Below are 98,228 nucleotides of genomic sequence, written 5' to 3' on the forward strand. Positions count from 1 at the left end.
TGCTGAAACGTACTCTCAGGATCCCGGATCGAGCAGTGAGGGGGGCGACCTCGGTACGTTTGGAAGAGGAACGATGACCCCGCCCTTTGAAGCAGCTGCTTTCACCCTTGAAGATGAAGAATACAGTGAACCGGTTCAAAGCCAGTTTGGCTATCACATTATTGAAGTAACGGACCGTGTCCCTTTTGAAGAACCGTTTGACGATGTCCGGGAGCAGCTGCAGCAGAGCCTCAGCGACCGTTATCAGTATCAGGTAAACCGGATTCAGGAAACAATCATGGATGAGGCTGACGTCACGATTCTGGATGAGGACTTCCAGTCCATTTTAAATGAACAACCATAAAATGGGTTTGTCTGAATGTAAACAGGGTACAGAAACTATACCAATACTTTTTATATGGAGGTTTTCGAATGACCCCTGTCAGACTGCACGAACTCAACTATGGCGAAATTCATCAGATACTTGTGGAAACCGTGCTGGAACAAATGGAAGAGAGCGTTGAGCAAAGCCCTCTCGTCTATTTCCCGGTTGTTCATGAGCGGGTCGAATCGTTTCTGCTGGTCAACTGGAAGGACGTCTTTGAAGACTGCCGCACGCTCACTGTTGAAGAGTGGAAGCAATCGGAATGCTTCCGGCTGTTTGAACGGGAAGTTATGCAGGAGTGTCTGTCCAATCGTTTTGAACAGGAAATGACTGATCGCATCTTCTCAGAAGATAAAGAAGCAAACGCTTAACAATTCTTATACTTAACGATTTAGTCTATGATAAAAGGCTGTACGAAAAGCATTCTGCTTTCTCGTACAGCCTTTAATTTTAGGATTTAACTCACTAATAGATACGCAAGCTTCCGTTAAAGCGGCGCTTTTAAAAAAACCACCTCTGTTCAGTCATGCTGCTCATGTAACAAATCTGCTTTTAATAAACATCAGGCAGCTTCATCTATGAGATGAAGTTCAGTCAGTATTGATTCATCAAGGACAAGTCCATTAACACGCATGAACGGGAGCAGTATGAATGTTAAATGATGCTACAAATTAGGGTTGTAAAAGGTCCGCTGCTCCATCGCAAAGATCCGCTCCGAAAATTCGCCCGGTGCCGTGCGTTCGAGCGCACGGTCCATCATCGCCATCCGTGCATCAATATTATCAATCATATGGAGCATTTCTGCCTCTCTCGTCATTGGAGGCTTTGGACTCCCCCACTCCCCTTTACCGTGATGAGACAGGATCATATGTTTAAGCAGAAGAATTTCTTCTCCTTCAATCTGCAGCTCGGCGGCTGCTGTTTCGATCTCCACGTGCATCATGGAAATATGTCCAAGCAGTTTTCCTTCCAGCGTATACTGCGTGCCCAGCGGTCCAGTCAGCTCGTTCACTTTCGCAAGATCATGAAGGATAATGCCCCCATAAAGTAAATCCTTATTCAGCGACGGGTAAAGTTCAGCGAAGGAACGTCCCAGTTCAAGCATAGAGACGACGTGATAGATTAACCCCGATGAATATTCATGATGATTTTTTACAGCTGCCGGTGAGGTGAGAAAGGCCTCCTGATGCTTTTTCAGCAGATGTCTGGTCAGCCGCTGAATTTTAGGATTGTCCATTGCAAATAAATACTCATTCACTTTCTCCAGCATCGCGTCTACGCTCATCGGAGCACTCTGCATATAATCCTCAGCCCGTTTATCGTGCGCCGGCCGGACAGACTTTAAGCGCAGCTGGCGCATTCCCCGGTAATCCTGAACATCTCCCTGTACATAAATCACGGTTCCGGTCCGGTAAACGGACTCATCCTCCGGCTTCACACCCCACATTTTTGCTTCAATATCACCCGTCTTATCGGTCATCATTAAAGACAAAAATGGCTTCCCATTGCTGGCTATTCCTTTTTTCGCCTGCTTGATCAGCAGCGCCAGTTCAACCGTTTCTCCTATTTGATAGTAGCCAATGCCTTTTTTCAATGTCGAAACGCCCCTTTATCATTCCATTTCTTCCAGTATAGCACACACGTTCGTCACAACGCACGAAGGGAAAATCCACTAAAACCGGAACAGGAACTGTCAAAAGACAGCTCCTGTTCCAAATAGTGTATGAACCTTATCCATTTGATGCTTCGATTCCTTCTCTCAAAACCGGCTGGTCAGGGAAGCGAACGGTAAATGTGACGCCATCACCTTCATTTGTCACTTCTGCCTGACCGCCATGCAGTTCTGCGATGCTTTTTACGATAGCCAGTCCCAGTCCGAACTGTCCCTTATTCCCTTTTCGGAATGGAGTGAACAGATGCTTCAGCTCATCGTCCGGTATCGACTCTCCGTTGTTGTGTACGTGAATCCGTTTTTCATCACCGGATGCTTCTGCCTTCAGCTCAATCGAATCCACCGCGTAGCGCAGGGCATTTTCGACGAGGTTTTCTAAAAGCACACCCAGCTGATCTTTATCAGCTTCAAACATAATATGGTCTCCTGCTACAGATATCGATACATCCTCGCGCGTCATCCGGAATCGCTGCTCTACCTTATAAGCAATCGATCCGAATGGAAATTCTGTTTTTTCCATCGGCGCTTCTTTCAAAGAATCGAGCTTTGTGTAATAAAGCATATCCTTCACGCGCTTTTCCATACGGTTCGACTCTTCAATGATAACATCCATCGTCTGATCAACATCTTCTTTGGGCGTTACACCATCTTTTACCGACTGAGCATAGCTTTTGACGATCATAATTGGTGTTTTCAGTTCGTGAGAGGCATGCTGCATAAAGGTTTTTTGAGCCGAATCATACCTGATCAGGTTCTGCCTCATCTTTTCAAACTGATTGGAGAGCTTTTCAAAATCTTCGTCGCCATCCCAGTAAAACGGTTCTTTCCAGTTCCGTTCGGCAATTTGCTCAAAATGATTTCCAAGGCTCGTAAGCGGCTGCCTTAAGTAATGTTTCAGCCAGAAGGCGGGCACGAGACTCATCAAGCCTGCAAACAGCATGATATAGCTCAGCTGACCCCAGAGCCGGTCTACCATCTGGTCGCGGTACGTATCCCACATATAGGATATGTGATACGCTTCCCCATTCGTTGTATACACCTTGTAGACAACATAAAAAAGCGTGGCACCATTGTAGGTGAGCTCATATCTGCCGCGCCTCGTCATTTGCTCCTGGGCTCTCGCTCCCATTTCCTGAAGGGCCTCATCCGGCACCGGCTCCCCTTCTCCCTCCAGTGTTGCGAGCTGGTTCATTAGGAAAAAATGAAACACAGAGCGGGCTGCTTCACGCTGTTCGATAAAGTCCATTTCTGTCTGCGGAGGCACAACGTGCTCTCCGCCCGGATTTGCGTACCGCATTTGTTCCTGTTCAATAATGCGGTACGTTTCTTCAGTCAGAGCACTTTTTAATGAAATTGGATAAATAACACCGATCATCAAAGCGACCAGCAGCAAAATGGAAATAAACGAAAACCAGATCCGCTGGGTCAGGTTCAAACGAATCATGATGAGAGAACCCGGTACCCGTATCCGTAAAGTGTTTCAAGATGTATGCGTGGAAGCTTTTTGCGGACACGTCTTACTACGTCATCCACTGCCCGTTCCGACCCAAAATAGTCGGTTCCCCATACGTATTCAATAATCGTTTCCCTCGACAGAGCGTCTCCAATGTGAGAAGTCAGCAAAATAACGAGGTCCATTTCTTTTGTAGTAAGCTCAATATGAGCGTCGCCATCATGCACAGTGCGTGACGTTGGATCAATCGTATAGCCGTTCAGCTCAATTTTATCTTTATCCGCTTCATTTGGAGGGTATACACGGGAGAGCATTTTTTTCGCCCGGATTACCAGCTCTTCTGGAAGAAACGGCTTCGCCAGATAATCATCACTGCCGAGCTCCAGGCCGAGTACGCGATCGAGATCTTTATCACGTGCAGAAATGAAAATCACAGGCGTATCCGCCTCTGCCTTAATCGATTTTAACAACTGATAGCCATCCATGCCGGGAAGCATAATATCAAGAATCCACAGATGCGGAGGGGTTGAGATATGTTCGGACGCGTCTTTTCCGTCCGTAAAGTGCTGAACCTCCCATCCTTCCTTTTCCATGTATGCTTTGATTACTTTCCCAAGATTTTCTTCGTCTTCTACTAAATTAACGGTAAACTGGCTCATACAATTTCCTCCTTCATCAACGGCTCGCTTTTCATATATTTGTTCAGCCGCGGGTGATCATAATGACAGTAGTTTCATCTATTTTAATATACTACGCGTCATTTTGAAAATCCGATGGGTATTTTACACGAAATTCAGTAAATCAGCGCTCCAGGACATGCACTCGTCCGCCTGCAGTCTGCAGCCACTCCTGCTCAATATGTCTGTGGCAGGTAAAGAAAATCAGCTGAGAAGGGTGTGCAGCTGCCTCCTTGAAAAAAGCAGACCTGCGCTCTTTATCCATATTCACAACCGGTTCATCCATGATAAGAGGAAACGTCTCCCGTTCTGCCGTCAGTGACAACCGCAGCGCCGTATACAAAAGCTCCCTCGTACCGCGGCTGAGCTGATCGGGCGAAAAGATGGCCCCCGAATATGTTTCTGCCGAGAACGTTCCGTTATCCGGCATAGAAACCGCTACATAGCGTCCGTTCGTCATTCTCCTGAACAGATCCGAGGTACGCTTCATGACAGCCGGCAGCTTTTCCTCTTCGTACTTTTTTACCAGCTTCTCAACCGCAGCACCTGAAGCTTCGAGCACCGCCCACTTTTTTGCAGCAGCTATTAAGGCTTCCTGACCTTCATGATACTGCTGGGTTAATGCTTCATATGAGCCTTGTTCTTCAAGCTGTTTAATCAGCAGCGTCGTCTCAGCAGACTTTCGTTCGTTCTGAACAGCTTCTGTTTCCAGCTCGTTTAATGAGCGCATAAGACTCTCGTACTCTTCTTCGTCATGCGTTTTCTGGAGTAGCTTCAGAAGCTCCTCTTCTTCCGGTATAAGATCGAGCATGCGCCTGTAGCAGCGGTCTGCCTCTTCTGCCGCGGTCTGCCCTGCTTCAACTCGCATCAACAGCTCTTCAAATACTGAATCGTCAACTTCACCGGACTGTTCTCTTAAACCAGCCATATCTGCTTCCAGTGCAGCCATCCGGGATTCAACCGCCTCCAGCTTCGCCTGTTGATGTTGAAAGCGACGCTCTTCTTCTTCACTCGAAAGGCTGCTGCGTTCAAGACGTTCCAGCTTCAGCTGCAGCATTCCTTCCATTTCTGCCGGTGATGCTGCGTCTTCCGCAAAGGAAACGGCACTCTCCATGAGTGCATCAAGTTTACTTGCGGCAATCCGGTACTCTTTTTCAACAGAGACGATTGCATCTGCTGCTTTATCATAACGCTGTTTTAACGAGAGCAGCTTTTCTTTTTCAGATGCTGAAAGGTGCGAATACGCTGAGTCTGCAATCTCAATGTTCTTGTTTTTCACGATCAGCGTCCCTGCTGCGGAGACGACTGCTGCGATCAACGCCATGAATGCCGTTACGAGTTCAGCTGCGGCAAATCCTGTCGCAGCAATGATAAGAAGCGCTGCTGTCGTCACCCACCAGACGATCTGCGACGGTCCTTTTACTGGTGAAGCTGTTCGTTCAGCAAGCACGTCTGCGGCTGGCAGCTGCTGAAGATGGGCATCAGCTGGATTTTCCCGCTCCAGCGCCAGCTGTTCCTGCTGCAGCTGTTCGAGCGAAGCCCCTGCTTCTTCCAGCTGATTTTCCCAGACTGCCCGTTCAGGAAAGGTCCTCATTAGCGTCCGCAGCCGGGCAAGCTCTGCTTCCTTTTCAAATGGAACAGGCTGTCTCCTGTCACGTTGCAAAGTCCGTTTCTCTTCTTGAAGTTCAGCGTGCAGCTGTTTCATTTCCCGGTAATGGTGTACCGTTTCTGACGGCAGCAGCGGAGATTCTTTCGCTTTCGCCTTCCAATGGAGCCAGCTATCTTTAATCGGCTGCAGTTTTTCCAGCGCCTCATAATCCCGCCGGGTCGATTCAAGTGAGCGGCGTCTCAAAGCGATGCTCGTTCGTTCCTGTTCAAGCAGCGCGCTTTCTTCTTTCAGTCGTTCATAGGTGTCCAGCTCCTGTTCAGCCTTTCTGATCTGCTGTTGGAGCTGATCAAGCTTTGCTGCAGCTTCATTCAGTTCCGTTTTTCTGCCGCGCGGTTTAAAAAGCTTTAACCGTTCTTTGCTGCGCTTTTTATCTTCCTCCATTAATCGCTTTAAACCACTGAAGGACGTATCATAAAGCAAGCTTCCGACCTCTTGTGAATCTTTTTTCTGCATAGCCTGCAGCTGCTCCAGATCCAGTCTGTATAAGGATCGGAACATGTGAAAGCTTAAATCAGGCAGCAGCTCTTCGTTGTAAAGCACTCCGTTCCGATAAACAGTGCATTCACCGCGAATCGTTCGCTTTTGATCCCGCTCAATCATCCAGCTATTCTCATTTCCTTCGAAAAGCAGCGAACCGCAGGCTCCGGTCATCTCCTGATCGTTAAACCCGAACAGAACCCCCTCGATAAAGGAGAGGATTGTTGATTTACCAGCCTCATTTTTACCGCTGAACATTGTTCGTTTATCGAGCTCCCACAGCTGATCTTTCCATTTGTAATAAGATCGGATATAAATACGCGTCAAGTTCAATCGGATCCCCCTCCCCCGACTGTCAGTTCACGCCATACGTCTTGCCAGAAAGTGTCGTCTTCCTGCAGGGTGTCCGGCAGGTGACGTGAGATCACAGGGTGTTTCGTCAGCTGTTGCAGAGGGCCTTCCGCTTTCGTCTCTTCAATCGCTTCGTTCAATTCATTCTGCAATTTAGCAGACAGCGTTTGTGATTCTGCTTCTGTACGGTCATTAACGATGTCCAGAAAAATGCCTGCAGCTTCCGCTTCCTCTGCCAGCATCCTATGAAGATCACCAGCCGAATATCCATGAATCGAAAATATTCCAGTCAGCGTGATAATGTAAAGCGTATTCGGCTCTAGTCCGGAAAAACAGGCCGAAACAAATTTGTCCATCGTTTCAATTCCGGTACAGTCAATGACTACATGTTCGCGCCTGAACGGGGCCGTCTCAATAAACTGCACAGATGGCACTCGTCCTTTTTCCAGCTCCACCATTAAAACACCTTTTGCTCCAGTCTCTTTACGGCTTGCACCAATCATGCTTCCCGGATAATGTATCGGCGGATCTTCCGAGAGGTTGCTGCGCTGATGGATATGACCAAGTGCCCAATAGTCAAAACCGGCTTCTTTCAGATCACGCAGCTGAAACGGAGCATAGTCGTGCGCCCCTCCGGCTGCCTCCTGACCGTGCAGCAGTGCAATGTGGAATCCCCCCTTATTCTCTTTTACGAGTTTTGTCATAGGTGTCGCAGCATGAGCAGAGCCCGAATAGCTGAAGCCATAGAGGTGCACTGTTTCATCACCAGACGGCAGCATCCGCCTTTCTCCTTCTTCAGAAAAAACATGTACATTATCCGGCATCGGCAGGGCAGCACTCCCGCTGATAACCGGATCGTGATTTCCGTGAATCACATACACTGGAATACGACGTCGTGCGAGTTTTTCCAGTTCATTACGCAGATAGCGCTGCGCAGAGAGTGACCGCGTTTCATAATGATATAAGTCACCGCTGATCAGCATAAAATCAACGTGCTCGGATGCGGCTGTTTCGCAGGCGTTTTTAAAAGAAGTCCTGGCTGCCTTCTGGAGCATCGCTTTTTGGTCAGCCGAGGCGGCTGCCGGTATGCTTACCGGCCGATCCAGATGCAGGTCAGCGCAGTGTATAAAACGAATCATAGGTAAGCCTCCTGGAAATCAGTAATGAATACTCATTCATTTTGTGGTAAACTATTAAAAAAGGCTTTCACTCAGATGGCCGACAGGAGGATGATGCATGAAGACGTATTATTTAACCGCCTACAGCACAAAAGGAGACCATCTTCTGAATGAAACACTTGAAGCCGACAACGATGAAGAAGCCGGCAAAGCTGCTCTGGCAAGGCTGAAAGAAGAAGATCTCGAGCACGTGCCGAGCAGACTTGTCCGTTCTTCAGCCGGACTCGTTCATTTTCATCCGTAAAACAGATCTATTCTTTAATGGTATAGAACGTTCCTGATGTTCGGCTCAGAATTTCGCCTTGATCGTCTTCGATCGTGCATTCAGCAAACTGTACCCCGCTGCCTTTCTTAAGAAAGGCAGCTTTTGCGTGCAGAGAACCGCTTCTCGACGTTCGCAGAAACTGGGTTTTCAGTTCGAGTGACACCGAAGGCCTCTCATTAAACGCTGCACATAGATGGCCGAGAGCCGTATCTGCAATGTAAGTGATAATGCCCCCGTGAATAAAACCTACTGGGTTGAACATCAGCTCTGTAACCGGAGCGTCAAGATGCACCTCTTCTTTTTCCTCTATGTAATCAAATGAGAAATCGAATAACGAATATAGAAAGACATCAGGCGATCCGTCTTCGTGTGCTTTCATCGCTTTTCGTACTTTTTCAATCAGTTCTTCTTCGTTCATTCGCTTTTCCTCCCGTTTGCCGCTTTTAACAGCGGTTTCTGCTTCCAGTGTACCACGAACGTGTATTCTGCTGAAACAGAACCTCGTGAATCCAAGCAAACATCGGAAATAACGATGTAAGGACTCGCGTACAATGAATTCCCTGTAAGCCACAATCCATTGCCGGGAATGATTTTTTTGACCTCTGCACATCAGAGAAAGTGCCGGGCTGGTGCTTTTTCTGCATACAAAAACACCGGCTCCCAAAGGGAAACCGGTGCTCCGTTCATTATCCGTTTTGCTCTTCTGTACCGTACAGAACTTCCAGCGGGCTTGTGATGATCTTGTTGATCTCACCAACGAGCTGGCTCATGCGCTGCTCTTCTTCCATGAGCTTCATAATCTGCTCGTGCTGCTGTACAAGCTCAAACTGCTTTTGAGCCTGCTGTACTTCTTCCTCAGAGATTTGCTCTCCCTGCATTTGCTTCTGCTGAAGTTCCATTTGAACGCTGCGGAAATTGTCCAGCATTTTCTTTGCTACTTCATCGCTTTCGATATCTTCATGAAGCTGCTTCAGTGTTGTAAATTCTTCACTTGCCTGCAGCGCTTCTGCAAGCTCGTTGGCCTTTTCAAAGTGGTCTGCCATTCGAAAAATCCTCCTTGGTTTTTCAGCGCCTTTGCGCTGTGCTTTTCAAGCTCCGTTAGACTGTAACATAAATGAACGTGGAATGCATCCTATCAGAAAATAAACAGAATAAAGATGCCCTGAATCAGCCCTACCAAGGCTCCAATTAAACCCCCGAGCACGGCGATCATTTTCAGCTCCCGCTTTGCGATGATTAAAAGCATCTCCTCCAGGCGGGAAAGCGGGAACGTATTCACTTCCTTTGTAACCAGCTCCCTGATTCCGATCTGCTTCATAATAGATTTGATATAGCGCGACAGGATCGTTGAAGCAGATGCCAGTACAGACGGAATCACTGTTTTATTAAGCAGTTCCTCATAGCGCATACTCCATCCTGAAATAGGCCCGCCCCATTCACCGATTACCGGGGCCCGTCCTACAGCTGACTCCGTCAGTTTCGTAAGCCAGCCTTCCATTTTATCATTGCTGATATAATCATCTGCTGACGTTTGCAACATAGTGTTCCATTCACGGTGCATGAGATCGACGAGCAGTTTTTTCGTCTGCTTATCCTGTAAAAAGCGGACGAGCTCCCGGGAGATAATCTCTCCCATCGAGAAACGCTGGGCCAGCCTGCTGAACATCGTTGACACACTTCCTCTGGAACGCAGATACGTTTTCAGCATGCTGTCAAGTTGCTGAATGCCTTCAGGTGAAGCAACATATTCGGTTCCTTTATCAATAATTTGATCTGCCAGAAGCGGAAAATATGATTCACAGCGCTTTTTCCATGTTTCAGGAACCCATTCCTGAAACGGTTCGCGGCTGTATTCCTGAATGATGACGTACAGCCTGTCTGCCAGACCACGCTCTACGGATTTGCGCAGTGAAAACAGCTGATCTTTCACACCGAGATGTTCTTCCATCCATTCATCAAGCGTCCGTTCTTCCTGTAACAGATCTTTAACGCCTTCCTGAAGACGGCTTTGCACCTCTTCAAACAGAACTCCGTCCCGAAGTTTTTCCTGCATCCCTTCCGGTGTGACAAGGTGATCTTCTACGAGCTTTCCTAAATTATCGGCAATCTCCCCACGCCGCTTTGGAATAAGCCCGGGTGTAAACGGAATTTGAAATGATCCGATAAACCATGGACGATAGGGCCTGAACAGCATACGGATCGCTATGATATTTGTACCTCCTCCCACAATTGACCCGATCATGATCAATAGGAGCAGAATAGTCCAGTCACTCATACAATCATCCCCCTGCACGGCTGCTTCTGATAGTATAACGTACGCAACAGGCGAAAACCAACGAATCCTGTTAACGAAGGTGCCTGTTCATGGTACGATAAAACCAGGTTTTATAAGGAGGGACTCGCGATGATTCAGCATTTTCAATGGAAAGAACAGCCTTTTGGCTGGAACTTTCACTTCTATTATAAGCAGGTCAGGTACCGAGGTACTTATCAGAAAGATGGAAAAATTATATGGAAACAACCCGATACGATTGCCGATCAGAGCTTTCTGGAAACCTCTGTTCATGACCTGATGCTTTACCACGTTTATGAGGATCATCAGCAATGAATCGATTCACAGTAACCCGGGGGGCGGAAACGCACCATATCGAAGCTGATCAGCTCACAGCCGAAGAGATGAAGCTGCTAGAGTCGATTCTCGACCGGCAGGATCCATCCCAGGAATTTCCGCTCCCCGACGACCCGCTGGCGCTCTCGCTGCATAAACTGCTCGTGCTTGAAGAAGATGTTCCCGAATCTGCCTGGAGCAGGAAACTATCTTTTCCGCTGCGTGTGATTCATTTTCGATTTCCAAAACAAATCGAAGAACAAGAAGCATTTTCCCAGGCTGCGTCCTCTCTTTTTCCGGGGAGCAGATTCATGCTTTGGAAATCTCATAGGGACAGCATGATTCTTCAGGAAACGGATGATGCTTTTGAAGATGAGCTGAACCTTTCTTCCGTTGTCGATACGCTGGCTGCTGACTTTTTTGTGCGGCCCTCCGTCTGCGTCGGTTCGATGATATTATCTCCACAGATGTTAAAAGAGCATATTGACTGGGAGCATCAGCTGTTTCATGATACAGCTTCCGCCTTCCCTAAAAAGCATACGTTTCTTGAACAGGAACTGCTGCTTTATTTTATGCTGAGCCGATTTACACCGCAGACGATCACCCAGATTCGCCGGCAGCTGAAACCGGTGGAGAACGAAGGTGAGCTGCTTGAATCAGTACGCTGTTTTCTAGAGTGCAATCTGAATATCAGTCTTGCCGCCAAGAAAATGTTTATGCACCGGAATTCCATGCAGTACCGCGTTGATAAATTTATCGAAAAAACAACCCTCGATATCCGTCAGTTCCAAAATGCAGCTGCTGTATACATGATGCTGCTGACGATGCCTTCATCGGGCAGCCGTTCCTGAACGGTACCCGATGAAGACCTTATCAAATTGACCGACATCAATGGTTATTAATAAGATTTTTTTATAAAAGCATCATTCACATGAAAGCGCATGCATCCTGCACAGCCGGATGCATGATTTTTTGTGCACGGTTACCATAGATATGAAAACCCTTACAGGATACACTGGTTACAGATTAGAAAATGAGTTTGTGGGAGGAATTAGAATGGCTGATATTACATTTAAGAATTTGTACAAAATTTACGACGGGGATGTTCAGGCGGTTACCGACTTCAATCTCGATATCGCTGACAAGGAATTTATCGTTTTCGTCGGACCTTCAGGCTGTGGAAAATCGACGACGCTTCGTATGGTAGCCGGTCTTGAAGATATTTCAAAAGGTGACCTTTACATTGGAGACGACCGCGTCAACGATGTGGCACCTAAAGACCGTGACATTGCAATGGTATTCCAGAACTATGCCCTATACCCTCATATGAATGTATATGAGAACATGGCGTTCGGTCTGAAGCTGAGAAAATTCCCGAAGCAGGAGATCGATGAGCGTGTCCGCAATGCTGCAAAAATCCTCGGGCTGACTGAAATGCTTGACCGTAAACCGAAAGCAATGTCCGGTGGTCAGCGTCAGCGTGTTGCTCTTGGACGTGCTATTGTACGAAATCCGAAAGTGTTCCTGATGGATGAGCCGCTTTCCAACCTGGATGCAAAGCTTCGTGTTCAGATGCGCGCAGAAATCATCAAGCTTCACCACCGTCTGCAGACAACGACTATTTACGTAACACACGACCAGACGGAAGCGATGACGATGGCTTCCAGAATCGTTGTTATGAAGGATGGTCTTGTGCAGCAGGTCGGTGCTCCTAAAGACATTTATGACTACCCGGAAAACATTTTCGTTGGCGGATTCATCGGCTCTCCTGCTATGAACTTCCTTCATGGAAAGCTGACCGGAAATACATTCAGTATTGGTGAGCATACCGTTACGATTCCAGCCGGAAAAATGAAGATGCTGGAAAGCTACGACGGAAGAGATCTTGTGCTGGGTATTCGTCCGGAAGATTTCCATGATGAGCCAGTCTTCCTTGATGCTGCTGAAAACAGCCGCTTCACTGCTACAATTGATGTAGCAGAGCTTATGGGTGCTGAGTCTTACCTCTACTCCAAAGTCAGCGATCAGGATTTCATCGCACGAGTCGATTCCCGCACGGATGTAACCGGCGGTACTAAAATTGATCTGGCATTTGATATGAACAAAGCTCATTTCTTCGATCCGGAGACTGAGCAGCGAATCCGCTGATTCCCTGTAACAGGGTTTCAATATTCCCCCTTTTTGAAGCTGTCCCGGCCTTATGGCTGCGGGCAGCTTCTTTTATGCTTTTCGAAGACTGAAGATCGTGCTACACTGAAACAAACATATGTTTGCAGGAGGTCATTTATGAATTTTACTGCGATTGACTTTGAAACAGCTTCCACCGAACAGGGGAGCGCCTGTGCTATCGGACTTGTAAAGGTAGAGAACAGCGAGATCACAGAAGAAGTGTATTCCTTAATCCGTCCTTATACGCCGTATTTTGATCCAAAATGTGTCCGCGTTCACGGCATTACCTGGGAGGATGTGAAAAGGGAACCTACGTTTCACGAGCTTTGGCCTGAAATAGAGCCGCTCATTCAACATCAGCTGCTGATTGCACACAACGCGAGCTTTGACATGAAGGTTTTGCGATCCGCGCTTCAAGTATGGGGTCTTTCCGGTCCATCTGCGTCATACAACTGTTCGGTACAAGTATCCCGCAAAACGTGGCCTGAATTTTACAACCATAAACTGTCCACAGTAGCTCATGAGCTGTCGATTGACCTGAATCATCACCACGCACTGGATGATGCTCGAGCAGCAGCAGCCATTATCATAAAAGCGCAGGAAATCCACAGCGCATTTTCTGAGGAGGCTTTTTTGCAGCAGCTGAACCTCAGTAATGGAACGCTCGCTCCCGGTGTTCACTACACCCCCGCTGCCAATCGGAAGCGAAAGAGGTTAGCCCTTTCGCCAAGCGGCTTTCTAAACCCGTCCGGTAGCTGATGCAGAATGAAAATAAGGCTTCCGCCGGACAGTCCGGCAGAAGCCTTATTCATTCGCATTGGAAGGGCGATCGGCCCCGGTCCGGTTCAGTGACTTCGAGTCAGGCGGTCAAGCGACAATGGAGCACCAGTTGCTTCCTGAATCTCTTCAGGTGTTGAACCGTCGAGTATTTCGTCAAGCACCAGGCCGGTTTCTGTCACATCAATAACCGCTCGTTCCGTAATAATTCGATTGACGACGCCGAGACCGGTCAGCGGAAGAGAGCATTCTTTTACGATCTTCGGCGTTCCGTTCCGGCTTACGTGGTCCATAATGATAATCACGCGTTTGGCACCGTGAACGAGATCCATAGCTCCTCCCATTCCTTTAATCATTTTGCCCGGTATCATCCAGTTCGCCAGATCTCCGGATTCGGAAACCTCCATCGCACCAAGAATAGCAACGTCAATATGACCTCCGCGGATCATTGCAAAGGATTCAGCACTGCTGAAATATGCGGCTCCCTTTGCTTCAGTAACCGTTTCTTTTCCGGCATTGATTAAATCTGCATCGACTTCGCCTGCATCCGGATAGGGGCCGATTCCAAGCAGCCCATTTTCCGACTGCAGCATCACTTTTTTATCAGCTTCCAAATAATTAGCTACCATTGTCGGCATTCCGATACCAAGATTCACGTAATCTCCGTCTTTAATTTCTTTTTCTGCCCTGCGCGCAATTCGTTCGCGCTTCTCCTGTTTATCCATCAGCTCGTCCTCCTCATCAGGCTTCTTTCACCGTCCGCCGTTCAATTCTGTTTTCCTGGACAGCTTCGATCATTCGGTCTACGTAAATACCCGGTGTATGAATCGACTGCGGGTCAAGCGTTCCTGCTTCCTGCAGATGCTCTACTTCTGCAATCGTAACTGCGCCTGCAGCTGCTATCATCGGGTTAAAGTTCTGAGCCGTTTTTCGATAGATCAAATTCCCGTACGTATCACCAGTATGGGCACGCACGATGCTCACATCACCAGTGATTGCATGTTCAAGCACATACTCTTTCCCATTGAACGTCCTGACTTCTTTACCTTCTGCGATCGGTGTTCCAACCCCCGCAGGAGTATAGAAAGCCGGGATTCCTGCTCCTCCGGCGCGCAGTCTTTCTGCGAGAGTCCCCTGCGGAACCAGCTCGACTTCCAGTTCCCCATTGATCACCTGGCGTTCAAATTCCTTGTTCTCACCGACGTAGGACGCATAAATCTTGTTGATCTGCTTTTTTTCAAGAAGCAGGCCAAGTCCCCAGTCATCGACGCCGCAGTTGTTGGATACGATCGTTAAATCTTTAACACCGCTGTCGACGAGTGCTTTTATCACATTTTCAGGTATACCGCAAAGTCCAAAGCCGCCAACGAGAATCGTCGAACCGTCCTTTATATCAGCAGTTATATCTGCCGTATCCGTATATATCTGTTTCACAACGATCATCCTCTCCTGATTAATACACGCTATACCGGGTACACCGGACGCTTTCGTTCTGAGAATACCACGTCTTTAGCAGCATACAGCTCAAACCTGGACGCCAGATTATCGCGAAGCGCATCGGCCTGGATCACATCGTCAACAATCATTTCTGAAGCAAGTCGGTATATGTCAATGTTTTCCTGATATTCTTTGCGCTTTTCCGCAATGAAGGCTGGTCTCTCTGATTCTTCGAGCGCAGCTATTTTATTCGCATAGACAGCGTTCACGGCTGCTTCGGGACCCATAACCGCAATCTGGGCAGACGGAAGCGCAATACACGCATCAGGTTCAAAGGCTGGCCCTGCCATGGCATATAAGCCCGCACCGTAGGCTTTACGGACGACGACAGAAATTTTTGGAACGGAAGCTGAAGACATGGCAGCTACCATTTTTGCTCCATGCCGGATAATGCCGGCTTTCTCTACCCTCGTGCCGATCATAAAGCCTGGCACATCAACGAGGAACAGAAGCGGAATTCCAAACGCATCGCACATCGTGATAAAGCGGGCAGCTTTGTCTGCAGAGTCATGAAACAAAACGCCGCCCTTCTGCTTCGGCTGGTTTGCAATAATACCGATCGTTCGTCCTTCTATCCTCGCAAGCCCGGTGATCAGCTCTTTGGCAAACAGCGCCTTCACCTCGAAGAAACTATCTTTATCGATCAGCCCTTCGATGAACTGGTGCATATCGAATGGTACGTTCTGATTCGCCGGAATAAGTTTTTCCAAGTCTTTCTCGACAGCCGGCACTGCTTCCTGCAGAGCCGATGCTGTTTGATAATTTGCCGGCATATAGGTGAAATAGCTGCGTGCTGCTTCGATCGCTTCAGGTTCATCCGCTGCAAGTACATCTCCGCACCCGGAAACAGAGCAGTGCATTTTAGCGCCACCCATCTCTTCCAGACTCACTTTTTCTCCAATGACCATTTCAGCCATTCGCGGAGAGCCAAGGTACATACTCGCATTGCCATCGACCATAATCACGATATCGCAGAACGAGGGAATATAAGCACCGCCGGCTGCGGACGGACCGAATAACACACAGATCTGCGGCACCATTCCCGAAAGTTTTACCTGGTTATGAAAAATCCGGCCTGCTCCGCGCCGGTTTGGAAACATATCGATCTGATCTGTGATTCTCGCTCCGGCACTGTCCACAAAGTAAAACATTGGTACCTTCAGCTTCAATGCTGTTTCCTGAATACGAATGATTTTTTCAACCGTTTTTGCCCCCCAGGAGCCTGCTTTTACGGTTGAATCGTTCGCCATCACGCAAACCGTGCGGCCGTCCACTTTTCCAATTGCAGTGATGACGCCATCTGCAGGCAGCCCTTCTGTTTCTGCATTGGCAAATTTCCCGTCTTCTTTCCACGAGCTGTCATCAAAAAGACGTGCAAGCCTGTCCCTCACAAACAGCTTGCCCTTTGAAGCATTGGCTTCATGATATTTCTCGCTGCCGCCTTTTTCAATCTGCTCTACCCGCTCCTGCCAGGTTCTATCCAGTTTAAGCGCCATTTCTATCTCTCCTTATCAGCGTCCGGTAAATTCAGGAGGCCGTTTTTCCTTAAAAGCACGCAGGCCTTCAAGTCGGTCTTCTGTTCCGATTGTGTGTTCATATTGCTCCCGTTCCAGCTCAAGTCCAGTTTTCAAATCCGTCTGCATGCCCTGGTTCACTGCTGCTTTGGCTGAACGGATGGCAAGCGGAGCCCGGCTGTTGATAAGCCCGGCCATTGTCGACGCTTCCTCGTACAAGTGCTTAACAGGTACATACTTGAGAATAAGACCGCTCTCCTCCGCTTCATCTGCAGCCAGTTTACGGCCTGTCAGGATCATTTCTTTTGCTTTCTGCTCGCCGATTAATCTTGGCAGCCGCTGTGTCCCTCCTGCTCCGGGGATGATGCCCAGACCCGTCTCAGCCAGCGAGAAAAACGCCTGGTCTGTGCTGATACGGAGGTCACAGGCGAGAGCGAGCTCGAGCCCGCCGCCTATCGCATGGCCGTTTAACGCAGCGATGACCGGCTGCGGCATCTCGTAAACGCTTTCAATAAACCGCCTGATGGACGCCACAGCCTCCCAAACCTCCGATTCCTTCATTTTAGCCCGCTCCTTCAGATCAGCTCCTGCACAGAATACTTTTTTGCCTGCTCCGGTGATAATGATGGAACGAACAGCAGTATCATGACGCCACTCCTGCAGCACATCCGAGGCCTGTACAATCAGATCGCTGTTCAGCGCGTTCGCAGCGTCTTCACGATCCAGCGTAAGCCAGCCGGTCCGGTCTTTTACTTCAGCCTGTATCATCATGCGCCATCCTCCTCTTCCTGCTGCAGCTGCAGCTGATAGCTTGGCAGCTTTGTACCGACATGCGGTTCAATGTATTCGGCGGCTTTCACCAGCCCTTTCAACGAAACGCCCGTATCGACTCCTATTGATTCCATCATATACTGTACGTCCTCTGTTGCGACATTTCCTGTGGCACCTTTTGCGTACGGGCAGCCTCCTAGGCCTCCGTTAGCCCCGTCGAACACTTGAATATTCTGTTCGAGCCCCGCCATAATGTTTGCACAAGCGAGTCCTCGCGTATTGTGAAAATGCAGGGCGAGTCTGCCGGTTGGGATTGTCGTTTTCAGCTGCCTGATGACCTGCTTAACCTGAAGCGGGTTAGCTACGCCAATTGTGTCTCCGAGTGACAGCTCGTCAATTCCCATATCCAGCAATGCATGTGCAGTCTTTTCCACCTGTCCGATCGAGACACGTCCTTCATAAGGACACCCAAACACAGTTGAGACATAGCCTCTCACCGTTTTTCCGGCCGATTTCGCTTCTCTAGCCACATCATTGAGGACCGTCAGCGTTTCTTCAGTCGATTTATTCACGTTTCGTCTGTTATGCGTATCGCTTGCTGATACAAATACACCAATTTCATCTACGTCCGCACGAAGTGCCCGTTCGAGCCCTTTTGCGTTGGGGACTAAAGCGGCATAGGTAACGCCGTCTTTTCGCTTTAAGTAGCGGAAGACGTCGTCAGCGTCCGCAAGTGCCGGGATCCATTTAGGTGATACGAATGACGAAACCTCAATATAGTTAAGGCCTGCATCCGTCAGCTTTTCAATCCAGGCAACCTTCTTCTCCGTCGATACTAGAGCTTGTTCATTTTGCAGACCATCTCTTGGACCGACCTCTTTCAGAATGGCTTTCGCTGGAATTGTCATAGACCTGTCCCTCCTCAGCCGAGCTTAACAACCACGTCTTCTTCGTTTACAAAGCTGCCTTCTTCCACGAGGATCTCAGATACAGTGCCGCTCTCTTCAGCAGCTATTGGAATCTCCATTTTCATAGATTCTAGAATAACAACCTCGTCGCCCTCCTGTACCTCATCACCTACTTTTACATTAATTTTCCAAACGTTTCCTGCCATCGTTGTTTGAATGTCTGCCATCTTCTGCTCCTCCTTAATATTAATTCGTCTGCATTAAAAAATGTGTATTTATTTCTGCACGTTGAAAACGCGGATCCCTCAGCACATCAATCAGCATTGGAATGTTGGTTTTGATTCCAGCTGTTTCCGCTTGTTCCAGTGCAGCAATCAGCAGTTCAACTGCCTTTTGTCTAGATTCGCCGCGGGCAATCACTTTTCCTACCATCGGATCATAAAAAGGACTGACGGTATCTCCTTCTACAAATCCCATATCGTAGCGGATGCCTTCTATGTCAGGGAATTTCCATGCTGTAATCGTACCCGGAGATGGAAAAAATGTTTTTGGATCCTCTGCATAAATTCGTGCTTCGACGGATGCTTCTGCTGCGTTAAATCGAATCGGAAGATCATCAAGTGAAGTTCCGGACGCGAGCAGCAGCTGCCATTCAACGAGATCCGTTCCAGTCGTCTCTTCTGTGACAGGATGCTCTACCTGAAGGCGTGTGTTCATTTCTAAAAAGAAGACTTCTTCTTCTGCGCTGACAATGAATTCAACGGTTCCTGCGTTCCGGTACTGAATGGAAGCCGCTGCACGGCGCGCAGATTCTTCAAGTGCTTTAATCGTTTCCTCAGCGAGCGCAGGTGCAGGTGCTTCCTCGATCACTTTCTGATGCCGGCGCTGGACGGAGCAGTCCCGGGTGCCGAGCACTCGTACGTTACCGTTTCCGTCTCCAAATACCTGCGCTTCGACATGTCGGGGGTCGATAATATATTTTTCCAGGAATAAATCGCCTGAACCGAAAAATGTTTCTGCTTTCTTACGAACTGAAGCCGCCGCTTTCACGAGCTGCGTTTCATCATCTACTCGCTGCATGCCGATACCGCCGCCGCCGGCTGCTGCTTTCAGCATAACCGGAAAACCAATACTGCGGGCCGCAAGAACGAGCTCCTTCTCCGACTCTCCGTCAAGAACTTTTCCGGGTACTACCGGCACTGAAGCAGCTTCCATCAGCTTTCTTGCCTGAATCTTATCCCCCATTTTTGCAATCGACTCTGGTTCAGGTCCAATAAAGAGCATTCCTTCAGCTGCAACCCGCTCAGCGAACTCCGCATTCTCCGACAGCAGGCCATAACCAGGATGAACTGCGTCTGCACCGAAGTCCTTCGCGGCCTGTAAAACGGCATCCATATTTAAATAGCTTTCTTTAACGCGGGCGCCTCCGATTTCGACCGACTCATCCGCCATCAGCACATGCTGGGCACGGCTGTCAGCCTCTGAATAAACAGCAATGCTCGTTATGTCCATACTGCGGCATGTACGAATGATTCTGCAGGCGATTTCGCCCCGGTTTGCAATTAACAGTTTTTTAATCATGCTATTCCCTCCTCTGTCAGGACTGTGGACATCCTATTTCACGTGCAATGACGAGACGCTGTATTTCTGACGTGCCCTCGCCGATCTCCATCAGCTTTGCATCCCGTAAATAACGCTCAATCTTATACTCGCGCATATAGCCGTAACCGCCATGAATCTGAAGTGCTTCATTACATGCTCTGGTTGCGGCTTCAGAAGCGTACAGTTTTGCCATCGCAGCTTCCTTCTTGAAAGGCTGCTTGTGATCCTTCAGCCAGGCCGCTTTTAATATCATATTTTTTGCAAGCTCCAGCTCCATTGCCATGTTGGATAGCTTAAATTGAATCGCCTGGAAGCTGCCGATATGCCGTCCGAATTGCTTACGTTCGTTGCTGTAGGCGAGCGCTGCTTCATAAGCAGCCCTTCCAATGCCTAGTGCCAGTGCGGCAATGGAAATGCGTCCGCCATCAAGCGTGTACAAAAACTGGTTAAAGCCTTTTTCTGCATCCCCGAGAATATTTTCTTCCGGCACTTCCACGTCTTTAAGGATCAGCTCTGTCGTGTCCGAACCTCTGACTCCCATTTTTTCGTATTCCGCTCTGATTGTAAGTCCTTTTGCATCAGCCGGCACGATAAAAGCAGAAATCTGCTTCCTTCCATTTGCGCGTTCACCGGTTACGGCTGTAACAATGATGGTTCTCGCATAGCTTGCGTTCGTAATCCAGCATTTTTCACCGTTGATTACATACCGGTCGCCTTTTTTCACGGCTTTCGTACGTGTACCGCCAGCGTCTGATCCTGCGTTCGGTTCCGTCAGCCCGAATGATCCAAGCGATTTACCTGATGCAAGCGGCGTCAGATGCTCTTTTTTCTGTTCTTCTGTTCCAAAATGATAAAGCGGTGAAGCTCCGAGCGAAACAGCTGCTGCATAGCTCAAGCCGGTGCTGCCGCATACTTTCCCGATTTCTTCAACTGCAAGAATGTAAGAAATCGTGTCTCCGCCCGATCCTCCGTATTCTTCCGGAAACGGGATACCTAAGAGTCCAAGCTCCCCCATCTGCTTAAATATTTCTTCAGGAAACCGCTCCTCTTTGTCAATACTGTCTGCAATCGGGGCGATTTCTTTTTCTGCAAAATCTTTCACCATATTCTGAATCATGCGCTGTTCTTTCGTCAGTTGAAAGTCCATTCTTTTCTCTCCTCTCGATTATGTAAGGGCTTACATTTTACCGCAAATAAGTAGCGGCACTGACTGAGCAATCGTTCAGATTGTGCCGCTGTAAATAAAAGTATAATTGAGCCTGCTTAAAATGTAAAGCTGCTCTTATGAATAGATGCCTGTTCTTGAACAGGAGGCCGCGTTTACAGCGGCCAGAACGTAATGATGTCCAGAATTCCAACGAGAATAATCATGATTCCGGCAGAGGTCTGCACCCATTTGCCTGCCCGCTTTCCTGCCTTCACAGCTTTTCCGCCAAGATCCAGGTACCATATTACAAACACTAGCAATAAAAACGGGAGCGTTGTCCCTGCTGCAAATAATGCCGGCATAACGGCTCCTGCAGGTGATGCGACTGCTGCCGGCATCATCAGGACAAAGAATAAAATAAACATTGTCGGGCAAAACGCAAGTGAGAAAGTGAATCCGAGCAGAAAAGCTCCTCCTCCTTTCTTTCGTTTTTTTTCAAACCGGTAGGGTACACGAAATGTCACAGGTAATAATCCGGATAAAAATAAACCGATAACAATCAGCAATGGTCCTATCATCCACCGGAATGGTTCAAAGAAAAGCGGCAGCTGTCGTTGGAACTCCTGTCCAAGAAAAAATACGATCAGGCCAAGCAGAGAAAAGGCAGCAGCCTTTCCGGCAAGAAACTGAATCGTATCCATCCAGGAAATACCTTTGCGGACAGAATTCGATCCGTAGAGTGTCATGGCAGTAATATTTCCTGAAAGCTGGCACGGTGCAAGCGCGCCGACAATTCCCAATACAAAAGCATATAATAGTGGAAATGCCTGTACGCTTTCGGCAGCATTCATAAACGGATCGCGAATAATCTGTACGATCCCGTCAACCGTTTCAAACATAGTTCTGTTCCTTTCCAGTCATCTCTGACTTCTGTAAAATACGCTTATGTAAAGTATATCAGAGTAATAGACAGGTAGATATGACATCTATCAGGAGGAATGACGATGCACATTACTATTTTAGGCGCAACCGGAAGAACCGGAAGCGAGTTTACTTCAAGAGCGATCGACGCAGGGTGGACGATGAATCTGCTCGTCCGGACACCTGAAAAGGTTCCTGATTACTGGAAAAATAACTCCAGCGTTACGATCATTGAGGGAAATGCTGTTTCAAAAGCAGATGTAGCCAGAGCGATAGATGATAAAACTGAAGCCGTATTCTCTGCTCTTTCAACTGACAAAGCTGACGTTTTAAGCCAGTCCACTCCTATTATTACAGACAGAATGCAGAAACTTGGCATTAACCGCTTTGTTTCGATCGGCACAGCCGGTATTTTAAATGCACTTCATTCACCAGATAAATTCCGCTACGAAACAGATGAGTCAAAAAAACCGATGACGCGCAGTTCACTGGAGCACGCATCTGTCTATCATCATCTGAAGAATACAAATTTGACCTGGACTATTTTTTGTCCTACTTACCTGCCGGACGGAACGGAAGAAAGTCCTGTTGCCTGGAAAATAGACTTTATGCCGGATGCAGGTAAACGCATCACGCCTGCTTCTGCAGCGGCCTTTGTATTCAAGCATTTTACTGATCCTCAATTTTATCAGTGCCGCGTTGGAATGGCAGAAGACACTCCGTAAAGAACAGGCATGAAAGCTGCCGTGTCTCTTCTCCTGCATGTTACAATGCCATTTTCTGGAGAGAGCGCTCTAGCAGCTTTTACGGGACTGTTCTGCCGGGCCCTTTAAATAAACCCTTTCTCCCGACCAAATGCCATCCATTCCCGGCTGCTTGTAATCTGCAGTTTTTTTGCTGCGCTGCGCCGGTGATTCTCTACGGTTTTTTCTGAAATACCGAGTACTGCCGCTGTTTCACGCACCGTATAACCGTGAACTCTCATCCGGACCGCTTCTTCCTCCCTCAGTGTCAGCTCTTCTGTCGTGCTGCTTTGTAACGACACTGGTCCGGGCTTCATCTCTCCTTTTATAATGCGGCTCAGCCTTCTCATCCATTCATCTAACGGAAGGGTGTCGCTTAGAGGAACGCTCCCGCTCTCGTCACCCTTCGAACCGATAAGGTGGACACCTGCACCAGCTGCATGAGTAAACGAAGCTGGTGACAGTGCACCAGGAAGGGCAGTGTGAACAAAAATGTGTGTAAATGTATACATTCTCATGCTTTTGTAGAGCTCTTCACGCGTCGAAGTCGTCACCATATAATCGATTTCTCCCAAATCATAAAGCAGCTGAACAAGTCCGTGCCGCATCAATTCATGATCCATCCCGATCAATACTCGCAATTGAAAACCTCCATTCACAAAACCGTCGTAAGCTGTTCAATAATTGCTCACAAATTCACATAACTTAGGGGTTATCCCCTATAAATGCCCGTGATATTATCTATTATTATATACTTACGAGCGACTGAGCTCTACTATTTGAGTTTAATGACTGAGGGGGAGAATATATGTTTTTTGAGAACGATCCGGTCCTCTTGAGCAGAATACTAACCTATTTAACACTCGGGTTTCACGCTATATTTGCTACGATCGGTGTCGGGATTCCGATCATGATCGCCATTGCAGAATGGATGGGCATTAAAAGAAATGACCCGCACTATACGCTGTTAGCGAGACGATGGGCAAGAGGGTTCGTGATCACGGTCGCTATCGGTGTTGTTACCGGTACAGCAATGGGGCTGCAGCTGAGTCTGCTTTGGCCGAACTTTATGCAGGCTGCCGGACATACAATCGGTCTGCCGATGTTTATGGAAGTGTTCGCATTTTTCTTTGAAGCGATATTCCTCGGTATTTATTTGTATACGTGGGACAGATTTAAATCGAAAATGCGCCATTTTCTGCTCGTTATTCCAATTGTTATCGGGGCGACAGCAAGTGCCTTCTTTATTACAACTGTCAACGCCTTTATGAATGCGCCGCAAGGCTTTGAAATAGTCAATGGCGTTGTCACCAACGTTAATCCAATCGAAGCGATGTTTAATCCGGCTACGCCGACGAAAATTTCGCACGTTATTATCACGTGTTACCTGACTGCCGCGTTTGTGTTGGGAGCCATTGCAGCCGTTAAGATACTGCGGGGCAATAAATCTGTTTACCATCGTAAAGCTCTCCATATGACGATGGTGGCTGGTGCCGTTTTCGCTGTTGGTACGGCAGTGATCGGAGACCTTTCCGGAAAGTACCTGCACGAATACCAGCCGGAAAAACTGGCTGCGGCTGAATGGCACTTTGAAACGGAAACGGAAGCACCGCTCATATTAGGCGGTATTATTAACGAAGATAACGAAATAAGCTACGCGCTGGAGATACCTTACGCACTCAGTATTCTCGCCGGCGGGACACCGGATACCGAAGTAATCGGCTTAAATGAATTTCCGGAAGAAGACCTGCCGCCGCTTTTCGTTCATTATTTCTTTGATTTAATGGTATTTATCGGCATGTATCTAGCTGCTGTCAGTACCCTCTTTGTTGTGATGAACTGGAAGAAAACGTGGAACGCCTTCAACAAACCGCTGCTGATCATGGTCGCCGCAGGAGGACCGCTTGCTATCGTGGCCATGGAATCCGGCTGGATCTTTGCAGAAGTTGGACGTCAGCCGTGGATTTTAAACGGCATCATGCGAACCTCGGAAGGTGCTACAACATCCGGACAGGTTGGTCTCATGCTGATTCTGTTTGCGCTTCTCTATACCGTGCTCGCAGTAACATGCATCGGGGTACTCCGTAAAATGTTTAAGCGGAATCCGGTTGAGCGGGAAATGTACAAGCGTGAGATTCAAAACTATGAAGTAAAATAATGACAAGGAAAGGAGTGGTCCGGTGTCATACGAAGTAATTGGAATAACCGTACTCTGGCTGTTTTTATACGGCTATCTCATCGTAGCATCCGTTGATTTCGGCGCCGGCTTTTTCAGCTACTATTCCAAGCGGACGAAAAAAGATCATATGATTCATCCGATTATACAACGCTATCTTTCTCCGGTTTGGGAAGTGACGAACGTATTTCTCGTCTTCTTTTTTATCGGAATCGTCGGATTCTTTCCGGAGACTGCCTACTATTACGGGACGGCGCTGCTCGTCCCCGGAAGCATCGCCATCATATTGCTGGCAATCCGCGGCTCATATTACGCGTTTGCCACATACGGCGCAAAAGAAAGCAACTTTTATAATTTCTTGTACGGAGCAACAGGACTGCTTATCCCCGCCTCGCTTACGACGGTATTAACGATCTCCGAAGGAGGCTACATCACCGTGGAGAACGGTAATGTTGAACTGTTGTACGGCGAACTGTTCGGCAGCCTGTACTCCTGGGGGGTTGTTGCTCTAGCCATTGTAAGTGTCCTGTTTATTTCCGCGTCGTTCCTGAGCTATTACGCAGCTCGTGCGAAGGATGAAACCGCATTGAAGCTGCTGAGAACTTATGCTCTCACATGGGCGTTTCCTTCTATCGGGATGGGAATCATCGTATTCTTCCTCTTAGGCGGCCGGAATCCGGAGCACTTCGCAGGCATGCTCGATCTTTGGTGGATGTTTGCTATTTCAACTGCTGCCTTTGCGACTGCGTTTACGCTTATTTTGAAAAAGCGAAACTACGGCATTGCCTTCATTATGGTCATGATCCAGTATTTCGCTGCGTTCTTTGCATACGGTGCATCTCACTTGCCGTATCTGCTTTACCCGTATTTAACCATTTACGACGGATTCACCAATGAAGCGATGGCAACTGCACTAATCATCGCCTTCATCGCAGGACTGCTTCTGCTCGTCCCGTCACTGTATCTGCTTATGAGATTGTTTCTGTTTGACGCTGATTACGTTGAGGGAAGAAAATAACGAGAGGAGAATGACCAATGACTGACTTTCTGATTTTCTGGGCCCCCCAGCTCGTTTTAGTGGCATGTGTTGTACTCGTATTTTTATGGGCTGCTAAAGGCAAAGAACCTGCTTTTGTTCAGAATGCAGAAGCCGTGACCTACAGCTCTGAAGAGGAAGCAGAAGCTTCTGCTCCTGAGCTGCATGATAAAAAAGCTTCTGGCTCCTAAGCACCCGTCTTCTGCTGACGGCCTGCCCCACATTTGGGCAGGCCGTTTTTTATGTTCCTCCTCCATCCTTCACGCGAGCAGTGCTGCATTTAATCAAAAAAGTATGTTATAACTGTATTAATACATGTCATACACTTTCGGGAGGTTTAAGATGTTTTACCGCATTGATACAAAAAGCCCGACTCCCCTCTATGAGCAGCTGATCTTTCAAATCAAAGAACTCTATATCCAGGGTATTCTGGAACCTGGCGAGAAACTACCGTCTATAAGAGAGCTCTCGTCTGTTATTCTCGTGAACCCGAATACGGTGAGCAAAGCGTACCAGGAGCTCGAACGTCAGGGAATCATTTATACAGAGCGCGGCAGAGGTACGTTTTTGACCGACAATACGGCTTTGCTGGAAAAGGCTCCAGAACGAATGGAAATTAAAAATCAGCTTAGAGAACTGGTTCTTCGAAGCCGCCGCTGCGGCATTGCAAAATCAGAACTGCTCCATTGGGTAGAGACTGCAAGCGAGGAGGTTCAGTCATGAACGTACAGCATGTATCCAAACTCATTCATCACCGCCTGATTTTAAAAGATATTGACTTTACAATCGAAAGCGGGTCCATCATCGGGATTGTCGGTCGAAACGGGGCTGGAAAAACGACTCTGCTGCGGACGATGGCAGGCATCCTCAATCCGACTTCAGGAGATGTACTAGTAAAAAACAAAAGTATTTTTCAACACCCCCAGTTAAAGGAACAGATTATATTCGTGCCGGATTCAACTGAAGCGATGAAAAATTACTCGACAAAAGAAATGATATTTCTTTATAAAACGATCTATCCAGGGTTTGATGAAGCTTACATGCGAGAATTGATGGAGCGCTTTCAGCTCGAACAGATCAATAAAATCGGCAACTATTCGAAAGGCATGAAAGCATTGTTTCAGCTGATTGCCGCATTCGCTACCGGTGCTTCCTATATTTTGCTGGACGAACCTACCGACGGCCTTGACGTCATTGTGAAACGTCAGGTACTTCAGCTTCTTGTGGAAGAAGTCGCTGAGAAAGACCTGTCCGTGCTTATTTCATCTCACCGGCTGGATGAGCTGGAGTTTATGGCTGATGAGATCATCATGATTCGCGACGGTGAAGTAGACAGTCATTACAAGCTGGGCGATCTCAGCAGTCGGTATCGGAAAGCACAGCTCGTGCCATCGTCGCCGCTGCCCGATCATATATTGAGCAGCCTTTACGTTCTCGATAAAACAGGCCGGGTGATGACCATTTTATTTGAAGCGGACAGCAGCATTGAAAAAGAGTTGGAGCAGAGCAATCCAGTTTTATTTGAGACGCTTCCGCTGTCACTTGAAGACTATTTTGTAGCTAAGCTCGGAGGTGACCGCCTTGCTGAATAAAGCGCTGTGGTTTCAAAATTACAAACAGTCCAGGCTGCTTATCTGGGCCCTGCTTGTGTTGTTTATTTTGCAGATGCCAATTCAGGCAATTCTCTCGATTGAAACGTGGAATGAACGGGCTGAACAGGCCGGTGAAGCGGAGGAATATGTGTACGAAGTGCAGTCGTGGGATGTTCAGCAGATTTTTTCTCAAGGGAATTTCACTATATTTATTGCACTTGCAATTATCTTTTTTGCTGTTCTGCTCGTAGGCCTTGAGCGGAACACGCGGCGCAATGATTTTACGTTTTCTTTGCCCTTCAGCCGAAAACAGCTCTATTTAGCAAAATGGCTGCTTGGAATTAGCGTGATAACACTCTTTTTTATCATGAACTTTGTTCCTGCCTACTTCATTATTTCTGCATCGGAGTTTGATTACGGCCTCCATCTCGTATCGAGCATCGAGATATTCTGGGCCCCGCTGCTTGGCTATATCTTCTTTTTTACGTTTGCATTGTTTATCGGAACAGTAACAGGGGAAATGATTTCGCAGACAGTTCTTACACTAATTACCGGATTTCTGCCCATGATCCTGTTAACTCTGACGCAGGAGTTTATGCGGGTTCATAACTTCTATTTATTTTCACTTGGGTCACAGCCAAGACCGATCGTTTATTTAACTCCAATCTACTATACGATCGGACAAATGGGAGAGCTGATCGGCCTTAGTCTGGCTATCATCTTTACTGCCTTGTTTCTCTATTTTGGTATTAAGCTTTACAACAGAAATAAAGTGGAACACAACGGCGAGTTTTTTATCTTCAAACAAATCAATCCGGTTTTTTTCACCTTCCTTACCGTTATTGCTTCTCTATTTGGCGGAAGTCTTGTGGCATCCCTGGCTCCGTGGAGTGCAGATGCATTACGTGTCATTGCCTACTGGATTGGCTTTACGACGTTTTTACTGTTTGCCCTGCTTGCTGTGAGAAGATTAATCACGATGAACGTTACGTTCCGTGGAAAACCTATGTAAAAAATTGCCAGCTTCCGTATAAAAACAACTTCCAAAATCTCTTTTTCACAACAATAAGTGAAACGGTTGCAAAGCTTGTATATACAAATTATAATGTAGTCAGTTACGTTGTATATACAAGTCGCTGCTTTATGAAAACGGTTTAGGAGGGTCAACTTATGGCTAAATATGAGCAGCAGGTTCGTGACATACTCGAAGCAATCGGCGGGGAAGAAAACGTCGAAAAAGCTACGCACTGTGTAACGAGACTGCGTTTTGCTTTAAAAGATGAAGACTTGGTGGACGAGGAAAAACTGGAGGCAATTGATATTGTCAAAGGTTCCTTCTCCACGAATGGCCAATTCCAGGTTATTATCGGCCAAGGAACGGTGGATCAGGTTTATCGGGATATGATGGCTATGACCGATATCGGGGAAGCATCCAAATCAGATGTGAAAGATGCATCTGCTCAAAAAATGAACCCGTTCCAGCGTGCAATTAAAACACTCGCCGATATTTTCATCCCGATTCTTCCAGCTATTGTCACAGCCGGTCTTCTGCTCGGTTTAAATAATATTCTGACCGGTGAAGATATTTTCTTCGATGGTCAGTCTGTTGTTGATGTATATCCGCAGTGGGCCGATCTCGCTGAAATGATCTTTATCATTGCGCATGCTGCCTTCCAGTTCCTTCCTGCCTTAATCGGCTGGTCAGCTGTAAGACGGTTTGGAGGCAGCGATCTGCTCGGTATCGTACTTGGTCTGATTCTCGTGCATCCGAACCTGTTGAGCGCATGGGAATATGCTGATGCACAAACCGCAGGAGAGGTTCCTGTCTGGAACGTATTCGGATTAAATGTGGAAGCTACTGGTTATCAGGGACAAGTGCTGCCAGTGCTTGCTGCATCCTTTATTCTTGCTAAGCTCGAGCTGTGGCTGCGCAGTAAAACACCTGATGCCATCCAGCTGCTTGTTGTCGCCCCGGTAGCGTTGCTTGTAACTGGACTTGTTACTTTTATTGCGATCGGTCCTATTACGTTTGCAGCTGGTAACGCAATTACAGATGGATTTGTATGGTTGTTTGATTTCGCCCCAGCTGTCGGCGGCTTCGTTTATGGTCTTCTTTATGCACCGATGGTTGTAACAGGAATGCACCACGCCTTCTTAGCTGTTGACCTTCAGCTTGTTGGTACAGGTGATGGAACATTCCTGTGGCCGATCCTGGCGCTTTCCAACATTGCTCAGGGAGCTGCAGCATTCGCGATGTTCTTTGTCACCCGCAACGAGAATGTCAAAGGGCTTGCCGGAACGTCCGGACTTTCTGCTTGGCTCGGTGTCACAGAGCCTGCCATGTTCGGTGTTAACATCCGCTTTAAGTTTCCATTTATCTGTGCGATTGCAGGTGCTTCCATTGCCGCTACGTACATTTCGATTAACCGAGTGCTTGCTGAATCAGTCGGAGTTGGCGGTGTACCCGGAATCTTCTCCATTCAGGCTGGCTCATGGCTCGAATTCAGCATCGGAATGGTCATTGCTATTGTTGTTCCGTTCACGCTGACACTGCTTTACGGACGAACAATTGCTAAAGGGCAATTCAACTAATCTGCTTTCTGTCAAAAAAACGATAATTATCAGCACGTTAAACAAGAGGACCCCTCCATTTGGTGGGGTCCTCTCCAGATTGTTGAAAAAGTATTATAACTTACATGTTTATTCGTTTGGTTGTATTTCCCCTCTGTTTACCGAGCCTGCCGTGGGCTGGCCTTCAGCTATTTCTCAGGGTGACCCCCTGTATGAAGGGAAGAAAGGCACGTAAGATGGCGCGGCTTCACTCGGACACATGCTTCTCGCGAGAAGCCTTTAAGACCCGGTCCGGCTCCGCTCGTGCGTTGATGCCGTTCGCAGATCTGAACGGCACTGAATCTTCAGGCTGCGCGGCTTCCACGGGCACGCCGGACACATCGGGGAAACGGCTCTGCTTCTTGGAAAACAACTTCACACTAGGCAGACTCGACTGTTTTTTTACGTTTATCATGAATTCGATGAAGGACTGACATCCCTATTTAACATCGAAACGTTTTATTGGGAAGGTTCTATCTGTATGAAAGCTGATCGTGAAGTCCTAACCAGGCACGTGAAACGCACTGCCAGCTGCCGACATCGGAGGACCTCGACTCCTGGAGGATCAGAACGAGGCGAAGATCCAGCGCTTCCGACAGCAGGAGGAAGTGGTTAGCTGAGCCCGTTCCCTCCGGAAAGCGAGTGTCCGCAGATACAGGCAGATGCAACGTTATTCACTTAAAATGACTTTATCCACACTCTGAAGAGGAACCCTCCATTTGGTGGGGTCCTCTCAGTTATTCACCGTCATTTAAACATGTTTTCCGGTCCTGGCGGCACTGCTGGTTTTCAGCTGATGTTCACGAGCTCTGTCAGAAAATAAACAGGTGCAGACGATCAGCGGCGATCGTCTGCACCTGTTTTTAAAGCGTTACGCACTGCAGCTAATTTCAAAATTGGTCCACCCTGCTTCTTCCTAAGAAATAGCAGAGAGGGCTGCTGCTATTTTGGCACCATTTCTCGCGTTATGTTCAACCAGTGCTATATTAGCCGTTAGTGTTCGTCCTTCGCTTACATCTTTGAGTTTATCGAGCAGGTATGGAGTGGTATCCTTGCCTTTAATACCATCTTTTTCTGCCTCAGCAAGTGCTTCTGTTATGCGTTCTTCCACCCAGCTTTTATCCAGAGCTGCGTCCGTTGGTACAGGATTGCCGATAACTGTACCGCCGGATAGCCCCATCTCTTTTTTCTGCTTCAGAATTTTAGCGGCTTCTTCCGGCGTGGATACAGTGGCTGATACGTCAAATCCGCTGTCCTGATAATAAAATGCCGGAAAGCGGGATGTTTGATAACCCAAAACGGGCACACCTTTCGTTTCCAGGTATTCCATTGTCAACCTGATGTCTAAGATTGATTTTGCTCCGGCACAGACAACAGCGACATTGGTCAGAGCCAGCTCTTCGAGATCTGCCGAGATATCCATCGAAGTCTCTCCCATACGGTGGACTCCTCCGATCCCCCCGGTGACGAACACATCTATGCCGGCCATTTCTGCACAGATCATAGTAGCAGCAACTGTCGTCGATCCATATGCCCGATTGGCAAGTACGACTGGGAGGTCGCGTCTGCTCACCTTTTCTACTTCCTTCGCCCCGGCAAGCTCATTCAACTCTTCTTCGGTTAAACCAACCCGAATCTCTCCGTGCATGATAGCAATCGTCGCTGGTACTGCTCCCTGATTCCGTATGATTCGCTCTACGCTCAGGGCGGTATTGATATTTTCCGGATAAGGCATTCCGTGCGTAATAATCGTTGATTCCAGTGCTACTACCGGCTTTCCTGTATCCAGTGCTTCCTTTACCTCTTGTGATAGTGTCAACCAGTTTTTCATGCTTCATCCCTTCTTTCTTAAAAGTATCGTGACCGTTCTCTGATTATCCGTCGGTGTCAGCTTAATTGGATACTGCTTGCTTCTGATTCAACCACTTTTTTTGCAGTGTGAAGCGCTGTCGGCAGCACATCTCTGACTGCCTTCTTTTCTGCGAGCGCCTTAATCAGAACCGAAGCGAATGCGTCTCCGGCTCCGGTAACATCGACGAGACGCTCAGATGCCGGAACCGGAAATTCTTCTATGCCGTCGGCAGTTAAATGCTGAACGGGACGGAGCCCGTCTGTCACGACGGCTTCCGCTACTCCAAGATCCAGCAGCGATTCTGCCGAACCCTTAGTGAGCGCCTCTGCTTCCAGCTTATTTAATACAATCAGATCGTAGCCGGCCAGATTCTGCGGCACCCGGTCCATTTTTGCTGCAGATACCGGAATCAGGACGAGTTTCTGATCTGACAGCTTCCATTGAGCAAGGCGACAGAGGGTCTGTTCCGGTAAATTAGTATCTGCTGCAAGCACAGAAGCGTGCTTTAATCTGCCTTTTTCTTCTTCAAGAACTTCCGGAGTGAAAGCATCGTATATCGCCATATCTGCAAGTGCAAACAGCATGTCGTGCTTTTCATTAAGTACAACTGTATAGGTGCCGGTGCTTGCTCCCCGCAGCTGTTTGATGACATGGCCATTTCCTGGAAGAGCAGCAGTTACTTTCTCTGCAGCAGCATCAAAACCAGTGACTGTAACAAGCGAAGCCCGCTGGCCTAACTGATTAAGATTCACACAGATATTTCGTGCAACACCTCCCGGGCTCTCTCTGCTTATAACGGGATTCGAGTCGTACATTTGAAATGATTTAGCTGTTAACTTTCTGTCTAAATTCGCTCCTCCTAAACAGAATACGCCTGCAGGTTCGTTTACAACGTATGCTTTTCCTGCAAGCACTCCTTCTTTAATCAGCGTTGATATATAACCAGCCGCAGCTGATCGGGAAAGACCTGTTTTTTCTGCCAGTTCCTTCTGACTGATAAAGGGATCTTGTTTTACTGCTTCCAGTATCTGCTGTTTCTTATCCATAGCTCTCTCCTTTCACATTTCCCTTCACTTCTATACTCCCACAATAAACTTTTGTTTATATTTAGTCAAATGTTTATTGACATTTCCCCTACATAAAATGATCTGTTGACGGGTATAGTAGAGGTAGCACATTTATCATTCATTCATTTTATACATATCAGTCAGGAGGGCTGCAGTGAAAAATAACGCTTTATACCGTATTTTTATTATTGTACTCATGTTCATTAAATTTATTCTGCAGCTTTACTGGTTTAATAAACGTAACCCATCCTGGGATACATCCACTCAGGATAAATGGGAAAAGCTCGTTCAGAAACAAGCAAAAGAATATCGAATAAAAGCCTTACATCTGGAAGGATTAATGATTAAGGTCGGGCAGTTTCTGAGCACGCGTGCCGATATTATGCCCGATGTTTTCCTGAAAGAGCTTGTTGATCTGATAGATCAGGTTCCTCCTGTGGACCCTGAGATTTCAAAAGGTATCATCGAAAAAGAATGGAAACGCCCGATTAGCGATTACATGCAGGAAATAGGCGAGTCTTCCATTGCGTCCGCCTCTATCGGAGAAGTTTTTAAAGGCAGATTGAAGGACGGGCGTGAAGTAGCGGTCAAAGTGCAGCGTGCCAATATCGACCGCATTATAAAAACCGATTTTAAGGCGCTGAAGCTCGTACTGTGGATCACGAAAAAATTCACGAAATTCGGAAAGGAAATCGATACATCTGCGCTTTATAAAGAGGTTGTGCAGGTAATCGGGGATGAACTGGATTACGAAAAAGAGATGCGCAATGCCCAAAATTTTCAGCGGCGCTTTTCAGGGAGCGATGCTTACTACATTCCTCAGGTGTATGAAGAATACAGCACGCGCCGAGTACTCGTAATGGAGTGGATGGAAGGGAGCAAAATAACTGATCTTGCCTTTCTGAAAGAAAACGGCATCGACCGCAGAGAGACAGCCGCAAAACTATTTCAGTTTTTCGTCGATCAGCTTCTTGATCAAGGCAGGTTTCACGCTGACCCGCATCAGGGAAACGTACTTGTACAAAAGGATGGCACAATCGTTATTCTCGATTTCGGGATGGTTGGCTATATTAATAAGCAGGATTCAGCCAGCATCCGGAGAATGATTCAAGGGTTTGTACTTGATGATTATCAGCTTGTTATTGATGAACTGCAGCAGCTTGGGTTTCTCCTGCCACACGCGAATAAATCGAAGCTGGAATCGGTGCTTCGTAACTACGTGAACATGTATTTATCTTCCGATATTTCTGAACTTGATCAGGAAATTGTAGAGGAGATTTTTGAGGATTTGCAGAAGATAGTCAGAGAGCAGCCGATTCAGCTGCCGGCTGAGTTTGCTTTTCTCGGTCGCGCTGCTTCAATCGGACTGGGTGTCATTACCATTGTCGATCCGGATATCGATTTCATTGAACTTGGAAAGCCGGTCGTAATGGAATGGCTTGATGAAGCAGATGAGCGAAAGGGAAGTATTCAGGCCCAGGTTCTTAAGGATTCACTGAAGCCGATGCTTTCGATCCCCCGGAATGTTAATGAATATCTGGAGGCGCCTAATTACGCACGCCGGTCTGCAGAACGAAGGCAGCTCAGATCGTTCAACCACCAGCGTTATCTATGGCTTTATTCCGGTTTCGGCCTGCTGATGATTGTCAGTCTTCCAGCAGTCTACACAGCCTTATGGCTGGAACAATTCCTGCTTCTCTATGTTTCCGGAGCAGCAGCCGGCACCGGAGCCGCCGGCGGTCTGTGGACTTTGTTCCGTCATTACAGATGGACGGCTTCTTTTCGAGAAAATAATGACTAAGTGGAGGGGTAAACATGAGCAACTTATTAAAAACAGGATTTTTATTAGGACTTGGTGCTGCAGTTTCAAGTAAAGAAAAGGTCGATCGTTATATCGATGAACTGCTTGCTAAAGGCAAAGTTACACCTGTAGAAGCAGATGAGCTTTATCAAAAGCTTCTGCAAAAGGGAGAATCGACCGAAGAAGAGTGGAATTCCCGCTCTAAGCAAAAAGTACAAGAGATGCTCCACGACTTTGATCTTGTTACAAAAGAAGATCATGAAGCGCTCCGGCTGCAGCTGGAAGCGTTACAAAAGCGCCTTGATGCGCTGGAAAACCGAGAGCAGGACCAGTAAAAAACAATCATACAAAATGAACCGGCGTTCCAGTTACGGATCACCGGTTCATTTGTTTTTGCGACTTCGGCTTTAACCGCGAGAAGCGTCCTTTTCATTGTCAAAAGCTTTATTGCTTATCGCCGCTTTCGCTTTTTAGGAACCGTTTTCTCCTCACGTGTCTGATGTTGTTCCTGCTTTAATATCCAGTACCAGATTAGACCCCAGTAAATTCCTGCTGCAAAAAAGATGATAATGGAGGACGCATGGCGAAGCATTGCCTCGCCTGAAAAGAAGGACTGCACGTCTCCCCGGTAAATAAGAAAAAAACTGACCGGTACATACAGAAGAGAAATCAATACGAAAAAACGTACAATTCCTTCCTTTAGAACGAACTGTCGCCATCCATACTGGAGCTGCTCGCGCATGCGGGCTTTCTGACGTTTCATCGCAATCTCCCCTGTCCCCGTGCTTTATCGCTGCTCAAACTCATATTCCCGTGAAATACCTGCTTCTGTGTAACCCAGCTTTTGATAGAGCGCTCGGGAAGCCTGATGATCTGCGTCTGTATTGACGCTGCAAAATTCATAGCCTTCCCGCATGAGCCGCTCCGTCAGTGCTGCTACACACGCCGCTGCATACCCCCGTCTCGCATATTCTTCCGGCGTATACACATAGTTTACGACAACCCCGTTAGTCAGATCTCTTGCTTTCTTTGCCATGGAAACAGGAGTGTAGTCCGGATCCCGCCAGAAATATACTTGATTGCGGCGGATTTCCCTCATCACCGTCTCCTCCAGACTGTTCAGATCTTCTTGCCTGAGCGAACCGAGTGCAAACGTCTCCGTCCAGTCCATGACGATTGCAGCATCATCCTCACTTGCGTAAGTCAATTTTCCAGGAATGTCCGGCATAGAAGCATGGCCGGTAATGTTATAAATAATCTGCTGCTTTGTCAGAACAGCCTTTGCACCTGCAATGGATTCCCATGCCTCAGCAAATGTATCCGCTGCCTCCATACAACCTACAATTCCAGGAAGAACTAAACTGCGGTGATGAAGCCACTCCACAGCTTCCTGCAGACCGGCTGTCGTGCCGCAGACAATCATCTTTCTTGGAGGCGTCTGCAGTAGAATCACTTCTGCCCGCTCATCGGAAAAACCTGCAGCTAAAAAAGCGCTGGGATTCTTACCCTGTTCTTCCTCCCACTTCAGTTGTCGTAGCAGTCCAAGAGGTAAATTATGAAGCACCTCCTGCCGCTCTAAAAATACGCTTGTGTCACGTAATAATGCGGCGGGTGACTGATATTCATAAAATTCCATATGCGTCCCCCCTCGTAATTATTCCTGCAGCTTCAAGCCAGCTTGATGAAGTGCCTGCTGCAGGCTGCTTACAATAGTTAAATCATCAAAACGGATTCCAAGGCTTACAATTGTCTGAGCAAGCTCAGGTCTCATGCCGGAAAACACAACGGTTACACCTGTGATCCGCAGTGCCTCATGAAGCTGATACAAGTTTTGGGCGACATACGTATCAATCATATGTACCCCGGAAAGATCAATTATCATAGTAGAAAGCTGAAGCTCTCTGCTTCGTTCAAGTGACTGATTCATTAGTTCTTCCGCACGTTTCGTATCAATTGAACCGATTACAGGAAGTATAGCTGTCTCTGCAGTTAAAGGAACGACGGGTACCGACAGCTCCATTATTTCCTTCTGAGCTTTTTCAAAAACGGCTTCATTAGTGGTCGTATATGCTCGCGTAAATGAATAAATAGCGCCGTCGATTAACGGATTTAATCGATCGGCCATTGTATAGTAGTCCGCAAACTGGTGTCTTTCTTCTTTAAAACGGCTGCGAATAAACCGGTAAAGCTCTTTTCGCATCACCGGTACGACTAGCATTGCTTTTTCTGCAGAAAGCTCAATCTCTGCAGCCCGTTTGCCAAAGCGTTCACCCCAGCTGTGAATGCGCTCTAAAGCCTGATCTCCATCTTCCAACTGCAAACCGTCTGCGAAAATCTGAATAAGTATGGCGATTTCCTCTTCAACGTTTGCCTCAGATATTTTTGTGAAGTGACCGTCATAATTCCGTTTGAATTCTCGCTGAATATCGGTTGCGATCATGCCGCTGTTTGCCTCGATATCCTGTCCTATTTTTATTAGTTCCTCTTGAAATGTCAATTCACTCACTCCTTTTATCAGGTTCACGTAATAATGTGTTTTATCCGCACTTGGCGGACGCGAGTTAAATGCCTTCTCCCCGGAGGGAATGTTTGACTGCAGAATCCAATCACAGAATCCTCGGATGCATGTCTCAGGCGTTGCCTCCGGACACTCATTAAAAGTAGTTATCATCAGTCACCAACGTCCTTGAAGCAAATCTTTAATTAATAATCATTAAACTCTATGTGTTCATTATGATCACTGCTATACTGATAAGACAGTTTGATCAGACGGAGGCTTTTCATGTCAGGACATATTCCGATCTCCCCGCTTGCACCTAAAAAAACAAAACGAAGATCGCCGAAATTTTTCGCCGCCTTATTAACTGCTGCTGCTTTTGCAGGCGGTATCTATTATGCCGGATGGTAGGCGAATATAAAAAGAAGCGCTAGAAGTTATTATTCTTCAGCGCTTCTTTTTTTCCTGTCTGGATTCAAGAATTTCTAAAAAACAAGCAAGTCATCTCTGTCCTGATCCGTCGTAATGATCGGAGCTCCTTTTTGAATGACAAGGGTATGTTCGAATTGTGAAGATAAAGAGCCGTCTCTAGTTCTGGCCGTCCATCCATTGTTGTCCATTTTCGACTGCCACTTGCCAATGTTAATCATCGGCTCTATCGTAATGACCATTCCCTCTTTCAGTCTTACTCCCTTTCCAGCTTGTCCATAATGGGGAATGTTCGGCTCTTCGTGAATAGTGGGCCCGATTCCGTGACCTGCAAAATCACGGACGATACCATATTCGAAAGGTTCGATATAGTTTTGAATCGCAGCGCCGATATCACCGATTCTGTTTCCGTGCTTAGCCTGTTCAATCCCTTTATAAAGTGCTTCTTTCGTAACACGGTTCAGCTGACTGGCTTCATCACTCACTTCGCCAACTTCATAGGTCCAAGCTGAATCAGCAAGCCCTCCATTTAAATCAACGACGAAGTCCACTGTAACAATATCACCCTGCTTCAGCTTTGTACGACGCGGGAAACCATGGCAGATTTCATCATTGATCGAAGCACACGTAGCAAATTCATACCCTTGATAACCTTTCTGAGCTGGTTTTGCTCCATGTGCCCGCAAGGTCGTTTCGACAAACTCATCAATTTCAAGCGTTGAGATACCTGGCTCAATCATTGTGGCTATTTTACGGTGAAGGCTCGCAACTAAAATTCCGGCTTCCTTCATCAGCTCGATTTCTCTTTGGGACTTCCGTTGAATCATGACGACACATCCTTTTCTTCTTGATACACCTATCTCATCATATCAGTCCGAACGATTGCGCTCAATACCTCTGCGGCGCCTTCTCTCAAACTTCCATACGCCAATTGCGCCAAGCAGACTAACGAGATAAAATTCGGAACCTGCTCCATAAAAACGGGCAGCAGGCCCGGCTGCGATTGCTGCCAGACAAATAACGTAAAGCAGTCCGGCCCATACCGGTCTCATACTTTTATCCCTTCTTCCTTTAAAGAGGTTTCAATATGATATATTTCACTCTATAATGATAACAGAATGATATTGAACAGGGGCTGACTCGAAATATAATGTTTTTGCCGTGCTTTTTCCGGCTATACCTTTAAGAAGCAGCTTTTCATATCTGCTACCTCCCTCCTTTCCCTCTCTTTATTGACTATCTTTTTCACCTCCGCCGCTTTATGGGATAATCTATAAATTATAACATCCATATTTCAGACTATAACAATCCCGTTTCAATATATTAAGAAACATGAAATGCTATTGCCTCCTTGTTCCCTGGCTGATACGATTAGCCTCGTTGAATGAAAGCTAGAACAACGAAGGAGGTTTCTTCACATATGAAGAAAATGAATGAATCGTTAACATCCATCAAGCGTCTTGGTTTATCGGCAGTCGCAGCAGGTGCTATTCTTTTTGCAGGCGGTAACGCCGTAAGCGCAGATGAAGGAAGCGAGTTTGGTGAAGAGCTTCTCTATGAAGGTAAAACGAGCGTTCACGTTGAAGAGCTGAATGAACTGCTTTCAGAACGCGGACTTCTTGAGGAAGGCAATGACGTTTACACTGCAGACACTGCAGCTGCTGTCACTGACTTTCAAAAGGAATACGACCTGATGGTAGATGGTCTGGCAGGAGTTCAGACAGCTACAGCCCTATCCGAACTTTCTCATGGGGATACTGGTCATCTTGTAGAAGAACTTCAGAAAGATCTTAACGATCTTGGACTATACAACTTTGATATTGACGGCATCTTCGGTCCAATTACTGAAGAAGCTGTTCAAGAGCTTCAAGGTGCATACGGACTGGAACAGTCCGGAGTTGCTACTGCTAAAACAGTAGGGATTCTTCACGAAGCTGTAAACGCAGCTCCGCAGGCTCAGGAAAATGCAGCAGATGAGTCAGCAGTAGCAGAAGCGGCTGAAGAAGAGGCAGCTGAAGAAGCGGCAGCTGAAGAAGCAGCAGCTGAAGAAGCGGCAGCTGAAGAAGCGGCAGCTGAAGAAGCAGCAGCTGAAGAAGCAGCAGCTGAAGAAGCGGCAGCTGAAGAAGCGGCAGCTGAAGAAGCAGCAGCTGAAGAAGCAGCAGCTGAAGAAGCAGCAGCTGAAGAAGCGGCAGCCGAAGAAGCGGCAGCCGAAGAAGCGGCAGCTGAAGAAGCGGCAGCTGAAGAAGCGGCAGCCGAAGAAGCGGCAGCCGAAGAAGCGGCAGCTGAAGAAGCGGCAGCTGAAGAAGCGGCAGCTGAAGAAGCAGCAGCTGAAGAAGCAGCAGCTGAAGAAGCAGCAGCTGAAGAAGCGGCAGCTGAAGAAGCGGCAGCTGAAGAAGCAGCAGCTGAAGAAGCAGCAGCTGAAGAAGCGGCAGCTGAAGAAGCGGCAGCCGAAGAAGCAGCAGCTGAAGAGGAAGCAGCTCAAACGGAAGCAGCTTCTACAAGCTCTTCATCCGGTGACGCTGAAGGTGAAACGCTGACAGTAGAAGCTACTGCGTATACAGCAAACTGCACTGGATGCACAGGCGTTACAGCTACAGGAATTGACCTGAATGCAAATCCTGATCAGAAAGTAATCGCTGTTGACCCTAGCGTTATTCCACTCGGTTCTACTGTAGAAGTAGAAGGCTACGGAACAGCAATCGCTGGCGACACTGGCGGTGCAATCCAGGGCAACAAAGTTGACCTGTACATGCAGAGCCGAGGCGAAGCACTTAACTTCGGTCGTCAGACAATTAATGTAACAGTTGTCGATACTCCTTAATTTAAATCACTTTGAGCTCCGGCAGATAGCCGGAGCTCTTTTCTGTTGTTGATCATCTGTTGAACATTTCGACATTCTCTATTACCTCCTATATACTTAATGGTAAACAGGAGGGATATAAATGACCGATTTTTACATAAACCGATTTGATATTCGCGATACCGACAATTTAAAACAATCCTTTGATGCTGTTTTGGAGGAGTCACCTGATACCGAAGAAGAGTGGAAGGATTGGCTTGAGCGTAGATCTGCTCTTTTAGATGAGATTGAAGAAATCATCACAGGACATTACATTGAATTTCAGTGTTTCAGTGATGACGAAGATAAAAAGGCTCAAGTAGAATTTGACCAGCAGCATATTGAACCGCTTCGAAAAGCGTTTCAGTCGAAAGCTGACAAGAAATTTCTCCAGTCCCCTGCCGCGCAAAACCCTAGTAAAGAACTCGAGCTGCTCGTCAAGCGCCTGCGGAATCAGGATGAGCTGTACTCTGAGGCGAACACTCAGCTTGAAATTGAAGAAGATGCGCTGGCTACCCGATACTTTGAAATTACCGGCTCCATGAACGTAGAATGGGAAGGTGAAACGCTCTCCCTCAGTGAGCTTTCCCCGAAGCTTGAATCAAGCAGCAGAGCGATTCGCGAGAAAGCTTTTCGCCTCGTCAGTGGCTGTTTTAAAGAACAAGAAGAAGAGCTGCAGTCGATTATGAGCAGTTTGATTAAGCTGCGTCAAAAAAAGGCTGACAACGCCGGACTTTCAAATTACAGAGATTACATGTTTCGGAATTATGAGCGCTTTGACTACTCTCCGGAAGACTGTAAGCAGCTGGCAGAATCCATTAAGCGCCATATTGTACCTCTTAAAGACAAGTACGCACACCGGCATATGGAAGAGCTGCAGCTTTTTTCATATCGGCCCTGGGATCTAAGAGGTACTCCCGCTCACTTGGAGCAACTGAAGCCTTTCTCAAATGCTGCAGAATTAACTGACAAATCTAAAGCAGTTTTAAACCGTGTTCACCCTTCATACGGTAGTCTGCTTGAATCTATGTATCGTAACAACCGCCTTGATCTGGAAGCCCGCCAAGGAAAAGCTCCCGGGGGATTTTGCTGCTACCTTCCAGTGAGCCGTGACTCGTTTATCTTTATGAACGCTGCGGAAGTTCATGACGACATGATCACCATTCTTCATGAGATGGGCCACTGTCTTCACAACGACCGTTCGTCCAGCTTTAGCGTGCATGAATACCGTTCTGCGCCGATGGAATCAGCCGAGCTTGCCAGCATGTCGATGGAACTGCTTACGATGAATCATTGGTCTGAGTTTTACGGCGAGGACAAAGACATGCTCCGGGCGAAGCACGACCATTTTCGTGATATTCTTAACTTTCTCCCGGTCGGCTCTGTAGTCGATCAATTTCAACATTGGTTGTATGAGAACCCGCAGCATAGCGAGCAGGAGCGCCTTCATATGTTCAGGCGCATTCAAACAGCCTATGATTCTTCAGCTGCTGACTGGTCCGGTCTTGAACATGAGCAGGAAATATCCTGGATGAGAATTCTTCATATTTATGAAGTGCCTTTCTACTTTATCGAGTATGTTATTGCGCAGCTCGGTGCTCTTCAAGTGTACCGGAACTATCAGCAGGACCCCGGTAAAACTCTTGAGGCATTTAACGAAGCACTCAAGCTCGGAAGCTCCCGGTCACTGCCCGAAGTTTACGAAGCCGCCGGTATCCGCTTTGATTTCTCTGACGAAATGGTGAAAGAGCTTGCTGACTTCATAGAGCAGCAGCTCGAGGAATAGCCAGTTTTCCCGGAAGCCGGCGCCCTTTCAATTCTGCCTGTTTATGAGCTCATTTTTTCGACATCAAAACCGCTGACGAAAAAACGGCATTGTAATAAATATGATCAGAGCTTCTATGAGGAAAGGGAAGGCGCATATGTTTGCGCCTTCCCTTTCTGGTTTAAAATGTGTTTTTTTCTGTATTAATATACGCCGCGGATAAGATCATGTACTTCCTGTTCATAAAAATCATGCAATTTCTGCATTTCTTCATCGGAAAATCCTTTTACGCCAGCGGCCATAATGTTTTCCATCGCCTGCTGTTCATTTTTGAATCCTGGAATTACTGACGAGACGGCATCATGCTCCAGCACCCATCGCAGTGCTGCTCTGCTCATACTATGCCGCCCTTCCGCGATCCATTCCAGGCGTCTGCTCAGCTCTACCCCGGTTTCAAACGGTATGCCGGCAAATGTTTCTCCGACATTGAAAGCTTGTCCATCTGCATTAAAGGAGCGATGGTCACCAGACTCAAACTGATGTCCCTGGCTGAATTTCCCCGTCAGCAGGCCGCTGGCAAGAGGTACTCTTGCTAAAATACCCACCTGTTTGTCCAGTGCCTGTGGAAACAAATTCTGAACAGGCTTTTGTCTGAAGATGTTAAAAATAACCTGAAGCACGTCGACACCTTCATACTTCATACTTTCTAATCCTTCCTCTACGGTTTCCACGCTGACGCCGTAGCTTCTGATCAGACCTTCCCGTTTCAGCTTATCAAGCACAGCGAAAACACTGCCGTCCTGAATAATTTCAGGCGGCGGACAGTGAATCTGATACAGATCGAGTGTATCTCTTCCGAGCCGGCGGAGAGTGCCCTCCAGCCAGCTGCGAACGCTTTCTTCTTTATAAGTCTTGGGATCGTGAATGTCGCCGGCACGGCAAAACTTGCTTGCGATATAAATATCAGACCGGTCTGAGAAGGCCCTTTTCAGAAGCTCTTCTGCATGACCATCGCCATACACGTCAGCCGTATCAAAGAAATTGACGCCCTCGTCTGCGGCTACTTCCAGGCCCCTTAACGCCTCTGTGTCATCAGTTTTTCCCCATGAGCCTCCTGCTGCCCACGTACCGAAACCAATCTCGCTTACCTCCAGACCAGTTTTGCCAAGTTTTCGAAAACGCATGCCACCATCTCCCTATTTTAAATGATCATATTTCTTCGCTTCCCTATCTAAAATTCGTTTTTCCAGCTGTTTGAATGCTTCAATAAAGTTGGTCGGATCCTGCTTTACTTGGTAGGAAAATACGCCTCTGCTTGTATGAACGTATAGCAGCGCCTCTGATTTCCCAAGTTCTCGGAACGACATATCAAAAATAATTTCAGCAGGAAATTCCCTGCGGTGTGTAACAAGCTTATCTTCATACAAATGCATAACCCGCTCATACTCAACATTCTGCTGATCAATAGAGGTTACTTCCCGTTCCACTTTGTAGTACGGGTGGCTTGCGAGCGGCTCCATGGTCGGATCACCTCCTCATTCTTCCTTCATCGTACCGCTGTTTATATAAAATTTCCAACAGAATCATTATCATCTGCTAAACTATTCAGTGTATCGAAATATGTGCGGGGAGTTTTTTACATGCAGTCCAAGCCTACCTTCTTTTACGGCTGGTATATCGTTCTCGTCGGGGCGCTGAGTCTGTTTTTTCCGGCCCCGGTCAAACTTGCTCCAACTCGGTCTTCATCGATTCCTACATAGCAGATTTTGCCTGGGAGCGATCTCTCGTATCAGGGATTTATTCAGGAGCAACGCTGGCCGCAGGATTTCTGCTCTTTATAGCCGGCACATCGATCGACCGCTACGGCCAGCGCGCTGTTTCTTTAACGGTCAGTATTCTGCTGGCAGCCGCCTGCATCTGGAACAGCTTTGTTGTATCCCCTTGGATGCTGTTTATCGGATTCTTTTTGATTCGGCTGCTCGGCCAAGGTTCGATGACGCTTGTTCCCAATACTCTTATACCCCAGTGGTTTGCAGCCAAACGAGGCAGAGCCTTCAGTCTGATGATGATTGGCGGTTTTGCAGGCTCTGTTGTGTTCCCTCCGCTGAATGCGTGGCTCATTACATCATTCGGCTGGCAGACAGCCTGGCAGGTGCTGGGCGTTTCCATTCTGATTATTTTCGTACCAGCTGCCTTCTTTCTGATGAAGGATAGGCCGGCTCAGCTAGGTTTAAAACCTGATGGCGCTGATCCTGACGGAATTCGCAGCGGAGGCCATGATAAGGAAGTTTCCTGGACATTGAAAGAAGCTGCCCGCACGAGACAATTCTGGCTGCTTCTGCTCTGTACCGGAATCCCCTCCATGATCAATACCGAACTCACGTTTCATCTCGTATCTATCGCCGGAGAAGCAGATCTGGGAATTGGGACCGCAGCCTTCATACTGAGTCTGATGGCTGCGGTCGGGTTCCCTGTAACGCTCGCTGCAGGCTTTATATTAGAACGCGTCAGAATACGCTATGTGTTCGCTCTTGTGTTCATTGGCCAATTTATTTTTATTGCTGTGCTGCTTATGACGGGATCTTTTTACATGGCAGTTGTATTTGGTCTTATCTGGGGATTTGTCGGCGGCCTGGAGCGAATTTGTATTTCCATGGTCTATCCAGAATATTTCGGTAAAACACATCTAGGCAGTATTAAGAGTATTGCCACCACGGTTACAGTTGCAGGCTCGGCATTCGGTCCGCTCCCTTTCGGTATTGCCTTCGATCTGTTTGGCGGCTATACGGAAATACTGCTGATTATGCTGCTTTTCCCTGCTGTTGGGGCTGTCGCTTGCCTGCTGTCTCCTCCTCCTCTTAAACCCGGCACCGGAAGTGAGAAGACGTAAGCTATATCTGCTATACTTTACTGTGCAGGCTACTTTAGAAAGGATGAACAGCATGGATATTTTTACAGTGCCCAGCCCCGATGACCCGGGTATGGGATATGCCTATCTCGTGATGACGCTCGTATTTATTGCTGCTTCTTACAGCGTATACCGTTTTAAGAAGGCAAATCGTAAAAAAGAAAAACAGGCAGAAAATCTCCCTGTATATGATATGTATGAAACGAAGGAAGAGCATGATTCCAAAACCGATGCAAAAGGAGACCGCAGCGAATGACAGAACCATTTGTGCAACACGGAAATCAGCTTTTAATCGACCGCTGGATGAAGCATCTGCCAGATCTCTCTGCCGGCTTTACTACACGTCTTGGCGGCGTAAGCACAGGTCATTATGAATCCAATAACCTTGGACTTCATACAGACGATGATCCCGAACGGATTATCGCTAACCGCTACAGTACTGCCTCTGAAACAAATACTGATCTCAAACAGTGGGTGTTTGCCGATCAAACCCACGAAGACCAAATTGTGAAGGTACCCCGGGCATTAGCCGGAAGCGGTTCGCTTGATTATGACGATACGATCAAGCGAACTGACGGATTTTATACAGATGAACCTGGGGTGATGCTCTCGCTCGGGTTCGCAGACTGTGTTCCGCTTTATTTTATTCATGAGGGGAAAAAACTTGCAGGAACTGCGCACGCAGGCTGGAAAGGAACCGTCCGTAATATAGGCGGAAAGATGGTACGTCTCTGGTCAGAGTTCGAAGGTGTTCCCGCCGGTGAAATATACGCAGCAATCGGTCCGTCTATCGGCTCCTGCTGCTATCAGGTCGATCAGAAAGTAATCGATGAGCTGCAAAAAGTGCTTGCTGATTTTGAACCGTATTCAAAAAACGAAGATGGTACGTATCAGCTTCAGTTAAAAGAGGCCAACCGGCTTCTGCTGATTCAGGAAGGGATCCCACCCGAGAACATCCACGTTTCTTCCTGCTGTACGTCCTGTTCAGAAGAGCTCTTCTTCTCCCACAGACGGGATAAGGGGCTGACCGGCCGCATGCACTCATTTATCGGATTTACCCGCTGACATAGCACTTGTGCTAAGAACGATCATACAGCAGGTATGTCTTACTTCTTTTCATTAGCAAACAGGTTGAGCGGCTCTTACTAAAAAGAGCCGCTCCCAGAGTGTTGATAAAGTAATTTAAGGTGAATAAGATTGCATCTACCTGTATCTGCGGACACTCGCTTTCCGGAGGGAACGGGCTCAGCTAACCGCTTCCTCCTGCTGTCGGAAGCGCTGGATCTTCGCCTCGTTCTGATCCTCCAGGAGTCGAGGCCCTCCGATTCGGCAGCTGGCTGTCCGGTTGAAACCCTGTGATGGTTCACACGAGCTTGTTCCATATGGATGGAACCTTTCGTTAGGCAACGCTTCGATGTCGAATAGGGATGCCAGTACGTCAACGTATCCACCAAAAAAAGCAAAAGAGACGCAGCGATAGGAACGTTTTTCTCCATTAAACAAATCCATTTCCCCTTCGTGTCTGGCGTGCCCGTGGAAGCCGCGCAGCCTGAAGATTCAGTGCCGTTCAGATCTGCGAACGCATAAACGCACGAGCGGAGCCGGACCGGGTCTTAAAGGCTTCTCGTGAGAAGCCTGAGTCAGAGTGAAGCCTCATAGCCGTTCGATTTTGAACGGCATGAAAAGCGCGAGCGGAGCCGGACCGGGTCTTAAAGGCTTCTCGCGAGAAGCCTGAGTCCGAGTGAAGCCGCGCCATCTTACGTGCCTTTCTTCCCTTCATACAGGGGGTCACCCTGAGAAATAGCTGAAGGCAAGCTACCGCTGGTAAACAGAGGGGAAATACAATCAATCGAATAATCATGTAAGCTGATTGACTTTGTCAACAGCCTGTGAGCGGCTCTTACTAAAAAGAGCGGCTCCTTTGTACACCGCAAGTTTCAAATTAAGAATGCTTCGTTTTAAATGATCGTTTCGCTTTCAATGCTTTCTTTGACAGGCCTGTTAGCGGGCTCTGGAAAAGCTTTTTTGTCCACCATGCATCCGACGTCTGTTTGACGATCTCCGTTCTGGCCGGATATGGATGAGTGATCGAGGAAAGATCCTTAAGCGGGTGGCCTTTTGCTTTCATCAGCACCATCGTCTGCATCCAGTCAGAAGCGTTTCGCCCTAAACCATGAGCTCCGAGTATTGTTCCATCCCGTTTTGTAATAACTTTAACAAACGAGTCCTCATCGCCCTCGGCAATCATTCTGTCTGCACCGCTTCCTCTGTAAACGTCATAATCTCCTCCTGTTTCTTGTGCAGCCTCGTCTTCCGTTAATCCTAAATGAAAGATTTCCGGATCGGTATAAAAACACCATGGCATATCGTCGTAGCTGATCTTTCTTCTTAAGCCAAACAGTGCATTCGCAATCACCGTCTTCCCTTCCTCACCCGCTCCGTGCGTAAATGGGAAACGGCCGTTCACATCCCCCACCGCATAAATGTGTGCGACTTCGGTCTGGAGCTTGTCATTTACCTTTACCGCTCCGCCTTTTGTAAGGGAAAGGCCTGCTCTTTGCACGTGCAGACTTTTCGTATTGGGCTTTCTTCCTGCTGCAACGAACAGCGCATCAGCTTCAATATTCTCGCTGTGTCTGCCTTCTGTTTCAACAAATGTTTTATTGCCCTCCCGATAAACCTTCGAAGCTCTGGTGCCTGTCAGAATGCGCAGCTCCTTTTGAAGCGAAGTAACCGCCCGTGCTGCTATTTCACGATCTTCTTTGATGAGCAGATGGTCGGAATTTTCAAGTACAGTCACTTCAGATCCGAGCCTGGAAAGCGCCTGCGCCATTTCCAGCCCGATCGGTCCGCCTCCAACCATGACAACCCGTTCCGGAAACTGGTTCGTGTAAAAAACGGATTCATTGGTCAATACTCGTATTTGCTCAATCCCTTCTATAGGAAGAATCGCAGGAGAAGATCCTGTCGCAATCACTATTTTTTCCCCCTCAAGCGACGGGCCGTCCTTGAGATCAATTCTGTTTTTACCTGCAAAAGAAGCTTCTCCTGTATAGACGTCAATGCCTTCCCGTTCAAAGCGCTCGTGGCTGTCATGTTCCTGAATCGTATCAACAGCCTGCTGAATAGATCCAGTCACTTTTTTCCAGTCAGGCTTTCCCGTAACCGATATACCAAAGCGTTTTGCAGCCTGCCGGGCATCGTGAACCTCCCGGGATGCTGCTATTAGTGCTTTCGAAGGGACACAGCCATAGTGCAGACAGTCGCCTCCGAGCTGAGCTTCTTTTTCGATAAGTGCTGTTTTAGCTCCGAACCTGGCTGCTCCGGAAGCTACCGTCAGCCCTCCGGAACCTCCCCCAATTACAATAACGTCATATTTCATGAATCATCCGCCTCCCTCATTGTTTTCGCTGCTATTTTTTTGCGGAAGAAAAAGGGTATTGCACTGACAGCAATAAAAACAGCTGCCGCTCCGGCAATCAGCTGAATGCTGCCTTCCATAACGCTGGCTCCGAGAAAAGCATATGCAAATGCACCCGGGATAATGCCTAGAAGGGTACCGAAGAAAAATGCTTTAAGCTTCACTTTTGATACGCCGCACAAATAGCTGATCATATCAAAATTAAAAATTGGAATCAGGCGTATCATCAATACGTATACGAATCCGTTACGCTCAAGCTGATGCTGCAGCTCTCTACCTCTTCCTTTCCATTCTTTTCCCGCAATATTTTTTCCTAATCTTTTTGCCACGATGAAAGAAAGGACAGCACCTGCTGTTGCACCCGTGACAATCAACAGTGTCCCGAACAAGGCTCCGAACATCAGTCCGCCGGCAAGTGACAAGACAGAAGCCGGAAACAGAATAAGCGGCCGCACGGTATATAAAACGACAAAAACAAGCGGTGCCCATACACCCGCTTCCCCTACCCATCGCTCAATCTCTTCCGGTGAAAGTTGAATATATTCCCTGTTTATATAAATCAGAACTCCTGCAGCTGCCAGCACAGCTGCAGCCTTTAACAGAAAAGATGTTGATAATATCTTTTTCATACAATCACCTCACTGCTATCGTACCGAACGAAGGAGGAAAATGCTGTAACCGCGCTTACAGCGCTTTTGTAAGCGCTTTAAAAATATTTACAAAACAAGTGTTTATTTCTGCTTTATCGCTACACAGCAGGCATGTAAGCGATTACGATAAGTCGGATTGTTTAGAAATGTTAGAATTATTAACAAACAGCGGTTGACTGCGCCTTATAAGGGGCGTAAGATAAGGCTCATCATCAACTTTCGTAAATATTCAATCTATTCAGAAAGGAGTGGACGGTATGAGCAGTCAGTGGATTTATCTGAATGACCGCCTCGTTAAAAAAGAAGAGGCTGTCGTTTCTGTGTTTGACCATGGATTTCTCTACGGAGACGGCGTTTTCGAAGGGATCCGTGCTTACAGCGGAAACATCTTTAAACTTGATGAGCACCTGGACCGGCTGTATGATTCGGCCCAGTCAATCATGATGACAATTCCATACACGAAGGAGGAAATGTCCTCCATTATTGTCGATACAATCCGCCAGAATGAGCTCGACTCTGCTTATATCCGTGTTGTTGTCTCACGCGGTCCCGGCAACCTTGGGCTTGATCCTGCCAGCTGCAGCCGGCCTAATGTGATTATTATCGCTGAGGCACTCGCTCTTTTTCCGGAAGAACTATACCAGCGGGGCTTGAGAATGGGTTCTGTAGCGACCCGCCGCAACCGTCCCGATGTGTTGAGTCCGCAGGTGAAATCATTGAACTATCTGAATAATATTCTGGTGAAACTGGAAGCGAACCAGGCAGGAGTCGACGAAGCTTTGATGCTTAACGACGAAGGGTACGTTACGGAAGGCTCTGCCGATAACATTTTTATTGTCAAAAACGGACGCATTATTACTCCTCCCGTTTATTTGGGTGCTTTAGAAGGAATTACCCGCAACGCTATTATAGATCTGGCAGATGAGCTCGGTTACAGCGTAGCGGAAACGCCATTTACACGACATGACGTATACACAGCTGACGAAGTGTTCTTAACTGGTACAGCTGTTGAAGTAATTGCAGTTATCGACGTCGATGGACGTAAAATCGCCGATGGACGGCCGGGTCACATTACAGGTCACCTGCTTTCGGAGTTTCGCAGAGTCACACACACTGACGGCGTGAAGTGTTACGCAAATCAGGCAGACGCAGTTTCCTGAAAATCAAATACGTATAACTCGCTGATAGGAAAAAAGGCTGAAGATACGGCTGTCACAGAGATCCGGGGATGGTGGAAACCCGGAACAGCTCCTTTAGACGACATCATCCTGGAGTGCCCCGCTGAACGCTTAAAACGCTTATAGGCCGGGCCGGGTGCACGCACCCGTTATCAAATTTGGAGCACTTTTCTGCTCCGCAAGCCGGTATCTGCGAAGGTGCCGGGAATCCGGGTGGTACCGTGAAAGCAAAGCTTTTCTCCCCGCAGTCCGCTTCTCTATGAAGCGGCGCGTGTGGAGAAAAGCTTTTTTTATTTATTCTGACTGGGAGGTTATAAACATGAAAGTCGAAACGAAAGCAGATGCACGACCGGCAGTTAAAACCGGTGCCGACGTTCTCATAGAGTCACTGGTGAATCAGGAAGTCGACACGATCTTCGGCTATCCGGGCGGTGCAGTACTCCCTATTTACGATGCCTTGTACCGTTCAGACGCAGAGTTTCAGCATATCCTCACCCGGCACGAGCAAGGCGCCATTCATGCTGCGGAAGGTTACGCTCGAGTCACTCGCCGGCCGGGTGTTGTACTCGCAACATCAGGTCCTGGCGCTACGAACCTTGTAACCGGAATTGCCGATGCGATGATGGACTCTCTTCCATTAGTCGTTCTGACCGGGCAGGTTGCGACGACAGTAACCGGAACTGACGCCTTTCAGGAAGCAGATATCATGGGCATCACGACACCGATTACGAAACACAACTATCAAGTCCAGTCGGCTTACGAGATCCCAAGAATCATTAAAGAAGCGTTTCACATTGCTTCAACCGGCAGACCGGGTCCGGTCGTCGTGGATATTCCGAAAGACATCTCGGCTAACCCTTGTTTTGACACAGATGAAGCACCATTTCATCTGCCGGGTTACCAGCCGACGATTAATCCGAATCCGCTGCAGATTAAAAAGCTGTGCGATGCTGTACAAAAAGCGAAAAAGCCTTTAATCCTGACCGGAGCCGGTGTCCTGCACGGTGGAGGATCTGATGTACTGCAGGATATTGCGGAAGCCTTTCAAATTCCGGTCACCTCTACCCTGCTAGGTCTCGGTGCATTCCCTGGCGATCATGAACTTTTTCTTGGTATGGCCGGCATGCACGGCACATATACATCTAATATGGCCATCACGGAATGTGACCTTCTCATTAATGTCGGTGCCCGCTTCGATGACAGGCTGACCGGAAATCTCGAGCATTTTGCAAAAAATGCCGTCGTCGCTCATATCGACATCGATCCGGCTGAAATCGGCAAAAATGTTCATACGCACATTCCGATTGTGTCTGACGCTGGTGCTGCTCTTAAAGAATGGAAGCGTCAAATGAAAGAGGGTCCTGATGCACACGAGTCTTGGCTTGCCGAACTTCACGAAAGCATAAAGGAGAATCCGCTCTGGTTCAACAATCCGCCGGAAGGCATGGTTGCTCAATGGGCTGTTAAACATATTTACGAAGCAACCGACGGCGATGCGATCGTCACGACGGATGTCGGTCAGCACCAAATGTGGGCGGCTCAGTATTTTCAATTTAAACGCCCTGACCGCTGGGTAACATCAGGCGGACTCGGTACGATGGGTTTTGGCTTTCCGGCTGCGATCGGCTGTCAGCTTGCCAAACCCGATGAGAAAGTAATTGCGCTAGTCGGCGACGGCGGATTTCAGATGACACTTCAGGAACTAAGCGTACTGCAGGAGCGAAACCTGCCGGTAAAAATAGTGATTCTGAACAATCAGGCGCTTGGCATGGTCCGTCAGTGGCAGGAGGAATTTTATGAAGAGCGCTATTCCGAATCACTCGTCGCCTGCCAGCCGGATTTTGTTAAGCTCGCGGAAGCTTACAGCATCCGGGGCGTCAAATTAGAAACACGGGAAGAATTTGAATCGAGCATCAAAGGTCTTTTAGAGAGCGATGAGCCGGTGCTGATCGACGCCCGGGTGATCCAGCAGGAGAACGTCTTCCCTATGGTGCCGCCAGGCAGAGGAATCAATGACATGGTAGGAGTGAAACCGAGATGAAACGAATCGTAACGCTAGTCGTTCAAAACCGAAGCGGCGTTCTGAACCGGGTCACCGGCCTCATGCACAAACGGCAGTTTAATATCGAGAGTATATCTGTCGGCCGGACGGAGCAGGACGGCATCTCGAAAATGACATTTGTTGTGGATGTGGAAGATCATCGCAAGCTGGAACAGCTGACAAAACAGCTTCATAAACAAATTGATGTATTAAAAGTTACGGATCTATCTGAAAAAGCGATCGTAGCAAGAGAACTGGCAATGATTAAAATCGTGAGCAATGCGTCTGTCAGAAGTGAAGTGCAAAGTATTATCGAGCCTTTCCGGGCTGATGTCATTGACATCAGCAGAGACAGTCTGTCGGTGCAGGTTACCGGTAAACCGGAAAAGATCGAAGCACTGATCGATCTGCTGAGGCCATACGGGATTAAAGATATCGCACGTACTGGTCTCACAGCTTTCTCCCGCGGCCAGCAGCCGCAGGCGTCAGAGCTGACGCAGTTTTCACTTTTAAAATAATTTAACTTTATGGAGAGGATGAAGAAACATGACAAAAGTACTTTATAACCACAATATTGATGAGGCTGTTCTAAAAGAAAAGAAAATCGCTGTAATCGGGTATGGCTCTCAGGGGCATGCTCATACACTTAACCTGAAAGAAAGCGGATTTGACGTTGTTGTCGGGCTTCGCCCAGGAAAGTCATGGGACAAAGCGGAAGAAGACGGAGTTGACGTAAAGTCAGTTGCTGAAGCTGTCAAAGAAGCCGATGTGGTGATGGTAGCCCTTCCGGACGAGCATCAGCCTACGATTTACAAAGAGCACATTGAGCCAAATCTGGAAGCAGGAAATGCGCTCGTTTTTGCTCACGGCTTTAACATTCACTTCAGCCAGATCGTTCCTCCTTCTGACGTAGACGTATTTCTGGTAGCACCAAAAGGTCCGGGTCACCTTGTAAGACGAACGTTTGAAGAAGGGGCCGGCGTTCCAGCTCTCTTCGGTATCTATCAGGACGCTTCCGGACAGGCAGAAAGCCTTGCTCTCGCTTATGCGAAAGGGGTAGGCGGTGGTCGCGCCGGAATTCTCGAAACGTCCTTCCAGGAGGAGACAGAGACCGATCTCTTCGGTGAGCAGGCTGTTCTCTGCGGCGGTGTAACCAGCTTGATCAAGGCCGGATTCGAAACGCTCACAGAAGCTGGCTATCAGCCGGAAGTTGCCTATTTCGAATGTCTTCATGAAATGAAACTGATCGTGGATCTGCTTTATGAAGGCGGATTGGAAGGCATGCGCTACTCTATCTCCGACACAGCTCAGTGGGGCGACTTCGTATCCGGACCACGAGTAGTTGATGCAGATACAAAAGCACGGATGAAAGACATTCTCTCCGACATTCAGAACGGCACATTCGCTCACGGCTGGATTCTTGAGAATCAGGCAAACCGCCCTCAGTTCAATGCCATCAATGCCCGCGAAAACAAGCATGAGATCGAGGAGGTAGGCCGAAAGCTGCGCGAACTCATGCCGTTTGTAAAACAAGGGCAAAAGAAAAAGGATGTGGTGCAGAATGGCACGCGTTAATATATTTGATACAACGCTCCGGGACGGCGAACAGTCTCCCGGAGTCAACCTTAACAGGCTGGAAAAACTGGAGATTGCCAAACAGCTCGAGCGTCTCGGGGTCGATGTGATGGAGGCCGGCTTCCCCGCTTCTTCACAGGGTGATTTCGAAAGCGTCCGGGAAATCGCCAATACGATCCGTAATGTTTCGGTTACCGGTCTGGCACGAGCTGTAAAATCGGATATCGATACAGCCTGGGAAGCATTGAAGGACGGAGCGGATCCAAGGCTGCACGTTTTTATTGCAACCTCCCCTATTCACATGACGTACAAGTTAAAAAAAACACCGGAGGAAGTAATTGAGAAAGCAGTTGAGATGGTTTCCTACGCGAGAGAACGTTTTCCTAAAGTCGAATGGTCGGCTGAGGATGCTTCCCGGTCGGATTTGTCTTTCCTTGCTGAAATCATTGAGAAAGTCATCGATGCCGGTGCTACCGTCATTAACCTTCCGGATACAGTCGGCTACACGACGCCGGCTGAGTACGGCAGCATGTTCCGCTACATGCGTGAGAACGTGCCTAATATCGATAAGGCGATTCTGTCTGCGCACTGTCATGATGACCTCGGCATGGCGCTTGCTAACTCCATTGCCGCTGTTGAAAACGGCGCGGGCCAAGTTGAAGGCACGATTAACGGCATCGGAGAACGAGCTGGAAACGCAGCTTTGGAAGAGCTTGCAGTCGCCCTGAAAATCAGACAGGACTTCTACCCGGCTGAAACCGGGCTGACGCTTAAAGAAATTAAGCGTACGAGTGATCTCGTCAGTAAGCTTACCGGCATGCACGTTCCCCGCAATAAAGCGGTCGTCGGTCAGAATGCCTTTGCCCATGAATCCGGTATTCATCAGGACGGTGTGCTGAAACACGCACAGACGTATGAAATTATTACGCCGGAAATGGTAGGAGTGACATCCAATTCTCTCGTAATGGGAAAGCATTCCGGCAAGCATGCGTTTAAAGATAAACTAAAGCAGCTTGGCTATGATTTATCCGATGAGAAGGTGCTCGAGGCTTTTACGGAGTTTAAAAAGCTTACCGACACAAAGAAAGAAGTGACGGATGATGATTTATTTACCATTCTCACAGACGTTCAGACGAAGACGATCGATGTGAAGAAATACGAATTGAATCACTTCCAGGTATCCTACAGCGATGACGGTATCCCTACCGCTACTGTAAAGCTTGCTAAGCCGGATGGTTCGGATATTGAACACAAAGCAGACGGACAGGGGGCAGTGGAAGCGCTGTTCAACACGCTTGATCAGATGATTGAAGAAGATGTTCACATCACGGATTTCCAGTTAAGCTCTGTCGGGAGCGGCCGGGATGCACTCGCACAGTCAAATGTAAAAGTAACCGTCAACGGTACCGAATACAGCGGACGCGGCTCTTCCCAGGATGTTCTGGAAGCGGCAGTGAAAGCATTTTTAAATGCCGTTAACCGCGGATTTTATCACCAGCCGGCAGCAAAGGCTCAAGGGGCCGGTGCTCACTGAGCCCCCTCTTCCCCGCTGCCTGCTTACTAAATAAGGAGGAATTCATGATGAAAAAGCATATCGTTGTACTGCCTGGTGACGGGATCGGTACAGAAGTCAGTGAGGCAGCGAAGAAAGTGCTGGAAGCAGCAGCCGAAGAATTTGACCACACGTTCACGTTTGAAGAGCAAGCTATCGGAGGTACAGCCATTGACCGTTACGGTTCCCCGCTTCCGGATGAAACGGTAGCTGCCTGCAAGAATGCAGATGCCGTCCTTCTCGGAGCAGTAGGCGGACCTAAATGGGATCAGAACCCCTCCCATCTGCGGCCGGAGAAAGGCCTGCTGGGAATTCGAAAGGAATTGAACCTTTTTGCAAACCTGAGACCTGTTCAAGGCTTTTCCAATTTACTGCACGCTTCTCCTCTTAAACGGGAAGTTGTCGAGAACAGCGATCTGCTGATCGTCAGAGAGCTGACGGGCGGCCTGTACTTCGGCACACCCAGCGAACGCAGGGATGGCGGCAACTCCGTCGTCGATACGCTTGCTTACAGCAGGCATGAGATCGAACGAATTGTTAAGCGGGCGTTCGAAGCTGCCTCTGTCCGACGCAAGCATGTGACATCCGTTGATAAAGCTAACGTATTGGAATCCAGTAAACTGTGGCGTGAAATTGTCGAAGAAGTCAGCAAAGACTATCCGGAAGTAACTGTTGAGCATATGCTTGTAGATGCTGCTGCTATGAAGCTGATCACGAGCCCTTCCCAGTTTGACGTGATCGTAACGGAAAACATGTTTGGAGACATCCTTTCTGATGAAGCTTCAGTTCTGACAGGATCGTTGGGCATGCTTCCTTCCGCCAGTTTGAACGACAGCGGATTCGGTCTTTATGAACCGGTACACGGATCCGCGCCGGATATCGCCGGAGAAGGCAAAGCAAATCCACTCGCTGCTATTTTGTCCGCTGCCATGATGCTGAAGCACTCATTTGGCATGAATGAAGAAGCTCAGCGAATCGAGTCAGCAGTCTCAGAAGCACTGGAGCAAGGCTACCATACCGCTGATCTGGATCTGCCCGGCGGCCAGCAAGTGAACACAGAGCGGATGACCGAAACGGTGATCGATCTGTTGAAAGCTAATACGACAACGAGCAGCATCATGAGCTGCTACATTTAATTATATTCAGGAAGGTGAAGAGAAAATGCAGCCAAAAACGATTGTAGAGAAAATATGGGAGAAACATGTGATTCATCAGGAGACCGACAAGCCCGATCTTCTGTATATTGATCTTCATCTGGTGCATGAAGTAACTTCACCGCAGGCCTTTGAAGGGCTGCGAATGAAAAACAGACGTGTCCGCCGGCCAGACAAAACATTTGCGACGATGGATCATAACGTTCCGACAATCGCGAGACACTTTATCAGCGACCCTGTATCCAGAAAACAGATGGAAACGTTATATGATAACTGCCAGGAATTTGGTGTGGAACTTGCTGACATCAATCATCCGGATCAAGGTATTGTGCACGTGATTGGTCCGGAGCTTGGCCTGACGCAGCCAGGGAAAACGATCGTCTGCGGCGACAGCCACACGTCCACTCACGGTGCATTTGGAGCACTTGCTTTCGGGATAGGAACGAGTGAAGTGGAACATGTTCTTGCGACTCAGTCCATCTGGCAGGCAAAACCAAAGACGATGAATGTCAAAGTAAACGGCAGGCTCTCCCCTTCCGTTACCGCAAAGGACTTAATTCTCGCTATTATCGGCAAGTTTGGAGTCCGGTTCGGAACCGGCCATGTTATCGAATATACCGGTGAAGCCGTTCGCGCACTTTCTATGGAAGAACGGATGACAATCTGCAACATGTCCATTGAAGCTGGTGCCCGAGCAGGCCTGATCAGTCCTGACGATACGACAGTAGACTACCTGCGCGGCAGACGTAATGTACCAGAAGGAGATGCATTTGAAGAGGCTGCAGCTGAATGGAAAGCGCTGGCCACTGACGAAGGTGCTTCCTACGATGCAGTCGTTGAAATTAACGCAGATGAAGTAGAGCCTCAGGTAACATGGGGAATTAACCCTGGTATGTGTCTTCCGGTCAGCGGATCTGTGCCACACCCTGAAGCAGCGGAAAGCCCAGCTGATCGCGAAGAAATTGAACGTGCCTTAACCTATATGGGTCTGGAGGCAGGCCAGCCTATATCTTCTGTACCGATCCAGCACGTGTTTATCGGCTCCTGCACGAACTCCCGCCTCAGCGACCTGCGACGTGCCTCTGAAGTGATTCAAGGACGTAAAGTTCATCCGGACGTCCGGGCACTGGTTGTACCTGGCTCACAGACTGTGAAGCAGGCTGCTGAAGCAGAAGGCATTGACAAAGTGTTTATCGAAGCCGGCTTCGAGTGGCGGGAAGCAGGCTGCAGCATGTGCCTTGCCATGAACGATGATGTCGTCCCGTCTGGTGAGCGATGCGCCTCCACCTCCAATCGCAACTTTGAAGGGCGTCAGGGCAATGGCGCACGAACACATCTGGTAGCACCGGAAATGGCTGCTGCTGCTGCAATTGAAGGCAGATTTGTTGATGTACGCAGCTATTTTACTAGCCCGGTATAACGGGACGTTAAAGGAGTGTCACGATGGAACCAATAAGAAAGCATGAGGGTGTCGTTTACCCGCTTAACCGCTCCAATATCGACACCGATCAGATTATTCCAAAACAGTTTTTAAAACGGATTGAACGGCAGGGATTTGGCCAGTTTCTTTTCTACAACTGGCGCTTCGATGACGATGATCAGCCTCGCATGGACTTTTCCTTAAACCAGGACCGGTTTAAAGATGCTACCATCCTCGTAGCAGGAGAAAACTTCGGGTGCGGCTCTTCCAGAGAACATGCTCCCTGGGCGCTTCAGGACTACGGATTCATTGTCATCATAGCTCCAAGCTTTGCTGATATTTTCTACAGCAACTGCTCTAAAAATGGCATTTTACCCATCCAGCTGACAGAAGCTGAAGTCCAGCAACTGATTCAGAAGGCTGAAACTCCCGGGTACAGCCTGACCGCTGATTTGGAAAACCAGAAAGTGACAGACTCAGAAGGGTTTGAAGCTTCGTTCACCATTACTCCTTATATGCGGGAAATGCTGTTGAACGGCTGGGATGAAATTTCCGTAACCCTTACGCTTGAGGATAAAATATCAACCTATGAAGCATCACGAGGCTGAATCGTGTATAAAAGCTGCTGAAGAGGTGTTCCGCATTAGCGGAGCACCTCTTTTTCATGCACATGTTACTGATTTTAAGATGCATAACTTACGTATCTGCGTTATAATGAAGTGTTGGATTTACGCTCGTAGAAAGAAGGGAACAAAACCATGACAGCTTCACGAAAAACGTTTGCAATTATTTCTCACCCGGATGCTGGTAAAACGACGCTGACCGAAAAAGTTCTGCTTTTGGGCGGCGGCATACGCAGCGCTGGTACTGTAAAAGGAAAGAAAACCGGAAAATACGCTACTTCTGACTGGATGGAGATCGAAAAACAGCGTGGAATCTCCGTTACCTCCAGCGTCATGCAGCTCGATTATGAAGGGACACAAATAAATATTCTTGATACACCAGGTCACCAGGACTTCAGTGAGGATACGTACAGAACACTTACTGCAGTAGACACCGCTGTAATGGTAATTGACAGCGTGAAAGGAATTGAAGCTCAGACACTGAAGCTTTTTAAGGTATGCCGTATGAGAGGCATCCCGATTTTAACGTTTATCAATAAGCTCGACCGCGAAGGAAAAGAGCCCCTCGATCTGCTTGAAGAAATCGAAGAAACGCTGGATATGGAGACGTATCCGATGAATTGGCCAATTGGTACCGGAAAACGCCTGAAGGGTATTTACAGTTTATCCGCTGACAACGTCGAAGTATTTGATGAAAACGAGCGGCGAATTTTACCGCTTTCAGAGGCTGACATGCTCGAGGACTATGAAAAAGAGACGCTGGAGGAGGAAACGATGCTGCTCCAGGAGGCTGGCAACGCTTTTTCTGCTGAAAAGGTCAAACGCGGTGAAATGACGCCTGTCTTTTTCGGCTCAGCCCTTGCCAACTTTGGCGTTCAGTCGTTTCTGGATCACTTTGTGGAGCTTGCTGCAGACCCACAGCCGCGTAAAGCTGAGGGAGAGTTTATTCAGCCTGATTCAGAACAATTTTCCGGATTTATCTTTAAAATCCAGGCTAACATGAATCCGAACCACCGCGATCGTATTGCTTTTTTACGCGTATGCTCCGGCTCGTTTGAACGCGGAATGGAAGTTAAACTGTCACGCTCCAACAAAAAAATGAAGCTGAATCAGTCTCACTCCTTTTTTGCTTCAGACCGGGAGACCGTTGACAAAGCGATGCCGGGTGACATTGTCGGCCTTTATGACTCCGGTAATTTCCAGGTTGGTGACACGCTTTGCACCGGGCAGTCCCTTCAGTATGAAGAAATGCCGCAGTTTCCGCCTGAAAAATTCGCAAAAGTAACTGCCAAAAATGCACTTAAGCACAAGCAGTATCATAAAGGCATGGAACAGCTCGTACAGGAAGGTACAATTCAGCTCTATAAAACGCCTTACTTCGAAGACTATATTATCGGAGCTGTCGGAGAACTGCAGTTCCAGGTGTTTGAATACCGTATGAAAAACGAATACAACGTCGACATCGAATTTCATCACATGACACATGAACTGGCCCGCTGGGTCGTTAAAGGAGAAATTGGTGACAACATGACAGACAGCCGTAAAATGCTCGTCGAGGATCAGCAGAAACGTCCGGTTCTTCTGTTTGAGAACGACTTTGCTCTGCGCTGGTTTCAGGACAAACACCCTGACGTCACGCTTGCAACAGGCTGGGAAGTTATGGAATAGGCGTCACAAGCCTCTTCCAGGCTGGTTCGAAGTAAGATCCTTTTTGCTACAAGCTCCGCTGTGCGGGGCTTGTTTTTTGCTTGTACTTCCCCTTTTTTATTGATTTTGAAAACAAAAAAACAACCCGCATCTATTTGGATACAGGCTGAGCACGTTGAATCGTATACTTTTTCTTTCCGACACCGCTGCAATCTTTGCACGTCACAATTCTCGTCACCAGCCAGAGCTTCTGCTTCGTTTGCCCCTTTCCCTTACATTCCCGGCAAATATACATAATTGCCACCTGTATCCCTCCTCTGCTTACCATTCATTGTACGATATTTATCTGAATATTTCTACAAATCAGCCTGAGTTTTTCCGTCGATTATCTGACAATTTAGCTAGCACTGCTATTCTCGTTTTGGTATCCAATTGAAGGGAATAGAAAATTATAGAGGATTTTACAACAAAAAATTCAAGGAGAGAAGTAACTAATGTGCAGGACGTTTATGAACAATTTAAAGAAGTAATCATGGCCATCCTTCCTCTCGCTGCCGTTATTATTATTTTGCAATTTACGATAATCGGGCTTCCTCCCGAATTGTTTTTCAGATTCATTGCCGGAGTCGTCATGGTCGGGCTTGGCTTGTTTCTTTTTCTAGTGGGCGTACATATCGGACTGCTGCCTATTGGTGAAATGATCGGGTCGGCCCTGCCAAAAACGAATAAGATCTGGCTGATTCTCCTTACCGGATTTGTTCTCGGTGTCGTGGTAACCATTGCAGAACCGGATGTGAGAGTTCTTTCCTCACAGGTTGACGATGTTTCAGGAGGAGAGATTGCCAATTTAACGCTCGTTTATTCCGTAGCATTAGGGATCGGATTTTTCGTTATGATGGCCATGGCGAGAACCGTATTTAACATTCCGTTAAAATATCTACTCGTAGGCGGCTATACAGCAGTTGGTATTTTAGCTCTTTTTACTCCCCCTTCTTTCCTGCCGATTTCTTTTGATGCCGGCGGAGTTACAACCGGACCAATGACTGTGCCGTTTATTCTGGCGCTAGGTGTTGGAGTTGCATCCGTTCTTCGCGGAAAATCCTCATCGAGTGAAGGCTTTGGTCTTGTTGCTCTCGCCTCCATCGGGCCTATTTTAGCCGTGATGATTTTGGGGGTGATTTACGGATGATCGGTATTTTATTTGAGGACATTGGCCACGTTATTTATGAAGTCGCTTTTGCCGTCATTCCACTGCTCATCTTTTTTATTGTTTTTCAGTTCTTCTTTTTGAAGCTTGATAAAAAACGAATTCGGGATATATTAGTCGGGCTTGTGTTAACATTTGTCGAACTTGTCCTTTTTCTTCAAGGAGTGGAAGTTGGATTTTTCCCAGCGGGTGAAGCTATCGGAGAAATTTTAGGCGAGCGGGAGAATACACTGTTCTTACTACCTGCTTTAGGCTTTTTATTTGGTCTTGTAGCAACATTTGCAGAACCGGCTATCCGTATTTTAAACTATGAAGTGGAAAAAGTAACAGCAGGCTCGATTTCAAAAAATGTAATGCTCATTACGCTATCAATCGGGGTCGGTGTCTCAATCGCTCTCGCTATGTTTCGTATTGTTATCGGTTTTCCGCTCTGGTATTTGATTCTTCCAGGGTATCTGCTTGCTTTTGCACTCGTCTTCATATCCAGCGACCGCTTTATTTCGATCGCTTTTGATGCTGGCGGTGTGGCAACCGGCCCGATGACTGTGACATTTATTATGGCGATTGCAGTTGGAGTTGCAAGCGTCACAGAAGGCCGTGATCCGCTGATGGACGGCTTTGGAATGATTGCGCTTGTCGCCTTAACACCTATTTTGGCAGTGCTTATCCTCGGACTGCTGTTTAAATGGAAGGAGAATAGCAGCTCATGAATACGATGCGCAAAGATCATAAACTACTCGTCACAATCGTAAAGCGCGGAAAAGCGTCACGTGTAACAAAAGCAGCAAAATCAGCCGGAGCTGAAGGCGGCACTACTCTGCTCGGTGAAGGAGTCGGCATTCATGAAAAAAGACACTTTTTTGGACTCGACGCACTGCATGAAAAAGAAATTGTGCTTACACTTATCCCGGAGGATATTCTCGCAGACGTCGTACATGCAATTACCACCAATGCGAAGCTGAATGAGCCGGGACATGGGGTCGGATTTCTGCTTGACGTCAGGCGAACGCTAGGCATTGCTCATCTTGGTTATGAGGATGAAGAAAAGGAGCTGGACGATATGACAGACAACATAAAGCATAGAGGGTTTAATCTGATCATTACGATTGTCAATAAAGGGGAAGCTGGGAAAGTTATTGATGCCTCTAATCGCGGCGGAGCAGAAGGAGGAACGGTTATGAGCGGCAGAGGAAGCGGAATTCATGAAAAAGCGAAGCTTTTCTCACTGCAGATTGAACCGGAAAAGGATGTCGTTTTGACCCTTATAAAAAGGGATAAGACAAAACAAGTCTTGAATGCGATAGATGAAGATGTACACATCAACGAACCTGGACGCGGCATCGCCTTCGTTCTCCCGGTTGAAGAAACGGTTGGGATTCATCATCTTATGGAGCATGAAGCTGGAAATGAATAATGCTTCGCCTGCCATTTCCCTGAGTTCTCAGCTCATTTTGTCATTTAACCAATTAAAAAAGCATGTTTCCATTTTCGGAAACATGCTTTTTTAAAGAAAGAACCTGCTTCACTGGACTGAAAATCGCCGGCGTCCGAGCGAAAGGCAGTCACTCATTCGGCTGCATTTGTTGTTCAGCATACGATCCAGTTCCTGGCTCCGTTTCACAGCTTCTACAGAAGAAAACCCGTACTGCATTGCAGCCCGAATCATTTCCTCACGTTTCTGCTCCAATTCATCTTGTGTGGGAAAGCGTCTCTGTCCCATAATTTCTTCACCTTTTTCAACCATTATCGTTGTTTATGAATTCCAGCTGACTGCTATTCTACCATATTCTAGCGGGTCACGCAGGCTCATCAATCGTTCTGAACAAATTTACAAATTCCAGGACAAAAGAGATATGTGCTGCACTATTCTCTATAACATTTTTCCTGGACAGCGACTGACAGAGTTGTAGAGATCAAATCATTTTGTGCCATTTTCCCTAAAAGTACCTCTTCATTTATTGTGCTTATGAGGTTCACTGCAAAGAGGACACCGGTATAAGACCCGGTGTCCTCTTTGTAAACGAATAGGCAGCGAATAGTTAAATTTACTCAAGTCTTTCCAGTACTTGCTTCTTTAATGAGCGAAGCTTTTCATCAGCTTCTGCAGCTGAGCCGCCTCTGACTCCGAAATAACATTTAATCTTTGGCTCTGTACCGGATGGCCGCAAGCAATACCAGGAACCATCTTTATGGAATATTTTCAGTACATTGGAAGACGGGAGATCTATGACTTCATCCGTTTGTTCATCCATATACACTCTTGTTCCTCGCTGGTAGTCCTCAACAAAATCTGTTTCTTCCGGAAGGTTTCCTTGGAGAACGTCATCCCGGAACACATTCATAATCCGCTGAATTTTTTCAGCTCCTTCTTTTCCTTTAAAGGTGAAAGAAGCCAGATCTTCATAAAAATAGCCATACGTCTTATAAATGTCCTGCAGGCCATCATAAAGCGTCATGCCTTTAGACTTGTAGTAGGCGGCCATCTCAGCTGCAGCAAGGCCCGGCTGAATTGCATCTTTATCACGGGCAAACGGTTCAATCAGGCAGCCGTAGCTTTCTTCATAACCGAATAGAAATGTATGCTCTCCGGTTTCATCGTACTCACGGATCTTTTCGCCGATAAACTTAAATCCTGTTAACACATCCAGTGCAGCTACATCGTAAGCTTCCGCGATCACTCTCCCAAGCTCCGACGTTACAATTGTTTTAATCATAACTCCGTTGTCCGGAAGCGTCCCCGCTTCTTTTTTCTTCATAAGCAGGTAATGAAGCAGGAGCGCTCCAGTCTGATTCCCGCTCAGTACTGTGTATTCACCGTCTGTGTTTTTCGCGACGAGACCAATGCGGTCCGCATCAGGATCTGTCGCAATTAAAAGGTCAGCATCAACCTGTTCCCCCAGATTCATTGCCAGCTCAAACGCGTCGGCTTCCTCTGGATTCGGAGAACGCACGGTTGAAAATTCCGTATCAGGTACAGCCTGTTCCTGTACGGTATACACGTTGGTAAATCCGGCGTCCTTGAGCCCTCTTTTCATCGGAACAGTTGCCGTACCGTGCAGCGGAGTAAAGACGATTTTCAGATCCTTTTCCCAGGTTCGAATAAGCTCGCGATCCATGATAACGGCCTGCAGTTCTTTAGCATAAGCTTCGTCAAGCTCTTCAAGCACCCATTCCAACAGTCCTTCCTGCTCAAGCTGGGCGGCGGGCTTCGTTTCTACCTCCAGCTCATTCTCAACTGCGTTTACCATCGCGATCAATCGATCAGCGTCATCCGGGATGAGCTGTGCTCCATCATCACCATATACTTTAAAGCCATTATATTCGGGAGGGTTATGACTTGCTGTAATCATCGCTCCCGAATGCGTATTCAAATAACGAACAGCGTAGGAGAGCTGCGGAGTAGGTCGCAATTCACGGAATACGTACGTTTTAATGCCGTTTGCTCCTAACGTACAAGCAGCTTCGAGGGCAAACTCTTTAGACATCCTCCGGTTATCATAAGCGATCACGACGCCTTTTCGCTTCGCCTCTTCTCCTTCGGCAGCGATAAAGTCAGCGAGGCCCTGCACAGCTTTACGGACTGTATAAATGTTCATCCGGTTCGTGCCTGGCCCGATTTCTCCCCGCATACCGCCGGTTCCAAATTCAAGCGTTTTATAAAAACTGTCTTCCAGAATTGTCTGATTGCTTTCATGTGACCGAAGCTCAGCCGCTAATGCCGGATCCAAATCTGTTTTCGTACTCCACCTTGAATATTGATCTCTCCAATTCATGCATGATCACCCTCCAGAGCTGGTATATACCTTTAGTTATACGCATCTTCTAGGCACTAGTAAAGAGAATCTTGTTAATTTTTCTCTATAGCCGGCACTGGATTGCGCGCATAGTAAATTTCTTCTTCCAAAACGGAAATGTGATAGTCCAGCTCCTCTTCCGTCCAGTTAAAGCGGACAGCCATATACTTCAGGACATTGTCTTTGTATCGCTGTACAAAATCAATATCAAAGAAAAGCGCCGCTGTCCGGCGATTAAAGAAGTCTATAGGCGAATAGACCATCTCTTCTTCAATTCCGTAAACAAGTGAAGCAAATACACCGGCAGGCAGTCCGTAGATCTTCGCCTCTTCCCCCTGAAGCTCAAGAATTTCAAATACTCTCATGACGTTGGAGCCGTATAGATTAGACAGTCGTTCTGCCTCGGCAACACTTAAGCCGAGCTTAACGCCTTCTTCCACTGCCTGTTGAATAAAGCTTTCCAGTTTATCAGATCCGCCGACATCACCCCCGGAGAGCTTCATTTTATCTGTTGTACACTTTTTGCGCGAGCCTTCCTGCTTGGCGACATAATCCACAATCCGCTCGGCCATTTTCCGATAGCCCGTAAGCTTTCCACCTGCAATAGAAATCAGCCCTGATTCAGAAATAAACGTTTCGTCTTTTCGCGAAATTTCAGAGGCACTCTTTCCTTCTTCATGGATAAGCGGCCGCAGGCCTGTCCAGCTTGATTCTACGTCCTCACGGGTGATATTAACATCCGGGAACGTGTAATTTGCAGCCCGGATCAGGTAGTCCAGGTCGGCATCGGTCATCCGCGGCGTTGCGATGTCTCCGATATAATGTGTATCCGTTGTTCCGATATACGTTTTCCCGGCTCTCGGTATCGCAAATACCATCCGCTTATCATCTGTATCGAAATAAACAGCCTGCTTAAGCGGGAAGCGGGACTGATCGACGACGATATGAACGCCCTTTGTCAGATACAGATACTTCCCCTGCTTCGACTTGTCTTTTTCCCGCATATCATCAACCCACGGTCCTGCAGCATTTACTACATGCTTGGCCCGGATATCATGGTGCTCTCCTGTGCGGAGGTCAGTGACTCTCGCTCCAACGACTTTTCCATTTTCATAAAGAAGGTTTTCCGCCTTCGTGTAGTTTACGGCATTTGCTCCGCGGTGAACCGCTTCTTTAATCGTTTCCAACGTTAACCGGGCATCGTCCGTCTTATATTCCACGTAGTAACCGCCGCCTTTTAAATGCTCTTCACGCAGCAGCGGTTCTTTTGCCAGCGTTTTTTCTTTATTCAGCATTTGCCGGCGCTCATGCCTGCGCACTCCGGCAAGCGTGTCATACGTTTTCAGTCCGACAGAAGTCGCCAGCTTGCCATAGGTGCCTCCCTTGACGATCGGAAGCAGCATCCACTCAGGTTTTGTCACGTGCGGAGCATTCTCATACACAATCGCCCGCTCCTGCCCGGTTTCTTTTACAATTTTGAATTCAAGCTGCTTCAGATAACGGAGTCCGCCGTGCACGAGTTTCGTAGAGCGGCTCGATGTGCCTGCTGCAAAATCCTGCATTTCGACCAAGCCTGTTTTAAACCCTCTTGATACAGCATCCAGTGCGATCCCAGCGCCGGTTATTCCTCCTCCAATCACTAAGACATCCATTTCTTTCCTGCTCATGTTCTGCAGATACGTTTCGCGCTGCAGTGCTGAGAATGGTTTAGCCATACAAAAACACCCTTTCCATTGAATGAAAGGAAAAGAAACAAAAAGAGACCACAACAATGGAAGCGCTTCTATTCTGCTTCTTTGCTGTGGTCTCTCCGTATCTCCAGACCTTTATATTAATTTAAGACCATTATAGCACAAATTTACAATTTGTAAAATTATTTGCGCTTAAAGGCCATCGTCGCATGGACAGCTGTCTTCCAGCCGTCGTAAAGGTCTTTGCGCTCTTCTTCCGACATGTTCGGCTTAAAGCTTCGCTCAACGGACCACTGCTTGACGACTTCTTCTTTGTTTTTCCAGAAACCTACTGCGATTCCTGCTAGATAAGCCGCCCCGAGTGCAGTCGTTTCCTGAATAACCGGTCGCTCTACTTCTGTTCCAAGTATATCTGACTGGAACTGCATGAGGAAGTTATTCGCGACAGCACCGCCGTCTACTCGCAGCTTTTTAAGATCAATACCAGAGTCAGCATTCATTGCATCCAGCACATCGCGTGTCTGATAGGTAAGTGATTCGAGCGTTGCACGGATGAAATGTTCTTTTTCCGTTCCTCTCGTAATACCAAAGATCGCACCGCGCACTTCGCTGTCCCAGTAAGGTGTTCCCAGTCCGACAAAAGCAGGAACGACGTACACACCATCAGTCGACTCCACACGCTCAGCGTATGCTTCCGTCTCTTTAGCATCTTTGAACATTCGTAAACCGTCTCTCAGCCATTGAATGGCAGAACCTGCTACGAAGATGCTTCCTTCGAGAGCGTACGTTACTTTTCCATCCAAGCCCCATGCGAGGGTTGTAAGCAGTCCATGCTCTGACTTTACCGGCTTCTCGCCTGTGTTCATCAGCATAAAGCAGCCTGTTCCGTACGTGTTCTTCGCCATCCCGGTCTCAAAGCATGTCTGACCGAAGAGGGCTGCCTGCTGATCTCCTGCCGCACCTGCGATCGGCACTTCTTCACCGAAGAAGTGATAGTCAACCGTGTCAGCGTAGACTTCGGATGACGGACGGACCTCCGGAAGCATTGATTCCGGTACGCCGAGAATATCCAGCAGTTCTTTATCCCACTCGAGGTCATAAATATTGTACATCAGTGTTCTGGAAGCATTGGAGTAGTCTGTTACGTGTGCTTTCCCGCCTGAAAGTTTCCAGATCAGCCACGTGTCAATCGTTCCGAAAAGAAGATCTCCGTTTTCTGCTTTTTCCCTCGCTCCGTCTACGTTATCGAGGAGCCATTTCACTTTAGTACCTGAGAAATAAGCATCGATCAACAGCCCGGTTTTATCGCGGAATTTATCTGCATGTCCTGCCTCACGCAGCTCCTGACAAATTTCATCAGTCTGCCGGGACTGCCAGACGAGTGCATGATAGATTGGGCGGCCCGTGTTTTTATCCCATACAACGGTTGTTTCACGCTGATTCGTAATACCGATAGCAGCAATATCACTTGCAGGAACGTTCTGATTATTAAGCACTTCTGCCATAACACTCAGGATGGAGGACCATATTTCATTTGCATTATGTTCCACCCAGCCCGGCTTAGGAAAATACTGCTTGAATTCTTTCTGAGCGACATCGACGATTTCTCCTGCCTTGTTGAACAGAATGGCTCTGGAGCTTGTCGTGCCCTGGTCGAGTGCGAGTACGTAGTTTTTTGTCATGGATATATTTCCCCCTTATGTTTTTATATGGGTGCTATGCCTTTTTACCCTGAGGCGGGTTGTGGAAAACCTGCTTTTCTGTGTGCATCTTTACATGACGCTTTTCCAGCATGAACGTCAGCACTGTGACAGCTGCGAATAATGCAACGAATACCCAGAGAAGTGGGTGAATCACACCTTCAAAAACAGCTGCGTAAAACAATGCTCCGAGTCCGCCGCCGATGATTGGTCCTGCTACCGGAACCCAGGAATACCACCACTCAGAAGAACCTTTCCCTTTAATTGGGAGCAGAGCGTGTGCAATACGAGGACCGAGGTCACGGGCCGGGTTAATCGCATAACCGGTTGTTCCGCCGAGCGACAGACCGATTGCCACGATCAGGAAGCCGACAATAAGTGGATTAAGCCCTTCCGTGAAGGCGTTTGCACCAATGAACAGAATACCCAGCACGAGAATGAATGTTCCAAATGCTTCACTGAAAAAGTTGGACGGCGTGTGCCGAATAGCCGGGCTCGTTGAAAACACAGCCAGCTTGAGTCCCTGCTCGTCTGTTTTGTTGAAGTGCGCGACATACTGCAGGAAAACGAGAGACGCACCGATGAAGGCACCTATCAGCTGGGCAATGATATACCCTGGCACCTGCGCCCATGGAAATTCTCCAATTGTGGCCAGGCCTACCGTTACCGCCGGATTAATGTGTGCCCCGCTGATATCACCGACTGCATAAATGGCTAATGCAACACCAAGACCCCACCCTGCCGTGATAACGATCCACCCGCCTGCATTTGATTTCGTTTCACGGAGCACTACCCCCGCTACGACTCCGGCACCAAAGATAATCAGAATCATTGTGCCTAAAAGTTCTCCCCAAAACGGTGTCATGATTTACTCCTCCTCATTTTGTAAGATTTGGAAACAAAAAGAGACCAACAAAAATTTGACTCAGTTTGCATGCATTACTGAGCAAATATTCATTGGTCTCCTAAGTCTCCATGAATAAACTATTAACTTGATTTCATTAAACCATGCCATGAAAGCGTTGTCAACGCATTTTTAATTTTCTGTAATTTTCCAGAGCTTGCGATTTGAAGTTGTGACTGCTACTGCCCCTGCTGCTAGTGCAGCTTCTACTTCACTGCGGCTGCGAATAAGGCCGCCGGCAATGATCGGTATTCCCGTTTCCTGGTGAACCTCTTCAATAAATTGCGGAATCAAGCCGGGAAGAATTTCTACGCAGTCCGGCTGAATCGTTTTCATCATTTGATAGCTGGACTCCAAAGCAAGTGAATCAAGCAAAAACAGTCGTTGAACGGTAATCAATCCTGCTTTTTTAGCTGTAATCAAAACATTTTTCCGGGTAGATATTAACCCGTCCGGACGAATATCCTGCGAGAGAAACTGTGCTGCAAATTCATCATTTTTCAGCCCCTGAACAAGATCGGCATGAAGCAGCACTTTTTTCCCTTCTTTTTTGATCATCCGTACCAGGCTTTTAAGCTGGCCTATGTGTGTGTTAAGCAGGACGATATAGTCACTGTCCGCGTGGAGGGCCCGGTCCACATCTTTTAAATCCCGAATTGCCGGAAGCACCTGTGCACCATTAAACATCTAATTACCCCCTCTGTTCCGCTCATTTTATCTTTTTTCAGTCATCAGTGCCAGTTTTTTTAAAATGAAACACTGTTTTTTCCTGATAAATCTCACCAGGTTGAACGATGAGGCCTTCCGCTTTACCCGGAACGTGCTGCGTCTCAATGCATACCGCTCCGTGCTTCATAAACCGATTTTCTTCCCCAGGTTTTTCAGACAGCTTGTTACCGGTATAGATCACAACAGCAGGCGCTGTTGTTTCTATGCTCATTTGCACGCCTGTTTCAGGGTCTTCGAGCAGAATTGGTCCTTCCAGATTAAGCTCAAACGGATGATCTATTCCTCCTGCAATAGTCAGCTGTTCATGATCCATCATCAGAGCCTCACCGATCGCCCGGCCCTCCTGAAACTGAAAAGGCCCTTCTGCCGGCGTCTTTTCGACAGGCAGACTATCTTCGTCAATTTTCCAGAATCTGTCTGACGGAATCGTCAGCACATGTTTCAGAATATCAGCGCTTCCAAAATTAAAATAAGCGTGATGCGTCATGTTCACGGGTGTGGCTTTATCCGCTGATGCCTCATACGAAATATGAAGGGCGTCTCCTTTAATGCGGTAGATCACCTTCGTTTTCAGATTACCGGGATACCCGCCCTCTCCGTCCGGACTGACAGTCGTCATTGTAAGCTCATTTTCCCCCTCTTCTACATCAAAAAACTGAGATGAAAAGCCGTTAAAGCCTCCGTGCAGATTGTGATTACCGTCGTTTTTGTCCAGGTCAGCAACGCCGTTTTCTGTTGAAACAGATGCGCCGGGAATTCTGCCTGCCGTTCTGCCAATCAGTGCGCCGATGTAATCCGGGTTCGTACTGTATGTAAATGGATCCTGATAACTAAGCACCAGATTACTGCTTCCGTTCAGACATACACCTGTAATTACGCCTCCATAGTTTAACGCCGTTATCTGAAGTCCATCCGGATGGCCGATTGTATATGCAAAAACGTCTTTACCCTCAATTGTTGCAACTGCCTGTTTCATGTCATTCATCTCCTTTAGGTTCCTTTTCAGACAGACGAGAAAGGCTTCTGACGGTATCATCAGAAGCCCCCGTCATCAATTGAAATACTGCTTTGTAAGAGTGTTTTTCAATCCCCTGTCAGGTCGTTTCATTTTTTAAATGCTGCTCTACCCGGTATAAATCCTGCCGGCGGTCTTTCCACTGAGTGACGTTGCCGGATTTTCTGGATCGTCGTAACAACTCCAGATCGACATCCCCAACGACAACGGTTTCGATGTTCGGATGGCATTCTCCTACGATTCCATCGCGTGGGAAAGCAAAATCCGACGGTGTAAAAATGCCGGACTGTGCATACTGAATGTCCATGTTCTCGACGTGCGTTAAATTCCCGACCGTGCCCGTGATCATCGTGTACACCTGATTTTCTACAGCACGTGCCTGAGAGCAGTAGCGTACTCTTAGGTAGCCCTGCCTGTCGTCTGTACAGAACGGAGTGAAGATAATGTTTGCTCCTTTTTCAGTCGCGATTCTGCCCAGCTCAGGAAATTCAATGTCGTAGCAAATCTGAATAGCAATCTTACCACAATCGGTATCGAATACTTCGACGCTGTCTCCGCCCTGAATCCCCCAGAATCGCCGTTCGTTCGGAGTGATATGAATTTTATACTGCTTTTCAATCGTTCCATCACGCCGGAATAAGTAGGCGATGTTATAGATGCCGCCTTCTTCCTCGACGAAATGGGAACCACCGATGATATTGACGTTATATTTAATCGCGAGGTCTGTAAACAGATTAATATAGTCTTCCGTGAAGTCTGTGAGCCTGCGGATTGCGCGGCTCGGGCTTTTTTCCTCGATAAAAGATAGCAGCTGCGTCGTGAAAATTTCCGGGAACACAACAAAATCAGACTGGTAGCTCGCCCCTACATCCGCATAATATTCACACTGCTGAGCGAATTCATCAAATGAGTCGATCTTCTTCATCATGTACTGAATCGCACAGATACGTACCGGAAAAGCCGTTTTAAAATGCCGTTTCGTCGTAGGACGGTAGTCGACGTTGTTCCACTCCATCAGCGTAGCGTACTTCATTGATGCAGCATCGTCTTCCAGATAGTTGCGATTCACCCGCTTCAGCGTAAATCCGTTCATGACCTGAAACGTGAGAACAGGATCAAACACGTTATGGTTCATTACTTCTTCTACATACTGACGCGGAGACATTTCATCGGAATAGCGCCTGTAGTTTGGAATCCTGCCACCGATGATAATGGACTTCAGATTCATCTCTCTGGCCAGCTCTTTTCTGGCTTCATAAAGCCGGCGCCCAATTTTCATGCGACGGTAATCCGGATGAACAGCTACCTCGATCCCGTAAAGGTTATATCCTTCTGAGTCATGGTTCGTGATGTATCCTTCATCCGTAATCTCGTCCCACGTATGCTGGTCGTCATATTCATCAAAATTAATAATAAGACTGGAACATGAACCGATAATTTCCCCGTCCAGTTCGACGCAAAACTGCCCTTCAGGGAATATTTCCAGATGACTGATCAGCTGCTGTCGCTTCCATGGATCCATATTAGGAAAACACAATTTGCCGAGTTCCACAATTTCATCTATATCTTCGTATCGAATCGTACGAATAATGATTTTCTTTTCAAACTTGGACATGTCCAATGTTGACATCACATTCACCTCTTTCACATGCATGTGCGCTTAAACGCACCCATCCTATCTTAGCATAGATAAGTTCGCTCAGAAATCTTTTCCCTGTAAGAGCACTTCGCATTTCTGACTTCCTCCCCGTAGAGAAAGCGCGCTGATGTTTCAGCCGGGTGATTTCCTGAAATGACTGTTGTATCCGAAAAAACATAAACCGCCCCTGCACGATTACAGAGGCGGTTCGTAATGTAATTAACGGCTTCCTTTTGTGTAAGGCTGGTTCAATGCTTTTGGTGGTTCTGCCTTGCCGACAAATCCAGCGAGAGCAAAGATCGTCAGAACATACGGCAGGATCAGAAAGTACACTTGCGGAATGTTCTGGAAACCTGGAAGCTGCTGAGCCGAGGTGCTGAGTGCCATCGCAAATCCAAAGAAAATGGCTGCCCCCATGGCACCAAACGGGGTCCATTTTCCGAATATAAGGGCTGCCAGTGCCATAAAGCCCTGACCGACAATCGTACCTGCGGCAAAGTTCCCTGCGATTGTAACCGCATAGACAGCACCGCCTGCACCGGCGAATGCACCACTGAGCATAACGCCGATATAGCGCATACGCAGCACTTTAATTCCCATCGTATCCGCAGCCATCGGATGCTCACCAACCGCGCGCAGCCGGAGACCAAACGGTGTTTTGAATACGACGTACCATACTAAAACGACAATCAATAGTGCAATGTACGTTGTTAAATAAACGCGTGAGAACAGCATTGGTCCGAGAATCGGAATATCACTCAGCACCGGAATGTTCGTCCGGAATATACGGGCACTGATCGTATCCGTCTGACCACGGTCGAACACCTCCCGCACGATGAATACAGTAAGCCCGAGTGCGAGAAAGTTCAAAGCAACACCGGAAACAATCTGATCAGCCCGGAACGAAATCGAAGCAACCGCGTGAAAGAGCGAGAAGATGGCTCCGATCACAATCGCAAATCCGATCCCCATCCAAGGAGACAGGTTTCCAAAGCCCATTCCTTCAAAAATGAGTGTTCCCATTATACCACCGAACGCTCCCATGACCATCAGTCCTTCCAGACCGATGTTCACCACCCCGGAACGTTCACTGAACAGTCCGCCCATAGCTGTCAGCATAAGGGGGGTAGCTGCAATCAGCGATGCCGGTACGATAATATATAGTATTTGCAGTATCACATCCATTTACTTATCCCCCTTCCGGCTAGTAAGGCGCCCGAGTCCCCAGCGGATGATGTAGCTGGATGCTACAAAGAAAATAATCAGGGCGATAATAATTTCAACAAGTTCAGGCGCTACGCCGGCACGCGACTGCATCATGTTCGCTCCCTGCTGCAGACCTCCAAAGAGAAATGCTGCTAGGAAAATCCCGACAGATGTACTTGCTCCAAGAAGAGCTACCGCGATTCCATCGAATCCGATATTCGTAAAGGCAGGCAGGATGTTCGCGTACTGATACGTTCCAAGTCCTACCATGGCACCGCCTGCCCCGGCAAATGCCCCGGAAACAGACATGGAGAGAATAATATTCGCGTTCACGTTCATACCTGCATAAAGTGAGGCGTTTTTGTTATAGCCGACAGAACGCAGTTCGAAGCCTTTTTTCGTTTTCCATAAAATAAACCACATGAGTACACATGCTGCCGCGGCAATAAAGAAGCCCCAGTGCAGCCTGGAAAACTGAGTCAATTCGGATAGAAATCCTGATTCAAGAGAAGCGGTACTATTAATAAATCCGGTCCGCTGACCGCTGTCCAACAGGTAAGTACGAATCAGTGAATTCGTAACATGCATCGCGATGTAGTTCATCATAATCGTGACAATAACCTCGTGAACCTGAAAGCGGGCTTTTAAATACCCCGGAACAAATCCCCAAAGAGCCCCTGCCACAGCTCCGGCAGTAATCGCCAGCGGAAGATGGATGATCATTGGCGCTTCAATAGCAAGTCCGACATAGACAGACGTAAACCAGCCTACGATCAGCTGTCCTTCTACCCCGATATTAAGTAATCCCGTGCGAAATGCGAAAGCAACAGCCAGCCCGGAGAAAATAAGCGGCGTCATTCGCTGAAGGGTTTCCCCAAAATCATAAGGTTCTCCAATAATCCCGGCAATCAGTGCGCTGTAGCCTTCGATCGGGTTGTTCCCGCTGAAGAGCATGATGACTGCGCCCGCCGCAAAGCCAAAAAAGATGGCAATGAGCGGAATCAGGATGTTGAATCCTCTTCCCTGCATAAAGTTTTTCATGTGGCTGGCTCACCTGCTTCCTTCGAACCGCCTGCCATCAGCAGGCCTAGCTCTTGTTCCGTTGTTTCATCCGAATTAACAATGGCGACGATTTCACCTTCGTAAATAACGGCAATTTTATCACTAACGTTCATGACCTCTTCCAATTCCAACGAGACGAGCAGAACAGCACGGCCCTTATCCCGTTCTTCAATCAGCTTCCGGTGAATAAATTCAATCGCACCGACATCGAGCCCACGTGTCGGCTGAGCAGCGACAAGCAAATTCGGGGAGCGGTCTACTTCCCTTGCGATAATGGCTTTCTGCTGATTTCCACCTGAGAGCGCGCGGGCCTGTGTTTTTTCTGACGGCGTACGAACATCGTATTCCTCAATTAGCGACTTCGCTTTCTCGTACATCAGGTTATAGTTCAGCACGCCTGTATTCGTAAAAGGCTTCTGATAATACGTTTGCAGCAGCACGTTCTCCCCGATCGTAAAATCAAGTACAAGCCCGTGCTTATGACGGTCCTGCGGAATATGTCCGATTCCCGTTTCGGTCACCTTACGAGGTTTCAAAGACGTTGTATCCGTTCCGGAAATGGAAATAGTACCGCTCTTCGCCTTGCGAAGCCCGGTAATTGCTTCCACAAGCTCAGTCTGACCGTTCCCATCAACTCCTGCAAGACCGATAATTTCCCCTTCCCGGACTTGAAGATTAAGCTTATTGACGACATCCACTCCGCGTGAATCTTCGACAACAAGATCTTTCACATCAAGCACGAGTTCTTTTGGAGAAGCAGGACCTTTTTCCACCTGAAAGCTGACTTCTCTACCGACCATCATTTCAGCCAGGCTGCTTTCAGTCGCGCCCTCCACCTCTACGGTTCCGACACCTACTCCACGGCGAATAACCGTGCAGCGGTCACAAACCTGCAGAATTTCCTTAAGTTTATGTGTGATGAGAATGATCGACTTACCTTCTTTGATCAAATTATTCATTATTTGAATCAGTTCTTTAATCTCCTGCGGCGTAAGGGCAGCCGTAGGCTCATCAAAAATAAGTATCTCAGCGCCGCGGTAAAGTGTTTTCAGAATTTCCGCACGCTGCTGCATGCCAACCGAAATATCCTCAATCTTGGCACGAGGGTCAACGCGAAGGCCGTAGCGGTCGGAAATCTCCTGAACATCCTTCTCCGCTTTTTTTAAGTTAATTGTTCCGCGGGAGGTTGGTTCGCTTCCTAAAATAATATTTTCCGTGACCGAAAAATTCTGTACGAGCATAAAGTGCTGATGCACCATGCCGATCCCGAGATCATTAGCTACGTTTGGGTCATTGATATTAACCTTTTCCCCACGAACTTTAATTTCTCCTCGTTCGGGCTGATACAAGCCGAACAAGACGTTCATAAGCGTTGATTTCCCGGCACCATTTTCTCCAAGAAGGGCATGAATTTCGCCTTGTTTGACCTGCAGCGTGATGTTGTCATTCGCTACGATGCCCGGAAACTCTTTACGAATATCGTTCATTTCAATTACGTATTCCACCATTAACAACTCCCTGTTTCATGCAGATAAAAGATGACTGCCGGAAGCTTGCACCGCTTCAGCAGAAGTCCCGGTTTTCTATGTCTGATTCCGTCGAAAATTGTCAACTCGTCCGGCAAATGGGTATAAACAAAGGCTAGTACAAGACTAGCCTCTGTCTGCCGGATGAAATTAATATTCAAGCCGGATATGCCGGGTCGCTATTAGAGAGAGTCCATGAACTCTTCGTACTCTTCATCTGTCTGTGGAACTTCAATTTCTCCGTCCGTAATCATCTGCTCGTATTCTTCAACGGCTTCGACTGCTTCATCAGAAACGTTGTCCTGTGTTTCAGCAATGCCGACACCATCGTCTTCAAGACCGAATTCAAGCGTTTCACCACCTGGGAAGCTGCCGTTCATAGTATCTTCAGAAACGTTATATACAGCTGTATCTACTCGCTTTACCATAGAAGAAAGAATGACGTTTCCTTCATCCCATCCACCTTCAGTAAGCGCCTGATCCTGGTCTACTCCGATAGCCCAGACTGTTTCGCCGCTCTGGTTACGGTCAATTGCTTCTGTAAAGAGACCGTTTCCTGTTCCGCCGGCAGCATGATAGATAATGTCAGCCCCGTTAGAGTACATTGTATCGGCGATATTCTGGCCTGTTGAAGCATCGTTAAAGTCCTGAGCGTACTGTACAGCGATTTCAATGTCCGAATCAACGTAGCTTACGCCCGCTTTAAAGCCATTTTCGAATTTTTTAATAAGCGGACTTTCCACGCCGCCGATAAATCCGACTTCATCTGTTTCTGTATGCATCGCTGCAATAACACCAACGAGGAATGAACCTTCATGTTCAGCAAACGTAATGCTTGCCAGGTTGTCTATTGGATTACCGTCGTCGTCTGTAACCACTTCATCGACGATTGCAAAATTCTGATCCGGGTTCTGCTCGGCAACCGTACGAACGTCATCCGCCATTAGAAATCCGATCGCAAACGACAGATCTGTCCCTTCACGTGCAAGCTGCTGCAGGTTTGGCAGATAGTCTGCTGCATCTCCAGACTGGATATAATCTACATCAGCTTCCGGGAAGTCTTCTCCAAATTCAGTCAGGCCTGCCCAGGCAGATTCGTTGAATGAACGGTCATCAACCCCGCCGACATCCGTAACCATTTTGGAAGAGAAGCCTTCGCCGCCTTCGCCTGCAGCTTCGTTTCCGCCGTCTTCCTCGCCTTCGTTTCCAGCGTTTTCATCAGCGTCGTTTTCCTCTGCGGCATTGCCGGTATTTTCGTTTCCGTCATTTACCGGAGTCGTGTCTTCATTGTTGTTCCCGTCTCCGCAAGCCGCGAGCAGAACTCCTGCAGTAAGCACAGATGAAAGCAGCATCGTTGTACTCTTTTTCATGTCGAGCATCCCCCTAGAATAATATATTATTTCAGTTTTTATCCCTCAAAAATAGAGAAAGATAAAAACTCTGAAACCATTATGCCACATTATGTCTCAAAATATAATCTTAAAAACGCTTCCAACTAAGAAAAAATTCACATGTTTGATGTCTGACCTCTTACCATGACATACGGCATGCGTTGACAGCGTTTTCTTAAGTGCCTTCAATATACCACCTTTCACGCAACAAATAAATAGATTTTAAACAAAATTTCATATTTGCCTGAAAAGAATTAACTATTCTGCTAATTCATAATAGTTGCTGATCTGCTGTTTCAAGGTAAGAGACTCGTTCTGCTTTTTTCACATCCTTTTTGACGAGTATGCATGACGACAGGGACGGCCTCAGGATCAGTAACAACGACACGTTTTAATTAGTTCCAGTCCATGACCGGTGCTAATAGAAAGAAACGAGGCCTGTAACACTTTTTTCTCACCTTGCAGCCTTGCAGTGACGTTTCCTTCTATCAACTATGGACGTTTTCAGAGCTTTAAAATGAAACCGAATTTTTATAAAGCACCTGCTCTTATTTCTTGCAGTTATCCCCTTTTTTTCAGTCATTTTCACTGATACACTATGGAAATAATCAATTTGGGAGGGGAATTTCTTGCAGACTGCATTGCTATGCAATCAGGACCGTGAGGAGCGGAATTTGATTGCTCAGGTACTTGAAGAAAATGATGTGCAAGTGGTGGAAACGGATTCTTCAGAACAGGTTCTTGCGTATGTCGAGCAGCTTGAACCTGAAATTGTCGTACTTGATATTATTATGGCGTCAGGAAATGGGATCTCCCTGTTGAAACAGCTGCAGCGGATGCCTGGCAGCCCGTGCATTGTGTTGAAATCGTCCTGTCAATTAAAGGGACATTTACGAAAAGCTCTGCGTCTTGGTGCTGATGCCGTGCTTCCAAAGCCCGTAACCGCAGAACAAGTCCGGCAGCTTGCACACCTTACAGAGCGCCGTTCACTGTACCGTCGCTTCCCTTCAGACAGACAGCTCCAGCATTAAATTCGTATTTCTTTCTGCATCGAGCGGGAGGCTGCTGAACAAGCTCGTGATAATTGAGATAAAACGTTTCAACCGTTCTGGCAATTCCCGACATCGGAGCACCTCCGGGAGGATCAGAACGAGACGAAGATCCGGCAGACAGCAGGAGGGAAGGCCGAGCAGCGCCCTCCGGAAAGCGAGTGTCCGCAGAGAACAGGCACATGCAGCATGTGTCACCTAAGTTGAAACAGCCTCTTTATTGATCTTAATGAAAGAGAACTTAACTTACAGGAAGGCCTGTATTTCTCCTTCTGTAACGAATTACCGCTGCTGTCAGCAGGATCGCCATCACTCCCGCAGATGCTTTTCCAATCAGCATCGCCACTGTCATTTCAGGCTCCAGAGCTGCTGTAAAGCCGAGATGCCCTCCTAACAGAAATGCCCCGCTTACGCTGAACGCCACGTTCATAAGTTTTGCTTCATCGTCAAGCGTATGAAGCTTCTTATAAACAGGAATGCTGTGAGCCAGCTGTGTTAAAAATCCAATCCATCCATCCGCGCTTATGCGCCCTTTACGAGCTGCCAGCCTGGAATGGAGCGTTCGTTTTAAAAAATGGACGAGCGGAAAAGCTCCTGCAAGAGCCAGCACGATTAATCCGACAATTTCCATCGATTCGTGAAACGGAGTCAGTCCCGGAAGAATGACGATGCCCGCAAGTTCCTGAACAATTAGGATAAGAATGACGGCTGTAATAAACACCATGATCATCCGTCCTCCTGCAATAAACAGCCTGACGACAGATGGTCCTGCCCAATAAAGCCCGGCAACCATAGCTATAACCAGAAGCGCAGCAGGAACCAGCTGCTGCAGCACAAACATCGCAGGCATTCCTGCTGCAAGACCTGCAAGAAAGGCACCTGCGGGGACAGGAATCAACCCCAGCATAATTCCCTCTGCAAAAACCGTGTGATCTTCTTTATGTATTAAACCGAGTGCAACAGGCACCGTAAAAACGAAAACCGGTCCAAGCATCGTTGCTAAAATAATGCCGGACAAAAGCGCAGCCTCCCTCGTTTCAGCAAGTTCCATCGCAAGCGGATATCCTCCCATGTCAACTGCCAGAAGCATTCCGGGAAACATCCCCGGGTCCGCCCCGATAAACGTAAAAACCGGAATCAGCACCGGCCTCAGCATTTCTGCCAGGAGCGGTGCTACTGATATCATGCCAACCATAACAAAAGCGAGGGGCCCCATCGTGCGGAACCCCTCATCAAAAGCTTCCCCGTAGCCTTTTTTATTTCCTCTGATTTTATCTGCCGCACCAACTGCTGCGGCAATCACAAGTATCCAGATAACAAGTTGGTTCAACAGCATCTGCCCTGCTCCTTTTGCTTCGTCATCCCCGGTTTATCAGCTTTCCTTTCTGCTTCGCATAAAGGTGAGGACGGCCGGATCTATTTTATGGTCATCCTGCCAGCGCTCCTCAAAGTTCTCCTGCATAAAGTAAGCTTCCAAAGCGGCTTTGACCTCATCTGTATAGCTTTCTTTAGTTTCCGCTAACAGGTTTTCACGCTGTAAATGGCTCTGAACTTCCTGCAGTACTTCACCATTAAGCTCCAGCAGATCGTTTTCATCCGGCCTAGTGAAATACAGCCGATGAAGCTCATACAGCCTTCTCAGCTCATCGATCGGCTCTTTATGGTCATCAACACGCAGATCATATTTTCGATCGTTGTAGCCTCCATAGCCGCCTTCCTGCTGGACGATGAACATCGCAGCCGACTGCTTCCCACGCGAATCTCCACCCGCAGCCTGAGCGGCATCGAGAGCATTAAGCAGCCTTTCAGCCAGCGGACCTTTTGATGACTCAAACGACGTTATCATATGCTCAACGGTTTCCTTATTTTTAAGTATATTCCCCTGAGCCGTACAATAGTTACCAGCCCGGTGACCTGCCCAGTCAAAGCATTCGCTCCCGGTATAAGCGGCAGTTTTTCCATCAGCATCCATAATCGCAAACTGCCTCAATGCCGCTTCTTCATCGTCTGCTATTAGTTTTTCCACGACCTCCTCCGCTGAAAATCCTTTTTTCAAAAGCTCGAGCCCGTCCGGTCCAAAAGCGGTGTTGGCAAACGACTGAGTGGCCACCGCACCTGTTCCAGCTTCTGCCCAGGGAACGACTGCTCCGACACCGAGAAACTTCGACTGGACAGCAATCCCTGTTTCACCAGTTGCCGGATCAAATCCGATAATGGAGTATGTAGCAACTTTCGGTTTGTTCATCATTGGAAACCCTCCTCTTTTCTCTCATAATAAGCTTCCTTTCTTTTCCGGTCAATCAGAGAGGCGCACAGGTTTAGTATCCGTACAGGCTGGGAACAATCTTTCATAGGTCCCGTTATAGGAGCCGTAAGACTACGTTAAGGAGGCACTATCGATGCGAGTACTAGTTATTGGAGCAAATGGTCAAATCGGCCGCCACGTTGTGCGAATGCTCGGATTAAGCCCGGAGCATGAGGTAAATGCAATGATTCGCAAAGAAGAGCAGCGAAAAGATATGGAAGAGCTTGGCGCTGATCACATTACAATAGGTGATCTTGAACAAGACTTTTCACATGCTTATAACGGAATGGATGCTGTTATTTTCACCGCAGGATCAGGCGGTCATACGAGTAAAGAGCAGACGGAGGTCATTGACCGGAAAGCTGCCCAGCAGGCAGTGGATGAAGCAAGGAAGTCTGATGTTACCCGCTTTGTCATGATCAGCTCCATTATGGCTGATGAAGCAGAGAGCGCCCCCGACAATATCAAACATTACATGCAGGCCAAGCTGGCTGCTGACGAGCATTTGATTGAGAGCGGGCTGGTCTACACGATCATCCGGCCGGGTCCGCTCACTAATGATGCTGCCCGCGGTACGATTCATGCCGTCAAAAAGCTCGACAACTATGATGGCTCTGTTCCAAGAGAAGACGTGGCTGCTACAGCTGTGAACTCACTTACGCTGAAGGAAACTGAAAATGTTATTTTTGAAATGATGACCGGTGATGTACCGGTCGGAGAAGCATTAAAGAATCTAAAATAGTTTGCACGTCCAGCCCCTCCGGATTATACTGATGACAGGCAGTATGACTGGAGGGGTTTTAATTGGCTTTCCTTGATTCTTTAAGTAATGAGAAAAAGCTGGAATATGTAATCGTGGCTGCACTGCTGCTTATTTCAGTCGCAGTCGGTGTTTTCGTCGGCATGAATGAAGAATGGTTCCTGCGACGTAATTTCACGGCAGGATATATGGCAGGTTCTTTGATGTCAGCTGTCCTTTTGTTCGGCATTTACCGGACCATTGCTTTCTTCGTGAACCTGGCCCGCGGTCAGAAAACTAACCCGGACAACGAATAAGCAGGCACTGCACGCAGTGCGTTCCAAAAATGAGCGGCCCTCTGTGGAGAGCCGCTCATTTTTTTGGACCCGGGCACGCCTGGCACCTTGCTCCATTATAAGATGAGACCGACAGTCAGTATTTATCTCACCTAATTCAGCTTAATGAAAAGAAATCAAAGCTCTTGTGCTTCCTCACAACTGCCGGTTGATATGAATATGGCATGATATCCTCTGGTTTGAAACTTCATCATCCTTTTGTGAGCACGTAAGCGCCTGGCTGCTCGGAAATTCGAAAGCACTGGAGCAGGCATAAAGCGACAGGCATTTAGGGGATCAGGCTGTCGTGCTCTTAATCAGCCTTCCCCACGTTACAGGTCCGGCTATTCCATCTGTCTGAATACCTTGATCACGTTGGAACTGAATCACTGCAGCTTCCGTTTCTCTTCCGAACACGCCATCTGCTCCGAACTCTCGAAGCTTGTATCCGGCTTTCAGAAGTGCATTCTGAAGCCTGATGACGGCCGCTCCGCTGGAACCGTACCGGACTGTGGCAACACCCTGCAGCTCTCGTCTCAGCTCAGATACAGAGAAACCCGGACACTGCGTTCTCTGATGGGGCAGTTCCCGGTGCCCACGAACATGAGCCGCTTTTATATTCCATTTTTGCTGCAGGAATTGAACGAGCTTTTTCAACTGCTGCATCTGGAGAGCGGTAAACGAACCGTTTCCTGTCAGACAAATTCCGATATTCCCTGTATTATGTCCTGCCACATGAAAGCTGCGCACCGTTTCATCATGACACTGGACAATCTCACCGGATCGTTCAATAACAAAATGATAGCCGATCCCCGGCCATCCTGAAGTTTCTACATGATAGCGTGCAAAGGCAGCCGCACTTCCCCCTTCCGTTCCGCTGTGATGAATCGTGATCCGATTTGGAACGAACCCTCCGCTGTAGGTTTTTACCGGATGTTTCATAAGCCTTACTCGTTTAAACTCCATAAAAAATCCCCTCCTCATCTGCATGTACACGTTTCTGCAGGAAAAGGAGGGGGTTCATCAGCCTTCCGCTTCGATTAAATCGTTAATTTCATTTTTATATAAATCTGAATTACCGCCAAATACAGCCTGTATGTTTTTATTGTATTTCATAACGCCTGCTGCGCCGAGAGCCTTCAGTTCAGCTTCATCAATTTTCTCCGGTTCCTTAACAGTGACCCGGAGTCGCGTAAAGCAGGCATCGACATGATCAATATTGGACTCACCGCCCAGAGCTTCAAGAATGGACGCCGCTGTCTTCTGGTATTCCTTTTCTCCGCCCTGCTTCTTTTCATTAAAATCTTTACGGGTGTAAAGCTTAGCCTCCGAGCCGCCACGGCTAGGGGTCGCAATGTCCCATTTTTTAATGACGTAAGAGAACAGGAAGTAGTAAACGAAAAAGAAGACGATTCCCATTACGATGTTCATCCACCAGTTGTTCGTGCCAGGCAATATATTGACTAGTACATAATCAATCAGCCCGGATCCTCCAGCCCAGCCGAGATTCACATCAAGCATGTACGCTACAGCAAAGCTGACGCCTGCCAAGAGCGCATGAATAACAAACAGCACAGGTGCTACGAAGAGGAATGTGAACTCGATCGGCTCTGTGATCCCTGTCAGAAACGCGGTACCAGCTGCTGCTATCAGCATGCCTTTGACAACCGGCTGGTTTTTTTTATCTGCACAGCGGTACATGGCAAGAGCTGCACCAAGCAGGCCAAACATAATAACAGGGAATTTACCTGCCATAAACCGTCCCGCTGTAACATCGACTCCCTCCGCAACTTGTGCGAGGAATATATACTGGTCACCTGAAACGAGCTGTCCACCGACTTCCTGCGTACCGCCGAGACCAGACCACAGGAATGGGGCGTACCAGATGTGATGAAGTCCGGTTGGAATAAGTACCCGTTCTAAAAAGCCATAAAGACCGATGTATAGAGGGTTTGTTGCGTCTGAAGCGATGACGTTTGCCGTTGCATCAATCACTGATTGGATTGGCGGCCAGACCGCCATCATGATAAATCCAAGTCCGATCGAAACAAATACCATAACAATTCCTACTGATCTGTCCCCCGCAAAAAATCCGAGTACTTCCGGCGGCTGAAACCGCTTAAATTTTGAGTGCACCCAAACGGTCGTCAGTCCGACTACAATCCCGCCGAGCACCCCGGTCTCCAGCGTAGGGATCCCTACTGCCATGCCATATTCACCAGATTGTTCCGTCATCTCCGGCGTAATCCCCAGCACGAGTGAAATCGTATTATTCATGATGACATATCCAAGCAAAGCTGCCAGAGCTGCTATCCCTGATCCTCCAGAGAGACCAATTGCAACGCCGAGAGCAAAGATGATCGGCAGATTTTCAAAAATACTAAGCCCGATCGTATTCATCCCCGCACCAGCTGCCTGTACAGCATCTGCCTGCAGGAAGGTCAGCGTGTCAGCAAGCGGCCCCGTGAGAGCCGCTCCGATTCCAAGCAGAATGCCTGCTGCCGGAAGCAGGGCCACCGGCACCATAAGCTATTTGCCAAATTTTTGTAATCCTGCAAAACTGAACATTCAGGATCCTCCTTTTTTTAATCCTTGCACTGGTGCTTATACAAGTTCCGGCCAATACCCCTGATTCGCTTCGATCAAATCGTCCAGAATATTCTGCGCAGTCGGTGTATCAACAACTGTCCGATTCAGTGTTAAGGCCTGCAGCAATCTGTTGTAGTTCTTTTCATAATAAGCGTCGACGACAATCTGCTCAAAAGCGAGCTGCCCTTCCATAAGTCCTTTATAAAAACGCGGGATTTCTCCTACTGCCATTGGCTTCGGTCCATCGCTCGTCAGCAGAGCCGGCACTTCCACCATGGCATCTGCAGGCATATTGGAAATAATGCCATTATTCTCTGTTATTACAATAAACGTGTCACGGTTGTTATAGGCGAGAGAAGCAGCGACCCGGATCATGTAACATCCGTGAATATCAACCTCAAGGTCCGCGTTAGCTGTCGTATTATCTGCAATCAGCTGGTCCTCCAGTTCATGCACTCGCTTTTCCCTGCCATTAATAACCTGTCTTGCCCTCGTGTTGTCAATATCGTCCTTCGATGCCATATCGGACGGGTACAGGTAATACTGGAGGTACGTATTAGGCAGGTATTCAGGAAAATCATTCAGCATCGTTTCTACTTGCTTGAACGTTTTAATCCAGGAAGGATCATTCACAATCTCCGAATCTTCCGGTAAAAAGCCGTCCTCTGTTATAGCACGTTTAATATCGTCTGTAAGGCGGTTTCCTTCTTTATCGTAAATGTCTGTGAACCATCCGAAGTGATTGAGGCCGAAATACTCCGGCACAAGATCCCAGATTTCTTTTCCCAGTATTTTTGCGTAGCTTACCATGATAGCCGCCGGCATGTCGCAGATGTTCAGCAGCTTTTTGTCGTCCGGAAATTCACGCCGGAGCGCCTCTGCAACAATTGCAGCCGGGTTTGTATAATTCAGAATCCAGGCTTCCGGTGCATGCGCCCGGATATCCTGGACAAGGTCAATCATGTCGCCAATAGAGCGAAGTCCGTAAGCCATTCCCCCGGGACCGCATGTTTCCTGGCCGACAACTCCGTGTTTAAGCGGAATCTTTTCATCCAGTTCTCTCATCTTCAGACCGCCGGTACGAATTTGTACAAACACAAAGTCTGCCTGTTCAAAGGCCTCTTTTTTATCTGTCGTCCAGCTGAACGATTTCAGTTCAGGATACTTATCATGCAAAATAACCTTGGCTGCCCGCGCATTTTTCTCCTGGCGCACTGCATCCGTATCATAAAAAATAATCGATTCAAGTGGAAAATGTTCCTTCTCTTCAATCAAACTCATAATCATTCCAAGCGTGTACGTGCTTCCCGCACCTGCTACTACAAGTCGTTGTCTTTTCATTAACGTAAACCTCCAATTATTTGTATCTAATTTGTATTATATTAATTAATACAAATACAATATAGACGGAACGTCAACCTTTGCTTTAAAATTGTCTATACATGACATCAGAAGGCCGAACGACCATGTGTCAGAGTATGCTGGAAGCGGAGGTTTTACTGTATGCGAGGAACGTCCCCTCTATATAAACAGATTGCAGCTCGCATGAAAGAAGAAATAACGAAAGGCATTTGGAAGCAGGGAAATGCTATTCCTACGGAAGCAAAACTCTCGGAACGTTTTAGTGCCAGCAGAGTCACCATCCGCCAGGCGATTAAGCAGCTCGTTCAGGAAGAACTCCTTTATAAAGTGCAGGGAAGCGGCACATATGTAACAGAAAATAAGTTCGAACATAACATTTATGCACTTCAGGGCTTTACAGAGGAAATGGAGGCATTAAATAAAACAACGTGTAATAAAGTTCTTCAGTTTTCCGTAATCGAGCCTGACAACAGGATCCGGCAGATTCTCGGTCTGGAGGAGGGCGAACAGGTTTATTACATCCGCAGGCAGCGCTGGGTTGATGATAAGCCGCTCGTAGTAGAAGACACGTATATGCCGCTTTCGCTGTTTCCCGACCTCTCCTATGAAACGATGAAAGGCTCAAAGTATGCCTACGTTGAACAAGTCAAAAAACTTCGTATTAAGGAAAGCTTTCAGGAAGTGATCCCGATTCTTCCCGACCAGTCTATTCGTGAACTTTTATTAATGAAAGAAGATATCCCGATTATTAAAGTACATTTGTTTTCCCGCCTGTATGATGAGACCGTTTTCGAGTATACGGAAATCTACTTCAAGAGCGATGAATATAAATTTACCATTATGGCCGGACGATCCTGAAGAAACCGCGACAGTCTGATAGAGTCCGTTCTCAGGAAGCTGTAGCCCCGGATGTGGCTGCAGCTTAAGTTGATGCAGATGCTCCAGTCTTTTTTAATAAAAAACAGCCGGAACGTTTCCGGCTGATCCTGTCGAAAAGAATCGAAATTCAAACTTCCTCACCTTGCACTTTAACCGTGTTTTGTTGTATAGTTGGTAATTGTGCGTGAACGTTCTCTAAAGCAGGGAGCGTTGTTTTTATTAAACGGATTAGGGTATATACCATTATGACTAGAGAGGAGAGGTGAGAGAGTTGAAAAAGCTCACAATCGTTTTTTGGGTTGCTTTAGCTATACTATTAGTATTCGTTGTATTCGGTGTCGCCATTCCCGAAACATTCGAAGCCCAAAGTGGAGCGCTTCGAGGTATGATCTCCGACAACCTCGGCTGGTACTATCTGCTTGCTGTTACGGGGTTCGTTGTGGTTTGTGCCTTCATCATCGTTAGTCCATACGGAAAAATTAAACTTGGTAAACCGGATGATAAACCGGATTACAATTACTTAACCTGGTTCGCCATGCTGTTCAGTGCAGGTATGGGGATTGGGCTCGTATTCTGGGGCGCGGCAGAACCTATTTCACACTTTATGGTGGATGCACCAACGGCAGAAGCCGGTTCAGATTCTGCCATACTTGAATCTATGCGTTACTCCTTTTTCCATTGGGGTGTTCACGCGTGGGGTATCTATGCAGTAGTAGCAATGGCACTTGCATACTTCAAATTCAGAAAAAATGCGCCAGGTTTGATCAGTGCTACACTGGAACCGGTGATGGGGAAATATTCCAGAGGCCCTGTAGGTCATACAGTAGATATTATTGCTGTAACCGCGACAGTTGTCGGGGTAGCAGGAACACTCGGTTTTGGTGCAGTGCAGATTAACGGCGGTCTAGCCTTCCTGCTTGGTATCGGCACGAACTTTACTGCTCAGTTTCTAATTATTATCGCCGTAACCGTTCTTTTCATGATTTCGGCTTACACAGGGTTGAACCGGGGGATCAAGATTCTCTCGAACGTAAATATGATTCTTGCATTTACGCTTTTTTTCTTCCTTTTCATTTTTGGACCAACATTGTTTAACTTAAACTTGTTTACGAACACGATTGGTACGTATATTCAGCAGCTGCCGAGCATGAGCTTCCGAATATCGCCGTTTGATGAAGATGAGAGAGCCTGGATTGACGGCTGGACAATCTTCTACTGGGCATGGTGGATATCCTGGGCACCATTTGTTGGCTCCTTTATCGCACGTGTCTCAAAAGGTCGAACGCTTCGGGAATTCGTTTTAGGTGTTCTGCTTGTTCCTTCTGTAGTCGGCTTTCTTTGGTTTTCGATTTTCGGTGGCTCTGCCATCTTCCTTGAAACGAATGGAGTCGCTGCTATTTCAGAACTTGCAACAGAAGAAGCCCTCTTCGGAGTTCTTGATAATTATCCACTAAGTGCAGTGATGTCTGTGATCGCAATAATGTTGATCGCAACCTTCTTCATTACTTCTGCAGACTCCGGAACGTTCATTCTCGCTATGCAGACAACGAATGGTTCCCTCACACCGCCTAAATCGGTGAAGCTGGTCTGGGGTCTGATGCTTTCAATTACTGCATCTATTCTGCTATTCACAGGTGGACTGCAGGCACTGGAGAACGCGATGATTATTGCAGCGCTTCCGTTCTCGATTATTATGATCTTAATGGCTTTCTCACTGATAAAAGCATTGCAAATCGAACGCAAGGCACTCGATGCAGAAGCCGCGAAAAAACGTCAATAGCAGTAGTTAAAAGGCCGCCCTTGATTAAGGGCGGCCTTTCCAGGCTGTTGAAAAAGTCTTGCAACTTACATGTTTATTCGTTTGGTTGTATTTCCCCTCTGTTTACCGGCGGAAGCTTGCCGTGGGCTGGCCTTCAGCTATTTCTCAGGGTGACCCCTGTATGAAGGGAAGAAAGGCACGAAGGATGGCGCGGCTTCACTCGGACACAGGCTTCTCCTGAGAAGCCTTTAAGACCCAGTCCGGCTCCGCTCGCGCTTTTCATGCCGTTCAAGATCGAACGGCTATGAGGCTTCACTCGGACGCAAGTTTCTTACAAGAAACCGTCAAAAGCCAGTCCGGCTCCGCTCGTGCGTTGATGCCGTTCGCAGATCTGAACGGCACGGAATCTTCAGGCTGCGTGGCTTCCACTGGCGTCTCCGCCGGACACAGCGAGGAAACGGCTCTGCTTCGTGGAAAACAACGTCACGACAGACGCGACTGCTTTTTGTACTTTCATAATGAATTCTACGAAGTACGGACACCCCTGTTCAACATTGAAACGTCTCATCGGGAAAGTTCTATCCGTATGGAAGCCGATCGTGCATTCATAACCAGGCACTTGAAACGCACTGACAGCTGCCGACATCGGAGGACCTCGACTCCAGGAGGATCAGAACGAGGCGAAGATCCAGCGCTTCCGGCAGCAGGAGGAAGCGGTTAGCTGAGCCCGTTCCCTCCGGAAAGCGAGTGTCCGCAGATACAGGCAGATGCAACGTTATTCACTTAAAATGACTTTATCCACACTCTGAAAAGGCCGCCCCTGATTAAAGGCGGCCTTTCTCTGTTAGCGAGATGAAGTTTAGAACTTTAGTGACCCCCGCGTCCGTTAATTCGTTTTGCTGACTTTTATATCTCGATCCGTTCAGCGAATAAATCGTATGCTCTCAGGCGGCCAGAACGCCAGGTTTGCTCTTCCAACGATTTCTTCCATCGGAACATAGCCAATCTGCCTACTGTCTATACTGTTCTGCCGATTGTCCCCAAGTACGAAAACATGTCCATCCGGCACCGTCTGCTCATCTGTTAAATCCTCCAGCTGAAAATCATCGGTAAAATGTTCAGACCCGTTTTCCGTCCGGGACTCCTCCAAAAATTCCTCTTCAACCGGTTCCCCGTTCACATAGAGGGTATCAGACTCATAGTAAAGGTCATCTCCCGGCAGGCCAATAATTCGTTTTATATAATCCGATTCCTCATCCGCATGAAAAATAATCAGATCAAATCGCTCCGGCTCCATAAAATCATAGCCGATCTTGTTGACAATAATCCGCTCTCCATCCCGGATTGTCGGCATCATAGATTGTCCGTACACAATATAATTTGTAAACATAAATTCCCTTACGATAAAGGAAAAGACAGCCACGATTAAAACTGCCTGCAAAATGCTCCAGGAAAACCGGAGCCAGAACGGCTTTTCATACATGCCGTTTATATGCTTTTTGCGTTTGAACATGTTCATCTACCTCCACATATCGCCCTTTGCCTCTACTTTTTAATTGCCCGTTCCGGCCGGAACTAAACTGGTATTATTTTGGTCGCTCCCGAACAGTTCTTTCCATCTTCTGCAAATCCGTGTAAACTGATAGCAGGATAGATGTGTATGGAATACAGGAGGCCCCCGATGATAAGAACCGGATTAGGTTTTACTGCTGTAGCTTTTCTAGCTGCAGCGTTTACGTTTTTATTTGGTGAACTGCTGGAGCAGCTCCCGCAAACGCCGACCTTTCATGAGGTGCTGGACGAAGAAATTCAGTTTGATGCCGCTGCCATGACATTAAACAGCCGTATTACAGACCGTCACGGCGTACTGGTATCGGACGTATACAGCGGTGAGAATCGCATTTACACTCCACTCGAAGAGATGCCTGAAGTAGCTGTGAACATGTTCCTGGCGGTTGAAGACCGCCAGTTTTATGAGCATAAAGGCTTTGATGGAAACGGCATCGCCCGCGCCCTTATGGTGAACCTGCAGGCACAGGAAATCGATCAGGGCGGAAGTACGATCACCCAGCAGGTCGCAAGAAACCTATATTTAACGCACGAGCAGACCTATGAGCGAAAGCTTTCTGAGATTCTTTATGCTTATCAGATGGAGCGGGAGATGACGAAAGAGGATATTCTGGAGCTCTATATGAATTCGATCTACTTTGCGAACGGCGTCTACGGATTTGAATCAGCTAGTCAGTTTTATTTCAGCCGCCCTTCGTCTGAGCTATCACTCGCAGAAATTACATTTCTCGGTGCCATTCCAAATGCTCCCTCCCGGTTTGACCCGCTCGTTAATTCAGAAGCGACGATGGAGCGACAGGAAGTGATGCTTGAGCGTATGGTTACAGCCGGCATTTTGACCGAGCGTCAGCTGACAGACGCGCTTGAGGAGCAGATTGTTCTCGATCTCAGTGAGCGTACAGACGACTTCCCTGATTATGTTTCATACGTTCACCATGAATTTGAAGAGCTGTTAATCAATCAGGAGAATCTCGATGCAGAGGGAGCTGCTGAACGTGCCAAGGAGCTATTGCAACAAGGAGTGATTATTGAAACAGCACTTGATCCGGATGTTCAGAATACGGTTACTGATATTATCAACGATCGTTTCAGTGCTTCCGATATTCAAGCCGCCGCCTCCGTTATTGATCACGAAATGAACGAAATTACTGCCATTACCGGGGGAACTGCTTATCAGAAATTTGATTTTCACCGGGGCTGGCAGGCGTCACGTTCGCCCGGCTCTACTATCAAACCGCTGCTGTCATTTGGTCCGTTCATGGAAGAAACAGGCGAAGACAAAGCCGGAAGTTATATCGATTCCGGACCGTTTTCAAAGAATGGCTATTCTCCCCGGAATTTTGGCGGAACAGAATATGGCGTTGTCACATTGGAACAAGCATTTAAGCAGTCCCATAATACAGCAGCTGTCAGAATGCTGGACAAAATCACTCCGGAGACCGGATTTTCCTACCTTCGCAAGTTTGACTTTCCAAGGCTTAAAGAAGAAGACATCCGGCTCCCTGCTGCTCTCGGTGGATTTTCTGAAGGTATGAGCGTTAACGATATGACCCGGGCTTACACCGTCTTTCAGAATAAAGGCGATTACCGGACACCAAGAGCCATACGGCAGGTCACAACGCTTGATGGAGATGTCATTGTCGAAGGAACAAGTGCTTCAGTCAGCGTCTATTCAGCTGAAACAGCTGATACAATAAGAGGCATGATGAAGAGAACAGTGGAAAGCGGTACCGGAACAGCTGCGAGGTATGAAACAGATGGGTATCTTGGCGGTAAAACCGGAACGTCGGACGACTTTCATGACCTTTGGTTTATCGGCTCGAATGATTGGTATACTACAGGTATTTGGGTCGGACACGATCAGCCTCAGTCACTCGAGAATCAGTCGAGGGACCAGGTCCATACCCGGCTGTGGAGAAACATCATGCAGCAGCTTCCTGCAGCTCCCTAAAGGCTGGCACAATTCTGCACTCCAAAAATCACATATCCGGCCGTACGTTAATAAAACGACCTGGCCAGACACAGATCAGCTTATTAAAGTCGTCTTGCTTTATGACAACAGCGCTTCTAAATGAATGAGGTTCTTACGCATACAGAAAAGAGAGCTGCCCAACCGGAACAGCTCTCTTCTCATTTACACTATATAAGACCTTTTCAGCGACCCCAGCCAGCGTCTGTCAATGACGGGCAGATGGACGGGAAGCTGTCTTTGTTAGACTGGTAAACTTGCGAGCACGGCGCTGTAGAGACGCAGCAGCAGAAAACCAATAGCTGATACAAAGACGAGCCAGAAGAGAAGATGAAAAAACATAAGACCGATGAGCGGCCCGAGTCGGACATGCGGACTGACGCGGTATACAAAAAACACAAAGTAGCTGAAGCACGCCGCTGCAAATACCCCTGCCAGCAGCCGGATATCAAGCACCGACGGAAGCGACAGAATGCCTGCGATCAAAAAGATCCACGAACCGCCTCTCAATACCCGGATGTCTACTCCCTCTTCTTCTTTCGAAAAGAACAGCAGGGACAGCTCGTTTACCGTATCAGCAATCAGCTTCAGAGCAGCAAAGAGCATAAAGAAAAAGATCCAGAGCACTCCTACTAAAGCGAGGACAATTCCTTGTTCAGAAAAAAATTCTACCATTCCTGAATATAAGCCGATTTCCTGCAGATAACCGGTCACAAGACGTTCTGTATAAACGGAAAATGCAAGGCTGAAAAATAAAATAGAAATAAGCGGAAAGTGACTCGTTATGTAAAAATTCTTCATGTAATAGACTCCATTTCAACGGCATTTAACGTTTTAAGTATAGCAGAAATAAATGGAAAAACCTATGTTCTCCGTAAAGAACACAGGTTTTTCGTTTCTTATTCTTTTACAAATGATGAGGCACAAAGTATTCATAGATTTTATTGCTTTGAGTCGGACTTTTGTCTAGGTTCTCTTTTCGGGGCTTATGTGCTTTTTTAAATGCGTCACTGTTGATCCAGTTATGATAGTCCTCCTGGCTCTCCCACTTTGTTAATACCACAGGATAATTGGATTCTTCACCCGGCTGCAGGAACATAAAATCGAGACAACCAGGTACTTCCTTCATTTTTTCAGCACTCTCTGAGAATCGTGCGGCAACGTTCTCCCTGCCTTCCGGGGGAACATGAAGTTCATTCATTACAACGTACATCGTGCAACACCCTCTCTCTACACAAGATACCTTTCATTATAGCGTTTGTGCTGCAGCATGAAAAGCTGATCGCATCCCTGCTTTTTTTTCAGTGCGAAACGTGGTATATTCATTAATAGAGATCAAAAAGGGAGGCACTCATCATATGGATTTATTTCTTATTTTAGCAGTTTGTGTCGTGTTCGTGATGTCTATTTTTACTGCCGGCTATAATGTAAAGTCAAACAAAAACTAATTCGTGCTTCTGCATTTTGCTGGTACGGCTATACAAAACGCTTTCGGAGTAATGTTCTCCGAAAGCGTTTTTTAGTTTCCAGGCTCATCCTGCGGCTAACATTATTTTTGATGTAAAACGGCACTTTCGTCCGCCGGCTCAAGCAGCGACACAAAATTCTGCTGTCGCATCGCTTCATATACTAACACAGCAGCTGTATTTGATAAATTCAGCGACCTGACATGAGACGTCTGCGGAATGACCAGACAGCGGCCTTCAAATCGATTTAAAACTTCTTGCGGGAGCCCCTTTGTTTCCTTGCCGAACACAAAGAAATAGTCCTGGTCTGCATCAGAAAAATCTTTTACAGTATAGCTCACAGCACCGGTTGTCTCAATTGCATAAAACTCGCCGTCCGGATAAGCATACATCAGCTCATCCAGACTGTCGTGATGATGAACAGATACCTTTGGCCAATAGTCGCACCCTGCCCGCTTCAGCATGCGGTCATCCGTGGAGAATCCAAGCGGATGAATCAGATGAAGATGTGCATTCGTTCCTGCACAAGTTCTGGCAATATTCCCCGTGTTTGCCGGGATTTCAGGTTCATGTAATACAACGTGTACGCTCATTCTTACAGCTTCCTCTCTTAACTTTGAACGCGGTCAAGCGCTTCTACAAATTCAATGACATCAGACTCTGATACGTTCTGCCCGATAACCTGATAATAGGATAATCCGTCTGCCGGAGTCTGAAATAAATCAAACTGTCTGACAAACGTATACTGAACACGTTCTTCCGGATCCGGAAGGCTCGTCCACTCCCCTACATACTCGTGAATGGCTAACGGCATACCATCAGCCGGCCTATGAAAATCGCCGGTCCAGTTGCCATCGTTCAAGTAGTCTCTAAGTACTGCCGGATCCAGACCCTGAATCTGCTGATCCTGAATCAGCTCCACGGTGCCTTTTTCCGCATGCTCATAAACTGAAACGATTAAATTATCATCTTGAACTACTTCCTGCAGCTCCCAATTTTCATTTAGCTGCACAGGCTTCAGGACACTTACATTTGTTCCTTCATCCGCTTCACTGAGTGCGGCTTCATCATTAGCGCAAGCAGATAATAACAACAGCATGATAATACCGGTCCACATCTTTTTCATTCTATTCACCGTTTCTTAATTCGACTTTATAAAAACCGTCTCTTTCAGCAGTTCTTCGGAAGATTCAATCGACAACAGCTTTTTTTTCCATTCAAGCCCGCCGGCATATCCAACGAGCGATCCGTTAGATCCAATAACACGATGGCAGGGAACAACAATAGGAAGAGGATTCCGATTATTTGCTCCGCCGACTGCACGCACGGCCTTCGGTGATCCGGTCATTTCTGCTATCTCTTTGTATGATCGAGTCTCTCCATAAGGAATGGTGACAAGCTGTTTCCATACTGCTTTCTGAAAGGCAGTACCAATCAGCTTTATCGGTAGCGTAAAGTGTTTGCGATGATGAAGAAAATAAGCGTCCAGCTCTTTCTCAAGCTGATCCAGCAGCGGATTCGTTCCCTGCTGTGCATCCAATGTCGTGTCCCGATACAGCTGCTTCAGACGTATTGGAGTTTTTTCGGATGAATCAAAATGGATGAGTGAGACACCGTCTTCTTCAGCAGCAGCGCTAAGCGTCATTCCGGCAACAGCTAATTTCCTGTAAATGAGCATATTCAGCTTCCTCCTCTGATATTTGAAAGCCCTGAGCTGCGGATGAGCACCTTCTTCATTTCCTCCGCTGCCTCTTCATCCGTTTCTACTGAATAGACAGCCTCAATACGAGCCATTGTCTCCGGCTCCCTGCATATTTCAGCTGCTGCCCAGGCGGCGGTTGCACGAATAACAGGGCGCGGATCGTGTTCCATACGATCCAGCACTGCCGGGAGAGAAGCGGTCTCTTTATAAACGCCCAGCGCAATCAGTGCGTTTCGCTGAATTGGTTTTTTACCCCGCCATGATCCGGCCATCTGACCATATATACGTTTAAATTCTTTATTCGACATCGTCAAAAGCGGTTCCAATCTAGGCTTTACTTTTTCAGGGTCCGGCTCTAGCTCCGGGTGACGATGCTCGTCAACTCCTTTATTTTCCGGACAAACCGTCTGACAAGTGTCACAGCCGTATAGCCGGTTGCCGATTTTTTTCCGGAACTGTTCAGCAACCATGCCTTTCGTCTGGGTTAGAAAAGCGATACACTTTTGTGAATCCAATTGCCCGCCCTGTACGAGAGCACCTGTCGGACAGGCATCAATACATTTCGTACAGGTTCCGCACTGATCTTCAAGCGGCATATCTTCCTCAATTGCAACAGTTGTTATCATTTCACCAAGGTAAACGTAGGAGCCGAGGTCTGGTGTAATGACAGCACAGTTCTTTCCTGACCATCCAATACCCGCCCGCTCTGCTACTGCTCTGTCTGAGAGTTCTCCTGTATCCACCATGCTTCTGCTTCTGGAACCCGGTGCCTCCTGCTCCAGAAATGCTTCAATCTGGGCCAGTTTCCGCCGGAGTACATGATGATAATCTTCTCCCCAGCTGGCACGGCAGAATAATCCCCGCCTGTCTCCTTTAACTGATTTAGGAGCATCTTTCATTTTAGACGGGTAGGCGATGGCGATGCTGATAATTGTTTTCGCCTGAGGAAGCAGCAGCCGGGGAGTGGTTCTTTCTTCTATCGTTCCGTATTCAAAACCGGATGCGTACCCCGACTCCTGCTGAACGCGGAGCCGCTCCTTTAACGTAACGAACGGGTCAGCCGGTGCAAAACCGATACGATCGACTCCTATGGTCTTACTGAAGGCGGTTAATTTGTCTTTTAAGTTCATGATGCGTCCACCTTTGCTTACGATAGCCGAACGTGTTTTCTCTAAGAAGTCTACTATTCAAAGCGATCATTGTCAAATTTTATGTAAACACAAAAAAAGCAGCCTGCGCTGCTGCATCAATTATTCTGGTACCGGAGGCCGGACTCGAACCGGCACGCCCAGAGGGCATCGCATTTTGAGTGCGACGTGTCTGCCATTCCACCACTCCGGCTTACGAAATATAGTTGGTGCCGAGGGCCGGACTCGAACCGGCACGGTAATTACTTACCGCAGGATTTTAAGTCCTGTGTGTCTGCCAATTCCACCACCCCGGCGCTGTAAAACAGAACTATGTAAGAAAAAATGGAGGCGACAACCGGATTCGAACCGGTGATGGAGGTTTTGCAGACCTCTGCCTTACCACTTGGCTATGCCGCCTCATTACTGGAGCGGGAAACGGGATTCGAACCCGCGACCCCCACCTTGGCAAGGTGGTGCTCTACCACTGAGCTATTCCCGCATATGTGATTAAAAAAATGGCAGGGCTAGCAGGATTCGAACCTGCGAATCACGGAATCAAAATCCGATGCCTTACCGCTTGGCTATAGCCCTAAATATAAAATGGGGCGGCTGATGGGAATTGAACCCACGAATGCCGGAATCACAATCCGGTGCGTTAACCACTTCGCCACAACCGCCGCAGTTAGAAGTGTTTCATGGTGGAGGGGGAGAGATTCGAACTCCCGAACCCGAAGGAGCGGATTTACAGTCCGCCGCGTTTGGCCAACTTCGCTACCCCTCCAATGAAAATGGTGCTGGCCAGAGGACTTGAACCCCCAACCTACTGATTACAAGTCAGTTGCTCTACCAATTGAGCTAGGCCAGCATAAAAAGTGGTGGCTCGGGACGGAATCGAACCGCCGACACACGGATTTT

General features: G+C 47.6%; 97 protein-coding genes and 8 tRNA genes (1 of these 105 only partly in view). 43 read left to right on the forward strand and 62 right to left on the reverse strand.

Features of this window, described 5'->3' with window-relative positions; all coding sequences use genetic code 11:
* Both HCN83_RS03240 and HCN83_RS03245 read left to right on the forward strand, forming a co-directional pair.
* Positions 1-343, forward strand: partial view of a peptidylprolyl isomerase gene (locus HCN83_RS03240; protein ID WP_168004883.1) — the 3' end only. Its footprint begins 617 nt before the window's first position; the window shows 343 of its 960 coding nt (coding positions 618-960); the start codon falls outside the window, past its left edge; its stop codon occupies positions 341-343.
* Between the two features lie 68 nt (positions 344-411).
* Positions 412-735 carry a hypothetical protein gene (locus HCN83_RS03245; protein WP_168004884.1) on the forward strand — a complete coding sequence of 108 codons (324 nt, stop codon included), beginning with the start codon at positions 412-414 and terminating at the stop codon, positions 733-735.
* A 293-nt stretch (positions 736-1,028) separates the two neighbouring features.
* Here HCN83_RS03245 and yhaM read toward each other — a convergent pair whose 3' ends face one another.
* From yhaM to HCN83_RS03270, 5 genes are all read right to left on the reverse strand, one after another.
* On the reverse strand, positions 1,029-1,958 hold the full coding sequence (gene yhaM, locus HCN83_RS03250; protein ID WP_168004885.1) for a 3'-5' exoribonuclease YhaM: 930 nt from the start codon (positions 1,956-1,958) through the stop codon (positions 1,029-1,031).
* A 136-nt stretch (positions 1,959-2,094) separates the two neighbouring features.
* On the reverse strand, positions 2,095-3,480 hold the full coding sequence (locus HCN83_RS03255) for a sensor histidine kinase (protein WP_168004886.1): 1,386 nt from the start codon (positions 3,478-3,480) through the stop codon (positions 2,095-2,097).
* Entirely contained in the window at positions 3,477-4,148 is a 672-nt protein-coding gene (locus HCN83_RS03260) for a response regulator transcription factor (protein ID WP_168004887.1), read from the reverse strand. The genes HCN83_RS03255 and HCN83_RS03260 overlap by 4 nt, the downstream gene beginning before the upstream one ends.
* Before the next feature lie 142 nt (positions 4,149-4,290).
* Positions 4,291-6,645: an AAA family ATPase gene (locus HCN83_RS03265; protein WP_168004888.1), complete on the reverse strand. Its 2,355-nt coding sequence runs from the start codon at positions 6,643-6,645 to the stop codon at positions 4,291-4,293.
* Positions 6,642-7,802, reverse strand: a complete 1,161-nt coding sequence (locus HCN83_RS03270; RefSeq protein ID WP_168004889.1) for a metallophosphoesterase family protein — start codon at positions 7,800-7,802, stop codon at positions 6,642-6,644. The genes HCN83_RS03265 and HCN83_RS03270 overlap by 4 nt, the downstream gene beginning before the upstream one ends.
* A gap of 97 nt (positions 7,803-7,899) precedes the next feature.
* Between HCN83_RS03270 and HCN83_RS03275 the strand changes: the two genes are divergently transcribed.
* Positions 7,900-8,085, forward strand: coding sequence for a YhzD family protein (locus tag HCN83_RS03275; protein ID WP_168004890.1), 186 nt, complete (start codon positions 7,900-7,902; stop codon positions 8,083-8,085).
* A 7-nt stretch (positions 8,086-8,092) separates the two neighbouring features.
* Here the strand turns inward: HCN83_RS03275 and HCN83_RS03280 are convergent, their stop codons facing one another.
* The 3 genes from HCN83_RS03280 to HCN83_RS03290 all read right to left on the reverse strand — a co-directional run bounded on the left by HCN83_RS03280 (position 8,093) and on the right by HCN83_RS03290 (position 10,381).
* The gene (locus HCN83_RS03280) at positions 8,093-8,524 is read right to left on the reverse strand and encodes a PaaI family thioesterase (protein ID WP_168004891.1); all 432 of its coding nucleotides are present in this window, start codon (positions 8,522-8,524) and stop codon (positions 8,093-8,095) included.
* Between the two features lie 268 nt (positions 8,525-8,792).
* A complete protein-coding gene (locus HCN83_RS03285) occupies positions 8,793-9,149 on the reverse strand; it encodes a YlbF family regulator (RefSeq protein ID WP_168004892.1) in 357 nt (118 codons plus the stop codon).
* 92 nt (positions 9,150-9,241) lie between these two features.
* The gene (locus HCN83_RS03290) at positions 9,242-10,381 is read right to left on the reverse strand and encodes a DUF445 domain-containing protein (protein WP_168004893.1); all 1,140 of its coding nucleotides are present in this window, start codon (positions 10,379-10,381) and stop codon (positions 9,242-9,244) included.
* Between the two features lie 129 nt (positions 10,382-10,510).
* On the opposite strand from HCN83_RS03290, the gene HCN83_RS03295 reads away from it, so the two are divergent.
* The 4 genes from HCN83_RS03295 (at position 10,511) to HCN83_RS03310 (ending at position 13,642) form a co-directional block, all read left to right on the forward strand.
* Positions 10,511-10,714, forward strand: a complete 204-nt coding sequence (locus HCN83_RS03295) for a DUF5342 family protein (RefSeq protein WP_168004894.1) — start codon at positions 10,511-10,513, stop codon at positions 10,712-10,714.
* Positions 10,711-11,565, forward strand: a complete 855-nt coding sequence (locus HCN83_RS03300; RefSeq protein ID WP_168004895.1) for a PucR family transcriptional regulator — start codon at positions 10,711-10,713, stop codon at positions 11,563-11,565. Before HCN83_RS03295 ends, HCN83_RS03300 begins: the two co-directional genes overlap by 4 nt.
* Positions 11,566-11,770: 205 nt before the next feature.
* The gene (locus HCN83_RS03305) at positions 11,771-12,862 is read left to right on the forward strand and encodes an ABC transporter ATP-binding protein (RefSeq protein ID WP_168004896.1); all 1,092 of its coding nucleotides are present in this window, start codon (positions 11,771-11,773) and stop codon (positions 12,860-12,862) included.
* A 138-nt stretch (positions 12,863-13,000) separates the two neighbouring features.
* On the forward strand, positions 13,001-13,642 hold the full coding sequence (locus HCN83_RS03310; protein WP_168004897.1) for a 3'-5' exonuclease: 642 nt from the start codon (positions 13,001-13,003) through the stop codon (positions 13,640-13,642).
* 86 nt (positions 13,643-13,728) lie between these two features.
* On the opposite strand, the gene HCN83_RS03315 is transcribed toward HCN83_RS03310, so the two are convergent.
* From HCN83_RS03315 to HCN83_RS03355, 9 genes are all read right to left on the reverse strand, one after another.
* A complete protein-coding gene (locus tag HCN83_RS03315; protein WP_168004898.1) occupies positions 13,729-14,385 on the reverse strand; it encodes a CoA transferase subunit B in 657 nt (218 codons plus the stop codon).
* Between the two features lie 16 nt (positions 14,386-14,401).
* Positions 14,402-15,094, reverse strand: a complete 693-nt coding sequence (locus HCN83_RS03320) for a CoA transferase subunit A (protein ID WP_343033645.1) — start codon at positions 15,092-15,094, stop codon at positions 14,402-14,404.
* 29 nt (positions 15,095-15,123) lie between these two features.
* The gene (locus HCN83_RS03325) at positions 15,124-16,653 is read right to left on the reverse strand and encodes an acyl-CoA carboxylase subunit beta (RefSeq protein ID WP_168004900.1); all 1,530 of its coding nucleotides are present in this window, start codon (positions 16,651-16,653) and stop codon (positions 15,124-15,126) included.
* 15 nt (positions 16,654-16,668) lie between these two features.
* The gene (locus HCN83_RS03330; protein WP_168004901.1) at positions 16,669-17,442 is read right to left on the reverse strand and encodes an enoyl-CoA hydratase-related protein; all 774 of its coding nucleotides are present in this window, start codon (positions 17,440-17,442) and stop codon (positions 16,669-16,671) included.
* Positions 17,439-18,350 (reverse strand): hydroxymethylglutaryl-CoA lyase, encoded by a 912-nt coding sequence (locus tag HCN83_RS03335; protein WP_168004902.1) that lies wholly within the window; start codon positions 18,348-18,350, stop codon positions 17,439-17,441. Before HCN83_RS03335 ends, HCN83_RS03330 begins: the two co-directional genes overlap by 4 nt.
* Before the next feature lie 14 nt (positions 18,351-18,364).
* On the reverse strand, positions 18,365-18,577 hold the full coding sequence (locus HCN83_RS03340; protein ID WP_168004903.1) for an acetyl-CoA carboxylase biotin carboxyl carrier protein subunit: 213 nt from the start codon (positions 18,575-18,577) through the stop codon (positions 18,365-18,367).
* Between the two features lie 19 nt (positions 18,578-18,596).
* Entirely contained in the window at positions 18,597-19,931 is a 1,335-nt protein-coding gene (locus HCN83_RS03345; protein WP_168004904.1) for an acetyl-CoA carboxylase biotin carboxylase subunit, read from the reverse strand.
* A gap of 16 nt (positions 19,932-19,947) precedes the next feature.
* Entirely contained in the window at positions 19,948-21,099 is a 1,152-nt protein-coding gene (locus tag HCN83_RS03350; protein ID WP_168004905.1) for an acyl-CoA dehydrogenase family protein, read from the reverse strand.
* Between the two features lie 173 nt (positions 21,100-21,272).
* Positions 21,273-21,998, reverse strand: a complete 726-nt coding sequence (locus HCN83_RS03355; protein ID WP_168004906.1) for a sulfite exporter TauE/SafE family protein — start codon at positions 21,996-21,998, stop codon at positions 21,273-21,275.
* Positions 21,999-22,103: 105 nt separating this feature from the next.
* On the opposite strand from HCN83_RS03355, the gene HCN83_RS03360 reads away from it, so the two are divergent.
* On the forward strand, positions 22,104-22,745 hold the full coding sequence (locus HCN83_RS03360) for an NAD(P)-dependent oxidoreductase (RefSeq protein WP_168004907.1): 642 nt from the start codon (positions 22,104-22,106) through the stop codon (positions 22,743-22,745).
* Positions 22,746-22,849: 104 nt separating this feature from the next.
* Here HCN83_RS03360 and HCN83_RS03365 read toward each other — a convergent pair whose 3' ends face one another.
* Complete coding sequence (locus tag HCN83_RS03365; protein ID WP_168004908.1) at positions 22,850-23,404, reverse strand: response regulator transcription factor; 555 nt, start codon at positions 23,402-23,404, stop codon at positions 22,850-22,852.
* Between the two features lie 167 nt (positions 23,405-23,571).
* Here HCN83_RS03365 and HCN83_RS03370 point away from each other — a divergent pair, with 167 nt between their 5' ends.
* From HCN83_RS03370 to HCN83_RS03405, 8 genes are all read left to right on the forward strand, one after another.
* Positions 23,572-24,921, forward strand: a complete 1,350-nt coding sequence (locus HCN83_RS03370) for a cytochrome ubiquinol oxidase subunit I (protein ID WP_168004909.1) — start codon at positions 23,572-23,574, stop codon at positions 24,919-24,921.
* Positions 24,922-24,943: 22 nt separating this feature from the next.
* Positions 24,944-25,957 (forward strand): cytochrome d ubiquinol oxidase subunit II, encoded by a 1,014-nt coding sequence (locus HCN83_RS03375; protein ID WP_168004910.1) that lies wholly within the window; start codon positions 24,944-24,946, stop codon positions 25,955-25,957.
* A 17-nt stretch (positions 25,958-25,974) separates the two neighbouring features.
* Entirely contained in the window at positions 25,975-26,166 is a 192-nt protein-coding gene (gene cydS, locus HCN83_RS03380) for a cytochrome bd oxidase small subunit CydS (RefSeq protein ID WP_168004780.1), read from the forward strand.
* Between the two features lie 151 nt (positions 26,167-26,317).
* Positions 26,318-26,698, forward strand: coding sequence for a GntR family transcriptional regulator (locus HCN83_RS18570; RefSeq protein ID WP_168004911.1), 381 nt, complete (start codon positions 26,318-26,320; stop codon positions 26,696-26,698).
* On the forward strand, positions 26,695-27,567 hold the full coding sequence (locus tag HCN83_RS03390) for an ABC transporter ATP-binding protein (protein ID WP_168004912.1): 873 nt from the start codon (positions 26,695-26,697) through the stop codon (positions 27,565-27,567). The genes HCN83_RS18570 and HCN83_RS03390 overlap by 4 nt, the downstream gene beginning before the upstream one ends.
* Positions 27,557-28,579 (forward strand): ABC transporter permease subunit, encoded by a 1,023-nt coding sequence (locus HCN83_RS03395; protein ID WP_168004913.1) that lies wholly within the window; start codon positions 27,557-27,559, stop codon positions 28,577-28,579. The genes HCN83_RS03390 and HCN83_RS03395 overlap by 11 nt, the downstream gene beginning before the upstream one ends.
* 158 nt (positions 28,580-28,737) lie before the next feature.
* Complete coding sequence (gene treP, locus HCN83_RS03400) at positions 28,738-30,159, forward strand: PTS system trehalose-specific EIIBC component (RefSeq protein WP_168004914.1); 1,422 nt, start codon at positions 28,738-28,740, stop codon at positions 30,157-30,159.
* 290 nt (positions 30,160-30,449) lie between these two features.
* A complete protein-coding gene (locus tag HCN83_RS03405) occupies positions 30,450-30,611 on the forward strand; it encodes a hypothetical protein (RefSeq protein ID WP_168004915.1) in 162 nt (53 codons plus the stop codon).
* 482 nt (positions 30,612-31,093) lie between these two features.
* Here the strand turns inward: HCN83_RS03405 and HCN83_RS03410 are convergent, their stop codons facing one another.
* Positions 31,094-32,008, reverse strand: coding sequence for a pseudouridine-5'-phosphate glycosidase (locus HCN83_RS03410; protein ID WP_168004916.1), 915 nt, complete (start codon positions 32,006-32,008; stop codon positions 31,094-31,096).
* Positions 32,009-32,064: 56 nt separating this feature from the next.
* A complete protein-coding gene (locus HCN83_RS03415) occupies positions 32,065-33,075 on the reverse strand; it encodes a PfkB family carbohydrate kinase (protein ID WP_168004917.1) in 1,011 nt (336 codons plus the stop codon).
* Positions 33,076-33,250: 175 nt separating this feature from the next.
* Between HCN83_RS03415 and HCN83_RS03420 the strand changes: the two genes are divergently transcribed.
* The gene (locus HCN83_RS03420; protein WP_168004918.1) at positions 33,251-34,897 is read left to right on the forward strand and encodes an AarF/UbiB family protein; all 1,647 of its coding nucleotides are present in this window, start codon (positions 33,251-33,253) and stop codon (positions 34,895-34,897) included.
* A gap of 14 nt (positions 34,898-34,911) precedes the next feature.
* A complete protein-coding gene (locus HCN83_RS03425) occupies positions 34,912-35,232 on the forward strand; it encodes a phasin family protein (protein WP_168004919.1) in 321 nt (106 codons plus the stop codon).
* A 116-nt stretch (positions 35,233-35,348) separates the two neighbouring features.
* On the opposite strand, the gene HCN83_RS03430 is transcribed toward HCN83_RS03425, so the two are convergent.
* The 3 genes from HCN83_RS03430 to HCN83_RS03440 are packed head-to-tail and all read right to left on the reverse strand — an operon-like array spanning position 35,349 to position 37,394.
* Positions 35,349-35,660 carry a hypothetical protein gene (locus HCN83_RS03430; protein ID WP_168004920.1) on the reverse strand — a complete coding sequence of 104 codons (312 nt, stop codon included), beginning with the start codon at positions 35,658-35,660 and terminating at the stop codon, positions 35,349-35,351.
* 24 nt (positions 35,661-35,684) lie between these two features.
* A complete protein-coding gene (locus HCN83_RS03435; RefSeq protein WP_168004921.1) occupies positions 35,685-36,533 on the reverse strand; it encodes a GNAT family N-acetyltransferase in 849 nt (282 codons plus the stop codon).
* A gap of 18 nt (positions 36,534-36,551) precedes the next feature.
* Positions 36,552-37,394 (reverse strand): STAS domain-containing protein, encoded by an 843-nt coding sequence (locus HCN83_RS03440; RefSeq protein WP_168004922.1) that lies wholly within the window; start codon positions 37,392-37,394, stop codon positions 36,552-36,554.
* Positions 37,395-37,679: 285 nt separating this feature from the next.
* On the opposite strand from HCN83_RS03440, the gene HCN83_RS18575 reads away from it, so the two are divergent.
* The gene (locus HCN83_RS18575; protein WP_281351674.1) at positions 37,680-37,805 is read left to right on the forward strand and encodes a hypothetical protein; all 126 of its coding nucleotides are present in this window, start codon (positions 37,680-37,682) and stop codon (positions 37,803-37,805) included.
* A gap of 74 nt (positions 37,806-37,879) precedes the next feature.
* Here HCN83_RS18575 and map read toward each other — a convergent pair whose 3' ends face one another.
* Both map and HCN83_RS03450 read right to left on the reverse strand, forming a co-directional pair.
* Positions 37,880-38,650: a type I methionyl aminopeptidase gene (gene map / locus HCN83_RS03445; protein ID WP_168004923.1), complete on the reverse strand. Its 771-nt coding sequence runs from the start codon at positions 38,648-38,650 to the stop codon at positions 37,880-37,882.
* 42 nt (positions 38,651-38,692) lie between these two features.
* The gene (locus tag HCN83_RS03450) at positions 38,693-38,875 is read right to left on the reverse strand and encodes a hypothetical protein (RefSeq protein ID WP_168004924.1); all 183 of its coding nucleotides are present in this window, start codon (positions 38,873-38,875) and stop codon (positions 38,693-38,695) included.
* A gap of 368 nt (positions 38,876-39,243) precedes the next feature.
* On the opposite strand from HCN83_RS03450, the gene HCN83_RS03455 reads away from it, so the two are divergent.
* Together HCN83_RS03455 and HCN83_RS03460 are read left to right on the forward strand one after the other, a co-directional pair.
* The gene (locus tag HCN83_RS03455) at positions 39,244-40,644 is read left to right on the forward strand and encodes a peptidoglycan-binding protein (RefSeq protein WP_168004925.1); all 1,401 of its coding nucleotides are present in this window, start codon (positions 39,244-39,246) and stop codon (positions 40,642-40,644) included.
* A 121-nt stretch (positions 40,645-40,765) separates the two neighbouring features.
* Entirely contained in the window at positions 40,766-42,448 is a 1,683-nt protein-coding gene (locus HCN83_RS03460; RefSeq protein ID WP_168004926.1) for a M3 family oligoendopeptidase, read from the forward strand.
* Between the two features lie 182 nt (positions 42,449-42,630).
* On the opposite strand, the gene HCN83_RS03465 is transcribed toward HCN83_RS03460, so the two are convergent.
* A complete protein-coding gene (locus HCN83_RS03465) occupies positions 42,631-43,611 on the reverse strand; it encodes an aldo/keto reductase (RefSeq protein WP_168004927.1) in 981 nt (326 codons plus the stop codon).
* Between the two features lie 12 nt (positions 43,612-43,623).
* Complete coding sequence (locus HCN83_RS03470; protein WP_168004928.1) at positions 43,624-43,947, reverse strand: hypothetical protein; 324 nt, start codon at positions 43,945-43,947, stop codon at positions 43,624-43,626.
* A 236-nt stretch (positions 43,948-44,183) separates the two neighbouring features.
* Here HCN83_RS03470 and HCN83_RS03475 point away from each other — a divergent pair, with 236 nt between their 5' ends.
* From HCN83_RS03475 to pgeF, 3 genes are read left to right on the forward strand one after another with little or no spacing between them, the layout of a single operon-like run.
* Positions 44,184-45,317: an MFS transporter gene (locus HCN83_RS03475; RefSeq protein ID WP_343033646.1), complete on the forward strand. Its 1,134-nt coding sequence runs from the start codon at positions 44,184-44,186 to the stop codon at positions 45,315-45,317.
* Between the two features lie 52 nt (positions 45,318-45,369).
* Positions 45,370-45,591, forward strand: coding sequence for a hypothetical protein (locus tag HCN83_RS03480; RefSeq protein ID WP_168004929.1), 222 nt, complete (start codon positions 45,370-45,372; stop codon positions 45,589-45,591).
* Entirely contained in the window at positions 45,588-46,400 is an 813-nt protein-coding gene (pgeF, locus tag HCN83_RS03485) for a peptidoglycan editing factor PgeF (protein ID WP_168004930.1), read from the forward strand. Before HCN83_RS03480 ends, pgeF begins: the two co-directional genes overlap by 4 nt.
* 877 nt (positions 46,401-47,277) lie before the next feature.
* Here pgeF and HCN83_RS03490 read toward each other — a convergent pair.
* Together HCN83_RS03490 and HCN83_RS03495 are read right to left on the reverse strand one after the other, a co-directional pair.
* Complete coding sequence (locus HCN83_RS03490) at positions 47,278-48,717, reverse strand: dihydrolipoyl dehydrogenase family protein (protein WP_168004931.1); 1,440 nt, start codon at positions 48,715-48,717, stop codon at positions 47,278-47,280.
* Positions 48,714-49,385 (reverse strand): TVP38/TMEM64 family protein, encoded by a 672-nt coding sequence (locus tag HCN83_RS03495; RefSeq protein ID WP_168004932.1) that lies wholly within the window; start codon positions 49,383-49,385, stop codon positions 48,714-48,716. The genes HCN83_RS03490 and HCN83_RS03495 overlap by 4 nt, the downstream gene beginning before the upstream one ends.
* Before the next feature lie 278 nt (positions 49,386-49,663).
* Here HCN83_RS03495 and ilvE point away from each other — a divergent pair, with 278 nt between their 5' ends.
* The 9 genes from ilvE (at position 49,664) to HCN83_RS03540 (ending at position 60,617) form a co-directional block, all read left to right on the forward strand.
* On the forward strand, positions 49,664-50,566 hold the full coding sequence (gene ilvE, locus HCN83_RS03500; RefSeq protein WP_168004933.1) for a branched-chain-amino-acid transaminase: 903 nt from the start codon (positions 49,664-49,666) through the stop codon (positions 50,564-50,566).
* A 337-nt stretch (positions 50,567-50,903) separates the two neighbouring features.
* Positions 50,904-52,625, forward strand: coding sequence for a biosynthetic-type acetolactate synthase large subunit (gene ilvB, locus HCN83_RS03505; RefSeq protein ID WP_168004934.1), 1,722 nt, complete (start codon positions 50,904-50,906; stop codon positions 52,623-52,625).
* Entirely contained in the window at positions 52,622-53,143 is a 522-nt protein-coding gene (ilvN, locus tag HCN83_RS03510; RefSeq protein ID WP_168004935.1) for an acetolactate synthase small subunit, read from the forward strand. Before ilvB ends, ilvN begins: the two co-directional genes overlap by 4 nt.
* A 28-nt stretch (positions 53,144-53,171) precedes the next feature.
* The gene (gene ilvC, locus HCN83_RS03515) at positions 53,172-54,200 is read left to right on the forward strand and encodes a ketol-acid reductoisomerase (RefSeq protein WP_168004936.1); all 1,029 of its coding nucleotides are present in this window, start codon (positions 53,172-53,174) and stop codon (positions 54,198-54,200) included.
* Complete coding sequence (locus HCN83_RS03520; RefSeq protein WP_168004937.1) at positions 54,187-55,734, forward strand: 2-isopropylmalate synthase; 1,548 nt, start codon at positions 54,187-54,189, stop codon at positions 55,732-55,734. The genes ilvC and HCN83_RS03520 overlap by 14 nt, the downstream gene beginning before the upstream one ends.
* A 47-nt stretch (positions 55,735-55,781) precedes the next feature.
* Entirely contained in the window at positions 55,782-56,888 is a 1,107-nt protein-coding gene (gene leuB, locus HCN83_RS03525) for a 3-isopropylmalate dehydrogenase (protein ID WP_168004938.1), read from the forward strand.
* 25 nt (positions 56,889-56,913) lie between these two features.
* The gene (leuC, locus tag HCN83_RS03530) at positions 56,914-58,326 is read left to right on the forward strand and encodes a 3-isopropylmalate dehydratase large subunit (RefSeq protein ID WP_168004939.1); all 1,413 of its coding nucleotides are present in this window, start codon (positions 56,914-56,916) and stop codon (positions 58,324-58,326) included.
* A gap of 23 nt (positions 58,327-58,349) precedes the next feature.
* On the forward strand, positions 58,350-58,934 hold the full coding sequence (leuD, locus tag HCN83_RS03535; RefSeq protein WP_168004940.1) for a 3-isopropylmalate dehydratase small subunit: 585 nt from the start codon (positions 58,350-58,352) through the stop codon (positions 58,932-58,934).
* 150 nt (positions 58,935-59,084) lie between these two features.
* Positions 59,085-60,617: a peptide chain release factor 3 gene (locus tag HCN83_RS03540; RefSeq protein ID WP_168004941.1), complete on the forward strand. Its 1,533-nt coding sequence runs from the start codon at positions 59,085-59,087 to the stop codon at positions 60,615-60,617.
* A 130-nt stretch (positions 60,618-60,747) separates the two neighbouring features.
* Here HCN83_RS03540 and HCN83_RS03545 read toward each other — a convergent pair whose 3' ends face one another.
* Complete coding sequence (locus HCN83_RS03545) at positions 60,748-60,900, reverse strand: hypothetical protein (RefSeq protein ID WP_168004942.1); 153 nt, start codon at positions 60,898-60,900, stop codon at positions 60,748-60,750.
* 192 nt (positions 60,901-61,092) lie between these two features.
* On the opposite strand from HCN83_RS03545, the gene HCN83_RS03550 reads away from it, so the two are divergent.
* The 3 genes from HCN83_RS03550 to HCN83_RS03560 are packed head-to-tail and all read left to right on the forward strand — an operon-like array spanning position 61,093 to position 63,217.
* The gene (locus HCN83_RS03550; RefSeq protein ID WP_168004943.1) at positions 61,093-61,785 is read left to right on the forward strand and encodes a DUF1538 family protein; all 693 of its coding nucleotides are present in this window, start codon (positions 61,093-61,095) and stop codon (positions 61,783-61,785) included.
* Positions 61,782-62,513, forward strand: coding sequence for a DUF1538 domain-containing protein (locus HCN83_RS03555; RefSeq protein ID WP_168004944.1), 732 nt, complete (start codon positions 61,782-61,784; stop codon positions 62,511-62,513). The genes HCN83_RS03550 and HCN83_RS03555 overlap by 4 nt, the downstream gene beginning before the upstream one ends.
* On the forward strand, positions 62,510-63,217 hold the full coding sequence (locus tag HCN83_RS03560; protein WP_168004945.1) for a P-II family nitrogen regulator: 708 nt from the start codon (positions 62,510-62,512) through the stop codon (positions 63,215-63,217). Before HCN83_RS03555 ends, HCN83_RS03560 begins: the two co-directional genes overlap by 4 nt.
* 108 nt (positions 63,218-63,325) lie before the next feature.
* Here HCN83_RS03560 and HCN83_RS03565 read toward each other — a convergent pair whose 3' ends face one another.
* From HCN83_RS03565 to HCN83_RS03620, 12 genes are all read right to left on the reverse strand, one after another.
* Positions 63,326-63,547, reverse strand: a complete 222-nt coding sequence (locus HCN83_RS03565; RefSeq protein ID WP_246238079.1) for an aspartyl-phosphate phosphatase Spo0E family protein — start codon at positions 63,545-63,547, stop codon at positions 63,326-63,328.
* Positions 63,548-63,848: 301 nt separating this feature from the next.
* Complete coding sequence (locus HCN83_RS03570) at positions 63,849-65,576, reverse strand: phospho-sugar mutase (protein ID WP_168004946.1); 1,728 nt, start codon at positions 65,574-65,576, stop codon at positions 63,849-63,851.
* 74 nt (positions 65,577-65,650) lie between these two features.
* The gene (locus tag HCN83_RS03575; protein ID WP_168004947.1) at positions 65,651-67,312 is read right to left on the reverse strand and encodes a glycerol-3-phosphate dehydrogenase/oxidase; all 1,662 of its coding nucleotides are present in this window, start codon (positions 67,310-67,312) and stop codon (positions 65,651-65,653) included.
* Positions 67,313-67,470: 158 nt separating this feature from the next.
* Positions 67,471-68,970 carry a glycerol kinase GlpK gene (glpK, locus tag HCN83_RS03580; RefSeq protein ID WP_168004948.1) on the reverse strand — a complete coding sequence of 500 codons (1,500 nt, stop codon included), beginning with the start codon at positions 68,968-68,970 and terminating at the stop codon, positions 67,471-67,473.
* 34 nt (positions 68,971-69,004) lie between these two features.
* Positions 69,005-69,853 carry an MIP/aquaporin family protein gene (locus HCN83_RS03585; protein WP_168004949.1) on the reverse strand — a complete coding sequence of 283 codons (849 nt, stop codon included), beginning with the start codon at positions 69,851-69,853 and terminating at the stop codon, positions 69,005-69,007.
* A 171-nt stretch (positions 69,854-70,024) separates the two neighbouring features.
* On the reverse strand, positions 70,025-70,579 hold the full coding sequence (locus HCN83_RS03590) for a glycerol-3-phosphate responsive antiterminator (RefSeq protein ID WP_168004950.1): 555 nt from the start codon (positions 70,577-70,579) through the stop codon (positions 70,025-70,027).
* A gap of 37 nt (positions 70,580-70,616) precedes the next feature.
* Positions 70,617-71,606, reverse strand: coding sequence for an aldose epimerase family protein (locus tag HCN83_RS03595; RefSeq protein ID WP_168004951.1), 990 nt, complete (start codon positions 71,604-71,606; stop codon positions 70,617-70,619).
* A gap of 109 nt (positions 71,607-71,715) precedes the next feature.
* A complete protein-coding gene (locus HCN83_RS03600) occupies positions 71,716-73,266 on the reverse strand; it encodes a GNAT family N-acetyltransferase (RefSeq protein WP_168004952.1) in 1,551 nt (516 codons plus the stop codon).
* Between the two features lie 228 nt (positions 73,267-73,494).
* A complete protein-coding gene (locus tag HCN83_RS03605) occupies positions 73,495-74,460 on the reverse strand; it encodes an ABC transporter permease (RefSeq protein WP_168004953.1) in 966 nt (321 codons plus the stop codon).
* Positions 74,461-75,510, reverse strand: coding sequence for an ABC transporter permease (locus HCN83_RS03610; protein ID WP_168004986.1), 1,050 nt, complete (start codon positions 75,508-75,510; stop codon positions 74,461-74,463). It abuts the gene before it with no gap.
* A gap of 8 nt (positions 75,511-75,518) precedes the next feature.
* Entirely contained in the window at positions 75,519-77,048 is a 1,530-nt protein-coding gene (locus HCN83_RS03615; RefSeq protein ID WP_168004954.1) for an ATP-binding cassette domain-containing protein, read from the reverse strand.
* Between the two features lie 203 nt (positions 77,049-77,251).
* The gene (locus HCN83_RS03620; RefSeq protein WP_205774484.1) at positions 77,252-78,439 is read right to left on the reverse strand and encodes a BMP family lipoprotein; all 1,188 of its coding nucleotides are present in this window, start codon (positions 78,437-78,439) and stop codon (positions 77,252-77,254) included.
* A 650-nt stretch (positions 78,440-79,089) separates the two neighbouring features.
* Here HCN83_RS03620 and HCN83_RS03625 point away from each other — a divergent pair.
* Entirely contained in the window at positions 79,090-79,491 is a 402-nt protein-coding gene (locus tag HCN83_RS03625) for a response regulator (RefSeq protein WP_168004955.1), read from the forward strand.
* 259 nt (positions 79,492-79,750) lie between these two features.
* Here the strand turns inward: HCN83_RS03625 and HCN83_RS03630 are convergent, their stop codons facing one another.
* On the reverse strand, positions 79,751-80,845 hold the full coding sequence (locus HCN83_RS03630) for an ethanolamine utilization protein EutH (protein WP_168004956.1): 1,095 nt from the start codon (positions 80,843-80,845) through the stop codon (positions 79,751-79,753).
* A 36-nt stretch (positions 80,846-80,881) separates the two neighbouring features.
* Positions 80,882-81,757: a DUF1028 domain-containing protein gene (locus HCN83_RS03635; protein ID WP_168004957.1), complete on the reverse strand. Its 876-nt coding sequence runs from the start codon at positions 81,755-81,757 to the stop codon at positions 80,882-80,884.
* A gap of 151 nt (positions 81,758-81,908) precedes the next feature.
* On the opposite strand from HCN83_RS03635, the gene HCN83_RS03640 reads away from it, so the two are divergent.
* Together HCN83_RS03640 and HCN83_RS03645 are read left to right on the forward strand one after the other, a co-directional pair.
* Complete coding sequence (locus HCN83_RS03640; RefSeq protein ID WP_168004958.1) at positions 81,909-82,556, forward strand: SDR family oxidoreductase; 648 nt, start codon at positions 81,909-81,911, stop codon at positions 82,554-82,556.
* Positions 82,557-82,618: 62 nt separating this feature from the next.
* Positions 82,619-82,870, forward strand: a complete 252-nt coding sequence (locus HCN83_RS03645) for a hypothetical protein (protein ID WP_168004959.1) — start codon at positions 82,619-82,621, stop codon at positions 82,868-82,870.
* A gap of 315 nt (positions 82,871-83,185) precedes the next feature.
* Here HCN83_RS03645 and HCN83_RS03650 read toward each other — a convergent pair whose 3' ends face one another.
* The 3 genes from HCN83_RS03650 to HCN83_RS03660 all read right to left on the reverse strand — a co-directional run bounded on the left by HCN83_RS03650 (position 83,186) and on the right by HCN83_RS03660 (position 86,818).
* Complete coding sequence (locus HCN83_RS03650; RefSeq protein ID WP_168004960.1) at positions 83,186-83,854, reverse strand: peptidoglycan recognition protein family protein; 669 nt, start codon at positions 83,852-83,854, stop codon at positions 83,186-83,188.
* A gap of 57 nt (positions 83,855-83,911) precedes the next feature.
* Positions 83,912-85,414, reverse strand: a complete 1,503-nt coding sequence (locus HCN83_RS03655; protein ID WP_246238080.1) for a PTS transporter subunit EIIC — start codon at positions 85,412-85,414, stop codon at positions 83,912-83,914.
* Positions 85,415-85,492: 78 nt separating this feature from the next.
* Positions 85,493-86,818, reverse strand: a complete 1,326-nt coding sequence (locus HCN83_RS03660) for a 6-phospho-alpha-glucosidase (protein WP_168004961.1) — start codon at positions 86,816-86,818, stop codon at positions 85,493-85,495.
* A gap of 162 nt (positions 86,819-86,980) precedes the next feature.
* Here HCN83_RS03660 and HCN83_RS03665 point away from each other — a divergent pair, with 162 nt between their 5' ends.
* The 3 genes from HCN83_RS03665 to HCN83_RS03675 all read left to right on the forward strand — a co-directional run bounded on the left by HCN83_RS03665 (position 86,981) and on the right by HCN83_RS03675 (position 90,198).
* Positions 86,981-87,697 carry a UTRA domain-containing protein gene (locus tag HCN83_RS03665; protein ID WP_168004962.1) on the forward strand — a complete coding sequence of 239 codons (717 nt, stop codon included), beginning with the start codon at positions 86,981-86,983 and terminating at the stop codon, positions 87,695-87,697.
* Positions 87,698-87,989: 292 nt separating this feature from the next.
* Positions 87,990-89,498 (forward strand): glycine betaine uptake BCCT transporter, encoded by a 1,509-nt coding sequence (locus HCN83_RS03670; protein ID WP_168004963.1) that lies wholly within the window; start codon positions 87,990-87,992, stop codon positions 89,496-89,498.
* A 355-nt stretch (positions 89,499-89,853) separates the two neighbouring features.
* Complete coding sequence (locus HCN83_RS03675; RefSeq protein WP_168004964.1) at positions 89,854-90,198, forward strand: hypothetical protein; 345 nt, start codon at positions 89,854-89,856, stop codon at positions 90,196-90,198.
* Between the two features lie 201 nt (positions 90,199-90,399).
* Here HCN83_RS03675 and lepB read toward each other — a convergent pair whose 3' ends face one another.
* Positions 90,400-90,990: a signal peptidase I gene (gene lepB, locus HCN83_RS03680; RefSeq protein WP_168004965.1), complete on the reverse strand. Its 591-nt coding sequence runs from the start codon at positions 90,988-90,990 to the stop codon at positions 90,400-90,402.
* 168 nt (positions 90,991-91,158) lie between these two features.
* On the opposite strand from lepB, the gene HCN83_RS03685 reads away from it, so the two are divergent.
* Positions 91,159-92,997: a transglycosylase domain-containing protein gene (locus HCN83_RS03685; protein ID WP_168004966.1), complete on the forward strand. Its 1,839-nt coding sequence runs from the start codon at positions 91,159-91,161 to the stop codon at positions 92,995-92,997.
* 261 nt (positions 92,998-93,258) lie between these two features.
* On the opposite strand, the gene HCN83_RS03690 is transcribed toward HCN83_RS03685, so the two are convergent.
* The 14 genes from HCN83_RS03690 to HCN83_RS03755 form a co-directional block, all read right to left on the reverse strand.
* The gene (locus HCN83_RS03690) at positions 93,259-93,816 is read right to left on the reverse strand and encodes a DUF5366 family protein (RefSeq protein WP_168004967.1); all 558 of its coding nucleotides are present in this window, start codon (positions 93,814-93,816) and stop codon (positions 93,259-93,261) included.
* A 106-nt stretch (positions 93,817-93,922) separates the two neighbouring features.
* Complete coding sequence (locus HCN83_RS03695) at positions 93,923-94,228, reverse strand: antibiotic biosynthesis monooxygenase family protein (RefSeq protein WP_168004968.1); 306 nt, start codon at positions 94,226-94,228, stop codon at positions 93,923-93,925.
* A gap of 336 nt (positions 94,229-94,564) precedes the next feature.
* Positions 94,565-95,074 carry a tRNA (uridine(34)/cytosine(34)/5-carboxymethylaminomethyluridine(34)-2'-O)-methyltransferase TrmL gene (gene trmL / locus HCN83_RS03700; RefSeq protein ID WP_168004969.1) on the reverse strand — a complete coding sequence of 170 codons (510 nt, stop codon included), beginning with the start codon at positions 95,072-95,074 and terminating at the stop codon, positions 94,565-94,567.
* 17 nt (positions 95,075-95,091) lie between these two features.
* Positions 95,092-95,607 carry a hypothetical protein gene (locus tag HCN83_RS03705; RefSeq protein ID WP_168004970.1) on the reverse strand — a complete coding sequence of 172 codons (516 nt, stop codon included), beginning with the start codon at positions 95,605-95,607 and terminating at the stop codon, positions 95,092-95,094.
* Between the two features lie 15 nt (positions 95,608-95,622).
* Positions 95,623-96,159 (reverse strand): methylated-DNA--[protein]-cysteine S-methyltransferase, encoded by a 537-nt coding sequence (locus HCN83_RS03710; RefSeq protein WP_168004971.1) that lies wholly within the window; start codon positions 96,157-96,159, stop codon positions 95,623-95,625.
* 2 nt (positions 96,160-96,161) lie between these two features.
* Positions 96,162-97,313: a tRNA epoxyqueuosine(34) reductase QueG gene (queG, locus tag HCN83_RS03715; protein WP_168004972.1), complete on the reverse strand. Its 1,152-nt coding sequence runs from the start codon at positions 97,311-97,313 to the stop codon at positions 96,162-96,164.
* 126 nt (positions 97,314-97,439) lie between these two features.
* Positions 97,440-97,524 (reverse strand) — tRNA-Leu (locus HCN83_RS03720).
* A 14-nt stretch (positions 97,525-97,538) separates the two neighbouring features.
* A tRNA-Leu gene (locus tag HCN83_RS03725) sits at positions 97,539-97,627 on the reverse strand.
* Between the two features lie 29 nt (positions 97,628-97,656).
* A tRNA-Cys gene (locus HCN83_RS03730) sits at positions 97,657-97,730 on the reverse strand.
* A gap of 7 nt (positions 97,731-97,737) precedes the next feature.
* Positions 97,738-97,812: transfer RNA gene (locus tag HCN83_RS03735), tRNA-Gly, on the reverse strand.
* Between the two features lie 17 nt (positions 97,813-97,829).
* Positions 97,830-97,904, reverse strand: a tRNA-Gln gene (locus tag HCN83_RS03740).
* 10 nt (positions 97,905-97,914) lie between these two features.
* Positions 97,915-97,990, reverse strand: a tRNA-His gene (locus tag HCN83_RS03745).
* Between the two features lie 19 nt (positions 97,991-98,009).
* A tRNA-Tyr gene (locus HCN83_RS03750) sits at positions 98,010-98,094 on the reverse strand.
* An 8-nt stretch (positions 98,095-98,102) separates the two neighbouring features.
* Positions 98,103-98,178: transfer RNA gene (locus HCN83_RS03755), tRNA-Thr, on the reverse strand.
* Positions 98,179-98,228: the final 50 nt, after the last annotated feature.

Origin of the sequence: Alkalicoccus luteus (assembly GCF_012034335.1) — a bacterium.
Taxonomy (GTDB): domain Bacteria; phylum Bacillota; class Bacilli; order Bacillales; family Salisediminibacteriaceae; genus Alkalicoccus; species Alkalicoccus luteus_A.

Coding starts and splice junctions, on each gene's coding strand:
- HCN83_RS03245 (WP_168004884.1), top strand. CDS start 412: ATGACCCCTGTCAGACTGCACGAACTCAACTATGGCGAAATTCATCAG.
- HCN83_RS03255 (WP_168004886.1), bottom strand. CDS start 3,480: ATGATTCGTTTGAACCTGACCCAGCGGATCTGGTTTTCGTTTATTTCC.
- HCN83_RS03260 (WP_168004887.1), bottom strand. CDS start 4,148: ATGAGCCAGTTTACCGTTAATTTAGTAGAAGACGAAGAAAATCTTGGG.
- HCN83_RS03270 (WP_168004889.1), bottom strand. CDS start 7,802: ATGATTCGTTTTATACACTGCGCTGACCTGCATCTGGATCGGCCGGTA.
- HCN83_RS03275 (WP_168004890.1), top strand. CDS start 7,900: ATGAAGACGTATTATTTAACCGCCTACAGCACAAAAGGAGACCATCTT.
- HCN83_RS03280 (WP_168004891.1), bottom strand. CDS start 8,524: ATGAACGAAGAAGAACTGATTGAAAAAGTACGAAAAGCGATGAAAGCA.
- HCN83_RS03285 (WP_168004892.1), bottom strand. CDS start 9,149: ATGGCAGACCACTTTGAAAAGGCCAACGAGCTTGCAGAAGCGCTGCAG.
- HCN83_RS03290 (WP_168004893.1), bottom strand. CDS start 10,381: ATGAGTGACTGGACTATTCTGCTCCTATTGATCATGATCGGGTCAATT.
- HCN83_RS03295 (WP_168004894.1), top strand. CDS start 10,511: ATGATTCAGCATTTTCAATGGAAAGAACAGCCTTTTGGCTGGAACTTT.
- HCN83_RS03300 (WP_168004895.1), top strand. CDS start 10,711: ATGAATCGATTCACAGTAACCCGGGGGGCGGAAACGCACCATATCGAA.
- HCN83_RS03305 (WP_168004896.1), top strand. CDS start 11,771: ATGGCTGATATTACATTTAAGAATTTGTACAAAATTTACGACGGGGAT.
- HCN83_RS03310 (WP_168004897.1), top strand. CDS start 13,001: ATGAATTTTACTGCGATTGACTTTGAAACAGCTTCCACCGAACAGGGG.
- HCN83_RS03315 (WP_168004898.1), bottom strand. CDS start 14,385: ATGGATAAACAGGAGAAGCGCGAACGAATTGCGCGCAGGGCAGAAAAA.
- HCN83_RS03325 (WP_168004900.1), bottom strand. CDS start 16,653: ATGGCGCTTAAACTGGATAGAACCTGGCAGGAGCGGGTAGAGCAGATT.
- HCN83_RS03330 (WP_168004901.1), bottom strand. CDS start 17,442: ATGATGATACAGGCTGAAGTAAAAGACCGGACCGGCTGGCTTACGCTG.
- HCN83_RS03335 (WP_168004902.1), bottom strand. CDS start 18,350: ATGACAATTCCAGCGAAAGCCATTCTGAAAGAGGTCGGTCCAAGAGAT.
- HCN83_RS03340 (WP_168004903.1), bottom strand. CDS start 18,577: ATGGCAGACATTCAAACAACGATGGCAGGAAACGTTTGGAAAATTAAT.
- HCN83_RS03345 (WP_168004904.1), bottom strand. CDS start 19,931: ATGATTAAAAAACTGTTAATTGCAAACCGGGGCGAAATCGCCTGCAGA.
- HCN83_RS03350 (WP_168004905.1), bottom strand. CDS start 21,099: ATGGACTTTCAACTGACGAAAGAACAGCGCATGATTCAGAATATGGTG.
- HCN83_RS03355 (WP_168004906.1), bottom strand. CDS start 21,998: ATGTTTGAAACGGTTGACGGGATCGTACAGATTATTCGCGATCCGTTT.
- HCN83_RS03360 (WP_168004907.1), top strand. CDS start 22,104: ATGCACATTACTATTTTAGGCGCAACCGGAAGAACCGGAAGCGAGTTT.
- HCN83_RS03370 (WP_168004909.1), top strand. CDS start 23,572: ATGTTTTTTGAGAACGATCCGGTCCTCTTGAGCAGAATACTAACCTAT.
- cydS (WP_168004780.1), top strand. CDS start 25,975: ATGACTGACTTTCTGATTTTCTGGGCCCCCCAGCTCGTTTTAGTGGCA.
- HCN83_RS18570 (WP_168004911.1), top strand. CDS start 26,318: ATGTTTTACCGCATTGATACAAAAAGCCCGACTCCCCTCTATGAGCAG.
- HCN83_RS03390 (WP_168004912.1), top strand. CDS start 26,695: ATGAACGTACAGCATGTATCCAAACTCATTCATCACCGCCTGATTTTA.
- treP (WP_168004914.1), top strand. CDS start 28,738: ATGGCTAAATATGAGCAGCAGGTTCGTGACATACTCGAAGCAATCGGC.
- HCN83_RS03405 (WP_168004915.1), top strand. CDS start 30,450: ATGCCGTTCGCAGATCTGAACGGCACTGAATCTTCAGGCTGCGCGGCT.
- HCN83_RS03410 (WP_168004916.1), bottom strand. CDS start 32,008: ATGAAAAACTGGTTGACACTATCACAAGAGGTAAAGGAAGCACTGGAT.
- HCN83_RS03415 (WP_168004917.1), bottom strand. CDS start 33,075: ATGGATAAGAAACAGCAGATACTGGAAGCAGTAAAACAAGATCCCTTT.
- HCN83_RS03425 (WP_168004919.1), top strand. CDS start 34,912: ATGAGCAACTTATTAAAAACAGGATTTTTATTAGGACTTGGTGCTGCA.
- HCN83_RS03430 (WP_168004920.1), bottom strand. CDS start 35,660: ATGAAACGTCAGAAAGCCCGCATGCGCGAGCAGCTCCAGTATGGATGG.
- HCN83_RS03435 (WP_168004921.1), bottom strand. CDS start 36,533: ATGGAATTTTATGAATATCAGTCACCCGCCGCATTATTACGTGACACA.
- HCN83_RS18575 (WP_281351674.1), top strand. CDS start 37,680: ATGTCAGGACATATTCCGATCTCCCCGCTTGCACCTAAAAAAACAAAA.
- map (WP_168004923.1), bottom strand. CDS start 38,650: ATGATTCAACGGAAGTCCCAAAGAGAAATCGAGCTGATGAAGGAAGCC.
- HCN83_RS03450 (WP_168004924.1), bottom strand. CDS start 38,875: ATGAGACCGGTATGGGCCGGACTGCTTTACGTTATTTGTCTGGCAGCA.
- HCN83_RS03455 (WP_168004925.1), top strand. CDS start 39,244: ATGAAGAAAATGAATGAATCGTTAACATCCATCAAGCGTCTTGGTTTA.
- HCN83_RS03460 (WP_168004926.1), top strand. CDS start 40,766: ATGACCGATTTTTACATAAACCGATTTGATATTCGCGATACCGACAAT.
- HCN83_RS03465 (WP_168004927.1), bottom strand. CDS start 43,611: ATGCGTTTTCGAAAACTTGGCAAAACTGGTCTGGAGGTAAGCGAGATT.
- HCN83_RS03470 (WP_168004928.1), bottom strand. CDS start 43,947: ATGGAGCCGCTCGCAAGCCACCCGTACTACAAAGTGGAACGGGAAGTA.
- HCN83_RS03480 (WP_168004929.1), top strand. CDS start 45,370: ATGGATATTTTTACAGTGCCCAGCCCCGATGACCCGGGTATGGGATAT.
- pgeF (WP_168004930.1), top strand. CDS start 45,588: ATGACAGAACCATTTGTGCAACACGGAAATCAGCTTTTAATCGACCGC.
- HCN83_RS03490 (WP_168004931.1), bottom strand. CDS start 48,717: ATGAAATATGACGTTATTGTAATTGGGGGAGGTTCCGGAGGGCTGACG.
- HCN83_RS03495 (WP_168004932.1), bottom strand. CDS start 49,385: ATGAAAAAGATATTATCAACATCTTTTCTGTTAAAGGCTGCAGCTGTG.
- ilvE (WP_168004933.1), top strand. CDS start 49,664: ATGAGCAGTCAGTGGATTTATCTGAATGACCGCCTCGTTAAAAAAGAA.
- ilvB (WP_168004934.1), top strand. CDS start 50,904: ATGAAAGTCGAAACGAAAGCAGATGCACGACCGGCAGTTAAAACCGGT.
- ilvN (WP_168004935.1), top strand. CDS start 52,622: ATGAAACGAATCGTAACGCTAGTCGTTCAAAACCGAAGCGGCGTTCTG.
- ilvC (WP_168004936.1), top strand. CDS start 53,172: ATGACAAAAGTACTTTATAACCACAATATTGATGAGGCTGTTCTAAAA.
- HCN83_RS03520 (WP_168004937.1), top strand. CDS start 54,187: ATGGCACGCGTTAATATATTTGATACAACGCTCCGGGACGGCGAACAG.
- leuB (WP_168004938.1), top strand. CDS start 55,782: ATGAAAAAGCATATCGTTGTACTGCCTGGTGACGGGATCGGTACAGAA.
- leuC (WP_168004939.1), top strand. CDS start 56,914: ATGCAGCCAAAAACGATTGTAGAGAAAATATGGGAGAAACATGTGATT.
- leuD (WP_168004940.1), top strand. CDS start 58,350: ATGGAACCAATAAGAAAGCATGAGGGTGTCGTTTACCCGCTTAACCGC.
- HCN83_RS03540 (WP_168004941.1), top strand. CDS start 59,085: ATGACAGCTTCACGAAAAACGTTTGCAATTATTTCTCACCCGGATGCT.
- HCN83_RS03555 (WP_168004944.1), top strand. CDS start 61,782: ATGATCGGTATTTTATTTGAGGACATTGGCCACGTTATTTATGAAGTC.
- HCN83_RS03560 (WP_168004945.1), top strand. CDS start 62,510: ATGAATACGATGCGCAAAGATCATAAACTACTCGTCACAATCGTAAAG.
- HCN83_RS03565 (WP_246238079.1), bottom strand. CDS start 63,547: ATGGTTGAAAAAGGTGAAGAAATTATGGGACAGAGACGCTTTCCCACA.
- HCN83_RS03570 (WP_168004946.1), bottom strand. CDS start 65,576: ATGAATTGGAGAGATCAATATTCAAGGTGGAGTACGAAAACAGATTTG.
- HCN83_RS03575 (WP_168004947.1), bottom strand. CDS start 67,312: ATGGCTAAACCATTCTCAGCACTGCAGCGCGAAACGTATCTGCAGAAC.
- glpK (WP_168004948.1), bottom strand. CDS start 68,970: ATGACAAAAAACTACGTACTCGCACTCGACCAGGGCACGACAAGCTCC.
- HCN83_RS03585 (WP_168004949.1), bottom strand. CDS start 69,853: ATGACACCGTTTTGGGGAGAACTTTTAGGCACAATGATTCTGATTATC.
- HCN83_RS03590 (WP_168004950.1), bottom strand. CDS start 70,579: ATGTTTAATGGTGCACAGGTGCTTCCGGCAATTCGGGATTTAAAAGAT.
- HCN83_RS03595 (WP_168004951.1), bottom strand. CDS start 71,606: ATGAATGACATGAAACAGGCAGTTGCAACAATTGAGGGTAAAGACGTT.
- HCN83_RS03600 (WP_168004952.1), bottom strand. CDS start 73,266: ATGTCAACATTGGACATGTCCAAGTTTGAAAAGAAAATCATTATTCGT.
- HCN83_RS03605 (WP_168004953.1), bottom strand. CDS start 74,460: ATGGATGTGATACTGCAAATACTATATATTATCGTACCGGCATCGCTG.
- HCN83_RS03610 (WP_168004986.1), bottom strand. CDS start 75,510: ATGCAGGGAAGAGGATTCAACATCCTGATTCCGCTCATTGCCATCTTT.
- HCN83_RS03620 (WP_205774484.1), bottom strand. CDS start 78,439: ATGAAAAAGAGTACAACGATGCTGCTTTCATCTGTGCTTACTGCAGGA.
- HCN83_RS03630 (WP_168004956.1), bottom strand. CDS start 80,845: ATGCTGTTGAACCAACTTGTTATCTGGATACTTGTGATTGCCGCAGCA.
- HCN83_RS03635 (WP_168004957.1), bottom strand. CDS start 81,757: ATGATGAACAAACCGAAAGTTGCTACATACTCCATTATCGGATTTGAT.
- HCN83_RS03640 (WP_168004958.1), top strand. CDS start 81,909: ATGCGAGTACTAGTTATTGGAGCAAATGGTCAAATCGGCCGCCACGTT.
- HCN83_RS03650 (WP_168004960.1), bottom strand. CDS start 83,854: ATGGAGTTTAAACGAGTAAGGCTTATGAAACATCCGGTAAAAACCTAC.
- HCN83_RS03655 (WP_246238080.1), bottom strand. CDS start 85,414: ATGGTGCCGGTGGCCCTGCTTCCGGCAGCAGGCATTCTGCTTGGAATC.
- HCN83_RS03660 (WP_168004961.1), bottom strand. CDS start 86,818: ATGAAAAGACAACGACTTGTAGTAGCAGGTGCGGGAAGCACGTACACG.
- HCN83_RS03665 (WP_168004962.1), top strand. CDS start 86,981: ATGCGAGGAACGTCCCCTCTATATAAACAGATTGCAGCTCGCATGAAA.
- HCN83_RS03675 (WP_168004964.1), top strand. CDS start 89,854: ATGCCGTTCGCAGATCTGAACGGCACGGAATCTTCAGGCTGCGTGGCT.
- lepB (WP_168004965.1), bottom strand. CDS start 90,990: ATGTTCAAACGCAAAAAGCATATAAACGGCATGTATGAAAAGCCGTTC.
- HCN83_RS03685 (WP_168004966.1), top strand. CDS start 91,159: ATGATAAGAACCGGATTAGGTTTTACTGCTGTAGCTTTTCTAGCTGCA.
- HCN83_RS03690 (WP_168004967.1), bottom strand. CDS start 93,816: ATGAAGAATTTTTACATAACGAGTCACTTTCCGCTTATTTCTATTTTA.
- HCN83_RS03695 (WP_168004968.1), bottom strand. CDS start 94,228: ATGTACGTTGTAATGAATGAACTTCATGTTCCCCCGGAAGGCAGGGAG.
- trmL (WP_168004969.1), bottom strand. CDS start 95,074: ATGAGCGTACACGTTGTATTACATGAACCTGAAATCCCGGCAAACACG.
- HCN83_RS03705 (WP_168004970.1), bottom strand. CDS start 95,607: ATGAAAAAGATGTGGACCGGTATTATCATGCTGTTGTTATTATCTGCT.
- HCN83_RS03710 (WP_168004971.1), bottom strand. CDS start 96,159: ATGCTCATTTACAGGAAATTAGCTGTTGCCGGAATGACGCTTAGCGCT.
- queG (WP_168004972.1), bottom strand. CDS start 97,313: ATGAACTTAAAAGACAAATTAACCGCCTTCAGTAAGACCATAGGAGTC.